The sequence below is a fragment of the Cupriavidus sp. C2SS-8b genome (assembly GCF_057073745.1).
Genome location: NZ_CP172716.1, coordinates 963,685 through 1,076,274, shown reverse-complemented (window position 1 = coordinate 1,076,274; position 112,590 = coordinate 963,685). Strand labels below are relative to the sequence as shown.

Here is a 112,590-nt window from a genome sequence, read left to right as displayed (position 1 = left end):
ATGGTCAGCGGGCGGCAGTGGCACCAGGGCGCAGCGTCAGGACCTGGGTCGCATCACCACGTCGCACGAACACGGCGGCAATGCGGTTCTTGTCCAGCCCCTTGACCAGATCGTTGAACTGGCGAGCGCCGGTCACATCGGTATCGCCCAGCCGCAGGATGATGTCGCCAGGACGAATGCCGGCACGCATGGCGGGACCGTCCGCGACTTCGACCTCCACGCCCGACTTCACCTTCAGCTCCTTCAGGCGGGCATCCGGAATGTCATTGACGATCAGCCCAAGCGCGTTGGGCTTGGCGGCTTGCGCAGTGGCCTCGTCCTTGGCCGACGGCGTGCTGCGGGCCTTCGCTCGCGTTTCGGGCTCCAACTCCGTCACGGTAATCGATACGTCGCGGGTTGCACCCTTGCGCCACAACTGCAACGGTACTTTCGTGCCGGGCTTGGTATCGCCGACCATGCGCGGCAGGTCGGACGCTTTTTCGATCTCCCTGCCGTTGAACTTCAGGATGATGTCGCCCGGTTCGATCCCGGCCTTCTCGGCCGGACCACCCGGCTCAACGCTGCCAACCAGCGCGCCGCGCGCACGGCCGAGGCCGAGCGAATCCGCCACTTCCTTCGTTACATCGCCGATCGCCACGGCAATGCGACCGCGCGTGACACGCCCCGAGGTCTTCAACTGCTCGGTGACGCGCATCGCTTCGTCGATCGGAATCGCGAACGAAATGCCCATGTAGCCACCGCTGCGGCTGTAGATCTGCGAGTTGATGCCGATGACCTCGCCGCGCAAATTGATCAGCGGTCCGCCAGAGTTGCCGGGATTCACGGCCACGTCGGTCTGGATGAACGGCAGGTAGTCACCGGTATCGCGCCCCTTGGCGGAGACGATGCCAGCCGTCACGCTGTTGTCGAGGCCGAACGGCGAACCAATCGCCAGCACCCATTCGCCCGCGCGAACCTTGTCGGAATCGCCCAGTGTCAGTCGCGGCAGCCCCGTTGCCTCGATCTTGAGCAGCGCCACGTCCGTGCGCTTATCCGCGCCGATCAGCTTGCCCTTGAACTCGCGCTTGTCGGGCAGCGTGACATAGATGGTTTCCGCATCGGCCACCACGTGGGCATTGGTCATCACGTAGCCATCCTGGCTGATGATGAAGCCTGAACCGACACCGCGGCTCTGTTCCTCGCCCTGCGGCGGCTGGCCCTGTGGCGGCTGGCCGCGCCTCGGCGCACCCGGCGCCGGCGCGCCCGGCGTCGGCGCCCCCGGCATCGGCACACCGAAGAAGCGGCGGAAGAACTCAGCCATGTCGTCGTCTTCACTGCCCGGACCGCCGCGCGAGCGCACGCGCTCCGTGGTCCGGATGTTGACGACGGCGGGACTGGCTTTCTCCACCAGGTCGGTGAAATCGGGCAGGTTGTAGTTGGAAGCCGCGGCCTGGGCGTGACCCACTTCGGCAATCGCCGGACCGAGAATCAACATGGCAGCCATGACCATGGCACGTGCCAGGGCTGGGGATCTGAACGTCATCGACAACTCCCGGGATTCAGCAAATGATGAGGTACCGGCTGGGACAAGATGCAGGAAGCGCCCGCGGACGGCGCGCGGATACGGGGCCTGGCAGACCCCGCATTCGCCACTTCTACGCGCTCAGTGTAACGCCTTGGGAGGGCGATATTCCACGGCCGACGCGAACTGCCGCACCGTGCTGGCGGGAACTTCGCCCACCACTGTAATCCAGTAGTCGGCAATGCGGCGCACCACGACCTGCGTGGCGCCCAGCGAAGCGACGCCTTCACGGCGCACACGCTGCTCGGACACGGGTTCGATGAACACCGACAGTCCGGTCAGCCCGTCGCTGTACACCACCTGAAGCACCTCGAACACCTGCCCGCGGCCCTGAGCAGGCGCGCGCAGCTCACCCAGCGGGCGGCGCACTTCACGAATCTTCTGGAATCCCTTCAGCGGCACGGCGATGTTCCAGCCTTCATCCGCAACGTTGGTCGGCTGATAGGTGACCTCGTAGTGATTCCAGGAACTGGAGCTCTTGATCGCCCCGAGGATGCGTTGTTTGTCCGAGGGCACGCCAATGTCGACCTGCGAAAAGGCCACCTGCTCCAGCACCTTGCCGCCATCGCCAATGGTCTGAGCCCGCATCAGCAAGCCGGAGTTCTTTTCGGCCCAGAGGCGTACGGCATAGCGCGCCGCGTCGTGCGGCTCCAGCGAAAATACCTCGCATTCCACCCCGGCCACACGCTCGCCGGGCAGCTTGCGCATGTCGTACAGATCGAGCACATCGCTCTTGTTGGTGGCCAGCAGCGCCGGGAAGCGGTCCTTGGCTTCCTGCTTCTCGACTACCACGAGCTTGGCTTCGGGAATCAGGCTGTGGACGACATCATTCTGCCGCAGCACTTCGCGCGGCTTGCCGTCCAGCGTTTCCAGGCGCTCATACTCGTTGTGCACGAGGTCGCTGTAGTGCTGGATCTTCGAGGCATGCATCACGCTGCCGCGCTGGTAGATCAGCGTGCCGACATAGTTCTCGCGCTGTGCTGCGCGATGGATCTTGCTGAGCCAGGCGGAGGCATCACGCCGGTTCAGCGAATTGTCCGAGGGCTGGGCCGTTGCCGCCGCCGCGCTCAGACACAAGGCGAGAAAAAAGGACCTGCGCAGGGCCCTCGTTCTCGGTGCGCCCGCTACGCCGGCGGGCGACCATCCTTTGTGCATGTCCGGCATTATTCCTGCGAATTGTCCTGAGAGAAATTGGCGCCGTTGGCGACCGCTCGCATGGTGGGCACGAACGCCTCCGTTGCTACCGAGCTGCGATGGGCGCGCAGGTACTCGTCCAGCCGCGGATCGCGGATCATCTGGGCGCTATCGGCTGCGACGGTAACGAGGTTGCCGGGCTTGGCTGCCACCGGCTGGTCCGCTCGCGCGACCACGGCGTCAGGCGTGCCCAGGTCGGCCGGCCCGCGCATTTGCGGCACCACGACCCAACTCACGGCCGCCACCGCTGCGGCGATGGCCGTGCCGGGCATGACCCGCCGCACCCAGGACGGACGTACCAGCAAGCGCTGACGCATGCCCGCGGCCTGGGCCACAGCCGGCACCAGCACATGAGGCTCGTCCTCGAGGCGCGAGGAGAAGCGGGCGAGAAAATCGCCGGTCGGGCCCGCGTGGCTCAGTTCTTCGGAGCGCAGCGTATCGCCGATCATCTGGAACATCGACCAGTCCGCCATGCCGGCTTCGCTCTTGGCGAGCGCCACCACGGCATCGACCTCGTGCGGCGACAGTTCGCCATCCATCAAGACGGAGATCTGCTCCGCCGCTTCCACTACATGAACCGACTGCTTATGAGCCTGACCCATTTCCCACCCCAAGACATTCCAATTCCATTGAACACCGATAATCCCGTCACTTTCTGTCGCTTATCGATGCAGGAACTGGCTGCAACGCTGGCCGCACGACATTCTTATCACTACCATCGCTTGCCCTCTGCCGTTCCCAGCAGCGGGCGCAATCTCTCGGCAATCGCCTCGCGCGCACGGAAAATGCGCGACCGCACCGTCCCGATCGGGCAACCCATCGCCTCGGCGATTTCCTCATAGCTGAGGCCTTCGATCTCGCGCAAGGTGATGGCGGTACGCAATTCTTCCGGTAGCGCCTCCATCGCACGGTTGACCGTTTCGGCAACCTGACGCGTGTGAAGCATCGACTCCGGCGTATTGATATCCCTTAGTTGCTCACCATCCGCAAAAGTTTCAGCCTCTTCTGCATCGATGTCGCTGGACGCCTCGGGCCGCCTGCTCTGCGTGGCCAGGTAGTTCTTGGCCGTGTTGACGGCGATCCGGTACAGCCATGTGTAGAAGGCCGATTCCCCGCGGAACTGGGGCAAGGCACGGTATGCCTTGATAAAGGCATCCTGAGCCACGTCCTCGACTTCCGCGGGATCTCTCACCAGGCGCGAAATCAGACGGATGATCTTTCGGTGGTACTTCGCCACCAGCAGCTCAAAGGCCCGCTTGTCGCCCTGCTGGACGCGTTCAACTAGGAGCTGATCGGCTTCGCGTTCGCTCACGTATGGCTCACCTGCAGTGTATCTCTTGGTTTGGTCGTCACGACGAACGTTGTATTTTACCTACGAACCACCGATAGTCCGGTGCTCTGTGACCGCTGCCTAACAATAACGTTCCCCATTATCTGGCACCGGTTGCACCTCTCGTGCAACCGCGATCGCGAGCCTTGCTGCGCGCACCACGCGCGGGGAACGCGCCTGGAACGGGAACACCAGCATTCCACGGCGCTTGTTGGGGCCTTGCGCAAGACTCAATAGAAGAATGCCGCCAACGTTCCAGTGGCCCGTCACCACTGCGATTTCGCTTCCGGTACCCGGGTGGCGCAGCACGACGCGAGGCATGCCATGGCGCTGGGGCGAAGACAGGACTGCGGAGCAAGACTGGCCGGCCCATGACCACCAGTCGCGCGCTGTCCGAACCAGCATTCCGGCCATGCCAAGCCACGCGACACAAATCAGGAAGGGGAAGGCGCTGCTCGCCGTTCCTTGGGACGTTGCCGCGCTCAGGTACATCCGGGCCAGCAGGCCCAGGGCAACGACCTCGCCGGACCAGAACACGAGCAGGGCCCACTGCAATAGAGTGAGCCCGCCGCGACGAGGGTCGGCGAGGCGCTTCCGTGACACCGAATCAGGCGCGACGGAAAACCAGCGTGCCGTTGGTACCGCCGAAGCCGAAGTTGTTCTTCACGGCCACATCGATCTTCATGTCACGCGCCGTGTTGGCCACGTAATCCAGGTCGCATTCCGGATCCTGGTTATCGATGTTGATGGTCGGCGGCGACACCTGGTGATGCAACGCCAGCACAGTGAAGACCGATTCCAGGCCACCGGCACCGCCCAGCAAATGGCCGGTCATCGACTTGGTCGAATTCACCACCATCTTGTAGGCATGGTCGCCGAAGGCCGCCTTGACGGCGTCGGACTCGTTCTTGTCGCCCAGCGGCGTAGACGTGCCGTGCGCATTCAGGTACTGCACCTGGTCGGCATTGATGCCGGCATCGCGGAGCGCATTGACCATGCAGCGGCGCGGACCGTCCATGTTCGGCGCGGTCATGTGGAATGCGTCGCCGCTCATGCCGAAGCCCACGAGTTCGGCATAGATGCGCGCACCGCGCGCCTTCGCCGATTCGTACTCTTCCAGCATCATGACGCCGGCACCCTCGCCCAGCACGAAGCCGTCGCGGTCCTTGTCCCACGGGCGCGAAGCGGCGGCCGGATCATCATTGCGTGTCGACAGGGCACGCGCAGCAGCGAAACCGCCAATGCCCAGCGGCGACACGGTCGATTCAGCGCCGCCAGCCAGCATCGCATCGGCGTCGCCAGCCTGAATCAGGCGGGCGGCCAGGCCGATGCTGTGCAGGCCGGTGGTGCACGCCGTCACGGCAGCAAGGTTCGGACCCTTCAGGCCATGCATGATCGACAGGTGACCCGAGATCATGTTGATGATCGAGCCCGGCACGAAGAACGGCGAGATACGGCGCGGTCCACGCTCGGTCAGCGTGGCATGCGTGTCCTCGATCATCGGCAAGCCGCCAATGCCCGAACCCACCAGCACGCCGATGCGCTCGGCGTTGGCATCGGTCACTTCGAGCCCGCTGTCCTTCAGCGCCTGGGCGCCGGCCGCGATGCCAAAGTGGATGAAGGTATCCATATTGCGGGCTTCCTTCGCGGGGATGTAATCCTCGGCATTGAAGCCCTTCACTTCCCCGGCAAAGTGCACGGAAAGCGCGGAATGATCGAATTTGGTGACGGTGGCGATGCCAGACTTGCCGGCAACCAGGGTGGCCCAGCCTTCGGCAACCGTGTTTCCGACCGGAGACACAAGGCCAAGCCCAGTGACAACGACGCGACGACGGCTCACTATGATTTCCTACGGGTGCGTGATGCAGGATCGGGACACATCACCGCGTTCCGCGACTGGCAGGGTTAACCGGCCGGTCAGGTCCACGCGGCATGAGACTTGATTCTGCGTCTTCGAACAGACGAAAGCCACAGAAAACAGCAAGGCGCTACCGCAACGGTGCGCCCACCCGCCTTCTGTGGCTCGGAATTCAGATACGACTGGCTTAGGCCTTGACGTGCGCGGTGGCGTAGTCGATTGCCTGCTGCACGGTCGTGATCTTCTCGGCTTCCTCATCAGGAATTTCCATGCCGAATTCATCTTCCAACGCCATCACGAGTTCAACCGTGTCCAGCGAGTCCGCACCGAGATCGTTCACGAACGAGGATTCGTTCTTGATGTCTGCCTCGGCCACGCCAAGCTGTTCTGCAACGATTTTCTTGACGCGTTGTTCGATATTGTCCATGTAACCCTCCAGGGAAGTTCGACAAAAAGTGGGCGCATTTTAGCAGGTTTGGGGCGTCAGAAATGCCGCCCGCCAAGCTTTGCAAGAATCGCACCCGATTGGTTCGGAAAACTACTACTTCAGGCAGCTTCTTCCGGCTTCTTCTCCGAAACAGCCACCCAAAAACCTTTTAATTCATGTACATGCCGCCGTTCACATGCAACGTCGTGCCGGTGATGTAGGCAGCCTGCGGACCGGCCAGGAAGGCCACCGCATTGGCAATATCTTCCGGCTGACCCAGACGGCCAAGCGGGATCTGCTGCTTGAGCGAAGCATGCTGCTCTTCGGACAGCGCCTTGGTCATGTCGGTGTCGATAAAGCCCGGCGCGACGCAATTGACGGTCACGTTGCGGCTGCCGATTTCGGCGGCCAGGGAGCGGGTCATCCCTGCCACGCCCGCCTTGGCAGCCGAGTAGTTCATCTGGCCCGGATTGCCCACCGAGCCGACCACCGACGTGATGTTGATGATGCGACCCTGGCGGGCTTTCATCATCGGACGCAGCACTGCACGCGACAGGCGGAAAACCGAGGTCAGGTTGGTCTGGATGACCGCCAGCCAGTCCTCGTCCTTCATGCGCATGGCCAGCTGGTCCTGCGTGATGCCGGCATTGTTGACCAGCACGCCGATACCACCGTGGCCCTTCACGATCTCGTCGATCAGGGCGTCGCAGGCGGCCGCGTCATTCACGTTCAGCACCGCGCCCTTGCCCTTCAGCCCTTGCGCGCCGAGGTATTCGGTGATGCCGGCAGCGCCCGATTCGCTGGTGGCGGTACCGATCACCGTGGCGCCCTGGCGGGCCAGTTCCAGCGCAATGGCGCGGCCAATGCCACGCGAAGCGCCAGTGACCAGCGCGACCTGGTTATCGAGAAGTTTGGTCATTCGCTTTGTCCTTTCTTGCAGGCGCTTACTTCAGCAGCGCCAGGGTTTCCTGTAGCGAGGCGGGATCGAAGATCGCGCCGCCCACCAGGTTGCCGTCGATGCGCTTGGTCATGCCAGCCAGCACCTTGCCGGGGCCGCATTCGATCACGTGCGTAACGCCTTCCGCGGCCATCTTTTGCACGCATTCCACCCAGCGCACCGGCGCAGCGGCCTGGCGCACCAGCGCGTCCTTGATCGCGTCCGGATCGTTGACGATGGCGACATCGACGTTGTTGACCAGCGGAATCGCCGGCGCCGAGAACGTCAGTCCGGCCATGCGTTCGCGCAGGCGGTCCGATGCCGGCTTGAGCAGCGACGAATGGAACGGTGCCGACACGGGCAACGGCAGCGCGCGCTTGGCGCCCTTGGCCTTGGCCACTTCGCATGCCTTCTCGACGCCCGCCTTGCTGCCAGCAATCACGACTTGCAGCGGCGCGTTGAAATTCACCGCCTCCACCACGCCTGCGGCCGATGCCTCTGCGCAAGCCGCGCGGACGTCATCATCCGACAGCCCCAGGATTGCGGCCATGCCACCTTCGCCGACCGGCACGGCCTCTTGCATGGCCTGTGCGCGGAAGCGCACCAGCGGTACGGCGTCGGCAAACGGAATCACGCCAGCTGCCACCAGTGCCGAGTACTCGCCCAGGCTGTGACCCGCAACCAAGGCAGGCACCGGGCCGCCAGCGTCGAGCCAGGCGCGGTAGATCGCCACGGCCGCGGTCAGCATGACCGGCTGCGTGTTCGTGGTCAGGTTCAGTTCTTCAGCCGGGCCTTCGGCGATCATGCGGCCGATATCCTGGCCCAGCGCCGTCGACGCTTCCTCCAGGGTCGCGCGCACCACGGCGTTGTCGGCGAACGCATTGAGCATGCCGACCGATTGCGAGCCCTGGCCGGGAAATACGAAAGCAAATTTCATCGGAGTGCTATCCCAGAAATTGAATACCTGTAGCCGCGCGGCCGACCTTGCCTGCCGCGCCGGCTGTCATTACATGCGAAGCAGCGCAGCGCCCCAGGTGAAGCCGCCACCCACGCCTTCCAGCAGCACGGTATGACCCGGGCGGATACGGCCGTCGAGCACAGCGGCGTCGAGCGCCAGCGGAATCGAAGCGGCCGAGGTATTGCCGTGCTCGTGCACGACAGCCACCATGCGATCGGCAGGCAGGCCAAGCTTGCGCGCGGTGCCCTGCATGATGCGGATATTGGCCTGGTGGGGAATCAGCCAGTCGACCTGCTCGGGTTGAATCTCCGCTGCGGCCATCGCCTCGCGCGCCACTTTGTCCAGTACGTTCACGGCGAGCTTGAACACCGCCTGGCCGTCCATATGGAGCAAGGGATTCCCGATGATCGCGCCGCCAGCGACGTTGCCTGGCACGCACAGGATATCCACATGGCTGCCGTCCGAGTGCATCGCCGTCGACAGGATGCCCGGCTCGTCGGAGGCCGTCAGCACGACCGCGCCCGCACCATCGCCGAACAGCACGCAAGTGGTGCGGTCGTTGAAGTCGAGAATCCGCGAGAACACTTCCGCACCGATTACCAGCACATTGCGATGCGAGCCGCTGCGGATGAACTTGTCGGCCGTGGCCAGCGCATACACGAAGCCCGAACACACGGCCTGCAGGTCGAATGCCGCGCACTGGTTGTTGATGCCAAGCTTGTTCTGGACGATGCACGCCGTGCTCGGGAACACGAAGTCCGGCGTCGACGTCGCGACGATAATCAGGTCGATGCTCTGGCGGTCAATGCCAGCCGCCTCGATCGCCTTTTCGGCGGCCTTGACGGCCAGATCGCTGCTTGCCACCTCAGGCTCGGCCCAATGCCGGGCCGAGATGCCGCTGCGCGAGAAGATCCACTCGTCGCTGGTCTCGATGCCCTTTTCGGCCAGCTGCGCCGCCAGATCATGGTTGGTCACGCGCCGCGGGGGCAGGTAGCTCCCGGTACCGATGATTTTTGCGTACTTGGTCATGTAGTGTCGGATCGATTTGTCCGTATGGCAGCCCAGGCGCCGGCCCGATGCATCAGGCGGCGCGGGTGCTGGGGTGCGGAGTCGGTGCTGTCTCCGGGCCGCCCGGCGCAGCGCCGGCAGCGCTGGTCTTGTCGGCGAATGCCCTTGCTATGCGTTCGATGACGCCATTCTTGGCGGCATCATACCCGCGTTTGATCGCCCACTCAAAGGAATGGGCATCGGCCGACCCGTGACTCTTGATCACCAGCCCGCGCAGGCCTAGCAGCGAGGCGCCGTTGTAGCGCGCCGGATCCAGCCGCTTGGCCAGGCGAGACAGCACGGGCATGGCAATGCCCGCAAGCAGCTTGGTGAACCAGGAACGGGTGAACTCTTCCTTGATCATGCCGCCGATCATCTTCGCCAGGCCTTCAGTGCTCTTGAGCGCCACGTTGCCGACGAAGCCATCGCAGACGACGATGTCGGTCGTGCCCTTGAAGATGTCGTTGCCCTCCACGTTGCCGTGGAAATTCAGCTCCGAGGCACGCAGCAGCTCGCCCGCGCGCTTGACCACCTCGTTGCCCTTGATCACTTCCTCGCCGATATTGAGCAGGCCTACCGTCGGGTGTTCCTTGTGGTCCACCACGGCCACCATGGCCTCGGCCATGCGCGCGAACTGCAGCAGGTGCTCCGGTTCGCAATCGGCGTTGGCGCCCAGGTCCAGCACGGTGGTGCCCCAGCCCTTCTCGTTGGGAATGGTGGTGGCAATGGCCGGGCGCTCGATGCCTTCAAGCGTCTTCAGCACGTAGCGAGACACCGCCATCAGCGCGCCGGTATTGCCGGCGGAAATGCAGGCGCCTGCGAGGCCTTCCTTGACCTGGGTCACGGCGACCCGCATCGAGGAATCCTTCTTCTTGCGAAGCGCCACTTCCACCGGGTCATCCATGGTGATGACCTCGGTCGCCGGCACGATGGTGACGCGCGCATGGTTCTGCGCGTGCAGCTTTTTCAGCTGCGCCTGGATGGCGTCGGGCAGGCCGACCAGCACCACCTCGGCATCGTCATGACTGGAAAGAAAACTGATCGCCGCCGGGACAGTCACGGAAACGCCGTGGTCGCCGCCCATGCAGTCGATAGCGATTTTGATCGTCATTGTTCCGGATACGGATTACGCATCGGCGCCGGCGGAATGCCGGTTCGCATCGCGAGCGCCCAACAAAAAAGCGGCAACGATCTTGCCGCTTTTTTGTCTCTGACCTACAGGCATGCGCGAGCGAGACGCAACGTCACGCCGAACGAAGCGATCAGTCGTTCTTGGTCTTGATGACCTTGCGACCACGGTAGTAGCCGTTCGGGCTCACGTGGTGGCGCAGGTGGGTTTCGCCGGTGGTCGGCTCGACGGCCAGCGGAGCGACCGACAGGTGGTCGTGCGAGCGATGCATGCCGCGCTTGGACGGCGACTTCTTGTTCTGTTGAACAGCCATGATGACTCCTTCGAGAATTTTTCAATATTAACACACGCATCCCGCACTAGGCGTAGCCGGGGCCCGGCCGGATGCATCAACCACTACCTGCAAGACCTTGCGCGCGCCGCCCTGCGGCATCAATGCCTGGTCTTCAGGCCGGCCAGCGCCGCAAAGGGCGATGGCCGCTTTTCCTCTTCTTCCGGTGCAGCCTCGGGCTCCACCTCGCCATCGGCGCCGGTCACGAGACTCTCGTGGACTTCCGGGCAGACAGCATGCTTGGGTGCCGCGGGCAGCGCCAGCAACACCTCGTCTTCAATCAGTTCAAGCAACGAAAATCGCTTGGAGCCGGCAATCGCGTCGAGCTCGTCATCGTCCATCGGCGCGCTGTCGGCCGCCTCATCGCTGGCGAACACCTCAAAGCGCATGGACGTAGCAATGGGCTCCGCGTAGACCCCAAGGCAACGCTGGCAGCTCAGCCAGACGTGACCGTTCACGGAAAGATCCAGGAACAGGCGCTGCCCCACTGGCGCGCCGGGCGCCGAAGCCTCTTCGCGCACAAACCCGGTGGCCGTATAGGCGAACACCTCGTCTGCCGCCGAAGCTGGCGCTTGCGCGGCCGTCTCGGCTAAGATGCGCGGCAAATCCCGCACCGCCACCTGGCCGGCTGCGCTAACGCCTTTGCGGCAGAAAGCAAAGAGATCCAGCTCGCGCAGGTCGATCGACTCGGTCATATGGCTGCTCATGCTTGGTTCGCTACATCCCGGACCCTCGGGCCCTTTCAGGCGGCACGGCAAGCCATGCTCGGATGCGGCGAAACGCGGGATTATAAGACGTAAACCACTGCCCGGTCAAAGGTCTTGAACGCGCTCGCCCTTGAATTCCTGTTCCGCTTCAATCACTTATGCATTTACAACCACTTCCCACAGTGATCCTGGGCTCCAGTTCGCCCTATCGGCGCGAGTTGCTGGAGCGGCTGCGCCTGCCTTTCGAGGTGGCGGTGCCCGATATCGATGAAACACCGCTGGCCAATGAAACGCCAGAGGCCACCGCGCTGCGCCTGTCGCTGAACAAGGCGCAGGCGATTGCGCAGCGCCACCCTGGAGCCCTGATCATCGGCTCGGACCAGGTGCTGACGCTCGACGGCCAGCAGATGGGCAAGCCCGGCACCCACGACAAGGCGCGGGAGCAACTGCGCCTGATGCGTGGACGTACCGCGACCTTCCATTCCGCGCTCTGCCTGCTCGATGGACGCACCGGCCAGTCGCAGCTTGCCGACGTGCAGACGCGCGTCACCATGCGCGACCTCAGCGACGCCGAGATCGATGCCTACCTGCACCTCGAAAAGCCGTACGATGTCGCCGGCAGCGCCAAGTCCGAAGGCCTGGGCATCGCGTTGCTGTCACGCGTGGAATCGGATGATCACACCGCGCTGGTCGGCCTGCCGCTGATCGCACTGACGACGATGCTGCGCCAGGCCGGTTACCCATTTTTTGCCGCATGAGCGGCGCCCCCATACGATGAGCGGCACCCTTTACCTGATCCCCAACACCCTGGGCAAGCGCGACGAAGCGGACCCGCTGCCGGACGTCATCCCGGCGGGCGTCCAGCAAGTCGCCGCGCAACTGGACTACCTGGTCGCGGAGAACGCCAAGACCGCGCGCGCTTTCCTCAAGAAACTGGGGGAGACGTGCCCGCTGGCGCGGCCGATCCAGCAGATCGAAATCCGTGAACTGAATGTCAACACCCGCGCCGATGCACTGGCTGAACTGCTCGCGCCGCTGGCCGAGGGCCGTGACGGCGGGTTGCTGTCGGAAGCCGGCGTGCCCGCCGTGGCGGACCCCGGCGCCGAACTGGTGCGGCTGGCCCATGCACGCGGCATTCGCGTGCGCCCGCTGGTCGGTCCAAGCTCGATCCTGCTGGCGGTGATGGGCTCCGGGCTGAACGGCCAGAGCTTTGCTTTCAACGGCTACTTGCCGGTGGACGCCGACGAGCGCGCGAAGCGGCTGCGCGAACTGGAACAGCACTCGCGCAAATTCCGCCAGACCCAGGTGTGGATTGAAACACCCTACCGCAACGGCGCCTTGCTCGACGCACTGCGCCAGCACTGCGCCGGCACCACCCTGCTGTCCGTAGCCGTGGATCTGACGCTGCCGACCGAGACCATCGTCACGCTGCCGCTCGCGCAGTGGCGGCCGGACCGGATCGACCTGCACAAGCGCCCCGCCATCTTTTCCTTGCTCGCCGACTGAGTCGGCGCAAATGAGGGGAAGTCTCCCGGCGGACAGGATCCGCCGGGAGGTCTGCGCTTAGCGCATGCCTTGCAGCCCGGTACTCCAGAGCATCGTCTTCATCGCCGCCGTGCCCACCGCGGCGCCAAAGCGCTTGGCCACGCGTTCGGCGATGTTTTCCTTGACGGTGTAGTCGACGATGTCCTCGGCCTTGAATAAGTCGCGCGCCACGTAGTCGGCACCGCCCAGGCCATCCGCCAGCCCCAGTTCGACGCTGCGCTCACCCGACCAGAACAGGCCCGAAAACAGATCCGGATCGTCCTTGAGACGATCGCCGCGCCCCTCCTTCACCACGTCGATGAACTGCTGGTGGATTTCCTTGAGCATGGTTTCCGCATAGGCCTTCTGCCGGGGCACCTGCGGCGAGAACGGATCCAGCATGCCCTTGTTGGCGCCCGACGTGTACAGGCGGCGCTCCACGCCCAGCTTGTCCATCAGCCCCGTAAAGCCGAAACCGTCCATCAGCACGCCGATCGAGCCGACGATACTGGCCTTGTCGACATAGATCTTGTCCGCGGCGGCGGCCACGTAATAGCCTCCGGAAGCGCAGATCTCCTCGACGACCACGTAGAACGGCTTGGACGGATACAGCCCGCGCAGGCGGTGGATCTCGTCGTTGATAATGCCCGCCTGCACCGGCGAGCCGCCGGGCGAGTTGATCTTCAGGATCACGCCAGCTGCATTGCTGTCGGCAAACGCCGCCTGCAGCGAGGCGTTGATCGATTCCGCGCTGGCCGGCGTCCCCGCCGCAATCTCGCCGTCGAGCGACACCATGGCAGTATGTTTGCCCGTGCCGATGGTACTGTCGCCCTTGAAATCGAACACAGCGAAAAAGATCACCAGCAGGACAGCCAGGCCGGCGAAACGGAAGAAGATGCGCCAGCGGCGGGCGGCACGTTGTTCGCGCAACGTCGCCATCAGTACTTTTTCGAGCACGTCGCGCTCCCAGCCAGCACCCCCGCCGACCGGCCCGCTGCCCTTGCCACCCTCTATGCGCGTCTTGCGCTCGTCAGCCTCACGCCGTGCGGCATCATCGGAAGCACGCAACTCGCGCTCGAGCGGATATTCCGCCTTGTGCGCCGTTTCCAGGCGCTCCGACTCAGTCGCACCGCTCGCCGGACCCGGCGCCGCGGCGGGGCTTGCACCGTCGTGTTCATCCGGCTGACCCGATTCGCCCGAAGGCGGTTTTTGCTGTTCTGTCATGCAAGTGGCTCGTGGAAGGGCTCTGAGTTACGCACTGCTCGCCGGCGACTCCGCCGGTCGGTATGGCGCTTCGGGCACCCAGAATACCTTGCCGTCGCGCTCTTCGATACGCAATTTAGCCAGGGAAGCTCCCCGGCAAGGACCGCCGACACACAACCCGCTGTCAGGCTCGTACATGGCCCCATGTGTCGAACAGATCAAGTATAGGCCCGAGGACTCGAAAAACCGCCCTTCCTGCCAGTCCAGTTCCATGGGCACGTGGGCGCACTGGTTCAGGTAACCATGCACCGCACCATCGAAGCGCACAACGAAGGCCGCCAGCCGGCGCGACTGGAATTCCACGGTGAAACGCACGCCCGCTCCGCTGTCGATCAGCGTGTCGGCCGAACACAGGAACTGCGCGGCCATGCCGTCGACACTGGCCTCAGGCATTGGCCAGCAGCCATTCCGTCAGGTCGCCGATGGAGCTCGCGCAGTGGACCGGCGCCATGGCGCGCAACGAATCCCCGGGATGCGCCCCATACGAAACACCGATGCCATGGGCGCCGGCATTGACGGCCATCTGCAGGTCGTGCGTCGTATCGCCGATCATCACCGTGCGGCCCAGGTCCTGGCCCAGTTCACGGGTCAGTTCCTGCAGCATCGCCGGATGTGGCTTCGAAAACGTCTCGTCGGCGCAACGCGTGGCATCGAACAGCTGCGTCAGGCCGCTCGCAGCCAGCGCGCGTTGCAGGCCCACGCGGGTCTTGCCGGTCGCCACGCCTAGGAAATAGTGCTCGCCGTGAAGCGCCTCGAGCATTTCGCGCACGCCGTCGAACAGCACCAGGTCGGCATCACGCGTCAGGAAATGGTAGCGATACCGTTCGGCCAGGCGGGGATAGTCGGCCGGGTCCAGGGTCGGAACGGCATATGACAGCGCGTCTTTCAGGCCCAGCCCGATGACGTGGCTGGCGGCACTGTCGTCGGGAACCGGCAGCCCGAGGTCCCGGCTGGCCAGCTGGATACACTTGGCGATGGTAGGGGTGGAATCCATCAGGGTTCCGTCCCAGTCAAACACGATCAGGTCAAATTGTTGCCTGGCCATTACTTTCCTTGTTGGCGTGTGAGGCGCCTGACTCCGGGGCGCCTTGGTTTTTCTGGTTACGCAATTGTTGCAGGAATCCGGTGCATTCGTCCGGCAGCGGCGCCGATACCACGAGTGGTTCTCCCGTGCCCGGATGGACGAATGTCAGCTTGTGCGCGTGCAGGAACATGCGCTTGATGCCGGGCCGCGCGCTCGCCCGGGCCAGTTGCTTGTTCAGCGCAAAGTCGCCGTACTTCTCGTCGCCGACGATGGGAAAGCCCGAGTGCGACAGGTGCACGCGGATCTGGTGCGTGCGTCCGGTCTTCAATTCCGCTTCCAGCAGCGTGAAGCCCGGGAACGCCTCGATCCGGCTGAACACCGTGTGCGAGGCCAGGCCGTCCTCCTGGACGCGGACCCGGCGCTCGCCATCCGGCGTGCTGTATTTATATAGAGGCAGGCGGATATGCTGGCGGCTGTTCGGAAACTCCCCGGCCACGCAGGCGAAGTAGCGCTTGTCCATGGTGTTGCCGCGGATCTGCTCGTGCAGGTCAACCAGCGCCGACCGCTTCTTGGCCAGGACCAGGATGCCGGACGTCTCGCGGTCCAGGCGGTGGACCAGCTCAAGGAATTTGGCCTGCGGCCGCGCCTTGCGCAGCTGCTCGATCACACCGAAGGCCACGCCCGAGCCGCCATGCACGGCCACGCCTGCCGGCTTGTTGATGACGAGCAGGTGCGCGTCCTCGAACAGGACCGGGAAATCGGCAGCCGGCACGGGCTGTCGGCCACCAGCCTGTGAAGATTCCGCCACCCGCATGGGCGGAATACGAACCACGTCCCCGATCTGTAGACGATAAGTGGCGTCGATGCGCCCCTTGTTAACCCGCACCTCGCCTGACCGCAGCACCCGGTAGATATGGCTCTTCGGGACCCCCTTCGATATCTTCAGCAGGAAGTTGTCGATGCGCTGCCCTTCGGCGCCTTCGTCAATCGTGACATACGCCACCTGGGGAGCAGCCGGCGCGGACTTTGCCCCTGTTTCAATTTGATGGCGTAACTCATTCATTTTCAATATAATTTCCTCGCTGTTCCGGCCAATGACCGGCAGCGCAAGCCCTGTGTAAGCGATTTATCGCATTTTACACTTGGGGTTGCCGTCAGCCCTTCCGTCTCCCGCTTATTCGCGTAACCCGCAGGCGCCAGACGGGTAAATGACGGCAAAGCAGCACGCGCGCAATTGCCGGCGCGCAGGAAGTCGCCCAGAGGTGGCTTCGGCAAGGCTGGCAATTTCGTGGGAACAAAGTGTTCAGGTAAAACAGAATTCAAGGCGGATGCCCGGTGGCATCCGCTTCGGTGAGAGAAAGTCCCGCCGCACCGGGAAACGGTGCCGGCCGGCAGGCGTGCCTGCCACCTGACTAGAAATACCGGCGCCCGGTCGCAGAACTCCAAGAAGTAGTAGGTGCGCCCGCCAGGAGATGTCAGGTAGCAAATGGTCGCCGTGCCGCGTCCGAAAAACTTGCTCTTTGACGCGTCTAGGCCTTCCGTGGCCGGCCGCGATGCCGCCGGCGCCGTTTGCGCCGGCCCCGCATCGCCGCCGGCATCCGGGAATACGCCGGATTTCTGCGACAAGAGCAGCAGCCGGTGTTCTTTCCCGCCACGCGGACGTTCTCGCAGACGTCGTCGCCTTTCTTTCACCCGCGCCCAGCCGGTTGCGTCTTGACGCAATTCGGCGCTTTTCGGCAATTCTCGCGCCTCGCTTCGCTCCCTTGCGTGCTTCATCGATTCGCCGCGGACACCGCTTGACGGTGCCATCCGCGACACTGGAGTTATTGCGATGAAACGCATGCTGTTTAACGCGACGCAACAGGAGGAATTGCGCGTCGCCATCGTCGACGGTCAGAAGCTGATCGATATCGACATCGAAACCGCCGGGCGCGAACAGCGCAAGGGCAATATCTACAAGGGTGTCATCACCCGCATCGAACCCTCGCTCGAAGCCTGCTTCGTCAATTACGGCGAAGAACGCCACGGCTTCCTGCCCTTCAAGGAAGTGGCCCGCGCCTTCTTCAAGGAAGGCATCGACGTGCGCAACGCGCGCATCCAGGACGCCCTCCATGAAGGCCAGGAACTGATCGTCCAGGTCGAAAAGGAAGAGCGCGGCAACAAGGGCGCGGCCCTGACGACGTTCATCTCGCTGGCCGGCCGCTACCTGGTGCTGATGCCGAACAACCCGCGCGGCGGCGGCGTGTCGCGCCGTATCGAAGGCGAAGACCGCCAGGAACTGCGCGAAACCATGGCGCAGCTGGCCGTGCCGGATGGCATGAGCATCATCGCCCGTACCGCCGGCATCGGCCGCTCGGCCGAGGAACTGCAGTGGGACCTGAACTACCTGCTGCAACTGTGGAAGGCCATCGACGGCGCCGCCGGCGACAACAAGGCCCCGCTGCTGATCTACCTGGAATCGAGCCTGGTCATCCGCGCGATCCGCGATTACTTCCAGCCGGATATCGGCGAGATCCTGATCGATACCGACGAGATCTACGAACAGGCCCGCGCCTTCATGAGCGTGGTGATGCCTGACAACATGAACCGCGTGAAGAAGTACCGGGACGACGTGCCCCTCTTCTCGCGTTTCCAGATCGAGCACCAGATCGAGTCGGCCTATTCCCGCATGGTGATGCTGCCGTCCGGCGGCGCTATCGTCATCGACCACACCGAGGCCCTGGTCTCGGTCGACGTCAACTCGGCCCGCGCCACCAAGGGCGCCGACATCGAGGAAACCGCGCTGCGCACCAACCTCGAGGCCGCCGACGAGATCGCCCGCCAGCTGCGCTTGCGCGACCTGGGCGGCCTGATCGTGATCGACTTCATCGACATGGAGTCGGGCAAGGCCCAGAAGGATGTCGAAACGCGCCTGAAGGACGCGCTGCGCCACGATCGCGCACGCGTGCAGATGGGCAAGATCAGCCGCTTTGGCCTGATGGAGCTGTCGCGCCAGCGCCTGCGTCCGTCGCTGTCCGAGGGCTCGCACATCACTTGCCCGCGCTGCAACGGCACGGGCCACATCCGCGATACCGAATCGTCCGCCCTGCAGGTCCTGCGCATCATCCAGGAAGAGGCGATGAAGGAAAACACCGCCGCCATCCACTGCCAGGTGCCGGTGGAGGTCGCCGCCTTCCTGCTGAACGAAAAGCGCCAGGAAATCAACCTGATCGAGCTGCGCTTCAAGGTCAATGTGCTGCTGATCCCGAACAAGCACCTGGAAACGCCGCACTACAAGCTTGAGCGCCTGCGCCACGACGATCCGCGCCTGGAGGAAGGCACGGCCAGCTACCGCATGGCCGAAGCCGCCGCCAAGGAACTGGAAGCCGATACCAGCTACAGCAGCCGCAAGAAGGAAGACGCCAAGCCGCGCCAGGAAGCAGCGGTCAAGGGCATCACGCCGGAACAGCCGGCGCCTGTCTCGGTGCCTCGCGCCGAGCGCGCTCCGCGTCCGGAGGCCGCTCCGGCCGCCCCGCTGGTGCCGGCGACGAAGCCGGTCGAAGGCGGCGGTTTCATCGCCTGGCTGAAGGGCCTGTTTGGTGTCCGCCCGGCGGCGCCGGTGGTGGTCGAGCCGGCCAAGCCGGTCGCCAGCGAAGCGCGCAGCCCCGAAGGGCGCCGCGAGCGCGGCCAGCGTGGCGAAGGCCGCGGCCAGGGCCAGCGTGGGGAACGCGGCGAACGCGGTGAGCGCACCGAGCGCGGTGAACGCGCCGAGCGCGGCGAGCGCCAGCGCGGCGAACGCGGTCCGCGCGGCGAGCGTACCGAGCGCCAGGGTGGCGAGCGGACTGAACAACGCGAACCGCGCGAGCCGCGCGGCGAGCGTCAGGGCCGTCAGCCGCGCCAGGGCGACGCCCAAGCCACGCCCGCACTGGCCCGTCAGGCCGATACCGCACAGGGTGAACGTGCCGAAGGGCGCCAGGAAGGCCGCCGCGACCGCAATCAGGATCGCCGCGAACGGCAGCGCGAGCGTCAGCGCGACCGTGGCGATGCACGCGAAGCAGAAGCCGGCGAAGCCGCACCGGTGGAAGCCGTAGCTGCCATCCAGGCCGCTGCCAGCCTGCCGCAGGCAGCGTTCGAGGATACGCAAGCCGAGGCACCGCGTGCCGACCTGCCGGAAGGCGCTGAAGCCGCGAGCGAAGGTGGCGAGGGCGAAGAACGTCGCCGCCGCAACCGCCGAGGCCGCAACCGCTATCGCCGCGAACGCGACGATTCGGTGCAGGGTGCGCAGGACGATGCCGAAGGCGATACGACTGCGGAGATCGCGGCCGAAGCGACCGTCGCCGTGGCCGCCGAAGCCGTCGCCGCACCGGCTCCGGCCGCTGCGGTAGCCGAAGTCCGGGAAGTCCGTGAAGTCGAAGCCGTCGCAATCGTCGCGGAAGCGCCGGTTCAGGCTGTCGAGGCAGTTCCCGCCCCGGTGGCCGAAGTCAGGGTCGAACCGGTTGCGACGCAGGCACCTGCCCCGATGGTTGCCGAAGCTCCGGCCGCCGAAGTCGCTCCGGCGCCGGTCGTCGTTCAGCCGGTGGCCGTGGCTGCCGAGCCGGTAGCACCCGTGCAGGCCGAGCCGGCCGCCGCAATCGTCCAGCCCGCAGTCGCACCCGCCGTGGTAGAGGCGCCGGCAGCACCCGTGGCCACTTCGGTCGTCGCTCCGGCCACCCCGGCTCCGGCCGTGACCGCTAGCCCGGCAACCGTGCCGCCGCTGCCGATGGAAGGCCTGCAGCCGATGCTGGCCACGGCTGGCCTGGAGTGGGTCGGCACGGACAGCGAAAAGCTGCGCGCAGCCCAGGAGGCCGCCGCACGCATCGTGCCCGCGCCGCGCGTGCCGCGTGAGCGCAAGCCGCTGCCGCCGTTGCCGCAAGGCCCGATGATCCTGGTCGAGACCGGCGGCCGCGAGGTCGAATCGGGCGCGCAGCAGTAAGCGCCACATTTCCTGTCAGCAGGAAATCGAAGGGGACGGCATCGCCGTCCCCTTTTTCATGCAGGGGCAATCCGGATACCGGCAGCCCGCCTCGGCTAGAATGGCACCAGAATGCATCCGCTCCCCCGAGCCTGGCTCCCCGGACGCATCGCCCACCCACAGGCCATGACCGAAACCGTCATTCCGATCTTCGACCTGCGCGATCATCGCTACCGCTCGATGACGCCCAGCATCCCCGAAACGCTGGCAGAGCCTTCCGGGCTGGTCGCCGATACCCGCGCGCGCCCGCTGCATGACCTGCGTATTTCGGTGACGGACCGCTGCAATTTCCGCTGCGTGTATTGCATGCCGAAGGAAGTCTTCGACAAGGACTACACCTTCCTGCCGCACTCCGAACTGCTCAGCTTCGAGGAAATCGAGCGTACGGCACGACTGTTCGCCAGCCTGGGCGTCGAAAAGATCCGCCTGACCGGCGGCGAACCGCTGCTGCGCAAGAACATCGAGAAGCTCGTCGAGATGCTGGCGCGCATCGAAACCGCCTCCGGCAAGCCGCTGGACCTGACGCTGACGACCAATGCATCGCTGCTGGCGCGCAAGGCGCGGTCGCTGCGCGATGCCGGGCTGAGCCGCGTGAGCGTGAGCCTCGACGCCATCGACGACGCCACCTTCCGCCGCATGAATGACGTGGACTTCGCCGTGGCCGACGTGCTGCACGGCATCGAGACCGCGCAGGCCGTGGGGCTGGCACCGATCAAGGTCAATATGGTGGTCAAGCGCGGCACCAACGACGCCGAGATCGTGCCGCTTGCCCGCCACTTCCGCGGCAGCGGCATCATCGTGCGCTTCATCGAGTTCATGGATGTCGGCGCCAGCAACCACTGGCAGATGGACGAAGTACTGCCGTCCGCCGAAGTGGTCCGCCGCATCGACGAAGCCTTCCCGCTGGAGCCGGTGCAAGCCAACTACGCCGGAGAAACCGCCGAGCGCTGGCGCTACCGCGACGGCGGCGGCGAGATCGGCGTGATCTCCAGCGTGAGCCACGCCTTCTGCGGCGACTGCAGCCGCATCCGGCTGTCGACCGAAGGCCGCCTCTACCTGTGCCTGTTCGCGACCGAGGGCTATGACCTGCGCGCCCTGCTGCGCGGCGGTTACAGCGACCTGCAGGTGTCGAACGCCATCGCACAGGTCTGGCAGGGCCGCACCGACAACTACTCCGAGCAGCGCAGCAACCCCGCAGTGCGTCAGGCTCGCGCCGAACGCAAGATCGAAATGTCATACATCGGCGGATGATCCGCCGCCGGACCCAATCTCTCCGATGATTGCACGCGACGACATTACCGGCCTGATCCTGGCAGGCGGCAGGGGCAGCCGCATGGGCGGCACCGACAAAGGCCTCCAGCCCTTGCGCGGCACGCCCATGGCCATGCACACGCTGATGCGCCTGACGCCGCAGACAGGGGCGCTGATGATCAACGCGAACCGCAACCTGTCCGCCTATGAATCGTTCGGCGTGCCGGTGGTGACCGACTCGGTGCCCGACTTTGCCGGACCGCTGGCCGGCATGCTGGCCGGGCTCGAGCAATGCCCGACCGGCTGGATGGTCACCGCGCCCTGCGATTCGCCGTTTCTTCCCACCGACCTGGTGCAACGGCTCGCCGATGCCATCGAAGCCGAAGGCGCCGAGCTGGCGATCCCGGTCACGGTCGATGCGGACGGCCGCCGCCAGTTGCAGCCGGTGTTCTGCCTGATGCCGGTCGGCATGCTGGACGACCTGCTCGCCTACCTGAACGGCGGCGGACGCAAGATCGAAACCTGGGCGGCTTCGCACCGGCTCGCGGAAGTCCTGTTCGATGACGCCGGCGCCTTTGCCAATATCAACACCCTCGACGAGCTGCGCACGCACGACGCCGGCTGAAGGCCCGTTCCCACCATGCCATCCCTGCAATCCGTCATTTCCTGCCTGTCCGACTACGACCCCACCGCCCTGCCCGTGGCGCATGCCAACCGCATCATCGGCGAGGTGGTGGAGCCGGTGCGCGGCATCGAACAGGTGCCCATCCGCAGCGCGCTGGATCGCGTACTGGCCGAGGACATCATCTCGCCGATCGACGTCCCCGCGCACGACAACTCGGCAATGGACGGCTACGCGTTCGCCAGCAGCGCGCTACTGTCGTCCGCAGGGCACGTGGAATTGGAAGTCGCGCGTGAGACCGCATTCGCTGGTGGAGGCGCCAGCACGGCGCCGGGCGCAGGCCAGGCCGTGCGCATCATGACCGGCGCGGTCATGCCCGCAGGCTGCGACACCGTGGTGCCGCAAGAGTTTGTGAAAGCATCGGCCGATGGCAACCGCATCCGCTTCGCCGCCGACGCCGTGCGCGCCGGCGACAACCGCCGCCTGCGCGGCGAAGACCTGGCGCGCGGCCAGGCCGCGCTGCCGGCCGGACGCATCATCCAGCCAGCTGACCTGGGGCTGCTGGCCTCGCTGGGTTTTGCCGAGGTGCGGGTGCGCCGCCGCTTGCGCGTGGCCTTCTTCTCCACCGGCGACGAGTTGCGTTCGATCGGCGAGCCGCTCGAACCCGGCTGCGTCTACGACTCGAACCGCTATACCCTGCACGGCATGCTGCGACGCCTGAACGTCGAGCTGATCGACATGGGTGTGGTGCGCGACGACCCCGCTGCACTGGAAGCCGCGTTCCGCTCGGCCTGCGAAAACGCGGACGCGGTCATCACCTCGGGCGGCGTCTCGGTCGGCGAAGCCGACTACACCAAGCAGATCATGGCCAGCCTGGGCGACGTCACCTTCTGGAAAATCGCCATGCGGCCCGGGCGCCCGATGGCATTCGGGCGCATCGCCTCGGGCGGACGCGACGCGCTGCTGTTCGGCCTGCCCGGCAATCCGGTGGCCGTCATGGTCACCTTCTACCATTTCGTGCGCGCCGCCCTGCACCGTCAAATGGGTGCCAGCGTGCCGCCGCTGCCGCTGATGCGCGTGCGAAGCGCCCAGCCGATCCGCAAGAAGCCCGGCCGCACCGAGTACCAGCGCGGCATCCTGGCGCGCGGCGATCACGACTGGGAGGTGCGAGTGACCGGACAACAAGGCTCCGGCGTGCTGCGCTCGATGAGCGAAGCCAATTGCTTCATCGTACTGGCGCACGAGCAGGATTCCGTCCGGGCCGGCGATCTGGTCGATGTGCTGCTGTTCGACGGGCTGGTCTAAGCTCAAAACCGAGGGCCAGGGCGACGCCAATGTGTCGTTTTTGCGCCGCATATTGACGGCCACTATTGGCGGCAGCGGGTGAAATGTACGCCACGCCGTTGCCGGGCTATGCGTGGCAACGGGCAATCGCTACACTTGCCGCACGATTTTGAAACATATCTCTCCCCCGTCATGAATCAGGAGATTGCCTACCTCCACCCGGTCAAGACCGCCCGTGCACTGGTGCTGGTCTACCTGTGCTTTTCGGTACCGATCGTCTCGCTGGGGCTGTTTGTTGCCTTCATCCGCTACGGCGACCTGCCCGGCATCACCGTGTTCACGGCGCTGATCCTGAACGCACTGATCGGATTCGGTCTGCTGTGGCTGGCCTGCAAGGCCTACAACTGGGTGGCCGCGCGCTTTGGCGGCATCGAAGTCCACGTGCGCGAACTGGCGCCCGAAGAGCAGAACTGATCCGCTTGCGGAGCCGGCGCGCGGCACCGCCAGCCCGCGCCGCCAACTTCAGCCGCCCGCGTCTTCCGACACTTCGGGCACGCCCAGCACTTCGGACACGCCGGTGCCCAGCAACTGCTGTGCCGCCTCGCCAGGCAAGGCCTCGACTGTCCGCAGCTTGCGCGCCATCTGGCGCGTGCGAACCTCGGCCTGTTCGATATTACGTGCCGCACGCTCCAGCGTATCGCGGGTCTTGGCAAGCACGTCCCCGAATTTCCCAAATTCCGTCTTCACAGCGCCCAGCACTTCCCACACTTCGCTGGAACGCTTTTCCAGTGCCAACGTGCGGAAACCCATCTGCAGGCTGTTCAGCAGTGCTGTCAGGGTTGTGGGTCCCGCCACCGTGACGCGGTAGTTGCGCTGCATCACATCAGTCAGGCCGGGCCGGCGCAAGACCTCTGCGTACAGCCCTTCCGTCGGCAGGAACAGAATGGCGAAATCCGTGGTGGCGGGCGGCGACAGGTATTTCTCCGAGATGGTCTGCGCCTCCCGCCGCAATGCCACTTCCAGCTCACGCCCAAATGCGGCCACGCCGTCGACGTCGCCACGCTCCTGGGCATCGAGCAGTCGCTCGTACTGCTCCTTCGGGAACTTGGCATCGATCGGCAGCCAGACCGCACCCTGCGCGGCATCCTTGCCCGGCAGTCGGATGGCAAATTCCACGCGCGCGCCCGAGTTGCGCACGGTTTCCACGTTCTTGGCGTACTGGTCGTGCGTCAGCATCTGCTCGAGCAACATCTCGAGTTGCACTTCACCCCAGGTACCGCGCGACTTCACGTTGGTGAGTACCTTTTTCAGGTCACCGACGCCCTGCGCCAGCATCTGCATTTCGCCAAGACCGCGATGCACCTGCTCGAGCCGGTCCGAGACCAGCCGGAACGACTCGCCGAGCCGTTGCTCCAGCGTGGCGTGCAGCTTTTCGTCGACGGTGCGGCGCATCTCGTCGAGCTTGGTGGCGTTGTTTGCCTCGATGTCGCGCAGCTTCTGCTCCAGCGTGGCGCGCACCTCGGCCAGCCGGCGTTCGTTGCCTTCCGACATCTGCGCAAGCTGCTGTTGCAGGCCGTCGCCAAAGCGGCGCAACGACATGGCTTGCTCGTCGCGTGCCTGCTGACCCTGCAACAGCAGGTTCTGCCTGACGTGTTCGAGTTGCTGTGTGTTCGATTCGGTCAGCTTGGCCAACTGCTGGGCAAAGGTGTCGATCTGGTTGTTCTGCAGCGTGGCGATGCTCGTGAGCTGTGACGACAGCGTCTGCTGGAAGCGCAGCATCTGCTGGGCCGACTCCGACCGGCTGCCGCGCGCGGCCTCGGCCACTTCATTGCGCAGTTCGCGTTCGAGCCGCTCCATCCCGCGCAGGCCTTCATTGCGGGAATCGGCAAGCTGGCGATACAGGTCGCCGTCGGCTGGCGAAGCCTGCTGGCGCAGCACCAGGACGACTAGGAGAACCAGCGCAAGCAGCGCGACGCCAAGCGTAAGCAGGGGAATCCAGATCATAGATAACGCTTCAGCGGCGATGCCCCATCACCGCGGGATTGATGACGGACTTGGGATGCCCGGCATCAGGCCCGGCATCGAGCGCCGCGATCAGGTTGTCGGCGGCCAGCATGGCCATGGCACGGCGCGTCTTCTCCGATGCGCTGGCGATATGCGGTGTCAGCACAATGTTGGGCACGATCAGCAGGTCCGGGTGAACATCCGGTTCGCCTTCGAACACGTCGAGGCCGGCGGCAAAGATACGTCGCGCCTTGAGCGCATGCGCCAGCGCCTCGTCGTCGACGATGCCACCGCGCGCAAGGTTGACCAGCGTCGCAGTCGGCTTCATCTGGTTCAGTTCGGCAGCGCCGATCGCGTGGTGGCTGTCCGGGCCATACGGCAGGACCAGCACCACGTGGTCGGACTGTTGGAGCAGCTCGGCCTTGCTCACATAACGCGCATTGAGCGCCTGCTCCGTGGACGCCGGCAGCTGGGTGCGGTTGTGGTACAGCACCGTCATGCCAAACCCGGCCGCGCGCCGGGCCAGCGCCTGGCCGATGCGGCCCATGCCGAGGATGCCCAGCGTGCTGCCGTACACGTCCATGCCGACCAGCATGTCATAGCTCCATCGCTGCCACCTGCCATCGCGCAGGTAGTGCTCGGACTCTGTGACGCGGCGCGCGGTCGCCATCAGCAGCGCCCAGCCGAAATCGGCCGTGGTCTCGGTCAGCACGTCAGGCGTGTTCGTGGCGACAATGCCCGCTGCCGTCAATGCCGGAATGTCGAGGTTGTTGTAGCCCACCGCCATATTGCAGACGGCACGCAGGCCGGGCAGCGCGGCAATCAGGCCGGCATCGACGCGGTCGGCGGTATTGGTCAGCACGCCCGCCTTGCCGGCCAGGCGCGCCTTGAGCGCGTCGGCATCAAGCACGGCGTCCTGCTGGTTGTCATCGACATCGAAATGCCGCGCGAGATGGTCGATGACGTCGGGAAAAATGGCGCGGGTGACAAGGACAGACGGCTTCATGGCATCACACTTTGAAAAAGAGGAACGTCATCACCAGGAACAGCGGCAGCAGGATGGAGCCAGACCATAGCATGTAGCCGAAGAAACTGGGCATGCGCAGGCCGCGGTTTTCAGCGATGGCTTTCACCATCAGGTTCGGCGCATTGCCGATATAGGTATTGGCGCCCATGAACACCGCACCCGCGGAAATGGCCGCGAGCGTGGAAGCGTCGCGCGTCATCAGCGTGGCGGCATCTCCGCCTGCGGTGTTGAAGAACACAAGATAAGTCGGCGCATTGTCCAGGAAGGACGACAGCAGGCCGGTCGCCCAGAAGTACATGCTGTCGACGGGCTGCCCGTTGGCATCGCTGACCGTCCGCACCACGGCCCCGAACGCGCCGTCGGTGCCGGCCTTGAGCATGGCGATCACCGGGATGATGGTCAGGAAGATGCCGGCAAACAGTTTGCCGACCTCCAGGATCGGCTCCCAGCTGAACTCGTTGCCGCTGCGTGCCGAGTGCGGCGTCACCAGCAGCGAGACAATGGCCACGGCCACCAGCATCACGTCGCGCACAGCCGCCTGCAGCGGCACCTCGGTGCCAAGCACGTCGAACGAAAGGCCCGGCTTCCACAATCCGCTCATCAGGACCAGACCCACCACCGCGAGCAACAGCACGAAGTTGGCCTTGCCTTCGATGCGCAGGCCGCGTGTGTCCGGTGTGGGATCGCTGTGGGCCGGCAGCGCCTCCTCCTTATTGTGGTAGTAGTGCCGGTCGAGCACGTAGAAGATCGCCAGCAGCGCCACGCAGACGAACAACGTCTCCGGCAGGATATTGCGCAGCGTCCAGAAGAAGTCCACGCCCTGCAGGAAGCCCAGGAACAGCGGCGGATCGCCGAGCGGCGTGAGCGAGCCGCCCGCATTGGCCACCAGGAAGATGAAGAACACCACCACGTGCGACACATGGCGGCGGTTGTCGTTGGCGCGCAGCAGCGGCCGGATCAGCAGCATGGCCGCGCCCGTCGTCCCCATGACGCTGGCAAGCACCGTGCCAAGTGCCAGGATGCCGGTATTGAGCCCCGGCGTTCCGTGCAGATTGCCGCGCACGCAGATGCCGCCCGCGACGATATAGAGCGCTGCGATCAGCGCGATGAATGGAATGTACTCGGCCAGCAGCGCGTGCACCGCGCCTGCCAACGCCGCATGCACACCGAACACCGCGGCGAACGGCAACAGGAACAGCAGGCCCCAGCCCGCGGCGATCTTGCCGTAGTGGTGATGCCAGAAACGCGGCGCCAGCAGCGGCAACAGCGCAATCGACAGCAGCACCCCCGCGAACGGCAGTCCCCACCATGCGGACAGCGCTGCGCCATTGATGTCGGCGGCGTGTGACAGCGAGGGCAAAAAGGCCAGCATGGCCGGCACCGGCCACAGCATGCGGGCACGTTTCATCAAATGAACTCTCCTTGAACAGTGTGCGCAGGAGCAGCAGGGCAAAACTGCCGCGCAGGCATGAGACCTGTAGCGGCGCCGGCGCCTGCCCTTCCGAAGCGCGCGATCAGGTCTGGTCGACCAGGATGACGTGGACGCGATACGGCCCATGCGCGCCCAGCACGATGGTCTGCTCGATATCGCCGGTACGCGAGGGCCCGCTGATGATATTGGTCGCGCGCGGCAACTCGCCGCGTTCGCTGCGCACCAGCGCGAACGCATCTTCGAGACTGTCGACGATGCGCGACACGGGCACCACCGCGATATGTGTCTCCGGCAACAGCGCTGCCGACGCGAACGTTTCCGGACCCGACAGCAGCATCAGCGAGCCCGTCTCGGCGATGGCGCAGAAACAGCCCGTGATGCCAACCAGATCGCCATGGTCGTGGTCGGCCTGTGGATCGCGCTCGGGAGGCCGGCACTCCACGGTCAAGCCGCTGTCCTGCCATGGCAGCGCACCAAACGCGCCCCACGCGACGGCACGATGCACCAGGTTCAGGCTGTCCAGGAAGCGCGCTGTCGCGGCCGGCACATCGGCGAGCGTCGCAACACGATCGACCGTGGACGCCATGCGCTGCGCCTGTGCCACGAAGGCTTCGGTACGGTCCGGGTGCGCCTCTGGGCGAGGCCCCTGCGGATGACGCGCGAGGTAGTCGGCGACGGCTTCGCGCTCGCCGCTGGTTACCTTGGGTGAACGCCCCTGCGCGGCGCGGATACGGGCAAAGATGCGGTCACGGGCGTTGTTGGTTTCCATAGGGCCTGGCGTCATGAACATGCGTGGCAATGCACGCCATTATAGTGGCGCGCCCTGCCCCGCCCTCGCCCCGAATCTGTTGAAAATTGCTAAGCAGGCGCCTGGACCTCGAACACCTGGCGCAGGTAGGCCAGGTAGCCGGGATCGTCGCACATGGTCTTTTCCGGCGTATCCGACAGCTTGGCCACGGGCTGCCCGTTGCAGCGGACCATCTTGATGACGATCTGAAGCGGCGTATAACCAAGATCGTTGGTCAGGTTGGTTCCCACGCCGAACGCCAGCCGGCAGCGGCCATGAAAGCGCTCGTACAACTCGATGACACGCGGGATATCGAGGCTGTCGCTGAAGATCAGCGTCTTGCCGAGCGGGTCGACACGGTTGGCCGCATAGTGCGCCAGCATCCGCTCGCCCCACAGGAACGGGTCGCCGGAATCGTGTCGCACGCCGTCGAACAGCTTGCAGAAATACAGGTCGAAATCGCGCAGGAACGCGTCGAAGCCGTAGGTATCCGACAGCGCAATGCCCAGGTCGCCGCGGTATTCGCGCGCCCAGCTTTCCAGCGCGAAGACCTGCGAATCGCGCAGGCGCGGGCCCAGTGCCTGGCACGCCTGCAGATACTCGTGGGCCATGGTGCCCAGTGGCACCATATTGTGCAGGCGCGCGAAATGTACGTTGCTCGTGCCTGCCAGTTGCGGCCCCAGCATGCCACGCATCGCCAGCAGGACCTCTTCCTGCCAGCCGCGCGAGAAGCGGCGGCGCGTGCCATAGTCCGCGATCACGCAATCGCGGTAGTTCGGTGCCTGCAGCAACGTCAGCTTCTCATCCAGCCGGCGGCGGCCTTCGGCAAGGTCGGGCTCGGGCCGGGTGCGGCGGAAATACACCTCGTTGACGATGGCCAGCAGCGGCACCTCGAACAGGATGGTGTGCAGCCACGGGCCACGGATCGCGATCTCGATCTCGCCATTGCCCTGCGGCGCGGGTTCGATCGAGACGTACTTTTGGTTCAGGTGGAATAGCGCGAGGAAATCGACGAAATCGCTCTTGATGAAACGCATGCCCCGCAGGTAGTCGAGTTCCTCGTCCGAGAAGCGCAGGCTGCACAGGTGCGCCACCTCCGCACGGATCTCCTCGATGTACGGGGTCAGGTCGACGCCCGCGTTCCGGCACTTGAAGCGGTACTCGACGTGCGCCTGCGGGAAATGGTGCAGCACCACCTGCATCATCGTGAACTTGTACAGGTCGGTGTCGAGCAGGGATGGAATGATCATAACGGGCCAGACGGCGATGCCGGGTCAGGCACACATGCTAACCGATGTCCGCCCTGGCGGGCGGAAGGGTGTTCGAACGCCGGGTCAGCCGCCGTCGAGAAAAGGTTGCGGCCGCCGCGGGGCCGGGACGCCCTGTACACACCACAAGGGACGGCCATCGCTGCCCCGGCAAGACACCAGCGTTGCCGCCGTGCGCGGCACCCGCACTGGTAATGGCTCGGCGAACGCGCCGTTCTCCGCCATGATGCGCTCGGCATAGACCTGGTGGCCCGCGCGCTGGAAACTCAGCACCTGCACCATCTGGCGGGCATCAGGTTGCAGTTCGGGGCCGCATGGCAACAACCCTGTCCGCCCGCAGTTGGCCATGGCATCTCCGGCTGGGGCCCGGGTGACGCTGAAGCTCTCCCAGTCGAAGCTCGTCAGTGCCCCCAGCGTCACTGGCTGGTCCGAGCGCGTGCGCCATGCCACTAGGCGGGACACCACGCTGTCGGCCATGCGCGGCTCGGACAACGTCTGCGCGTTTGCGCCGGCCGGGAGTATCGACGCCAACAAGTGCAGTCCGATAAGCCCCAGCCACCCGAACGATGCCAGGGCCCGGTAACGCGCGCCTGTCAGGAACTTCCACGGACCAAAGCGCTGCTGGCAAGGCATGGTGATCTCCTGGTGATTGGCCGTGACAGAGGGTGCGACGATCGGAAGTGCTTCCGGGACCATCGCATCGTGCCATCGCCGCACTATCTGGCACAGACCTGTTCGCAATCAAATATACATAAAGAAATAAGAAAACTATCTGATCCGGCTATATAGACCCGCTATCCTTGCCCGGAGGCTCGGATACAATATCGGTTTCTGAAAGGCCACGGCCCGCGCTCGCCCCGTGCAGATCGCCATTTGGCGGCAATGCTCGTTGCAGCGCCGGCAAACAAGCGGCCGAAACCAGTTTCCCATCAAAAGCCGACCCGTTTTCCTGGAACCGAAATGACTCACGTTGTCACCGAATCCTGCATCCGTTGCCGCTACACAGACTGCGTTGACGTATGTCCGGTGGATTGTTTCCGTGAAGGCCCGAATTTTCTGGCCATCGACCCGGACGAGTGTATCGACTGCGCAGTGTGCGTGGCCGAATGCCCGGTGAATGCCATTTACGCCGAGGAAGACGTTCCGGGCGACCAGCAGCAGTTCATTCAACTGAACGTCGAGCTGGCACGCAACTGGCCGTCCATCACCAAGACCAAGGCTCCGCTGGCCGAGGCCGAAGAGTGGAAAGACGCCACCGACAAGCTGCAATACCTGCAGCGCTGAACTGACTAGAAAGCCGTCCCCACGCGCTTTCCGCAATGCCGGGCACGCGATGCCCACAACGTATCAGGACGATTATGGACTTGAGCATTCCCAATCCCGTTGCCGACACGACGAAAGCCGCCGCCAGCAACACCGCCGGCGGTCAGCCGCTGGAAATCGACGCGCTGATCGTCGGTGCAGGCCCCGTGGGCCTGTTCCAGGTGTTCGAGCTGGGCCTGCTCGAAATCAAGGCACACGTCATCGACTCCCTCAAGGTGGTGGGCGGCCAGTGCGTGGAGCTGTATCCGGACAAGCCGATCTACGACATCCCGGCCGTGCCCAGCTGCACCGGCCAGGAACTGACCGACAACCTGCTCAAGCAGATCGAACCGTTCGAGCCCACCTTCCACCTGGGCCAGGAAGTCTCCGTGGTCGAGCGCCGTGAAGATGGCCGCTTCTTCGTCGAGACCTCGCTCGGAACCCGCTTTATCACCAAGACCATTTTCATCGCCGCGGGCGTGGGCTCGTTCCAGCCGCGCACGCTGAAGGTCGACGGCATCGACAAGTTCGACGGCAAGCAGCTGTTCTACCGAGTCAAGGATCCGAGCCGCTTCCACGGCCGCAACCTGGTGATCGTCGGCGGCGGCGACTCGGCGCTGGACTGGGCGCTGGATCTCGTCGGCAAGGCCGAGTCGGTGGTGATGATCCACCGCCGTGATGGCTTCCGCGCCGCACCGGCCTCTGTCGCCAAGATGAAGGATCTGTGCGAACAGATGGAAATGCAGTTCCTGGTCGGCCAGATCGGCGGCTATGAAGAGAAGGATGGCGTGCTCACCGAGGTCAAGGTGACCGGCGCCGACGGCGTCACCCGCCGCCTGCCGCTGGACGACCTGCTGGTGTTCTTTGGCCTGTCGCCCAAGCTCGGCCCGATCGCCGAGTGGGGCCTGGACCTGGAGCGCAAGCAGATCAAGGTGGACACCGAGAAGTTCCAGACCAATATTCCCGGCATCTTCGCGGTGGGCGACATCAACACCTACCCCGGCAAGAAGAAGCTGATCCTGTCGGGCTTCCACGAGGCCGCGCTGGCCGCGTTCGGTGCTGCACCGTATATCTTCCCCGAGAAGAAGATCCACATGCAGTACACCACCACCTCGCCGAAGCTGCACAAGGTGCTCGGTGTGGAATCGCCGGTGTTCGACTGATCACGGTCCGGACCGGAGCGATCCAACAGAAAGCCGCCTGAATGGCGGCTTTTTTCTTGTGGGCGCAGCAGCCAGGCACCTCGCCAGACCAGCCGGCACGATAAATATGCCAAAAAGTGTTGACGAGGAAACGAGAGGCTGGCTATAATCTCTTTCTCTGCTGTTCCCCGATAGCTCAGTCGGTAGAGCGCCGGACTGTTAATCCGTAGGTCCCTGGTTCGAGCCCAGGTCGGGGAGCCATCCGATACAAGACGAAGGCCGATGCGCAAGCATCGGCCTTTTTCTTTTTGTCGCTTCGATCTCACCCTGCCCCAGCGCCTTACCCCGCAAACCGGTAGCCGAGCCCGACTTCCGTGAGCAAATGCACGGGCTGCGCCGGATCCGCTTCGAGCTTGTGCCGCAAGTGGCCCATATAGACCCGCAGATACTGGCTGCTCTCGGAATGCGAAGGCCCCCAGACCTCGCGCAGCAACTCGCGATGCGTCATCACCTTGCCGCGATGCGCGATCAGCACCGACAACAGTCGGTATTCGATCGGTGTCAGGTGCACCGCCTGCCCCGCGCGCATGACCATCCGGTTCGCCAGGTCGACCTGCACTTCGCCAAAGGCGATCTGCGTCGAACCATGCGGATTCGATCGCGCATGCCGGCGCAGCAGCACGCGCAGGCGCGCCACCAGTTCGCCCACGCCGAATGGCTTGGTCAGGTAATCATCGGCACCGGCATCTAGCGCGCCGATCTTGTCTTCCTCGCCACTGCGCGCGGACAGCACCAGGATCGGCACCTCGGTCCAGGTGCGCACTTCTCCGATCAGGTTGATGCCGTCGCCGTCGGGCAAACCAAGGTCAAGCACCACCAGATCCGGCTGGCGCGTGCCCGCCTCGATCAGGCCGCGCTTGAGGTTCTCCGCCTCGTGCACGGTGCAGCCTTCGGCCTGCAGGGCCGTGCGCACGAAGCGGCGGATATGGGGTTCGTCCTCGACCAGCAGCACCGTGGGCGAAAACTCGAAAGGCATCTGTGGCTCTCCGTCTGAATGCGATTACGCGGGAATGTCCGCCGCCTCGGGCTCGATCACCGGCGGATTGCCGCGCGGCAGGGACGCGACGAAGCGCGCACCGATGCCGACACCCGCCATGGCCGCTTCGCGCACGGGTTCGACCCAGATGCGTCCGCCATGGGCCTGCACGATCGCATCGCAGACCGCGAGCCCGAGGCCCACGCCGGTCGTCACCGACTCGCGCTCGCCCCGCGTGAATTTATCGAAGATCTGCCGTTCGCTACCGGCCGGCACGCCCGGGCCATCGTCTTCCACCATCAGGCGTACCTCTTCATCCATGGATTCGGCACGGATACGGATCTCGGTGCCGGCCGCCGTGTATTTCGCGGCATTCTCCAGCAGGTTGCACAGCACGCGGTCCATCAGCACGGCATCGCACTCGACCAGCGGCATCGTGGACAAGTCCGCCACCACGACGGGATGCAGTGCAAGCGCGTCGCGCAACGCGCCGAGCGCCGCGCCGACCAGCTCTTCGAATGACTGCCATTCCTTCCGCATGCGTACGTCGCGTCCCTGCAACCTCGCCATGTCGAGCAGGTTGACCACCATGGTACTCATGCGCCTGGCTTGTTCTCGCATTGCGGCCACCGTCTCGGCGACGCGCGGCGCGAGCGGCGGATCGCCACGCTGCAAGGTCTCGGCCATGCCGACCAGGCTGGTCAGCGGCGTGCGCAGGTCGTGTGACACAGCGGCCAGCAGCGAGCTGCGCAGCCGCTCCGACTCCATCGACAGCAGCGCCTGCTGGGCGACGTCGACATAGTGCAGCCGCTCGATGGTGATGGCGATCAGCGTCGCAAACACGTCGACCTGCCGCCGCAATGCCGGCTGGGCAAATGCGCGCCACGCTCGCGGTTCCACCGCCAGCACGCCGCGCGTCTGCATCGGCGCCTTGAGCGGCAGGTACAGCACCGTGCCGGCCGGCAGCGTGTGCGTGCCCGTGCCGGCCGGCTGGCCGTGGTCGAACACCCATTGCGCGAGCACGCGGTCGATCGCATCGCTGTGCGCATCGGCTTGCCCCGGCTCGATCGCAGGAGGCAACAGGCGACCATCCGGCCCTACCAGGAAGAACGCCGAGCGCGCATCGAAGGCCGCGCGCAGGAAGCGGCTGCCGATCGAAACGATCTGCTCGGTCATCAATGACGACGACAGTTCGCGCGCGAGTTCGTAGAGCGTGCGCGCGTCGGTTTCGCGCTGCACCGCCACCTCGGCCTGCTCGCGCAGCCCGGCGGTGAGCTGGCCGATCACCAGGCCCACCGACAGCAGCACCAGGAAGGTCAGCAGGTACTGCACGTCGCTGACTGAAAAGGAAAGCCTCGGTGGCACGAAGAAGAAATCGAAGGCCCCTACGGCAATCACCGACGCCAACGCCGATGCAGCGCGCCCATGCCGCAATGCCACGCCAACCACCGCCACCAGGAACAGCATGGCGATATTGACCAGGTCGAACCACGGCCGGGCCAGCGTCGATACCGCCGTCGCGCCGGCGCACCAGGCTATGGCCCACAGGTAGGACCGCATGCGGACACGGCGCTCTTGCGCGTGCGCCGACTCGCTTTCCTCAGGCGGTGCCGGCACGCTGGCGGGCCTGACGTCCATGCGCGTGGTATCGGCGGCCACGCGTATCACATCGATTTCGGGGCACGCGGCCGACAGCGCATCGGCAAAGCTTTTGCGGCCGAACCACCACGCGCGCGCGCCCAGGAACGGCGACAACGCCCAGGCCAGCAGCGAGCGCCCCTGCCGCAGCAGCGATCCGTTCTCGCGCCGCCATCGCGCCGGGGTGCGGCCAAGCACCACCTTGGTCAGGTTGTGGCGCCGGACATAGCCGGCCACGGCCTGCACCAGGTCGATGCCCGCAAGCGTCTCGGTGCGCGCGCACAGCTCTTCGGCCAGGCGCATCACGGACTCCAGCCGCACACGCTCGGCATCGGGCACGGCCGCGAGCCGTGGCGCGGCCACGGTGATCACGTGGCAGTCGCAATCGAGCTGGCCGGCAAGCCTGCGCGCGCTCCGGACCACCTGCTCGGCATCGCTGCCAGCCCCGATGCAGGCCAGCACCGCCTCGCGCGTGCGCCAGACAGACTGGATCGACTCGGCGCGGCGATAGGCACGCACATCATCGTCGACGCGATCGGCCGTGCGCCGCAGGGCCAGTTCACGCAGCGCGATCAGGTTGCCCTTGCGGAAGAAATTGCGCACCGCGTGGCGCGCCTGCTCCGGCAGGTAGACCTTGCCTTCGTGCAGGCGCCGCAGCAGTTCATCGGCGGGCAGGTCGACCAGGATCACTTCGTCGGCACTGTCGAAGACGGCATCGGGCACGGTTTCCCAGACGCGGATACCAGTGATGCCACCGACGGCTTCATTGAGGCTGTCGAGGTGCTGGACATTGACCGTCGTCCAGACGTCGATGCCTGACGACTGCAATTCCTGGATGTCCTGCCAGCGCTTCGGATGCCGGCTGCCGGCCGCGTTCGAATGGGCCAGCTCATCGACCAGCACCAGCGCCGGCCGGCGCGCCAGCGCACCATCGAGATCGAACTCCGCGAGCACGCGGTCCCGGTACGGCACGTCCCGCATCGGCAGGCGCTCGATGCCGTCGATCAGCGCCTCGGTCTCGGCACGGCCATGCGTCTCGACCACGCCGATGACCACATCTGCGCCCTGCTCTCTCAGCGACCGTGCTGCGCTCAGCATGGCGAAGGTCTTGCCTACACCGGCAGAGGCACCGAAGTAGACGCGCAGCTTGCCACGCGCGGCGCGCGCGCCCTCCTCCTGCATGCGCTGCAGCAGGCTGTCCGGGTCCGGACGTTCAGCGGGAGATGGCAATTCGGGCATGGTTAACGCACTTCCCGACGCAGGGTCGGGCACGGTCGGATTGTGCCACGCGCGCCAAAGCGCGCCCGCATTGCCGGCCTATTTGCCGGATGCCGCATCCAGCGCCAGGTTCAGCGTGAGCACATTGACGCCGGGGTCACCCAGCACGGCCAGCAACGGCGACTGCGTGTTCGCACGGATCAATTCCCGCACCGTCTCCGGCGCCAATCCGCGCAGGCGCGCCACACGCGATACCTGGTAATCGGCTGCCGCCGGGCTGATGTGCGGATCCAGTCCGCTGCCGGAGGCCGTGACAAGATCGACCGGCACCGCAGCCTTGTTGTCCGGATCCGCCGCGCGCAGGGCATCGATGCGTGCGCGCGCGGCATCGGTCAGCGCGGGGTTGGTCGGCCCGAAGTTGGAACCGGCCGATGCCGCCGCGTTATACGGCATGGGCGCAGTGGCCGACAGGCGGCCCCAGAAATACTTCGGGTCCGAAAACGGTTGGCCGATCAGGGTCGAGCCCACAACCTTGCCGTCTTTGACGATCAGCGAGCCGCCTGCTTCCTTCTGGAACACTACTTGCGATATTGCGGTGATCACGCCGGGGTACAGCAAACCCGTCAGCAGCGACAACGCGATGAAGACGACCAGCGCCGGCCGCAGCAGCCCTCCTTGCTGCGGCTCGATTGGGACGGGTTGCGTCGATTGCATGTGCGTATTCATGATGCCTTCTCTATGCAAAGGGATGCTCAGACCAAGCCCAGCAGGGCCAGTACCATGTCGATCAGCTTGATCCCGGCAAAGGGCACCAGGATGCCGCCGAGACCATAGACCAGCAGGTTGCGACGCAGCAGCACTGCCGCGCCGAGCGGCCGGTAGGCCACGCCCCTGAGCGCCAGCGGTATCAGCGCCACGATGATCAGCGCGTTGAAGATCACGGCCGACATGATCGCCGACGACGGCGTGGTCAGCCCCATCACATTGAGCAGGTTCAGCTGCGGATAGGTGGTGGCAAACGCGGCCGGGATGATGGCGAAGTACTTGGCCACGTCGTTGGCCACGCTGAACGTCGTGAGCGATCCGCGCGTCATCAGCATCTGCTTGCCGATCTCGACGATCTCGATCAGCTTGGTCGGGTTGCTGTCGAGGTCGACCATATTGCCGGCCTCTTTCGCCGCCTGCGTGCCGCTGTTCATCGCCACCGCGACATCGGCCTGGGCCAGCGCCGGCGCATCATTGGTGCCGTCGCCAGTCATCGCCACGAGGCGGCCCTCGCCCTGGTACTGGCGAATCAGCTTGAGCTTGGCCTCGGGCGTCGCTTCGGCAAGGAAGTCATCGACACCGGCTTCGGCCGCGATGGTCGCCGCGGTCAGCCGATTGTCGCCGGTGATCATCACGGTCTTGATGCCCATCTTGCGCAGCTCGGCGAAGCGCTCGCGGATACCGGTCTTGACGATGTCCTTGAGTTCCACCACGCCCAGCACACGCACGTTGCCGTCGGCTTCCTCCGCCACCACCAGAGGCGTGCTGCCCGCGCGGGCCACATCGTCTACTGCCTGCATCACAGCCTCGGGAAACTTGCCGGCGCGCTCGGTCACGAAACGGCGCACGGTATCAGCAGCGCCCTTGCGCACGATGCGCTCCCCGTCGCCATTGCGCAGGTCCACGCCGCTCATGCGCGTCTGCGCCGTGAACGGGATGAACACCGGCCGCAGCACTGCCATGTCGGGTGCGGCAACACCCTGCTGCTGGCGCGCGAGCGTCACGATGCTGCGCCCTTCCGGCGTCTCGTCGGCAAGCGAAGACAGCCATGCCGCCTGTGCCAGCTGCTGGGCCGCGATGCCCGGTGCGGGCACGAAGCGCGAGGCCTGGCGATTGCCGTGGGTAATGGTGCCGGTCTTGTCGAGCAGCAGCACATCCACGTCGCCCGCGGCTTCCACCGCGCGGCCCGAGGTGGCGATGACGTTCGCCTCCATCATGCGGCTCATGCCCGCCACGCCGATGGCCGACAGCAGCCCGCCGATCGTCGTTGGGATCAGGCAAACCAGCAGCGCAACCAGCACGGTGATGGTCACCGGGAGGCCGGCCCTGGTAACCAGCACGCTGTAGAGCGAGAACGGCAGCAGCGTGGCGGTTGCCAGCAGCAGCACGATGGTCAGGCCCACCAGCAGGATCGTCAGCGCGAGTTCATTGGGCGTCTTCTGCCGCTTGGCGCCCTCGACCATGCTGATCATGCGGTCGATGAAGCTTTCGCCCGGATTGGTGGTGATGCGTATCACGATCCAGTCCGACAGCACGCGCGTGCCGCCGGTCACCGACGAAAAATCGCCGCCCGATTCACGGATCACCGGCGCGGATTCGCCGGTGATGGCGCTCTCGTCGACCGACGCCACGCCCTCGATGACTTCGCCATCGCCGGGGATCATGTCTCCGGCCTGGGCCAGCACGATATCGCCGCGCCGCAAGGTAGTGGCCGCGCGCATTTCCGTCGCGCCACCCCGCTTGCCGTCCACCAGCACGCGCGCCGTGGCGGTGGTCTTCAGCCCGCGCAGCGATTCCGCCTGCTGCTTGCTGCGGCCTTCCGCCAATGCTTCGGCAAAGTTGGCGAACAGCACCGTGAACCAGAGCCAGACCGAGACTGCCAGGATAAAGCCGGCACTTTCCCCGCCCATCGCTGCGGGCGCGGCCAACGCCTTGAGGAACAGGATGGTGGTCAGGATGCTGGCCACGTAGACCACGAACATCACCGGGTTGCGCAGCTGCTCACGCGGCGACAGCTTCTTCAGCGCGGCCAGCAGGGCTGGCCTGACCAGCTCGGGCGCGAACATGCCGCGCCGTGGAGGACGATGATGCTGGCCGGGCGTTTGGATGGCAACGCTCGCAGGCGTCGTGGACGTTGCCGCCGATGCATGGGCGCTGGATGCGGCGCTGCCAGCCTTGCTCTGCGTCGCCATGGATTCTTGTTGCATGCGTTTCTCCGCAATACGCTTACTTGGCAATCGCCATCACTGCGCCCTGCAGCTGCTCGGCAACGGGCCCCAGTGCCAGGGCCGGGACATAGGTCAGCGCGCCTACCATCAGTACCGAGCCGACCAGCAGCGCCACGAACAGCGCGCCATGTGTAGGCATGGTGCCGGCCGTGACCGGCAGCCGCTTCTTCGCCGCCAGCGAGCCGGCCAGCGCGAGGACAGGGATGATGATCCAGAAGCGGCCGAACCACATCGCCGCGGCCAGCAGGGTGTTGTAGAACGGCGTGTTGGCGGACAGGCCGGCAAAGGCGCTGCCGTTGTTGTTGGCCGCAGAAGACAGTGCATAGAGGATCTCGGAGAAGCCATGCGTGCCCGGGTTGAACACCCCCGCCCTGCCCGCCTCCGTCATCACCGCGATCGACGTGCCAAGCAGCACCAGCAGTGGCGTGACAAGGATCGCCACGGCGGCCATCTTCATCTCGTACGCCTCGATCTTCTTGCCCAGGTACTCCGGCGTGCGCCCGATCATCAGGCCGGCGATGAACACCGCCAGCACCGCGTACACGAGCATGCCGTAGAGGCCCGAGCCGACGCCGCCGAACACGACTTCGCCGAGCTGCATCAGCAGCATCGGCACCAGCCCGCCGATGGCGGTGAAGGAGTCATGCATTGCATTGACCGCGCCGCACGAAGCCGCCGTGGTGCTGGTGGCGAACAGCGCCGAGGCCGCCATGCCAAAGCGCGTTTCCTTGCCTTCCATATTGCCGCCGGCCTGCAGTGCGGAAGCCGCGTGATCGATCGGTAGTCCGGCGAGGGCAGCGTTCGACTGCATCTCGGACATCGACACCACGCAAGCCATGACCACGAAGATCACCGTCATCGAAGCGAGCAGCGCCACGCCCTGGCGCCGGTCCTTCACCATCTCGCCAAAGGTGAAGCACAGCGCGGCCGGGATCAGGAAGATGGCCAGCATCTCGATCAGGTTGGCGAGTGCGTTCGGGTTCTCGTATGGGTGCGCCGAGTTCGCGTTGAAGAAGCCGCCACCGTTGGTGCCGAGCATCTTGATGGCTTCCTGCGAAGCCACCGGGCCCATGGCCAGAATCTGTTTGTCCGTCTTCAGGTTTTCCGTGAGCGGCTTGCCCTGTGCGTCGAGCACCGTCTGCCCGGCCGCATCGACCTTGGGCTGGCCGTACTCGACCGGCGTCACCAGGCTGACTTCCTTGTAGCGGTCGAAGTTCTGGATCACACCCTGGCTGACCAGCGCCAGCGCGATCACTGTCGCAATCGGCATCAGCACGTACAGCGTGCTGCGCGTCATGTCGACCCAGAAGTTGCCGATGGTCGCGCTGCGCTGCCGCGCAAAGCCGCGGATCAGCGCGAACACCACCGCGATGCCGGTCGCCGCGGAGACGAAGTTCTGCACGGTGAGCGCCAGCATCTGCGTCAGGTAGCTCATCGTCGACTCGCCCGCGTAGCCCTGCCAGTTGGTGTTGGCGACAAAGCTGATGGCGGTATTGAAGGCCGAGTCGGGCGACACGGCGCCGAAGCCTTGCGGATTGAGCGGCAGGTAGCCCTGCAGCCGTTGCAGCGCGTAGACCGCGACCACGCCAAGCAGGTTGAATGCAATCACGGCAATCGCGTACTGCTTCCAGCCCATCCCGGCATCGGCGCGGACGCCGGCGAGCTTGTAAAGCAGGCGTTCGAGCGGACGCCCCCAGGCGGTCAGCCTATACGCGCCGTCCTCCATTGCGCGCCGCATGTAGCGGCCGAGGAACGGCGCGATGGCAAACAGGATTGCCAGGTACAGGGCCAGCAGGCCCAGGAATTCGGTTGACATCAGAATTTCTCCGGGCGGAACAGCGCGATCAGGAGGTAGACGAAAATCAGCGCGGCGAGTGCGCCGCTCAACAGATCGGCCCAGTCCATCACAGCCCCCTGCCGGCAGCGCTGTGGTCATGCCCGGCGGCGGCCTTCGCCTCATTGGCGCCCAAGGCAGCGCACAGCCATAGCAATGCCGCGCTGGCGGCAGCCAATACGATCAAGGCGATCAGGAAGAACCCGTCCATGACAATCGATCCAGGAGTGACTGACACGGGAAGCTTATGGATCAGCCCCTAAAAACGGGGTAGAAAGACCGGGAGCCGATATAAAGAACATATAAAGACGCAGGACGACCGCCATCGGCAGGGACAGTCCGAGAATTCGCCGCCGCGGCATCAACCTGGTGTAAATTCACGTCCTCGGCTTGCATCGGCCCTGAAGTCGGCATCACGGCTCCGGGGGCGATTCACGGGCCACATTACTGTTAACGCGTAGCGCGCGATGCCTCCCAAATCGCGGCACGTTCTTGACATTTGCGTCGTATACGTGCCATAGTTACGGGCGTATAGCTTTTTACGGAAACCGGTACTGCCAGGCTCCCGATGCATAAGGAACCCGGCGCTATCACCCCTGACACTGGTTGCACGGACTCACCGGTCCACATCTTTCAGGTTCGCGGGGGTGCATACAGGGCAGTGTCTGCCCCGTGTGCAATACCAGCCGCCCCGGCGGCCGCAGTTTCCCCTCGTTTGAACCAGCCGCTTGCGCGGCAGCCATCCCCTAAAGGACTGAATTGACCAAGATCGTCTTGAAACCCGGTGAGCCGGTTGAAGTTGCAATGCGTCGCTTCCGCCGCTCCATTCTGCAGACTGGCCTGATCGTCGAGCTGAAGAGCCGCACCGCCTACGAAAAGCCCACGACCGAGCGCAAGCGCAAGAAGAAGGCTGCCGAAGCGCGCCTGCGCAAGCGCCTGCGCATGCAGATGCTGCCGAAGAAGATGTACTGATTCGGTTCGCACCATAAAAAAACCGCCAGCATGCTGGCGGTTTTTTTATGCGCCGCGTTTCGCGCCCGCATGTTCGATCGCCCCTTGGGGCATAGTGCAGTGCAGCACCGGTCATGCGTGGCGATGACCGGCATAATGGCGGATATTGCGCCCGCCGGCGCGCCAACCGTCTTCCTGCCTTGACTGCCATCCTCGAGTTGCGCAAGGTGCGCAAGCAATACGGCGATACGGTCGTCGTCAACGACCTGGACCTGCAGGTGCATCGCGGCCAGTGCTTCGGGCTGCTCGGGCCCAACGGTGCCGGCAAGACCACCACGCTGCGGCTGCTGCTGGGCCTGACCACGCCGGCAGGCGGCTCGCTGACGCTCTGCGGCGAACCGATTCCCGAGCGCGCACCGCAGGCGCGCATGCGCGTGGGCGTGGTGCCGCAGTTCGACAACCTCGACCCGGATTTCTCGGTCATCGAGAACCTGCGCATTTTCGGCCGTTACTTCGGCCTGTCCTCGGCCGTGATCGCGCAGCGCGTACCTGCCCTGCTCGAGTTCGCGCGGCTGGAGAACCGTGCCAATGCCCAGGTGCGCGACCTGTCCGGCGGCATGCGCCGGCGCCTGACGGTGGCCCGCGCGCTGGTCAACGACCCCGACCTGCTGATCATGGACGAGCCCACCACCGGGCTCGACCCGCAGGCCCGGCACCTGATCTGGGAGCGGCTGAAATCCCTGATGGCCAGCGGCAAGACCATCCTGCTGACCACGCACTTCATGGAAGAGGCCGAGCGCCTGTGCAACTACCTGTGCGTGATCGACGGCGGCCGCAAGATTGCCGAAGGCAAGCCGCACGAGTTGATCGACAGCCAGATCGGATGCGACGTGGTCGAAGTCTACGGCGATGAACTCGACACGCTGCGCGGCACCCTGACACCGCTGGCCGAGCGCACCGAAATGAGCGGCGAGACGCTCTTCTGCTACGTGCGCGAGCCCGCCCCGCTGCTGGCCGCCCTGCACGGCCAGAGCGGCGTACGCTACCTGCACCGGCCGGCCAACCTTGAGGACGTGTTCCTCAAGCTGACCGGCCGCGAGATGAGGGACTGACATGAGCGAACAGGATCCGCGCCAGGAAGCGGCCACCGCAGAGGTCGGCCACGCCCGCCAGGGCACCGAACCGCGGCAGCACTATCGGCAGCCGGTGCTGCCCCGCAACCTGCGCAACTGGATGATGGTCTGGTACCGCAACTACATGGTGTGGAAGAAGCTGGCCCTGCCATCGATGATCGGCAACCTGGCCGACCCGATGATCTACCTGTTCGGCCTGGGGATCGGGCTGGGCCTGCTGGTCGGGCAGGTGCATGGGGTTCCGTACATTGCTTTCCTGGCGGCCGGCACCACGGCGTCGAGCGTGATGATGTCGGCGAGCTTCGAGTCCATGTATTCGGCGTTCTCGCGCATGCACGTGCAGCGCACCTGGGAAGCGATCATGCACGCGCCGCTGACGCTCGGCGACGTGGTGCTCGGAGAGATCCTGTGGGCGGCCAGCAAGGCCGTGCTGTCGGGGCTCGCCATCATGCTGGTGGCGGGAACATTGGGTTATGCGCACATGCCGGGCGCGCTGCTGGCGCTGCCGGTAATCGTGCTGGCGGGCATCACCTTCGCCAGCCTGGCGATGATCGTGACGGCGCTGGCCCCCGGCTATGATTTCTTCATGTTCTACCAGACGCTGGTCATCACGCCGATGCTGCTGCTCTCGGGTGTGTTCTTTCCGCTGGAGCAGTTGCCGGAGGGAGCGAGAGCAGCCACCAATGTCCTGCCCCTCGCGCATGCGGTGGCGCTGATCCGGCCGCTGATGCTGGGACGTCCGATTGACCACGCCGCACTGCATATCGCGGTGCTGGCCGCTTACGCCATTGTCGCGTTGGTACTTTCGCTGGTACTGTTGCGGCGCCGCTTGCTACGCTGAGATACGCAGGCGGCCGGTTGCCCGGGCCTGATGACCCGGCGCTTATTCATTTGCCCGCCGGGCAGCCTTGCATGCCGCTTTCGTTTTCCGGTTTTTCCCGATATTCACATCACGCCGTCTACCTCGCTGGCGCTGTTCTGGCTGGCGCCAGCCTCGCGGGATGCAGCGTAGTCGGGGCAACGGTGGCCGTTGGCAGCGCTGCCGTATCGACCGCAGCGACCGTAGGCTCTGCCGCCGTCAGCGTTGCGTCGACGGCGGTCGGAGCAACCTATGATGTGACCAAGGCCGGCGTCAAGGCGGTGGCCGGCAGCGATAGCGAGACACCGGCCCAGACGCCCTGAGCCGGCATCACGCAGTCCTCTTACTCGCCCAGTCCACGCAGCAGGTCGGCCTTCAGGTCGGCCACCGACTCCAGCCCCACCGCCAGTCGAATCAGTCCTTCGCCAACGCCCGCAGCCGCCTTGGCTTCGGGCGTGACGCGCGCATGCGTGGTCGTGTACGGATGCGTGATCGTGGTACGCGTGTCGCCGAGGTTGCCGGTGATCGAGCACAGCCGCGTGTTGTCGATCACGCGCCAGGCATTCGCGCGCTGCTGCTCGGGCGTGGCACCCTTCAGTTCGAACGACACGATGGCGCCACCGCCGCTTTGCTGGCGCATGGCGATCTCGTGCTGCGGATGCGACTTGAGCGCGGGGTGGAACACGCGCGCCACGGCAGGATGCGATTCCAGGAACTCGGCCAGCGCGAGCGCGTTGACGGAATGCCGCTCCATGCGGATGGCCAGCGTCTCCATGCCCTTGAGCAGCACCCAGGCGTTGAACGCGGACAGCGTCGGGCCGGCGGTGCGCACGAACGGGAACACCTTGCCCATGATGAAGTCGCGCGTGCCGACCACCGCGCCGCCCAGCACGCGGCCTTGCCCATCGATATGCTTGGTGGCCGAATGCACCACGATATCCGCGCCGAACTTGATCGGCTGCTGCAGCGCCGGCGAACAGAAGCAATTGTCGACGACGAGCTGCGCGCCGGCATCGTGGGCGATCTCGGCCACGGCGGCGATGTCGGCCACTTCGGTGAGCGGGTTGGACGGCGTTTCCAGGAAGAACATCTTCGTGGTCGGCCGCACCGCCGCGCGCCATGCGTTCAGGTCCGCCGGATCAACGAAGGTGGTCTCGATGCCGAACTTCGCGAAGATATTCCCGAACATTGTCATGGTCGAGCCGAAGATCGCGCGCGAGCTCACCAGGTGATCGCCCGCCTGCATCAGCGACATCACCACCGAGAGAATGGCGCTCATGCCCGAGGCGGTCGCCATGCAGGACTCCGCGCCTTCCAGCGCCGCCAGGCGCGACTGGAACATCGACACCGTCGGGTTGGTGAAGCGCGAATAGGTGAAGCCCTCTTCCGAGTTGGCAAAGCGTTCGGCGGCTTCCGCGGCGCTGTTGAAGCAGAAGCTCGAGGTCAGGTACATCGCCTCGGAATGCTCCATGTTTTCGCTGCGCAGCGTGCCGGCGCGCACGCCGAGGGTTTCGATGCCAAGCGATTCAGGATTGAGCGGTTCGTTCATGCTGGTGGCGCGGTCGTACCCGCGTGAATGCAGTGGTTCCAACAAACCGGCGGCAAAGCAGCCGGCCATGAAAAAAGCCCGTGCGATCGGGTGGTCGGATCGACGGGCTTGCGTGTTCTGCGGATACCTTGGGATTGACTCGGGATTGCGCGGCTACAGCAGCTGCTTGTTCCCCTTCTGACGACAATCCTCTGACGGCTATCTCTTTAGCTGTTTCGGGCAGGACCCGCGTCCGCAAGCTGACCTTCAAATCGACGCCCGGCCATGTTACGGCCGGGCCCCGCATTCGTCAACGCACGCGGGGCCGGCGCGGCTTACTCGTTGCCGCTCGAACGCTGCAGGTGCAGTTGCGAGCGCTCCATGTCGACAGTGCCTTCGCGGTCCGCCTGGCTGCGCGCTGTCTCCAGGCGTTCCAGGTAAGCTTCGTCGATGTCGCCGGTGATATAGCGGCCATCGAAGCACGAAGCATCGAAGTCCTTCAGCGCGGGATTGATGTCGCGTACGGCCTGCTTCATCGCTTCCACGTCCTGGTACACCAGCTTGTCGGCGCCGATGATCTTCGCGATCTCTTCGTGCGTGCGGCCATGCGCCACCAGCTCGCTGCGCGTCGGCATGTCGATGCCGTACACGTTCGGGTACTTCACCGGCGGCGCGGCCGAGGCGAAGATCACCTTGTTGGCGCCCGCGTCGCGCGCCATCTGCACGATCTCGAACGAGGTGGTGCCGCGCACGATCGAGTCATCGACGATCAGCACGTTCTTGCCCTTGAACTCCACGCCCATGGCGTTGAGCTTCTGGCGCACCGACTTCTTGCGCACCGCCTGGCCCGGCATGATGAAGGTGCGGCCCACGTAGCGGTTCTTGAAGAAGCCTTCGCGGTAGCCGACGCCGAGCCGGTTGGCCACCTGCATGGCGGCCGGGCGGCTGGAATCGGGAATCGGCATGACCACGTCGATGTCGCCTGCCGAGACTTCCTGGCGGATTTTCTCGGCCAGGTAATCGCCCATGCGCAGGCGTGCGTCATAGACTGGCACGCCGTCGATGCACGAATCCGGGCGAGCCAGGTAGACGTATTCGAAAATGCACGGCGTCAGCACGGGGTTGTCCGCGCACTGCTTGGTGTGCAACTTGCCGTCGAGGTCGATGAAAATGGCCTCGCCCGGTGCCACATCGCGCTCCAGGCGGTAGCCGATGCCTTCCAGCGCCACCGACTCGGACGCCACCATCCACTCCTTGCCGCTCGGCGTGTCCACGCTGCCCAGGCACAGCGGGCGGATGCCGAACGGGTCGCGCACGGCCAGCATGCCGTAGCCCGCGATCTGCGCGGCAATGGCGTACGAGCCCTTCACGCGGCGGTGCATGCCGGCCACGGCCGTGAAGATGGTTTCGGGTTCCAGCGCCATGCCATGGCTGGCACGCTGCAGTTCATCGGCCAGCACGTTCAGCAGCACCTCGGTGTCCGAGTGCGTGTTGATGTGGCGGCGATCGCGGCGGAACATCTCTTCGCGCAGCTGCTGCCAGTTGGTCAGGTTGCCGTTGTGCGACAGGATGATGCCGTACGGCGCGTTGACGTAGAAAGGCTGCGCCTCTTCTTCGCTCGAGGCCGAACCCGCGGTCGGGTAGCGGACCTGGCCGATGCCGGCCGTGCCGGGCAGGCCGCGCATATTGCGTGTGCGGAACACGTCGCGCACGAGGCCGTTGGCCTTGTGCATGTGGAAGGTACTGCCGTTGGCGGTGGCGATGCCGGCAGCATCCTGTCCGCGGTGTTGCAACAACAGCAGGCTGTCGTAGATCAATTGGTTGACAGGCGAGGTGGAGACCACGCCGACGATACCGCACATGCCAAGCTCCCAGGGAAAGGCTTTGATTCAGGGGCGCAGCCTTGTCCTTAGGACACGGCTTGCGTTTCGTACCGGCCAGGCATGGGTGCCAGGCCAAATGTCATGTCTTGACGTACTTCGCCAGCTCCGGTGGCAGCCATGGCTTCAGCGATTCCATGGCCTGCATCACATAAGGGCGGCTCACCGCGTCGCGCCAGAATTCTTCTTCCGGCAATTTTGTCAGGCCGGCCAGCGTGACCAGCAGCATCACCAGCAGCGCGCCGCGCAGCAGCCCGAACACCAGCCCGAGCCCGCGATCCGCCGGCTTCAGCCCGGTGCTCTCCAGCAACTGGCCGATCACCGTGCCCGCCAGCGCCGCGCCGATCACGGTGCCGATCAGCAAGGTAATAAAGCCGAGCGCATGGCGTGCGATCTCGCCGCCGGGCAGCGACTCGGGCATCCAGCCTGCGGCCACGCCGCCAAAGCGGTACGCAACCCAGAACGCCACGACCCAGCCGATCAGCGACAGCACCTCGCGGACCAGTCCGCGCAGCACGCCGATCAGGCCGGAAGCAAGCAGGGTGAAGACGACCGCGTAGTCGAAGAAAGTCGGCTGCATCGTTGCTGGCGGCCGCGCCACGCGCGGCCCCACGGGCTTACTGTTCCACCACCTTCGACGTCAGGCCGACCGCGCGCACGCGCTTGTCGGCGGCATCGGCGGCATCCCGGTCATTGAAGGGGCCCGCGCGCAGCAGGATTCGCTCGCCGTCGGCCAGCACTTTCTTTTCCACATACGCCGGCACCTTGCTCGCCTTGAGCTTGGCCAGCCAGTTCTTCGCCCGCTCTTCCGAAGAGAAGGCGCCAATCAGGATCAGGTACTTGCCACTGCCTTGCGGCTTGGCCTCGGCGGCCCTGGCTTCGGCGGGCTTGGCCTCCGCACGGGCAGCAGGCTTTTCCGCCGCGGCGGCAGGCTTTGCAGGCGTGCTCACCAGCTCCTCGCCAGCATCGAGCGCTTCGGCGCCTTCGCCGCGGGCCTGCTGGGATTGCGGGGCCGGCGGCAGCGGATCGGCCTTGCGGGCTTCGACCTTCGGCTTCTGCGCGCCCTGCCCGCCCGAGACCTTCACCGACACATCATCGGACACCGGGCGCGGCTTGGTTTCGAAGATGATGGGCAGCACGATGACGGCGGCCACCACCAGCACCACGGCGCCGATCAGGCGGCGGCGTGCGCGCTGCTTCTGCGGGAATTCGGGATCCAGCGTGTCATCGGCATATTCCTCCGCCAACCGGCGCGACGAGGCGATGCCCGCACCAGGATCGGTACGCTGGCGGCGCGCACGCTCGGGTGCCGGGTCGTTGCCCTTGCGGGAAGAAAACAGCGAAAGCAGGCCCATAGATTGGTTCGGTGCGGCGGCCGTCCGTGTTGAGTCGGTGTCGACCGCTGGTTTGTCGCTCGATTGCCGCACGACCGTTGCACTACAACGATCGTACCGGCGGCGGTACCGCTGGTTTGCTGGCTAGTTTGCCTGCGTGGCGCGGTAAGCCATCACGCCGGCAACGGTATAGAACGATCCGAAGACCAGAATTCTATCATTCTCGGTCGCTCTCTCGATGGCATCCCTGTAAGCCGCCTCGGGGCTGGAAAAGCAGGCTGCCGTGGCATCCGGCCCTGGCTGGAAACCACCCTCTTCCAGTTTCCCCAGCAAATCCGCAGCGCTGGCGGCTCGCTCGGTCGGCAGGTCGCACAGGCACCAGTGGTCGACCTTGTCGGCCACCTGGCTCAGCACGCCGGCAAGGTCCTTGTCCTGCATGGCGCCGAACACCGCATAGGTGTAGCGGAAGAAGCCCATGTTCTCCATGTTCTGCCCCAGCGTGGCTGCCGCGTGCGGATTATGCGCCACGTCGAGGATCACGGCCGGCCGCCCGGGCAGAACCTGGAAGCGCCCCGGCAATTCGACGAAGGCCAGGCCATTGCGGACTTCCTGCGCGCTGACGGGCAACTGCGGACGCATGGCCTGCAGCGCAGCCAGCGCCGCCGATGCATTCAGCAGCTGGTTGGCGCCGCGCAGCGCGGGATAGCCGAGACCGTTGAGCTTGCGCTCGCGCCCGCTCCAGTCCCACTGCTGGCGTTCCTGGCCCTTGGCGGCCTGGTGCCGGAAATCGCGCCCGACCAGCCACAGGTCGGCGCCGATCGCCTCGGCGTGGTCCACCAGCGATTGCGGCGGCACCGGGTCGCCGCATATCGCCGGCACGCCCGGACGGAAGATGCCGGCCTTTTCGAAGCCGATCTTCTCGCGCGTGTCGCCGAGGTACTGCGTGTGATCGATATCGACGCTGGTGATGACCGCGCAGTCCGTGTCGATCACGTTGACGGCATCGAGCCGCCCGCCCAGGCCCACTTCGAGCACCATGGCATCGAGCTCCGCCGCCGCGAACATGTGGATGATGGCTAGCGTGGTGAACTCGAAGTACGTCAGGCTGATCGGATCGGCAAAGCTCGTGCGGGCCCGTTCCACCGCCTCGAAGTGAGGCAGCAGTTGCGCGTCCGTGGCGAACTCGCCATTGATGCGGGCGCGCTCGTTGAACGAAATCAGATGCGGCGAAGTATGGCAGCCCACCTTGTAGCCCGCTTCCAGCAGGATGCGCTCCAGCATGGCGCACGTGGAGCCCTTGCCGTTGGTGCCGCCGACCGTGAACACCACGGCGTCGATGCGCAGGCCCAGCGCTTCCTTGACGCGCGTGATACGGGTCAGGCCCATGTCGATGCCCACGGGATGGGCGGTTTCGAGATGGGCAAGCCATTCGGGAAGGTTGTGGAAGACAGGCATGAGGGGGTGAAGAGGCTTTGCTACTAGATTTGGCCAGCCGGCCTGAAAGTCAAGTTCGCGGTGGCGTCAGCAAAAGCAAAAGGCGCGTCAACCGCCCGCGCCCTTGCCTGGTCCACCATTGCGGTCTTACGCGACCGCGTCCGCGGGCTGCTTTTGCAGCAGCGCCAGCAGTTGCGCCAGCTCGGCGCGCATCTTGCGGCGGTCGACGATCATGTCGATGGCGCCCTTCTGCACCAGGAACTCCGAACGCTGGAACCCTTCCGGCAGCTTCTCCCGCACGGTCTGCTCGATCACGCGCGGGCCGGCAAAGCCGATCAGCGCCTTGGGCTCGGCGATCACCACGTCGCCCAGGAATGCGAAGCTCGCGGACACGCCGCCCATGGTCGGATCGGTCAGCACGCTGATGAACGGCAGCTTCGACGCGGACAGCTGGTTCAGCATGGCCGTGGTCTTGGCCATCTGCAGCAGCGACAGCAGGCTTTCCTGCATGCGCGCACCGCCCGTGGCGGTAAAGCAGATGAACGGCACCTTCTGCTCGAGCGCCGCCTGGGCGCCGCGCACGAAGCGCTCGCCGACCACGGAGCCCATCGAGCCGCCCATGAATTCGAACTCGAAGCAGCTCGCCACTACCGGAATCGTGTGGATGGCACCGCCCATCACGACCATGGCATCGGTCTCGCCGGTGTCGTCCATGGCGGCCTTGATGCGGTCGGGGTACTTCTTGCTGTCCTTGAACTTCAGGGCATCCACCGGCACGATTTCCTGGCCGATCTCGTAACGGCCTTCGGCATCGAGCAGCGCGTCCAGGCGCGCACGCGCGCTGATGCGCATGTGGTGGTCGCACTTCGGGCAGACGTGCAGGTTGGCCTCGACGTCGGTCCGGTACAGGGTGGACTCGCACGACGGGCACTTGACCCACAGCCCCTCGGGAATGCCCTTGCGGGTACGGGGGTCGGTCTGTTGAATCTTGGGGGGCAGGAGTTTATCCAACCAGCTCATGAAAGCTCCTTTCGGATGACTGCCGTTCACCGTGCGCAACGGCATGACGATTGCATGACGAACATTACGCATCGGCCCGGCGATAGCCAGGGCAACGACAGGGAATCAACCCGGGAATTTACCATGCCGACAAGGATCAGCCGAAGCAGAACGCGCATCACGCGCACGCTCCAGCACTTTTCAGCAGTCCTTAAGTCGACAATGGATCACTTCAGGCGTCCATGGCCTGGCGAATCCCGGCAATGAACGAACGCAGCGACTCCACCGCCTGGGCCCGCGGAGCATCTTCAAGCAACTGCACGAGGCGACTGCCGATCACCACGGCGTCGGACACGCCGCTGATGGCGCGCGCGGTTTCCGCGTCGCGGATGCCGAAACCCACGCCGACCGGCAGGTTGACGTGCTTCTTGATCAGCGGCATGCGGGCCGCCACGCTGTCCAGGTCGAGCGTCGCCGAGCCGGTCACGCCCTTGAGCGAGACATAGTAGACATAGCCGCTCGCCACCTTGCCCACGGCCGCGATGCGGTCGTCGGTGGAAGTCGGCGCGAGCAGGAAGATCGGGTCGATGCCGCTTTTGCGCATCAGCGCGGCGAAGGACTCGCACTCCTCGGGCGGGTAGTCGACCACCAGTACGCCGTCCACGCCGGCGTCGCGCGCGGCCTCGGCAAAGACCGCTTCACCCATGCGCTCGATCGGATTGGCGTAGCCCATCAGCACGACTGGCGTGTCGGCATTGGTCTGGCGGAATTCGCGCACCCACTGCAGCACCTGCGTGAGCGACACGCCACTGGCCAGTGCCCGCTCGGAAGCGCGCTGGATCACCGGACCATCGGCCATCGGATCGGAAAACGGCACGCCGAGTTCGATCACGTCGGCGCCGCCGGCCACCAGCGCGTGCATCAGGTCCACGGTCAGGCCCGGCTCCGGGTCGCCAGCGGTGATGAACGGAATCAGGCCCTTCTTGTTCTGCGCGGCCAGCGCCGCGAATGTCTTCTGGATGCGGGACATATCAGGGAATCAGGTGAGGCCGCTGCGCCGACGAATCCTCGTCATTGGCAGCCGCCGATGTTGGGTTGCGGTCCGCCTCGGACCTGGCCAGTTGCACGGCCGCAGCCACGCGCCCGCGTGCCACCTCGACATACTCGGGATTGATCTCGAAACCGGCGAAGCGCCGCCCGTGGCGCAGGCACGCCACGGCGGTCGTGCCGCTGCCGGCGAACGGATCCAGCACCAGGCCGCCCGGCGGACAGCTCGACAGCACCATGCGCTCGACAATCTCCAGCGGCTTCTGCGTGGGATGGTTGGCGCGCTCCGGGTCCTGCCGGTGGATGCGCGAAATGCTCCACAGGTCCTTGGGGTTGTAGCCCATCTCGAGCCACTTCTTGCCTTCGAAACGCGGTCGGCTGCGCGCCTTCTTGGTCTCCGGGTCATACGGGATGCGCACCGGGTCCAGGTCGAAGTAGTAATCGCGCGCCTTGGCGAAGAAGCCGATGTTGTCGTGCACCGACGAGTACTTGCGCGTGGTGCCGCCCATGCTCGGCACGCGGCGGTCCCAGATGATCTCGTTGATCATCGTCAGGCGGCGCTTGAGCATCACGAACAGCTCGGGCGAGTACTGCCAGGTGCAGAACAGGTACAGCGTGCCCTTGGGCGACAGCTTGGGGCAGACGGCATCCATCCAGCGCTCGGACCACTCCAGGTAGGCCTGGCCGGAGAGCAGGTCGGAATCATTGCCGTAGTCCTTGCCCAGCCCGTAGGGCGGATCGGCAACGATGAGATCGACCGATCCATCCGGCAGGCGCGCAATGCCCTCGAACATGTCTTCCTGGAACAGCTGCAGCGCGGGCGCGTCCGGCGCGCCGGGCAGGTCCGAAGCCCCGCCCAGGGCCAGTTCCGAAGGTGCGGAAGGTGGCAGCGCGCGCATCAGAGCTTGAGCCCCGAACGTTCGGCCACGGTATGCATGTCCTTGTCGCCGCGGCCGGACAGGTTCACCAGCAACAACTTGTCCTTGGGCAGCGTTGGCGCCAGCTTGCATGCATAGGCAATGGCGTGGCTCGATTCCAGCGCCGGGATGATGCCCTCGATGCGGCAGCAGTCGTGGAAGGCCTTGAGCGCCTCTTCATCGGTGATCGGCACGTACTGCGCGCGGCCGATGTCCTTGAGCCAGGCATGCTCCGGCCCGACGCCCGGGTAGTCGAGGCCAGCCGACACCGAATGCGTCTCGATGATCTGGCCGTTCTCGTCCTGCAGCAGGTAGGTGCGGTTGCCATGCAGCACGCCGGGCGTGCCCCCGGTCAGCGAGGCCGCATGACGGCCGGTATCCAGGCCATCCCCTGCGGCTTCCACGCCGATCAGTTGCACGTCCTTGTGCTCGATGTACGGGTAGAAAATGCCCATCGCATTGGAGCCGCCGCCCACGCAAGCGATCACGGCATCCGGCTGGCGGCCGGTCATCTCGGGCATCTGCACCTTGGCTTCCTCGCCGATCACGCACTGGAAATCGCGCACCATCATCGGGTACGGGTGCGGGCCGGCGACGGTGCCGATGATGTAGAAGGTGCTCTCGACGTTGGTCACCCAGTCGCGCATGGCTTCGTTGAGCGCGTCCTTGAGCGTGCGCGAGCCGCTTTCCACGGGCACCACGGTGGCGCCCAGCAGCTTCATGCGATAGACGTTGGCGGCCTGGCGCTTGACGTCCTCCGAGCCCATGTAGACCACGCACTCCATGCCGAAACGCGCGGCAATAGTGGCCGTGGCCACGCCGTGCTGGCCGGCGCCGGTCTCGGCGATCACGCGCTTCTTGCCCATGCGCTTGGCCAGCAGCGCCTGGCCGATCACGTTGTTGATCTTGTGGGCGCCGGTGTGGTTCAGGTCCTCGCGCTTGAGGTAGACCTGGGCGCCGCCGAGGAGCTCGCTCCAGCGCTGCGCGTGGTAGATCGGCGAGGGGCGGCCGACAAAGTGCTTCAGTTCACGACGGAATTCGGCATCGAACTCCGGATCTTTTTGGTAGTGGGCATAGGCCTCGCGCAGTTCATCGAGCGCGTGGACCAGCGTCTCGGAGACGAAGGTGCCGCCATAAGGGCCGAAATGGCCACGGGAATCGGGCAGGTCGTACATGTCTGGACTCTTCAGGTCAGCGGCCTTGCGTCGGGGCAAGGGCGCAAATTTGACGGTGGTGCGGGTGGCGCCGCCAGCGGGGTGCCGGGCAAAGCGGCGATCTTGCGACCCGCCTCATCCAGCCTCGGCACTGCGGACAGCGCGCACGAACGCGGCAATGCGGGCGTGGTCTTTCACGCCCTTGGCGGCCTCGACGCCGCTGCTGACATCCACAGCGTAGGGCCGCACGCGTTCAATCGCGCCAGCGACGTTTTGCGCGTTCAACCCACCACTCAAAACGATGCGAGGAGCGCCGCTTGCGTTCGGGTTGCTGGTCGATGGACGGTTGGAAGCGAGCCATGCCGGGGGAATCAGGGTCCAGTCGAAGACGTGGCCGCCGCCGCCATAGCCCTCGACGAAGGCATCCAGCAGCAAGCCAGCGGCATCACGGTATTGATCGGCGAATTCTATCAAATCAAGACCCGGGCGCACACGCGCCGCGCGCAGAAAAGGCAGGCGGCAGCGCTGCGCAGTCTGCGAACAGTCCTGCGGGCTCTCGTCACCGTGGAACTGAAGCAGCGTCAGCGGCACCCGCTCGGCCACGTGGGCCACCTCTTCCATGTCGGCATTGACGAACAAGCCCACCACCGAGACGAACGGCCCGGCGGCTTCGGCGAGTTGGGCGGCGCGCGCCAGGTCGACATAGCGCGGGCTGGGCGGATAGAACACCAGCCCGATCGCATCGGCGCCGGCATCGACCGCGGCCCGCACGTCTTCCTCGCGCGTCAGGCCGCAGATCTTGATGCGGGTGCGCTCAGGCTGCGTCATGGGGAAACACTCCGTGGAACAGGCTGGCGGACGAGTCGGCCGCCGGAATCTGGAAAGCCTCAGGATACTTCACGTCGGCGAGGTACAGGCCGTCAGGCATGAACGTCGGTGCGGCCAGCTTGCGATCGCGCCCGTTCAGCACCTCGCCCAGCCAGTGCGCCGGGTAACGCCCCCGCCCCACCGCCACCAGGCAACCCATCAGGTTGCGCACCATGTGGTGCAGGAAGGCGCTGGCGCGAAACCGCACGAAGGTCCAGTTGCCGTCCGCCTTCAGCGTCACGTCATACATGGTCTTGACCGGGGATTTGGCCTGGCACTCCGCGGCGCGGAACGACGAAAAATCATGCTCGCCCAGCAGGCATCGGGAAGCCTCGCGCATGGCATCCACATCGAGCCGCTGGCCCGGCGGCAGCATCAGGTAGCCGGCGCGGCCGTGCGCGAGCGGCACGCGGTGCGGTCCGGTGTAGAGCGCGTAGTAGTACATGCGCTCGAATGCGAGAAAGCGAGCGTGAAAGTCTTCACTGACCGGAAGCGCCCACTGCAGCGCAATCGAAGGCGGCAGGAAGGCATTGACGCCACGCACCCACGAAAACCTTTCACGGTTCAGCGTGGTATCGAGGTGGATCACCTGGCCCAGCGCATGCACGCCGGCATCGGTGCGGCCCGCCACGGTGGTCAGCAGGCGCACGCCGGCGAAGCGCTCGATGGCATCCTCGAGGTGGTCCTGCACGGTATTGCGATGGGGCTGCGACTGCCAGCCGGAAAAGGCGGCACCGTCGTAGTGGAGGCCGATGGCGATGCGGTTCATGGCGCGGAAAACTGGCCCGCGAATCGAGGGGGCCGACAAAAACAAATGCGCCGGAAGGGACGCTTCCGGCGCATCGCTTCGGGCCGCGGCAAGAATGCCGCCTGCCCGGACCGTCGATGATAACTCAGGCGACCTCGAGCAGCAGCGAGCGCGCCTCGGCTTGCAGGTCGTCCTGCGACTGCTCCAAGACTTCCTGCAGCAGCTCGCGCGCCCCTTCCTTGTCACCGATTTCGATGTAGGCACGGGCCAGGTCGAGCTTGATCTGCATATCGCGCCCGCCATCCATGCCGTCCGTCGACAGCGTGCTCGGCGAGACGCCCGGCGTGGTGTCGGCGCCGCTGTCGCTCATGCCGATGCCGGCGAGATCGATCGGTTCGGGCAGCTTGCCATCACGGATCATGGTCGGGGACGGCAGCGGCGTCGCGGCCTCGGCCTCGCTGCGCGCTTCGGCCGTGGATCCGGCATTGAGGTCGAGCGAGAGGCCCGACATGTCGAAATCCAGGCCGCGCGAGCGCGTCGGCGTGTCCAGGCGCGGCACGTCGGCCAGGGCGTCGTCACCGGCAACCGGCAGCGTCAGGTCCAGGCCGTCGTCGAATTTGGCAGCCGGATCAAGCGACGCGTCCGCGTGAATCGCGGTATCGCCAAACACCAGTGCGGCCGATTCCGGGGCCACGATCGGGTCGCCGGCCGCCGGCGCCGGGAAGGCATCGAGCGGCAGGGCCAGATCCGCCAGCGAGGCTTCGCGCGGCGCCGCGGCAGGGTTCAGCGACGGATCCTGCGTGCGCCACTGATCGCCCGGCGCGGTGGCCGTTTCGGGGCCACCACTGGTATCCGGCGTCACCGACAGGAACAACGCATTGCCCGCATCGAGTGCGCGCCCCATTTCCGCGGCCTTGAGCCATTCCGGGCCTTGTCCACCGGTCTGGGCGAACATCTCTTCTGCAATCACGCGGAAACCTTCCACATCCTGACGATTACTGTAAATCTCCAGGAGCTTGAGCCTGATCGGCTGCTGCTCCGGATCCTTCTCGAGCGCTTCGCGCAGGATCTCTTCGGCCTGCACATCGCGCCCGTAGGCGATATAGACTTCCGCCTCGGCGATCGGGTCGACCTCGCTGGCTTCCGGCATGTTGTTGCCGATGCGGAAATCCGCACCGAACACGCTGTGCTGCGAGGTGTCCACGCTCTGGCCACCGGCGGCGCCGAACAGCGAATTGGCGCCGGCCATCACGGTGCTTTCCTGCGACAGGATGCTGTCGCCGAAGGCGCCGCCATCGGCCGTCTTCTGCTGCTGGCGGCGGCGATAGATCGCATAGCCGCCCAGCAGCGCGACCAGCAGGCCGCCGCCCGGCAACAGCATCGGATTGGCCAGCAGGCCGTCGAGGAACGACGGCTCCGGAGCGGGCTGCGCCTGCACCACGACCGGCGGACGCTTGACGGCCGGGGTCGACGCCGGGGCAGCGGCCTGCGCAGCGCTGGCCGCAGCGGCCGGCGCCGAGGCGGCTGCCGTTGCAGTGGCCGCCGCAGCAGCCGGAGCTGCCGCCGCACTGGCAGTCGCCTGTGCCGCGGTTGCAGCCGGCGTGGCTGGCGTGGTTTCGGCCGGCGCATCCGCCTTCGGCGCCTCGGCCGCGACCACGTTCGGTGCCTTGGCTTCCGTCTTCGCGGCCTTGTCCGCTGCCTTCTCGGCCTTGTCCTTGTCGGCCAATGCGGCCTGGTTGGCCTGTGTCAGCTTGGCGATCTCGCTGTTCTTCAGCTCGATCAGCTTCTGCATGTCACCGACGTTCTTTTCGAGCTGGGCCAGACGGCTCTCGGCCTCCTTCAGCTGCCGCTCGCGGGCGACGCTGGCTTCGGCCTGCGCGGTGGCGCTGGCCGCGCCCGAGCGCTCGGCCTTGCTCAGCTTGAGTTCGTTCTGCGGGCCCGCGGCCGGCACGGCCTGGTCCTGCACGCGCGCGGTGACGTTGCCAGACTGCTGGCGACCGCTGTCCGGCTCGACCGACTTGGCGGCAGCGGCACCCGCCAGGCGGCTCCGGTAGGCGTCAAAGCCTTGCGTACGTGCAACCACCTCGCGGCGGGCCGCCCTGGGCGCCACTGACTGTGCCTGCTGGCGCGAAGGCACCTGCAGCACGGCGCCGGATTTCAGGCGATTGATGTTGCCGCCAATAAAGGCATTCGGATTGTTTCGGTAGAGCGCGACCAGCATCTGGTCCAGCGACACGCCCTCCTGATCCATCAGGGCATCGCCGGCAATCGACGACAGCGTGTCGCCGCGCTTGACCGTGTACGCACCGCCTGCCGCTGCGTCGGCGCCAGCCTGTGCTGGCTGGGCGCGGTGCGTGGCGGCTTGCCTCGCGGGCTTGGCCGCCGGGGCCGGGGCCGGAGCCGGAGCAGCCGGTTGCGTGCCCTGCGCGACGGCGGGCTGTGGCGGTGCCGGCGGCGGTGCGACAGCCGGCGACGCATCCGGCGTGGCGGCCTGGACGACCGTCGCGGGCGAGAAACTCTGGTTGGAAGGCTTGGCCCCCGCGGGGTCAAGCAGGAATGTATAGGCTCGCGACACCTTGCCGCTGGACCAGCTCATGTCGACCAGGATGTCGACGAATGGCTCGCTGATCGGCTGGCTGGACCGGACCTTGGCCACGTAGCTGCCATTGGCGCGGCGCTCGATGTCAAGCCGCAGGCTGCTCACTGCCGGCACATAGGTCAGCCCCGCTTTGGCATATGCCGCCGGGGGGGCCAGCTTGATGCTGAGCCCTGCCGCCTCTTCCGCAGTCACCCCGCTGATGTCGATCTCGGCCTGCAGCGGCTGACCCAGATTCGACTGTACCCGCAATTGCCCGAACCCCGCGGCATAGGCAGCCGGCTGCGCAAGCAGCAGGCCGATAGCCGTGACGGCCAGCGTTGACCAGCGCTGACGGACGGTTGGCGCATCTTTCCGGCGATGTTGGCTCACACTCACCTTGTGCTCCGTTATGGTTTTAGTAGCGATAGAAACCCGACCCCAAAGCATTTGCCCGGCTAGCGGGCATTCTTGTGCGCCCGTCGCCAGATTGCGCGCAGCGCCGACACCAAGGCCGGCACGCAGGCGCATGCCGACGTATTGTGACCCATCCCCCGGGGAAATAGGCGTTCAGATGTAACAACGCCGCGCAGGGGCGCGGCGTCACAGGCTGATCCGGAGTTTCTGTTGCCTGGCCGCAACGATAGCCACCAGGCGCCGGAAGGCCGATTCCGGAGGATCAGGACTCGATCAAAATGCGCAGCATACGGCGCAGCGGTTCGGCTGCGCCCCACAGCAGCTGGTCGCCCACGGTGAAGGCGGACAGGTACTCGCCACCCATCTGCATCTTGCGCAGGCGGCCGACCGGAATGGTCAGCGTGCCGGTCACGGCAGCGGGGGTGAGGTCCGTCATGCTGGCTTCACGCGTGTTCGGCACCACCTTGGCCCACTGGTTGGCCTCGGCAAGCATGCTTTCGATCTCGTCCAGCGGCACATCCTTGCGCAGCTTGATCGTCAGCGCCTGCGAATGGCAGCGCATGGCGCCGATGCGCACGCACAGCCCGTCCACGGCGATCGGCGTAGCACCGGTCGCGCCCAGGAAGCCTTCTCCACGGCCCAGGATCTTGTTGGTCTCGGCGCCGCCCTTCCATTCTTCCTTCGACTGGCCGTTGCCCAGGTCCTTGTCGATCCAGGGAATCAGGTTGCCGGCCAGCGGCACGCCGAACTGCTTGGTTTCCTCGGCGGACAGACCGTGCTGCGTCGCCAGGATCTGGCGGTCGATTTCCAGGATGGCCGAGGCCGGGTTGTCCAGCAGCGGCTTGACCGACGCATTCAGCGTGCCGAACTGCGTCAGCAGCTCGCGCATATGCTGCGCGCCGCCGCCCGAGGCTGCCTGATAGGTCATCGAGGTCATCCACTCGACCATGTCGGCCTGGAACAGGCCACCCAGACCGATCAGCATGCAGCTGACCGTGCAGTTGCCGCCGATGAAATTCTTCACGCCCTTCGACAGCGCGTCCTTGATCACACCCTGGTTCACCGGATCCAGCACGATGATGGCATCGTCCTTCATGCGCAGCGACGAAGCCGCGTCGATCCAGTAGCCCTTCCAGCCAGCCGCGCGCAGCTTCGGGAAGACTTCATTGGTGTAGTCGCCGCCCTGGGCGGTCAGCACCACGTCGCACTTCTTCAGTGCCTCGATGTCGTTGGCATCCTTGAGCGTGGTTTCGTTCTTGGCCATGGCGGGCGCCTTGCCGCCGGCATTGGACGTGCTGAAGAAGACGGGCTCGATATGGTCGAAATCACGCTCTTCCTGCATGCGCTGCATCAGGACGCTGCCGACCATTCCCCGCCAACCGACGAGACCTACAATCATGATTTACCTCGGATGTGATTTTTACTTCCCCGCCATTTTCCTCGCCCGGCGTGGCTGCGCGGGGAAGACGGGCAGGCACGACGAACGGATCTAGGCGATCGCGGTTTTAATAATAGTTTTAATCGTCGTTGCGGTCTGGCCGAGCGAAATCGTGCCGACCGGGCCGCGGGTAGCGGTCAGGGCAGCAACAGCAGTCAGGGTGGACTGGGAAAATCGGGCCATCCGCAGAGTCTACACGATTTTGCGGCGCCGCCGCAGCGTGTGAAATCAGGACAAACAAAAGAAAAGGCGCTGCATGGCAGCGCCTTTCCCGGATTGTGACTTACAGAGCGGCCAGTACGGCTTCGCCCATTTCACGCGTGCCGAGCTGCTTGCAGCCCGGCGTCAGGATGTCGCCGGTGCGATAGCCCTGGGCCAGCACCTTCTTGACGGCGTTCTCGATGCGATCGGCCTGCTCGGCCTTGTTCAGCGAAAAGCGCAGCATCATCGCGGCCGACAGGATGGTGGCCAGCGGATTGGCCACGCCCTTGCCGGCGATGTCCGGCGCCGAGCCGTGCGACGGCTCGTACAGGCCCTTGTTGTTCGCATCGAGCGATGCCGACGGCAGCATGCCGATCGAACCGGTCAGCATGGCGGCCTCGTCCGACAGGATATCGCCGAACATATTGCCGGTCACGATCACGTCGAAGCTCTTGGGCGCCTTGACCAACTGCATCGCGGCGTTGTCGACATACATGTGCGACAGCTCGACGTCCGGATATTCCTTGCTGACGTCGATCACGATGTCCTTCCAGAACTGGAAGGTCTCGAGCACGTTGGCCTTGTCCACGCTGCACAGCTTCTTGCCGCGCTTGGCCGCGGCCTGGAACGCGACGTGCGCGATGCGGCGGATTTCCGGCTCGCTGTAGCGCATGGTGTCGAAGCCTTCGCGGGCGCCCTTGAACAGGCCGTCCGGCGCCTCGCGCACACCGCGCGGCTGGCCGAAGTAGATGTCGCCGTTCAGCTCGCGCACGATCAGGATGTCCAGGCCCGCCACCAGTTCCGGCTTCAGGCTCGATGCGCCCGTCAGTTCGGGGTAGCAGATGGCCGGGCGGAAGTTGGCGAACAGCTGCAGGTGCTTGCGCAGGCCCAGAATGGCCTGCTCCGGGCGCAGCGCGCGCTCCAGGCTGTCGTACTTCCAGTCGCCCACGGCGCCGAACAGGATCGCGTCGGCTTCCTTGGCCAGCTTCAGCGTGTTTTCCGGCAGCGGATGGCCTTCGGCCTCGTAGCCGGCGCCGCCCACTGGGGCGGTTTCCATCTCGAACTTCTCGTCGAGGGCGTTCAGGACTTTGACGGCCTCGGCAACGATTTCCGGACCGATGCCGTCACCCGGCAGGACTGCGATCTTCATGCTGTTTTCCTCGTTTGATTTTTGCTGCCGCGCTCAGCCGACCAGGCGGTTGTTCAGCCACGGCATCTTTGCCACGCGCTCGGCTTCATACGCCTTGATCTTCTCGGCATGACGCAGCGTCAGGCCGATGTCGTCGAAGCCGTTCAGCATGCAGTACTTGCGGAACGGCGCGATGTCGAAGCTGTAGGTGTCGCCGCCCGGCGTGATCACCGCCTGCTGGTCCAGGTCGATGGTCAGCTTGTAGCCGTTGAAGGCATTGGTCTCGTTGAACAGGTGGTCGACCTGCAACTCGCTCAGCACGATCGGCAGCAGGCCGTTCTTGTAGCAGTTGTTGAAGAAGATATCGGCAAAGCTCGGCGCGATCACGGCGCGGAAGCCGTATTGCGTCAGCGCCCACGGTGCGTGCTCGCGCGAGCTGCCGCAGCCGAAGTTGCGGCGCGCGAGCAGGATCGACGCGCCCTGGTAGCGCGGCTGGTTCAGCACGAAGTCCGGGTTCAGCGGACGCTTGCTGTTGTCCATGCCCGGCTCGCCGACGTCCTTGTAGCGCCACTCGTCGAACAGGTTCGGGCCGAAGCCGGTGCGCTGGATCGACTTCAGGAACTGCTTCGGGATGATGGCGTCGGTGTCGACGTTTTCGCGGTCGAGCGGCGCCACGAGGCCGCTGTGTACGGTGAACTTGTCCATGTCTCTTTCCTTACTTCTTGGCCGCGCGCTCGAGCGAGCTGCCGGCGGCCTGCGTGTCCTTGCCCAGGCCGGCCATGGTATTGCAGCCGGCCAGCTGCAGCATGCCAAGGCATGCCAGCACTGCGATCAGGATCCGTTTCATCGCGTCCTCAACCCAGCTTGCGGATATCGACGAAATGGCCTTCGATGGCGGCTGCTGCTGCCATCGCCGGGCTCACCAGGTGCGTGCGTCCACCCGCGCCCTGGCGGCCTTCGAAGTTGCGGTTCGAAGTGGATGCGCAGCGCTCGCCCGGATCGAGGCGGTCGGCATTCATGGCCAGGCACATCGAGCAGCCCGGCTCGCGCCATTCGAAGCCCGCAGCCTTGAAGACCTTGTCCAGGCCTTCGCGCTCGGCCTGTTCCTTGACCAGGCCCGAACCCGGCACCACCATCGCCAGCTTCACGTTGGAGGCGACCTTGCGGCCCAGCTTCTGCACCACCCACGCGGCGGCCCGCATGTCTTCGATGCGGCTGTTGGTGCAGGAGCCAATGAACACCTTGTCAACGTTGATGCTTTCCATCGGCACGTTGGGCTGCAGGTTCATGTACTCGAGCGCGCGCTCCATGGCGTTGCGCTTGGTCGGGTCCTTTTCCTTCTCGGGGTCCGGCACGCGGTCTTCGATGCTGACCACCATCTCGGGCGAGGTGCCCCAGGTGACCTGCGGACGGATCTCTTCGGCACGCAGTTCGACCACCTGGTCGAACTTGGCGCCGGCGTCCGAGTGCAGCGTGCGCCAGTAGCCCACGGCCTGCTCCCATTCGACGCCCTGCGGTGCGTACGGACGGCCCTTCACGTATTCGAGCGTGACGTTGTCCACTGCCACCAGGCCCGCGCGCGCGCCGGCTTCGATGGCCATGTTGCAGACCGTCATGCGGCCTTCCATGGTCAGGTCGCGGATCGCCGACCCGGCGAATTCGATGGTGTAGCCCGTGCCGCCGGCCGTGCCGATCTTGCCGATGATCGCCAGCACGATGTCCTTGGCGGTGCAGCCGCGCGGCAGCTTGCCTTCCACGCTGACCAGCATGTTCTTCGCCTTCTTGCCCAGCAGCGTCTGCGTGGCCAGCACGTGCTCGACTTCCGACGTGCCGATGCCGTGCGCGAGTGCGCCGAAGGCGCCGTGCGTCGACGTATGCGAATCGCCGCACACCACCGTCATGCCCGGCAGCGTGGCGCCCTGCTCCGGCCCGATCACGTGCACGATGCCCTGGCGATGATCGTTCATCTTGAACTGGGTAATGCCGAAGCTGTCGCAGTTGGCGTCCAGCGTATCGACCTGCAGCTTCGACACCGGATCGGCAATGCCCTGGGTGCGATCGGTGGTCGGCACGTTATGGTCCGACACCGCCAGGTTGGCGCTGATGCGCCACACCGGGCGCTCCGCCATTTTCAGGCCTTCGAACGCCTGCGGGCTGGTAACTTCATGCAGCAGGTGGCGGTCGATGTAGAGCAGCGTGGTGCCGTCTTCCTCGACGTGGACGGTGTGGTCATCCCAGAGTTTGTCGTAGAGCGTCTTGGCCATGATGCAGGGGGCGGCCAGCGTCCGGTTCCAGAGGAAATGGCGCGGTGCCGCGTAGTGGTTTGCAGGGATCTTTTCTTGTCCGCCCGCCTGGTTGCCGGAGGGCAGGACACCGTGACGACAACCGCGATAATGACGCCGGAAGCCGCCCGAAGCGAGCGCTTTTGCGATGCTTGACTTCTCAAGCGATTATGCCACGGGACCGGCGCTAGCCGGCCCCGGCACAGCGTTGCGCTGCGCCGCGATTGGCGAAAGGGGGATTTCGCGGATGGCGAAAGCACTTTTGCCCCCTCGCTCCCGCATGGGAACGAGGGGAGCAGGATCAGCCGCCCAGGTAGGCAGCCTTGATCCGGTCGTTGGCCAGTAAGTTCGCGCCGGTATCGGCCAGCACCACCTTGCCGGTTTCCAAAACGTAGCCGCGGTCGGCCACCTGCAGCGCCTTGTTGGCGTTCTGCTCCACCAGGAACACCGTGACGCCTTCCTGCCGGATGGCGCGGATGATGTCGAAGATCTGCGCGATGACCAGCGGCGCCAGGCCAAGCGTGGGCTCGTCCAGCAGCAGCAGGCGCGGCCGGCTCATCAGCGCGCGGCCGATCGCCAGCATCTGCTGCTCGCCGCCCGACATGGTGCCCGCGCGCTGGCCCGAGCGCTGGTTCAGCCGCGGGAACAGCTTGAACACGTGCTCGATGCCCGCCTCGATCTCGTCGCGCCTGGCGAAAAACGCACCCATCTTCAGGTTCTCGAGCACCGTCAGGCTCGGGAACACGCGCCGCCCTTCGGGCGAGATGGCCATGCCCATGCGCATGATTTCGTGCGTGGAGCGCCCGGTGATCTCCTGCCCCTCGAACAGCACGCGGCCGCTCGAGGCGCGCGGCGAGCCGCACACGGTCATCATCAGCGTCGTCTTGCCGGCGCCATTGCTGCCGATCAGGGTGACGATCTCCCCCTTGTTGACTTCGATCGATACGCCCGACAGCGCCTCGACGGCGCCGTAGTGGGTATGGACCTGTTCCAGCTTCAGCATCAGTCCTCTCCCAGGTAGGCTTTGATCACGCGCGGGTCGTTGCGCACTTGGTCGGGCTTGCCGATCACGATCGGCTTGCCGTGCTCCATCACCAGGATGCGGTCCGACACGCCCATCACCAGGCTCATGTCGTGCTCGATCAGCAGCACGGCAATGCCGAACTCCTTGCGCAGCTGGTCGATGAGCTGCGACAACTCGATCTTCTCCTGCGGGTTCAGGCCGGCAGCGGGCTCGTCGAGCATCAGCAGGCGCGGCTTGGTGATCATGCAGCGCGCAATCTCCAGCCGGCGCTGGTGGCCGTACGACAGCGTGCCCGCCTCGCGGTTGGCAACCTTGGTCAGGCCCATGCGCTCCAGCCAGTCAGCGGCACGCTGAAGCGCCTCGCGCTCGGCGCGGCGGTAGGCCGGCGTGGCGAACAATCCGCGCAGGAGACCGGCCTGCACCTGCAGGTGCTGCGCGACGAGAAGGTTCTCCACCACGGTCAGGTTCTTGAACAGGCGGATGTTCTGGAACGTGCGCACCAGGCCGTGGCGCGCCACCATATGGCTCGGCAGGCCGGCGATGGCGTGGCCATCCATGCTGACCTCGCCCGCTGTCGGCTTGTAGAAGCCGCCGACGCAGTTGAACACCGTGGTCTTGCCGGCGCCGTTGGGGCCGATGATCGCGAAGACCTCGTCGCGCTTCACGTCGAACTCGATACCGTCCACCGCCAGCAGGCCGCCGAAGCGCATCTGCAGGCCGGAGACCTTCAGCAATTCTGCATTGGCACTCATCGCGGCAACTCCACGTGCGGACGGCTCGCGGGCAGCAGGCCCTGCGGACGCCACATCATCATCAGGACCATCACCAGGCCGAAAATCAGCATCCGGTACTCGGCAAAGCCGCGCGCCACTTCGGGCAGCACGGTCAGCAGGATCGCCGCCAGGATCACGCCCAGCTGCGAACCCATGCCGCCCAGCACCACCACGGCCAGCACCAGCGCCGATTCGATGAAGGTGAACGATTCCGGGTTGACCAGTCCCTGGCGCGCCGCGAAGAACGCGCCGCCGATGCCGGCAAAGGCCGCGCCCAGCGTGAACGCCGACAGCTTGATCCGGGTCGGGTTCAGGCCCAGCGAACGGCACGCGATCTCGTCTTCGCGCAGCGCTTCCCACGCACGGCCCATCGGCATGCGGATCAGGCGGCTAGTGACGAACAGCGTAAAGCCCACCAGCAGCAGCGCGATCAGGTACAGGAAGATCACCATGTGCTCGCCCTGGTAATCCAGGCCGATCAGCTCGTGGAACGTGCGTGCGCCCTCCACGCTGGCGCTGCGCGCCATCTCGAAGCCGAACACGGTCGGCTTCGGAATACTGGAGATGCCGTCCGGACCGCCGGTGTACTCGGTCAGGTTGCGCGCGAGCAGGCGGATGATTTCGCCGAAGCCCAGCGTCACGATGGCCAGGTAGTCACCGCGCAGACGCAGCACCGGGAAGCCGAGCAGGAAACCGAAGGTGGCCGACATCCCCGCCGCGATCGGCAGGCATTCCCAGAAGCTGAGCCCGAAGTACTGGTTCAGCATCGCGTAGGTGTAGCCACCGACGGCGTAGAAGCCCACGTAGCCCAGGTCCAGCAGGCCGGCAAAGCCGACCACGATGTTCAGGCCCAGCCCCAGGATCACGTAGATCAGCGCCAGCGTGGCCACGTCCACCGCGCCGCGCGAGCCGAAGAACGGCCACACCAGGCCGACGGCCAGCAGCACCCACACCGCCGCGCGCTGCTGCCCCACGCCGAGTTGCGGCATGGCCGGCAGGCGCACGGCACTGCCCGCACGCGACAGCAGCGGCTTGAACAGCTGGAACAGGAAGACCGCCGCCACGGCGATCCAGACCGGCCGCCAGTGCGGCTCCAGCACGACCTTGTAGCCTTCCAGCTTGAGCTGCAGGCCAAGTACGGGAATGGTCAGGATGGCCGTCATCACGGCGGCCATCACCGCATTCTTCAGGGATTGCCCGGCGGGCATTGCGATTGCGGCGGGCATTGCAGAAGTCCGGTTTGTCATATCGCGTTCCTCCTCAGACCTTTTCCACGTCCGGCTTGCCGAGCAGGCCGGTCGGGCGGAACAGCAGCACCAGCACCAGCAGGCTGAATGCCACCACGTCCTTGTATTCGGCCGGCATGTAGCCGGAGGCGAAAGTCTCGGCCAGCCCCAGCAGCACACCGCCAAGCATCGCGCCCGGGATGCTGCCGATGCCGCCGAGCACCGCGGCCGTGAACGCCTTGATGCCGGCAATGAAGCCGATAAACGGATTGAGCTTGCCGATGGTCAGCCCGATCAGCACGCCGCCGACCGCGGCCAGCATGGCGCCGAGCACGAACGTGAAAGAGATCACGCGGTTGGTGTCGATGCCGAGCAGGTTCGCCATGCGCATGTCTTCGGCGCAAGCGCGGCAGGCGCGGCCCATGCGCGAATGGCCGATGAAGAGCGTCAGCGCGATCATCAGCACCAGCGTCACGCCGACGATCAGCAGGCGCGAATACGGTACGGTGACGACGAAGTCGCCGCCCATCTGGAACTCGATGGCGCCCGAGATCAGGATCGGCACGGACACGTCGCGTGCGCCCTGCCCGATCTGCACGTAATTCTGCAGGAAGATCGACATGCCGATGGCCGAGATCAGCGGTACCAGCCGCGGCCCGCCGCGCAAGGGGCGATAGGCCACGCGTTCGACCGCGAAGCCATAGCAGCCGGTGACCAGGACGGAAACCAGGAGCGCGGCGCCCAGCACGAGCGGCAAGGGATAGCCGGCCTGCACGCCGATGGCGGTCAGTGTGACCAGGCCCACATAGGCGCCGATCATATAGATCTCGCCGTGGGCGAAGTTGATCATGCCGATGATGCCGTAGACCATCGTGTAGCCAATGGCGATCAGCGCGTAGATCGCACCCAGCGTCAGGCCGTTGACCAGCTGCTGGGTGAACTGTGGAAGGAATTCGTTCATGGGGGAAGCCTCAGGAAATCGAAGCCCGATAGCGGAACATCCCGCCGCCCCTTGTGGGGGCGCGGGATGCCGGCGAAGGAAATGCCCGGATTAGTTGGCGGCGGTCTTGCTGGCGTCCTTGTGCCAGGTGTAGACCACGAACTTGAAGGACTTCAGGTCGCCCTTGTCGTCGTATTCGACCTTGCCGATCGGGGTCTGGAAGGCGTTCTTGTGCATGTACGCCGCAACCTTGGTCGGATCGGTGCTCTTGGCGCCAGCGATGGCGTCGCCAATGATCTTGACCGCGGCGTAGGAAGGCATCTGGAACGGGCCATTGGCGTCACGCTTCTTGTCTGCGAAGGCCTTCACCAGGCCGGCGTTGGCCGGATCGGCCGAGAAGTCGGCCGGCAGCGTCACCAGCATGCCTTCGGAGGCCGGGCCGGCAATAGCGGTCACGTCCTTGTTGCCCACGCCTTCGGGACCCATGAAGGTGGCCTTCACGCCCTGCTCGCGCGCCTGGCGCATCAGCAGGCCCATTTCCGGGTGGTAGCCGCCGAAGTAGACGAAGTCCACGCCCTGCGACTTGAGCTTGGTGATGACGGCGGAGTAGTCCGAATCGCCGGCGTTGATGCCCTCGAACACGGCCACCGGAATCTTCGCGGCTTCCAGGTCCTTCTTCACCGAAGTGGCGATGCCCTGGCCGTACGACTGCTTGTCGTGCAGCACGGCGACCTTCTTCGGTTTGACCTTGGAGATGATGTACTGGGCGGCAGCCGGCCCCTGCTGGTCGTCGCGGCCGATGGTGCGGAAGATGAACTTGCGCTTCTTGGCCTCGGTCAGCTGCGGCGCGGTGGCCGACGGCGTGACCATCACGATGCCTTCGTTCTCGTAGATATCCGAAGCCGGAATGGTCGAACCCGAGCAGACGTGGCCGATCACATACTTGATGCCCTGGCTGACGATCTTGTTGGCCACGGCCACGGCCTGCTTCGGCTCGCAGGCGTCGTCCATCAGCACCGCTTCGAACTTGTTGCCGCCGGCGCCGCCAGCTGCGTTGATCTGTTCGATGGCGGTCAGCGCACCGGCCTTGACCATATCGCCATATTGGGCAACCGAGCCGCTCATCGGGCCGGCAATGGCGATCTTCACGGTTTCGGCGTTGGCGGCAGCGCCAAGGGTAGTCAGCACGGCGGCCAGCGAAATGGACGTAAGGCGGGAAAGCGTCATCAGGTGCTCCTCGATTGGTTTTGTGGTCATACGGGCAGAGACAGCATGACCTGCGCAATCGAACTACACACTGCGGACGACAGGGAAACCAGGTCCGAGACGCGGCAGTCGGGTCCGGCAAGAAGACAGCAGATGCGGGGCCCGGCGTGTGTCAGCCCCCGAAGGATCAGGGGAGCATGGTTCGGAAAGACAACGTTTGATGCGTTCTCTATTGCGCAAGCGCTGTCGCCTGCCCCGCTTGCCGCACGGCTTGCCGGAGGGTGGCCCGGCTGCCATCGGCAGAGCAGCCCGCATTATAGGGTCAAATTTCCTGCCGAAAGCGAAAATCGCACAACAAATGAGGAACCTAGTTGAAAGATTGCGACACAATTCTCCACAAATTGCGCCTCTGAACACTTGGCGTGCAATTTCCTGCGCTCACATTCGCCGCATCGCACAAAACCCCGGCGCCAGAAAGACAAACGCCCCGGCGGGCCGGGGCGTTTGTGATTTGCTGCAGTGCGCAGCAGCAGGCGTGGAAGGCTTAGCGCTTGTCCACGTCCGGCACGTTGCGCGTGGCGGCGCCGTTGAACAGCTGGCGCGGACGGCCGATCTTGTACTCCGGATCGGTAATCATTTCTTCCCACTGCGAGATCCAGCCCGGGGTGCGAGCCAGCGCGAAGATGCAGGTGAACAGCGACGTCGGGATGCCCAGCGCGCGCTGGACGATGCCCGAGTAGAAGTCGACGTTCGGGTACAGCTTGCGGCTGACGAAGTATTCGTCTTCCAGCGCGATCTTTTCCAGCTCCATGGCGAGCTTGAACAGCGGGTCGTTGTGCAGGCCCAGTTCGTTCAGCACTTCATGGCAGGTTTCGCGCATCAGCTTGGCGCGCGGATCGTAGTTCTTGTACACGCGATGGCCAAAGCCCATCAGGCGCACGCCCGAGTTCTTGTCCTTGACCTGCTTGATGAACTCGCCGATGTTGTCGACGCTGCCGATTTCTTCCAGCATCTTCAGTGCGGCTTCGTTCGCACCGCCGTGGGCCGGACCCCACAGGCAGGCCACGCCGGCGGCGATGGCGGCGAACGGGTTCGTGCCCGACGAGCCAGCCAGGCGCACGGTCGAGGTCGAAGCGTTCTGCTCGTGGTCGGCGTGCAGGATGAAGATGCGGTCCAGCGCGCGCTCGAGCACCGGGTTCACGGTGTACGGGGCGCACGGCGTGCCGAACAGCATGCGCAGGAAGTTGCCCGAGTAGGACAGGTCGTTCTGCGGGTAGATGTACGGCTGGCCGATGTTGTACTTGTACGCCATGGCGACCATGGTCGGCATCTTGGCGATCAGGCGGATGGCCGAGATCTCGCGCTGGTGCGGATCATCGATGTCCATCGCGTCGTGGTAGAACGCGCTCATGGCACCCACCAGGCCCGTCAGCACGGCCATCGGGTGGGCATCGCGGCGGAAACCGCGCATGAAGAACTGCAGCTGCTCGTGAACCATGGTGTGGTTCATGACGTGGCCGACGAATTCTTCCTTCTGCTTGGCGTTGGGCAGCTCGCCCTTCAGCAGCAGGTAGCAGGTTTCGAGGTGGTCGCACTTTTGCGCCAGCTGCTCGATCGGGTAGCCGCGGTACAGCAGCTCGCCCTTGTCGCCATCGATGTAGGTGATCTTCGAATTGCACGAAGCCGTCGACATGAAACCGGGGTCGTAGGTGAACTTGCCGGTCTGGCCGTACAGCTTGCGAATGTCGATCACGTCCGGGCCCACGGTGCCCTGGTAAATCGGCAGCTCAACGCTGGGGGAACCATCGGAGAACGATAGCGTGGCTTTCACATCGGACGGCGTCATGTCGGATCCTTCAAATGCTGTGAATAATAATATTGACCAAATACTCAGACCGAACGCAGCAGGCCAATTATGCGCTGCATCGGGGGCGTGTCGAGTTCACCGTCGAGCTCCTTGCGGGCAAGGAGCAGGTCCATCAACTCGTTGTCGCTGAGATCGAACAGCGCGCTCAGCGAAGCCACATCCTCGTTGGACAGGCTCTCCTCGTAACGGTTGAAAAATCGCTCGACGATGATGTCGTTCTCCAGAAGGCCGCGGCGTGCACGCCAGCGCAGACGCGCGCGTTTGTGTGGATCGGCCTGGTGGGAGAAGTTGGTGGCGAGACTCTCGGTCATGGCTTCCTGCTTTCCGGCGCGCCCGCCTGATATTGCCGCTCAGGCCGACGCGCCGCTTACAACAACTGCTCTAAACTGCTCTTTACTGCGAACTCCGCCGGATCAGACTGCGCGGCGGACCATCAGCTCTTTGATCTTGCCGATGGCCTTGGTCGGGTTCAGACCCTTCGGGCACACGTCGACGCAGTTCATGATGCTGTGGCAGCGGAACAGGCGGTACGGGTCGTTCAGGTTGTCCAGACGCTCGCCCGTGGCCTGGTCGCGGCTGTCCGCGATGAAGCGGTAAGCCTGCAGCAGGCCGGCCGGGCCGACGAACTTGTCCGGGTTCCACCAGAACGACGGGCACGACGTCGAGCAGCTCGCGCACAGGATGCACTCGTACAGGCCGTCGAGCTCGTCGCGCTGTTCGGGCGACTGCAGGCGCTCCTTCTCGGGCGGCGGCTCGTCGTTGATCAGGAACGGCTTGATCGAGTTGTACTGCTTGAAGAACTGCGTCATGTCGACGATCAGGTCGCGCACGACCGGCAGGCCGGGCAGCGGACGCAGCACGATGCGGTCCGGCAGCTCGCGCATATTGGTCAGGCACGCCAGGCCGTTCTTGCCGTTGATGTTCATCGCGTCCGAACCGCACACGCCTTCACGGCACGAGCGGCGGAACGAGATGGTCTCGTCCAGCTTCTTCAGCTTGACCAGTGCGTCCAGCAGCATGCGCTCGTGACCGTCGAGCTCGACCTCGTAGGTCTGCATGCGAGGCGCCGCGTCCTTGTCCGGATCGTAGCGGTAGACTTCGAAAATACGCTTCATTTCTGTGGGTCCTGTTTTCTCTACGATGCGGTGCTCAGAAGGTACGGGCCTTCGGCGGAACGCTTTCCACCGTCAGCGGTTCCATCTTCACCGGCTTGTAGTCGAGGCGGTTGCCTTCGCTGTAGAACAGCGAGTGCTTGAGCCAGTTCTGGTCGTCGCGGTTCGGGAAGTCGCTGTGCGCGTGGGCGCCGCGCGATTCCTTGCGGGCAGCCGCCGAGATCATGGTGGCCTTGGCCACTTCCACCAGGTTGGCCACTTCCAGGGCTTCCATCAGCGCGGTGTTGAAGACCTTGGACTTGTCCTTCAGGTGGATGTTGTTGGCGCGCTCCGACACTTCCAGGATGCGCTCCACGCCTTCGTCCATCAGCTTCTGCGTACGGAACACGCCGGCATGCGACTGCATGTTCTTGCGGATGTCGTTGGCGACGTCCTGCGTGTACTCGCCCGACGTCGTGCCCTGCAGCTTGGCCAGGCGCGACATCGCGAGGTCAGCGGCGTCGGCCGGCAGCGGCTTGTGTTCCTTCTGCTTCAGGTTCTGCGCGATGATGTGGTTGCCGGCGGCACGGCCGAACACCACGAGGTCGAGCAGCGAGTTGGTGCCCAGGCGGTTGGCGCCGTGCACCGACACGCACGAGCATTCGCCGATCGCGTAGAAACCATTGAGCACTTCGTTCGGGTTGCCGTTCTTCGGCACCACGACCTGGCCGTGGTAGTTCGTCGGAATGCCGCCCATCTGGTAGTGGATGGTCGGGACGACGGGGATCGGTTCCTTGATCGCGTCGACGTTGGCGAACTTCATGCCGATCTCGCGGATCGACGGCAGGCGCTTCATGATGGTCTCGGCACCGACGTGGGTCAGGTCGAGCAGCACGTAGTCGCCGTTCGGGCCACAGCCGCGGCCTTCCTTGATTTCCTGGTCCATCGAGCGCGACACGAAGTCACGCGGCGCCAGATCCTTCAGCGTCGGGGCATAGCGCTCCATGAAGCGCTCGCCATCCTTGTTGCGCAGGATGCCGCCTTCGCCGCGCACGCCTTCGGTGATCAGCACGCCCGCGCCGGCCACGCCGGTCGGGTGGAACTGCCAGAACTCCATGTCTTCCAGCGGCACGCCGGCGCGCGCCGCCATGCCGAGGCCGTCACCGGTGTTGATGAAGGCGTTGGTGGAGGCCGCGTAGATACGGCCGGCACCGCCGGTCGCAAACAGCGTGGTCTTGGCTTCGAGGATGTAGACCTCGCCGGTTTCCATTTCCAGCGCGGTCACTCCCAGCACGTCGCCGTCCTGGTCGCGGATCAGGTCCAGCGCCATCCACTCGACGAAGAAGTGGGTCTTGGCGCGCACGTTGCGCTGGTACAGCGTGTGCAGCAGCGCGTGGCCGGTACGGTCCGCCGCGGCGCAGGCGCGCTGCACGGGCTTCTCGCCGTAGTTGGCGGTGTGGCCGCCGAACGGACGCTGGTAGATCGTGCCGTCCGCATTGCGGTCAAACGGCATGCCGAAGTGCTCGAGCTCGTACACGACCTTCGGGGCTTCACGGCACATGAACTCGATGGCATCCTGGTCGCCCAGCCAGTCGGAGCCCTTGATGGTGTCGTAGAAGTGATAGTGCCAGTTGTCCTCGCTCATGTTGCCGAGCGAGGCACCGATGCCGCCCTGCGCCGCCACGGTGTGCGAACGGGTCGGGAACACCTTGGACAGCACGGCGACGTTCAGGCCGGCTTCCGCGAGCTGGAGGGATGCGCGCATCCCGGCGCCGCCAGCACCGACGATGACCACGTCAAAGCGGCGACGCGGCAATCCAGTCTTGACTGCGACCATTTATTACACCCTCCAGAGAATCTGAGCAGCGTAGCCCGCACAACCGACGAGCCACAGAATCGTAAGAACTTGCAGCACGAGGCGCAGCGCCATCGGCTTCACATAGTCCATCCAGATGTCGCGCACGCCGAACCAGGCGTGATACAGCAGCGACAGGATGGTCAGGAACGTGATGATCTTCATCCATTGATTGGAGAAGAGCCCCGCCCACGCTTCGTACGAAGCGCCGTTCGACAGCAGGAAAGCAATGGCCAGGACGATGGTGAAGACCACCATGATCACGGCCGTGACGCGTTGCGCGAGCCAGTCTTTCAGGCCGTAGTGCGCACCGACGACGAGACGCTTGGGACCGATATTATTGTTTGCCACCTTGATTCTCCTCAGAACAGGCCGAACAGCTTCAGGCCGAAAATCAGGGTAAGCAGCAGGCTCACAACCAGCACGCCGATGGCAGACTTAGCCGAAGCGGGCTTGGAGACGCCAACGTGCACGTCCAGCAGCAGGAAGCGGATACCAGCGCAGAAGTGATGCAGATAACCCCAGATCAGGGCCAGCACAACCAGCTTGACGAAGCCACCGGACAACAGTGCCGAGAACTTTGCGAAGCTCAGTTCGGAGGTAATGCTCTGCTCAAACAGGTACAGAACGAAGGGAAGAAGAAGGAACATCAAGGCACCGCTCACGCGATGCAGGATGGATACCTTGCCGGCCCAGGGCAACCGGTATTTCGCGATCTGCGAGACACCGATATTCCGGAACTCCGGCCTGGCTTGTTTGACGGCTTCAGCCATGCGAGACCCCAATTTGCGGTAAACAAAAAACGAAACTGCCATTGCCCTGCATGCAAAAGAATGCATTGGGGCAAATCCATGAGATTTTAGCGCCTTTGTTGCGCGCCGCACCAATAATTTTCAGCTATCAGGCCCCGACACGCGGCGCCCGACAATCGCACACAGCAATGCTGGAAGTGCAAAAACCAACCCGCACCACGCAATAGCCGCAACCATCATGACGAATATCGCAATAATCATGGTGCCGGACCGGCCGGCACCCGCGATATTCAGCTCAGGTCATTCTGGTAATAGTGGCGCGTGGTCACATACAGCCCGCGCCGCACCTCGACCGGTCGGTCGCCATACGTGTACGACACGCGCTCGACCGACAGCAGCGGCGACCCGACCGGGACCGACAGCAAGTCAGCCGCCGTCTCGTCGGCGGCAACCGCACGAATTTTCTCAGAGGCCCGAATCATCCGGGTACCGAACTCGGCCTCGAACAATGCGTACATGGGGCCCTTCCACTCGGTCAGCTTCTCTGCCGTGAGCCCCTTGAAGTTGGCGCCGAGCAGCCAGATCTCGTCCAGCACCGTCGACTCGCCCGAAAATGTCAGCACGCGGCGAATCTGCACGACGCTGTCGCCGGTACGGATATCGAGCAGCCGGGCAATCTCCGCGGGCGCGCGCAGCCGCTTGCACTCGAGCACGTGGCTGGCGCCATAATGCGGCTCCCCTTCGTCCGGCACCAGCCGCAAGAAGCGGAACTTGACCACGTCTTCGTGGTGGGTGGTGACGAAGGTACCCTTGCCCTGCCGGCGCGCCACCAGGTTGTCGGCGGCGAGCTCGTCGATGGCCTTGCGCACGGTGCCCTGGCTGACCTTGTAGCGCGATGCCAGCTCCATTTCGCTGGGAATCATCTCGCCCGGCTTCCACTCGCCCGATTGCAGGCTGCGCGTGATCAGGGCCTTGATCTGCTGGTAGAGCGGACTGAATGTAGGCGACGGCACGGCGTGGGCCGCGGCGAGCGCGGCCGGCTGTTGGGAGGGCGATGGTGACGACTGCGCCCCGGCGCCGGAACTGGAATTGGCGGCGCCAGAATCCTGCGCTCCAGGTGCGGAGGCGCCGGTCAGGGACGTAGGCAGGGAGGACATAGGGGGGATTTCACCACAAAAGGGCAAAGCCCGTCCAGCCTGACGTTAAATGTCTTATGTCTTATATAAGACATATGAATTGACATCGAAGATGGCCCGGCCTACACTCGCGCTGGTCCACGCCGGCGGCACGCGTGACAGAACAAGACAACCGTCTGATCTGGCTAACGCGCCCCGCTTCGCAGTAGACTTACGCTTCGTTGCCCTACCATGACCCGTTGTGGCTCTCCCTCACCGGTTCCGCCCCGTGGCCTTGCCACCTGGTTCCGGCGGACGGCTGCTCCCCGCTGTGGCGACAACCAGCACCTGGTGACGTGCCTCCCCCTACGCGGCGCGCCACCCACCGGTTTCCCCCATCTTTTCGTTTGGAGATTTACTCATGGCTAAAGCCCCAATGCGCGTCGCAGTGACCGGCGCCGCTGGCCAGATCGGCTACTCCCTGCTGTTCCGCATCGCCAATGGCGACATGCTGGGCAAAGACCAGCCGGTCATCCTCCAACTGCTCGACCTGCCCCAGGCCCAGGCGGCCGTCAAGGGCGTGGTGATGGAACTGGAAGACTGCGCCTTCCCGCTGCTGGCTGGCGTGGTGATCACCGATGACCCGAAGGTCGCCTTCAAGGACGCCGACGTCGCCCTGCTGGTGGGCGCCCGTCCGCGCAGCAAGGGCATGGAGCGCAAGGACCTGCTCGAAGCCAACGCCCAGATCTTCACGGTGCAGGGCAAGGCACTGGACGAAGTCGCCAGCCGCAATGTCAAGGTGCTGGTGGTCGGCAACCCGGCCAACACCAATGCCTACATCGCCATGAAGTCGGCCCCGAGCCTGCCGCGCGAGAACTTCACCGCCATGCTGCGCCTGGACCACAACCGCGCCCTGTCGCAGATCGCCGCCAAGACCGGCAAGCCGGTGGCATCGATCGAGAAGATGTTCGTGTGGGGCAACCACAGCCCGACCATGTACGCCGACTACCGCTACGCGACCGTCGACGGCAAGAGCGTCAAGGACATGATCAATGACCCGGTGTGGAACAACGACGTGTTCCTGCCGACCGTCGGCAAGCGCGGCGCCGCCATCATCGAAGCCCGTGGCCTGTCGTCGGCCGCTTCGGCTGCCAATGCCGCCATCGACCACGTGCATGACTGGGTGCTGGGCACCAACGGCAAGGTCGTCACCATGGGCATCCCGTCGAACGGCGAATACGGCATCCCGGCCGACACCATGTTCGGCTACCCCGTGACCTGCGCCAACGGCAAGTACGAAATCGTCAAGGGCCTGGAAATCGACGACTACAGCCGTGAAAAGATCAACATCACCCTGAACGAACTGGAAGAAGAAAAGGCCGGCGTGCAGCATCTGCTCGGCTAATCTTCGGATCCATTCCGCCAGGGAAACCGGAGCACCGCAACGATTCAAGAATCGGCGCGGGCTCCGGTTTTTTGTTGGGCCTCGACCTTTCCCGGCGGCCCCTTCCAACTCATTTTTTGACCAGAATCCAAGTGCATCCTTCCGAGGTCTTGTTCCAGGGCGAAGCCATCCCCATCCAGTTGCCGGTGTGCGATCACTACGCGGGCAGCGAAAAGCTGATGCTCAAGTCGCTGGCCCTGCAGCAAGAGCTTGGTCCCGTCTTCGATATCACCTTTGACTGCGAAGACGGCGCCGCCGTGGGGCTGGAGCGCGAGCACGCCGAACTTTGCGCAAAGCTTGTGAACAGCCCGCTCAACGCCCACAACCGTGTGGGCGTGCGTATTCACGATCCGACCCATTCGAGCTGGAAGCAGGACGTCGACGTGCTCGTGCGCGCCGCCGGCGCGCGGCTGGCCTATGTGGTCGTGCCCAAGGTGACCGATGTCGTCGAAGTGGCCCGCGTGACCGATCACGTCAACCAGGCTGCACGCGCAGCAGGCATTGCTCGTCACATCCCGATCCATGTGCTGGTCGAAACGCACGCCGCGCTCGAACAGGCTTTCGAAATCGCCTCGCTGGTGCAGGTCGAATGCCTGAGCTTCGGCCTGATGGACTTCGTCTCGGCCCACCACGGCGCCATTCCCGGCGAAGCCATGCGTTCACCCCAGCAGTTCGAGCACCCGCTGATCCGCCGCGCCATGCTGGAGATTTCGGCCGCGTGCCATCGGTACGGCAAGGTTCCTTCGCACAATGTCAGCACCGACGTGCAGGCCCCGCAGCGCGCGGGCGATGATGCGCTGCGCGCGCGCTCCGAGTTCGGCTACCTGCGCAAGTGGAGCATCCATCCGGGCCAGATCGAGCCGATCGTCGCCGCGTTCCGGCCCGGCATCGAGGAGATCGGCGCCGCCAGCCAGATCCTGCTGGCCGCCCACGAGAACAACTGGGCCCCGATCCGCCACGACGGGCAGTTGCATGACCGCGCCAGCTACCGCTACTACTGGTCGCTGCTGCAGCGCGCCCACGCCACGGGCACGCCACTGCCGGACAACGTGGCCGAGCTGTTCTTCGACTAGGCACCGACCCGCGTCCGCACAACATCCGTCAAAGACCAAAACCCAAGGAGAACAGGATGTCCGCAACCAAGAACGAGGCGCCCGCTGAAGCCCCACAGCCGACGAGCCCAAAGCCCAAAAAGTCCGTTGCCCTGTCGGGCGTGACCGCCGGTAACACCGCCCTGTGCACGGTCGGCCGTACCGGCAACGACCTGCACTACCGCGGCTATGACATCCTGGACGTGGCCGACGCCTGCGAGTTCGAGGAAATCGCCCACCTGCTGGTCCACGGCAAGCTGCCGAACCAGGCCGAACTGGCCGCCTACAAGACCAAGCTGAAGTCGCTGCGCGGCCTGTCCGCCAACGTCAAGGCCGCGCTGGAATGCGTGCCGGCCTCGGCCCACCCGATGGACGTGATGCGCACCGGCGTGTCGGTGCTGGGCACCGTGCTGCCGGAGAAGGACGACCACAACACTCCGGGCGCGCGCGACATCGCCGACCAGCTGATGGCCAGCCTGGGCTCGATGCTGCTGTACTGGTACCACTTCAGCCACAACGGCCGCCGCATCGAAGTCGAAACCGATGATGACTCCATCGGCGCCCACTTCCTGCACCTGCTGCACGGCAAGAAGCCGTCGGCCCAGTGGGAACGCGCCATGCACACCTCGATGATCCTGTACGCGGAGCACGAGTTCAACGCATCGACCTTCACCGGCCGCGTGATCGCCGGCACGGGCTCGGACATGCACTCGGCCATCTGCGGCGCGATCGGCGCGCTGCGCGGCCCGAAGCACGGCGGCGCCAATGAAGTGGCCTTCGAGATCCAGAAGCGCTACGACAACGCCGACGAAGCCGAAGCGGATATCCGCCGCCGCGTTGAAAACAAGGAAGTCGTGATCGGCTTCGGCCATCCGGTGTACACCATCGCCGACCCGCGCAACCAGGTGATCAAGGCCACCGCGCGCGAACTGTCGAAGGAAGCCGGCTCGATGAAGATGTTCGACATCGCCGAGCGCCTGGAAACGGTGATGTGGGACATCAAGAAGATGTTCCCGAACCTGGACTGGTTCAGCGCCGTGAGCTATCACATGATGGGCGTGCCGACCGCGATGTTCACGCCGCTGTTCGTGATCGCGCGTACGTCGGGCTGGGCTGCGCACATCATCGAGCAGCGCATCGATAACAAGATCATCCGCCCGAGCGCCAACTACACTGGCCCCGAGAACCTGAAGTTCGTCCCGATCGCAAAACGGAAGTAGAGCGCGGAAGTAAAGCGCATGTGAGGCTCGCGTCCGCCACTTTCCCCCGACTTGCACCCGATTATGTAACGAAAGGGCAGGCTACTTGCCCTGTCTCGCAAATCGTAGAGAATATCGGCGGAATCTTGCCCATGCCTGGGAATCCTCCCAGGCGTGCCAGACCATAAAGACACAGACCCCGAAAGGTTATTTCTATGAAAAAGCTCGTCCTCGCAGCCTGCCTCGGCGCGTTCACCCTCGGCACCGCCGGCACCGTGATGGCCCAGGAACCGGCCCACAAGACCACCAAGAAGGCGCCGGCCAAGAAGAGCAGCAAGGCCGCCCCGGCCGCAGCGGCCGCCGTGACGCCGACCGGCGAAAAATGGCAGTGCGAACTGGGCAACGCCCTGTACATCTCGGGCAACATGCTGCGCGATGAAATCCTGACCGTGAACTGGCAGGGCCGCGAATACAAGCTGCCGCGCCAGTCCACCGTGACCGGTGCCGACCGCTACTTCGACGCCCGTAGCGGCCTGGACCTGGTGGTGATCCCGAGCAAGGCCATGCTGTTCAACAAGAACCTCGGCCAGCGCCTAGCCGATGAATGCCAGAACGCCGAGATGCAGGCCGGCGGTGCCGCGCCGACCCAGGCTGGTGGCCTGCGCGCGCCGGTGACCTCGCCGCTGCTGGCCGCGCCGCCGCAGCAACAACAGCAACAGCCCGACGCGACCCAGCAGTCGGCTGCGCCGAAGCAGTAAATCCGGCGGCTCCCGGGCCGGCCCTCTCAGGGCCGGGCCATCGGGCGCCATGCCGGCGGGGGATGGTTGCCGGCATGGCAGTCATTGCGCGAACGCAGCGTTCGCCGGCACGCGCTGGCGGGCGGCGTGCGCGGCGGTTAGAGTATCAGTCGCAACGACATCGGACCGCGGTGAACGCCATGACGGCGCCGCCGGGGTCAGGTCCGACTCAACGCCACCGCAACATTCCTCGACTGGAGTATGGCAATGCCCCACAACCTAAATAAGACGCAGACCCTACAAGAATTCAAGATCGGCTCTTCAGGCAAGGGCCAGTTTTATTCCCTGCCCCGGCTGGGCGAGGAACTGAACGTGGCGATCGAACGCCTGCCCGTGTCGATTCGCGTGGTGCTCGAGTCCGTGCTGCGCAACTGCGACGGCAAGAAGGTGACTGAGGAGCATGTCCGCCAGCTTGCCGGCTGGCAGCCGAACGCGGACCGCGTCGACGAGATTCCGTTTGTGGTGGCCCGCGTCGTCCTGCAGGATTTCACCGGCGTGCCGCTGCTGGCCGACCTGGCCGCCATGCGCAACGTGGCCGAGAAAATGGGCCGGAATCCCAAGCAGATCGAACCGCTGGTTCCCGTGGACCTGGTGGTCGACCACTCGGTCCAGGTCGACCATTTCCGCGAGAAAAAGGCGCTTGACCTGAATATGCAACTGGAATTCCAGCGCAACAACGAGCGCTACCAGTTCATGAAGTGGGGCATGCAGGCCTTTGACACCTTTGGCGTGGTGCAGCCGGGCTTCGGCATCGTGCACCAGGTCAACCTGGAATACCTCGCACGCGGCGTCCACAAGAAGGACGGCGTGTATTACCCCGACACCCTGGTCGGCACCGACAGCCACACCACCATGATCAACGGCATCGGCGTGGTGGGCTGGGGCGTGGGCGGCATCGAGGCGGAAGCCGGCATGCTCGGCCAGCCCGTGTACTTCCTGACGCCGGATGTGGTGGGCGTGGAGTTGACCGGCCGCCTGCGCGAAGGCGTGACCGCGACCGACCTGGTGCTGACCATCACCGAGATGCTGCGCAAGGAAAAGGTGGTCGGCAAGTTCGTCGAGTTCTTCGGCGAAGGCACCGCCAGCCTGGCGTTGCCGGACCGCGCCACCATCGGCAACATGGCGCCTGAGTATGGCGCCACCATGGGCTTCTTCCCGGTGGACGAGAAGACCATCGACTACTTCCAGGGCACCGGCCGCTCGGACGAGGAAATCGCCGCCTTCGAGGGCTATTTCCGCGCGCAGCAGATGTTCGGCATCCCCAAGGCTGGCGATATCGACTACAGCAAGGTGGTTTCGCTGGACCTCGGTACGGTGGCCCCGTCGCTGGCAGGCCCGAAGCGTCCGCAGGACCGCATCGAGATCGGCCACGTCAAGAGCACCTTCAGCTCGCTGTTCAGCAAGCCGGTGGCTGAAAACGGCTTCAACAAGGAGCCGGCCGAGCTGGACCGCACTTACCAGACGGCCGATGGCATCGACGTGAAGAACGGCGACGTGCTGATCGCGGCCATCACCTCCTGCACCAATACGTCGAACCCCAGCGTACTGCTCGGCGCCGGACTGCTGGCGAAGAAAGCCGTGGAAGCGGGGCTGACGGTGGCGCCGCACATCAAGACCTCGCTGGCGCCCGGAAGCCGCGTGGTCACCGAATACCTGAAAGCTGCCGGCCTGCTGCCCTACCTGGAAAAACTCGGTTTCGGCGTGACCGCCTACGGCTGCACCACGTGCATCGGCAACGCCGGAGACCTGACGCCCGAACTGAACGAGGCCATCGTCAGCAACGACCTGGTCGCAGCCGCCGTGCTGTCGGGCAACCGCAATTTCGAAGCCCGCATCCACCCGAATATCCGCGCCAACTTCCTGGCCTCGCCGCCGCTGGTGGTGGCCTATGCCATCGCCGGCAACGTCACGCGCGACCTGATGACCGAGCCGGTCGGCAAGGGCAAGGGCGGCAAGGACATCTGGCTCGGCGACATCTGGCCGAGCTCGGACGAAATCCATGCGCTGATGAAGTTCGCGATGGACGCCAAGACCTTCAAGGGCAACTACGAGCAGGTCAAGAAGCCAAGCAAGCTGTGGGGCGCGATCAAGGGCACCAAGGGCCAGGTCTACGACTGGCCCGAGTCGACGTATATCGCCGAACCGCCCTTCTTCGATGACTTCACGCTGGAGCCGTCCGGCGTCAGCCCTAGCGTGCGCGGCGCCCGTGCACTGGGCGTCTTTGGCGATTCCGTGACGACCGACCACATCTCTCCGGCCGGCTCGATCAAGGACACCTCGCCCGCCGGCAAGTACCTGCTGTCGCATGGCGTGCTGAAGGCGGACTTCAACAGCTACGGCTCGCGCCGCGGCAACCATGAAGTGATGATGCGCGGCACCTTCGCCAACGTGCGCATCAAGAACCTGATGATTCCGCCGAAGGCCGACGGTTCGCGCGTGGAAGGCGGCCTGACCATCCACCATCCGACCGGCGACGAGATGTCGATCTACGACGCCGCGATGAAGTACATCGCCGAAGGCACCCCCACGGTGGTATTCGGCGGCGAGGAATACGGCACCGGCTCGTCGCGCGACTGGGCGGCCAAGGGCACGCAGCTGCTTGGCGTGAAGGCGGTGATCGCGCGCAGCTTCGAGCGCATCCACCGCTCCAACCTGGTCGGCATGGGCGTGCTGCCGCTGCAGTTCAAGGGCAGCGACAGCGCACAGACGCTGGGCATCACGGGCAACGAGACCTTTGACATCGAAGGCATCGAGGGCGAGCTCAAGCCGCAGCAAGACGTGGTGCTCGTGATCAAGCGCGCCAACGGCGACGTGCAGCGCGTGCCGGTACTGCTGCGCATCGACACGCCGATCGAAGTGGACTACTACAACCACGGCGGCATCCTGCCGTTCGTGCTGCGCCAGTTGCTGGCCGCCTGACCGGCTCGCGGTACTGACGACCGCCGCCCGCCCTGCCCGGCCTTGTGCCGGTCAGGGCGGGCGGTTTTCATTGGGGCGCAGGAAATCCGCTCATCACTTTTCGGGCTGGCCGCGTGTAAGTTCCACGCAAGCCAGCGCTGCCACACTGTGCCTCACAAGAATGGCGTTCAACGCCCGGAGGCCAGCCAGCCGGTCAAGTCCTCCGACCCACGAATCCAGGAGACACCATGGTCAAGATCATCATCGCGTTCGTCGTCGTCGCGGGCGCCGCCTTCTACCTGCTCAGCAAGGGCGGCGGCGATGTATCGATGGGCGGTGAGCAGCACGGCGCCGAAACCCACGCACCGGCTGCTGCCGAGCAAAAGTAAACATTGCCGGCAGGACACGCCGCAAGACACTCGGACAGGGTCATTCCTGTCAACGCAGCGAGTAGAATACCGTTTTACGAAAAAACGGACGGTTTCTCTATATGGCAGGTTTTCGCCCCAAGGCTTCCCCGCGTCTTTCGCCCGATGCCGAGCGACTGGTGGCCGATGCGCTCGCCCTCGATGCATCGGGCAGCCGCATGGAGGACGCTTACTGGGAACGGCGGCTCTCGCAACGCCTGGGCCGGCTGCTGAAAAATGGCAGCCAGACCGCGCTCGACGCGGCGCTCGAACACCTGTTCAAGCACAACGCGGACGCCTCCGACGTGCTGGCCGAGCAGGCCGAGACGCTGGCCGAATCGGCCACGGTGGAAGTCGATGGCGTGCGCTATGACGCGCTGCTGGTCGCCGCGCCGATCCTGGCGCATACCCGCTACGCCATTCCGTCCGGCTCGCTGAAGCCCGACCTGGCGCAGACCCTGGCCGTGCACCTGCAGGCACACGTGCTCGCCACCGGCACCAAAGTGGCGCTGTCGCCGTACCTGTACAGCATCGACCAGCTGCCGCGCACCCATAGCGACACCTTCGCGCTGACCCACAAGCTGGCCGCCGCCGCGCTCAGCGGTACGGTGCCCAAGGTGGACCTGCGCGACCTGCCCGAGACCGCGCCGATCCTGGCCGATCCGCGTTACCTGCTGGCCGTGGTGGTGGCACCGCACGAACAAGGGCTATTCCGCTGGCAAGAAGATGCCAAGGAACACCACGCCGAGCGCTCGACCTGCCTCGAACAGTGGCGCAGCCAGGTGCAGGCCACCGTGGCCCTGCTGCTGCCGGGCTGCGAGTTCGAACTGCTGCTACCCGACGCCTTCTTCCTGTCCTGCCGCGAATCCGACAAGAGCATCCGCCCGCTGACCGTGCGCGCGGCCGTGAACTACCTGAGCGGCACGCTGGACGTACCGGCCGGCCAGCTCGCGGCGGTGGTGGCGGCGTTTGGCGAGGAAGTGGTGGAAGAGTACCGCGTCGGCTTCACCATGCGCGGCGAAAAGGACGTGATCTACGGCATCGTCTGGCCAGTCTATGGCCGCGAAGCCGGCGAAGTGGATGCCGACGAGAAGGGCAACCCGCTCGAGCAGATCTGTGAAGAGCTGCGCAATGCCGGCGTCGAGGACATCTTCCGCCACGCCGCGCTGTTCGATCCGGAATACTGCGAAGACTGCGGCACGCCGCTTTATGCGGACCGCAATGGCGAGATCGTTCACGCCGAGCTGCCCGAGGACGCGCCGACGCAGCAACCGCTGTTCCACTGACGCCGGGATTTCTCCGCTTCAACGCAAACGGCCCGCACTGCGGGCCGTTGTGCTTTCCGGCTAGCGTTGCGTCACGCAGCGCCAGAGGCCATGCCCTGACGCCGCATACTTGCGCTCGAACGGCGTCATCGCCGTCTCCGGCTGCCACGCTTCGGTGGCGGACGAACGGCCGAGCATCCCCAGCGCCACCGCGAATTCGTCGATGTAGATCTTCCAGTTGCTGCGGCACTCCAGGTAATCGCCACAGGCCGCCAGCGCGGGAAACACGGCGTGCCCCTGCCAGCGCCGTCCGAGATGCCCGATCTTCGGCCATGGATTCGGATAGAGCACATAGTGCCGCGCCACCGGCACGTGATCTTCCAGCAACATGCGCCACACATCGACCAGGTCCGCGCGTGCCCAGCAGAAATTGACGGGCATGGGCGCGTCGCCCCACCAGTCCTTGCCGGCGCCCAGGCGCTTCTCCGACTGATCCACGCCGATCACGAAATGATCCGGGAATGCCGTGGCCAGGCGCAGCGTGCTTTCGCCCACGCCGCAGCCGGCGTCGAGAATCAGCGGTCCATCGCCGGCCTGCCGCCAGCGCGCCAGCGCCTGGTCCAACGCGCGTCGGCTGACCTCGCCGATCGGCTTGCGAAACGGCTCGGCAAGATGGCGCGCCACGCGCGCCGCGAGGTGTTCGTGTATGTCGGACTGTGCCGAGACAATGTTGGGAGAATTGGCAAACATGGCCGCCATTTTAACGGGGCCAGTCCACCGCGCCTGACCGGAAAGCCTGCATGGATGTCGTTTTACCGGCACAATGCGGGCAAATTGCCTGCCAACCGCCCATGGCCGCGCGCCCTCCTCGCCCGCGGCCGCCCGGGCCAGCATGAGGAGCCTAGCGCCATGCCTTTCCGCCGCCCTTCCAACCCCTCCCGCGCCATCCGCGCCGCGTTGCTCTGTGGCGCCGTCTTCGCGCTTTCGGCCATCGGCAGCGCACGCGCCGAAGACCTGCGCATTGGCCTGGCCGCCGATGTGACATCCATGGACCCGCAATGGAACAACGCCGGCCCGAACAACGCCATCGCGCTGCATATGTTCGAGTCGCTGGTGTTCATGGACAAGAACGCGCGCTACATCCCAGGGCTCGCACTTTCCTGGAAGCCGATCAACCCGACCACGTGGGAAATCAAGCTGCGCCCCAACGTGAAATGGCACGACGGCTCGCCGTTCACGAGCGCGGACGTCAAGGCCTCGCTGGAGCGGCCCGAGAAGCTGGTCAACAGCCCCGGCTCGTTCACCAGCTACACCAAGCCGATCGCGCGCATTGACACGCCCGACGCCCTCACGGTGCGCCTGACCATGAACGTGGCGAACTATGCCAACCTGGCCAATGACCTGAACAGCGTGCCGATCCTGCCGAAGAAGGTAGCCGCCACGCTCACGCAGGCCGACTTCGATTCGGGCAAGGCGATGATCGGCACCGGCCCGTTCAAGTTCGTGCGCTTCGCGCGCGGCCAGGAGATCGTGATGGCGCGCAACCCCGATTACTGGGGCCCGAAGCCCGAATGGGACCGCGCGATCTTCCGCATCATCACCGACAACGGCGCCCGCTCCGCCGCCTTGCTGGCGGGCGACGTCGATGTCATCGAAAGCGTGCCGGCGGCCGATGTGGCCAAGCTGAAGCAGAACCCGAAGTTCCGCATCGAGCAGACGGTGTCATGGCGCACGATCTTCTGGCAGATGGACCAGTCGCGCGACAACCCGCCGTACGTCACCGACAAGGCGGGCAAGCCGCTGGGCAAGAACCCGTTCAAGGATGCGCGCGTGCGCGCCGCGATCTCCAAGGCCATCAATCGCGACGCCATCGTCAGCCGCATCATGGAAGGCCTGGCGGTGCCGGCATCGTCGCTGGTGTCGCCGCAGATCTTCGGCCACCCGGGGACCAAGCCCGAGGCCTACGACGCGGAAGGCGCGAAGAAGCTGCTGGCCGCCGCCGGCTATCCGAACGGCTTCGGGCTGACGCTGCATGCGACCAACAACCGCTACCTGAACGATGCCGCCGTGGCGCAGGCCACCGCGAGCATGCTGACGCGCGTGGGCATCCAGACCAAGGTGGAAACCATGCCGGTGGCGGTGTACTTCACGCGCGCGCGCCAGGGCGATTTCTCGTTCGAGATGCTGGGCTGGGGCTCGGCCGCGGCCGACGTGGCGCTGCGCTCGATCGTCGGCACGCCTGATCCCAAGACCGGCTACGGTACGTGGAACTGGGGCAAGTACAGCAATCCGCAACTGGACAAGCTGATCGAAAAGTCGCTCACCACGGTGAGCAGCGACAAGGCGCGCGAGGAGAACGCGAAGGCCGCCGCGAAATTCGCGCTGGATGACCACGCCATCATTCCGTCGCACAGCCAGCTGGCGATGTGGGCGATGAAGAAGGGCCTGAAGTACGAAGCGCGTACCGACGAGTGGTCGCTCGCGCAGTTCTTCCACAAGGAGTGACGGCCCACTGATGCCGGGGCTGACCCCCGCGCATCAGCGATCCATCAGATCACCAGCTTCTCTTCCTGCCGCGCATTGGCCGCGCGCAGCTTCTTCACCCAGTCGCGCGCCGGCAGCGCGGTGGTCGTTTCCACCACATCGGCGCGCGCTTCCAGCGTTTCCCACGGCACGTCGATCGCCGGCCCGTTGAATGCCAGCGCGATGACATTGCCGTCGTGGACTTCCGGGAACACCAGCACGCGGTTATCGAAGGCATCGCAGATGCGTTCGATGTTCTTCGGGAAGCTGTCGTGATCGCCGAACAGGTTGATGGTCATCACGCCCGGCGACTTCAGCGTACGGCGGCAGGCGCGGTAGAAGGCGGTGGTGTCGAGCACCGGGCCGCGTGCCGTGGCGTCGTACAGGTCCACCTGCAGCGCGTCCACCGATTCCGTGCTGGCGGCGTCCATCACGTAGTCCCAGGCATCCTGCTCGCGCACGCTCAGGCGCGCGTCGTCCTCGCGCAGGCCGAACATGCTGCGCCCGGCAATGATTACCGCCGGGTTCAGCTCCACCGCGGTGACGCGGGCACGCGCGAAATGCCGGTGGCTGAACTTGGTCAGCGCCGCCGCGCCCAGCCCGAGCTGCACCACGTGGAAGTCCGGCGCGGACGGCGACAGGAACAGCAGCCACGCCATCATCTGCTGTGCGTACTCGAGTTCGATTGCATCGGGCTTGCGCAGGCGCATCGCGCCTTGTACCCACTCGGTGCCGAAGTGCAGGTAACGCACGCCGTCCATTTCGGAGAACGTCACCGGGGCAAAGCGCGGCGTCATGCGCTTTTCTTCCTTGGCCGGGCGTTCGCCGCGGGTACGGATGCCGCGCGCGGGGCGGCGCGAGGCCACGGCCTCGATCGATTTGCGTTTCAGTAGGGTCATGTCTTGCTTGTTCGGGCAGGCCAGCAGCCAGCGCAGGAAAGCCGCGATTGTGACAGAAACTCGCGCGGTCATTCTCCGGCGCCGCCGGGAAAGCCGGCACCCGCGGCGGCCAGCCCATCCACGGCGTGCGGCGTCAGCACCGGTTCGCCTTTCACGGCGCGGCCAATCAGCGCGTCCGCCGCGTCCACGTGGATGCGGTGCTCCTGGTACCAGTCGTCGTCATAGTAGGTTGTCGCGTACCGTTCGCCGCTGTCGCACAGCAGCGTGACGATCGCACCGGCCTGCCCGGCCGCACGCATGCGCTGCGCCAGGTACAGCACGCCGACAAAGTTGGTGCCGGTCGATCCGCCGACGCGGCGCCCGAACCGTTGCGCGAGGTAGCGCATGGCGGCGAACGACAGCGCGTCGGGCACCTTGAGCATGGCGTCGATACAGGTCGGGATAAAAGACCGCTCCACGCGCGGACGGCCGATGCCCTCGATGCGCGAGCCCGTGTCGAGCGTCAGCGCCGGATCGGGCTTGCCTGCCAGACAGCCACGGAAATGATCGAAGAACACGGAGTTCTCCGGATCCGCACACAAGATGCGCGTCTGGTGCCGCCGGTAGGCCACGTAGCGCCCAAGCGTGGCCACCGTGCCACCCGTGCCGCCGCTGGCCACGATCCAGGCCGGCACCGGATGCAGTTCCTGCGCCATCTGCTTGAAGATGGACTCGGCGATATTGTTGTTGGCGCGCCAGTCCGTTGCGCGTTCGGCGTAGGTGAACTGGTCCATGAAATGCCCGCCCGATTCGCGCGCGATGCGGTGCGACTCGGTGTAGATCTCCGACGGGTTGTCGACGAGATGGCAGCGCCCGCCATAGAACTCGATCGCCTCCACCTTCGCACGCGAGGTGCCGGCCGGGATCACCGCGACGAACGGCAGCCCCAGCAGGCGCGCGAAATAGGCTTCCGAGATCGCGGTCGAGCCGCTCGATGCCTCCACTACCGTGCTGTCCTCATGCAGCCATCCGTTGCACAGCGCATACAGGAACAGCGACCGCGCAAGCCGGTGCTTGAGGCTGCCGGTCGGGTGGCTCGATTCGTCCTTGAAGTAGAAGCGGATGTCCGGATAGCCCGGCAGGTCCAGGGGAATCAGGTGGGTATCGGAAGACCGGTTGAAATCGGCCTCGATGCGGTGGATCGCTTCGTGGGTCCAGTCTGAATGTGGCATGGCACTTCCCCGGCAGTACTGCGAGTGACAGGCCCGGTCTGCGGAGGGACCGGGGCGGTGGGGCGTGCCGCCATCGTACAGGAAGTGCCCATGCGAACCGCATCGGCCGGCATGGCGCGAACAGCAGATGTAACAGCCCTTGATCTTCATTTAACCAATACGTTAAATGAAGACATGCCAAACACCAGCGACCCGCTTTCCACCATCTTCGCCGCCCTGGCCGACCCGACGCGCCGCGCGATCCTGGCGCGGCTGTCCGAGGGCGATGCCCCGGTCAGCGAACTGGCGCGCCCGTTCGATATCTCGGCCCCGGCCATCTCCCGGCACCTGCGTGTGCTGGCCGATGCGGGACTGATCGAGCGCGAAATCAACGCACGCTGGCGCATCTGCCATTTGCGCCCTGGGGCCATGCGCGATGCGCACGGCTGGCTGGAGAGCTATCGCCGGCTTTGGGAGGGCAATCTCGACAGGCTGGTGGCTTTTGTCGAGCAGACGCAAACCGGGACCGCTGTCACCGATCGAAAGAAGGGGATCAAGTCATGACTGAAGCTGCAACGTTTCACCTGGAGATGACCCGCCAGATCCGCGCACCGCGCGAGCGGGTGTTCGATGCCTTCACCGACCAGGCTGCGCTGGCGGCCTGGCATTGCCCGCGCGGCATGAAGGTTCGGGAAGCCAGCGCCGATGCGCGCGTCGGCGGCCGTTACCGACTGGTGATGGGAGCGAAGGACGGCGAGCAACACATCGTGGGTGGCGAGTACCAGGCGATCGACCGGGCCAACTTCCTGGCCTACACGTGGCATTGGGAAGGCAGCGAACTACCGGCCGGCGTGCGCACGCTGATCGAGATCACGCTGACCGACAAGGATGGCGGCACGCACCTGCACATGCGCCATAGCGGCTTCCCCGACGCGGCCACGCGCGATGCGCACGACAGCGGCTGGCAATCGGTCTTCAACAACCTGAGCGATTATGTGGATGCCGAAGGCAGCGCCGGCACGCTGACCGTCTACGGCGATGCGCGCAGCACCTACGTTCGCACGGTGCGGCTGGCGCTCGCGGAGAAAGGCGTGCGTTACACGTTCAAGCCCGCGGCGCCGCACGTCGACGAACTGCTGGCTCATAACCCGTTCGGCCGCATTCCGGCATTCACCGATGGTCCGATCGATTTCTACGAGACGCGCGCCATCCTCAGCTACATCAACGAAGTCTTTGGCGGCCCGAACCTGATTCCGCAAACCGGCCCCACTGCCCGCGCGCGCTGCGAGCAATGGATCAGCCTGATCAACTGCCACGGCTACGATGCGATGGTGCGCCGCTACGTGCTGCACTACGTGTTTCCGAAGGGCCCGGACGGCAAGCCTGATCGCGCCGCCATCGAGGCGGCCCTGCCCGATATCGGGCAGCAGCTGGATGCATTGGAGCAGGCCTATGGTGGCCGGGATTTCCTGGTCGGGAATACGTTGTCGATGGCCGACCTGTTCTTCGCGCCGATCGTCGAGTATCTGGGGCGATTCCCTGAAAGCGCGGCGATGCTGGAGACGCGGCCGAATATCCGGCGGGGCCATGCCGTCATGCGTGCGCGGCCGAGCTATGCGGCTACGCAGCCGGATCTTGGCTGACCGGTAGAAATCCTGGCGTTATTCCCCCGCCCTGGCAGGCAGCCATGCCAGCAATGCCTGCCAGGCATGCAGCTTCTGCGCATACGCCAACGTGTAGGCCGGGCTGCTGGAGGGAAGCATCACAAGCTGGTGCCGATCGGCGTGATGCGCCAGCGCTTTCGCACCAATGCGCGCTGCCGTGCCGCCATTGAACGCAATCGCCACGAGGCTTGGCAAAGACTTGACCAGGCTGATCAGGTCATTGCCCGCATGGTCGCGGATACTGCTGTCGAGGCTGCCTTCGCGGCGCGCCTCGGCCACGACGTCCCACAGGCCGATGCGGTGCGCGAGCAGCGCCTGCAGCCGTGCGTCGTAGTCCAGTGAACGCAGGTCCACGCCGATCGTATCGCCCACCAACCGCCAGAACTGGTTCTGCTTGTGCGCGTAATACTGCCCCTGCGCCAAAGACGCCTCACCGGGCAGGCTGCCGAGGATCAATACGCGGGTCTCGGCATCCACGACAGGGGGAAAACACCGCTTCAGCGTCATGCGTCGTTATCGCTTACGTCCGGAGGTAAAAAGGGCCGGTCGCCCGGCCCTTTTCCTTATGTCCGTATTCAGGCAAGCAACTTGTTCACACGCTGCACATAGGCCGTCGGATCATCGAGCATGCCCCCTTCAGCCAGCAGCGCCTGATCGAAGAGGACGAGCAAACGGTCATTGAAGCCATCGCCCTCCGGCAGATCGCGCAGCTTCTTCACCAGCGCGTGCTCGGGATTCAGTTCCAGGATCGGCTGGGCATCCGGCGCCTTCTGGCCGGCCTGCTTCAGCAGGCGCTGCAGGTAGCCGCTCATGTCGCCCTCGTCCGAGACCAGGCACGATGCCGACTCCGTCAGGCGCAGCGTCACGCGCACATCCTTGGCCTTGCCTTCGAGCACGGTCTTGGCGCGAGCCACGACATCCTTCCATTCGGTCTCGGCCTTCTCCTGCTCGGCCTTTTCGGCCTCGTCGGCCAGCGAGCCCAGGTCGAGGTCGCCGCGGGCGACCGAGACCAGTTCCTTGCCATCGAACTCACGCAGGAACGACAGCATCCACTCATCGACGCGATCGGTCAGCAGCAGCACTTCGATGCCCTTCTTGCGGAAGACTTCGAGGTGCGGGCTGTTCTTCGCTGCAGCCCACGTATCGGCCGTCACGTAGTAGACCTTGTCCTGCCCTTCCTTCATACGGCCGACATAGGCCGCCAGCGACACGGTCTGCTCAGCGTCGTCGTTGTGCGTCGAGCTGAAGCGCAGCAGCTTGGCGATGCGTTCCTGGTTGGCCTGGTCCTCGCCCATGCCTTCCTTCAGCGCCTGGCCGAACTGCTGCCAGAAGGTCGCGTACTTGGTGCGATCGGCTTCGTCTTCGCTGTCGGCCAGCGATTCCAGCATCGACAGCACGCGTTTGGTGCTGCCTTCGCGGATCGCCTTGACGTCGCGGCTTTCCTGCAGCAGTTCGCGCGAGACATTCAGCGGCAGGTCGGCGGAATCGATCACGCCCTTGACCCAGCGCAGGTACGACGGCAGCAGCTGCTCGGCGTCGTCCATGATGAAGACGCGCTTCACATAGAGCTTGAGGCCGTGCTTGTGGTTGCGGTCCCACATATCGAACGGCGCGCGCGCCGGGATGTACAGCAGCTGCGTGTATTCGCTGCGGCCTTCCACGCGGTTGTGGGTCCAGGCCAGCGGCGCCTCGTTGTCGTGCGCGATGTGCTGGTAGAACGCCGTGTACTGCTCGTCGGTGATGTCCGACTTCGGACGCGTCCACAGCGCGCTGGCCTGGTTGACGCTTTCCCACTCGTCGGTGCGCTTGTAGGTGCTGGCCTCGGCATCCCAGACTTCCTTGGGCATGCGGATCGGCAGCGAGATATGGTCCGAATACTTCTGGATGATGCTCTTCAGGCGCCAGGCCGAGAGGAAATCGTCCTCGCCTTCGCGCAGGTGCAGCGTGATGGTGCTGCCGCGCTCGGCGCGCGTGATGGCGTCGATGCTGAACTCGCCGTCGCCCGCGCTTTCCCAGCGCACGGCTTCATCAGCGGCCAGGCCCGCGCGGCGGGTTTCGACGGTGACCTTGTCGGCCACGATAAAGGCCGAGTAGAAGCCCACGCCGAACTGGCCGATCAGCGCGGCGTCCTTCTGCTGGTCGCCGGACAGCTGCTGGAAGAATTCCTTGGTGCCCGAGCGCGCGATGGTGCCCAGGTTGCGGATGGCTTCGTCGCGGCTCATGCCGATGCCGTTGTCGGTGATCTTCAGCGTGCGGGCCGTGGCGTCGGCTTCGATGCGGATGGCCAGGTCGGCGTCGTTTTCGAGCAGCGAGGGGTTCGCGATCGCTTCGAAGCGCAGCTTGTCGGTGGCGTCGGAAGCATTCGAGACCAGCTCGCGCAGGAAGATTTCCTTGTTGCTGTACAGCGAGTGGATCATCAGGTGCAGCAGTTGCTTCACTTCCGCCTGGAAGCTCATCGTTTCGTGCGGTGCGGACATGGTTCTCCTTTTCGAATCCGGAAAATCAGGGTGTGAGGGTGGCGCAAGGCCAGTGCTCACGGAAATAGGGCCGGTTCCGGCCAATTTCAAGACCGGCTGGCGACTTCAGCGCCGGTCCAGTTGCCGGGACAGGAAGTCGAGCATGTCCGGGTCGCCGCTGCTGGCGACGTTGAAGCGCATCCAGGCCGAGGGCATCTGCGACGGCGAAAACAGGCTGCCCGGCGCGAACAGGTAGCCCTTGTCGTGCCCCGCCGTGGCGATGGCATTGGTGTCGCGGCCGGTATCGGCCCACAGGTACATGCCCGCATGCTGCCCGGGGAACAGCCGCAGGCCGCGGCGCTCCAGCTCGCGCCGGGTGTCGTCGCGGGCCCGGTCCAGCCGGCCGCGCACCCGCTCCACGTGTTTGCGGTAGTGGCCCTCGGTCAGCACCTTGTACAGCACGCGCTCGTTGATTTCCGGCGTGGCCAGGCCGGCCAGCAGCTTGCTGTCGGTCAGCGTCGCGGCCCGGTCCGGGTGCGCGGCGATGAAGCCCACGCGCAGGTTCGCCGCCAGCGTCTTGGAGAAGCTGCCCAGGTAGATCACGCGGCGCAGCTGGTCCAGGCTGGCCAGCCGCGTCGCAGCATGGCCGGGCGGGCACAGGTCGCAGTAGATGTCGTCCTCGACGATCAGGAAATCGTACTGCTCGGCCATCTGCAGCAGCCGGAACGCCTTGGCGGCGGACAGCGAGGTGCCGGTCGGGTTGTGCAGTACCGAGTTGATGACGAATAGCCGCGGCCGGTGCGCCTGCACGATGCGCTCCAGCGCCTCCAGGTCCGGGCCTTCGGCCGTGTAGGGCACGCCGATCACCTGCGCGCCCTGCGCGGCAAAGCGGCCGAACATCACGAACCAGGCCGGGTCGCCGACCAGCACGGTGTCGCCGGGACACAGGTAGAGCCGAGCGATCAGGTCGAGCGCCTGCGTGATGCCCGACGTCAGCACGATCTGCTCGGCCGTGGCGCCGATCTCCAGTTCCTCCAGCCGCGTGCGCAGCTGCTGGCGCAGCGGCAGGAAGCCCTGCGGCGTGCCGCTGGCCAGGAAATGGTTGCCGGGCTGGCGGCCCAGGCCGCGCAGCGCGCTGGCGATCAGCTCGCCATCGAGCCACTCGTTGGGCAGGAAGCCGAGGCCGGGCGCCTTGCGGGTCTCGGCGGTATGGAACATGCTGCGCAGCAGCCAGGTCACGTCGATATTGCGCGCGGCTACCGCCACGGGCGCCACCGGCGCGACCGAGGCCTGCGCCACGCGTTCGCGCACGTAGAAGCCCGAGCCGCGGCGCGATTCCAGGTAGCCCAGCGCCACCAGGCGCTCGTACGCCTCCACCACGGTAAAGCGCGAAATGCCCTTCTCCTGCGCCAGCTGGCGAATCGAGGGCATGCGCATGCCCGCGCGGAACACGCGCTCGTCGATGCGCATGCGGGCCCATTCGGTAAGCTGCTCGACCAGCGTCATCTGTGCCGACGGCACCGGGTCGGGCATGCGTTCCGTACTGCCGGGCGCGCCCGGCGGCACGACCAGCCGCAACGCGCGCCCCGATGTGTCCTGCGCACCGCTTCCGCTATCCTTGCGATCGGGCGCAGCGGAGGAATCCTGCTGGTGGCTGCCGTCCATGTGGTGCTCCTGCAACTGTACTGAATACGATCCGCATAACTGTACCGGTACTGTACCGACTACCTTGTCTACCATCAAGCCAACATGAAGCTCGCCCTCGATCACCTCGTCATTGCTGCATCGACCCTCGACGCCGGCACGACATACGTCGCCGACGCGCTTGGCATTGCACCGCACGGTGGCGGCGCCCATGCGGCCATGGGCACGCACAACCGCGTGCTCGGCTTGTTTGGCGGGATGTACCTGGAGGTGATCGCGGTCGATCCGGACGCGCCTGCGCCGCAGCGCCCGCGCTGGTTCGGGCTCGACAGCGACAGCGTGCGTGCGCGGCTGCAGGCCGGCCCGTTCCTGCTGCACTGGGCCGCGCGCGTGGAGCGCCCCGCCGACCTGACGCGCTGGCAGGCGCAGTATCCCGACCGGATCGCGCCGGTCATTCCGATGCAGCGCGGCGACCTGCGCTGGCGCATCACGGTGCCGGAAGACGGCAGCCTGCCCGCCTGGCACGGTGAAGCCGCCAGCGCCGGCGACGGCCTGCTGCCGAGCCTGATCCAGTGGGACGTGTCCCCCCATCCTGGCGCCAGCCTGCCGCGGCAGGACCTGGCGCTGCGCCGTCTCACCGGCCAGCATCCGCATGCCGAACTGCTGCGCCAGGGCCTGGCCTGGCTGGGCGGCGATACGCTGATATCGCTGGAACAAAGCGACGGTCCGCCGAAGCTCATCGCTGAAATCGAAACACCGCAGGGCATCCGCACCCTGCGCTAGATCCGAACACCGACAAGAACAAGACCACGGAGACCCATCGATGACCGTCACCCGCAAACGCTTCGACGACGACCCTTGCCTCGGCACCAACCGGCGCGTGGTCGTCGACTTCGCCTGAGCACCATGACCGGAGATTTCCTGACCGGCCTGTCGGCCGCGCAATTCCTCGCGCTCATCACGCTGCTTGCAGTGGGTTCCTTCACGCCAGGACCCAACACCACCATCGCCGCCGTGACAGGCGCCAATTTCGGCCTGCGCGCCACGCTGCCCCATTGCGTGGGCGTGGCCTTCGGCTTTGCCAGCATCCTGGCGCTGTGCGCGGTCGGCGTCGGCGCGCTGATCCTGCGCAGCCCGGCACTGGCCACCCTCGTGCATATGGCCGGCGTGGGCTACCTGCTGTGGCTGGCCGCCAGAATCGCGCGCAGTACCGTGCTGGCGGAGAAGCAAGTCCTGCGCCCGCTCAATGTGTGGCAGTCCGCCGTGCTGCAGTACGCCAACATCAAGGCGTGGATGATGGCGCTGGCCACCGCGGCCTCGTACATGGCCGGCGCGCCCTCGCCCGCGCAGCGCGTGCTGCTGGTATGCACCACGTTCGGCATGTTCGGTTTCGTCAGCAACAGCCTGTACGGCGTGCTGGGCGCCTCGCTGCGTCAATGGCTGATGCAGGGCAACCGCGTGCGCTGGTTCAACCGCGCCATGGGCATGGCGCTGGCACTCACCGCCGTATGGATCGCCGTCAGCGTGCGTCCCGCGGCAGCCTGATCCACCCACGCCACCATGACTTCTTCGCAGGCAACCGCAACCCCTTCCACTTTGCACCCGCCGCATTCCGGCGGCATGCTGCTGGGCTTTATCGGGGTGGCCATCTTCAGCCAGACGCTGCCGTTCACGCGCATGGCCGTGACCGAACTGGACGCGAACTTCGTCGCGCTGGCCCGCGCCGTGATCGCTGCCGTGCTGGCGCTGGCACTGCTGGCCATGCGCGGCGCGCTCGCTGCGCAGCGACGCCCGCGTGGCCGCCAATGGGCCAGGTTGGCCGTGACCGCGCTGGGCGTGGTGGTGGGCTTTCCGCTGTTCTCGTCGCAGGCCATGCGCGAAGTGCCGGCGAGTCATGGCGCCATCGTGATCGGCCTGCTACCGCTGGCCACTGCAGTGTTTGCTGCGTGGTTCGGACGTGAACGGCCTTCCCCCGCGTTCTGGCTGTCAGCCGTGGCCGGCAGCGCGCTCGTGATCGGCTTTGCCGTATGGCAGGGTGCCGGGGCGCTGCAGCATGCGGACTGGTATCTGTTCGCCGCCGTGGTGCTCGGCGCGCTCGGCTATGCCGAAGGCGGCAAGCTGTCGCGCGAGCTGGGCGGGCTGGAGACTATCAGTTGGGCCCTGGTGGTGTCGCTGCCAGTGCTGCTTCCCGTAGTGGGCTGGCTCGGCTGGCGCGACAGCGCCGTGATCGCCGCCGCGTCGCCGCGCGCCTGGATCGGCATGGCCTATGTGTCGGTGTTCTCGATGTTCATCGGCTTCCTGTTCTGGTACGCCGGGCTGGCAAAAGGCGGCGTGGCGCGTGTCGGGCAGATACAATTGCTGCAGCCGTTCCTGACGCTGGCAGGCGGCGCGCTGCTGCTGGCCGAGCCGCTGGATCCGGCCACCATCGCCTTCGCCGTGGCGGTGATCGCCGTGGTGGCGCTGGGCCGGCGCGCCGCCGTGCAACAGGCCGCGCCCACGATCGCCAGCGCCGCCGCCAACACCGGCACCGAAGCGCCCCCTATCCTTCCGAAACGCACTCACTGACAGGAGATCACATGTCCGTCTACGACACCCTTGCACGCCTTGGCATCGAACTGCCCACCGCCGGCGCCCCGGCCGCCGCCTACGTCATGGCCGCGCAGACCGGCAACACCGTGTTCCTGTCGGGCCATATCGCCCGCAAGGACGGCAAGGTATGGGCCGGCAAGCTTGGCAAGGACATCGACACGGAAGCCGGCAAGGCCGCCGCGCGCTCGATCGCGATCGACCTGCTGGCCACGCTGCACGGCCACGTGGGCGACCTGAACCGCGTCACGCGCATCGTCAAGGTGATGAGCCTGGTGAATTCCACGGAGGACTTCACCGAGCAGCACCTGGTGACCAACGGTGCCTCGGAATTGCTGGCCGAAATCTTCGGCGACAAGGGCAAGCACGCGCGCAGCGCGTTCGGCGTGGCGCAGATTCCGCTGGGCGCCTGCGTCGAGATCGAAATGATCGTCGAAGTGAACTGAACCATCGGCCGCTGCCGCGATGCGCATCGACAACCTGCCCTTCGGCACCACCGACTGGTCCGCGGTCGAGCCTACGCGCCATCCCGGCGAACGGGGCGAGGCGCTGTGGCGCACGCGCCAGTTTGGCGACATCCGGGTGCGCATGGTCGAGTACTCGGCCGGCTACCTGGCGGACCACTGGTGCGCCAAGGGCCATATCCTGTTCGTGCTGGACGGCGAACTGCATACCGAACTGGAAGACGGCCGCCAGTTCGTGCTCCGCGCGGGCACGAGCTACCAGGTCGCCGACCAGGCGGAACCGCACCGATCATCGACGCCGAGCGGGGCCAGACTATTCATCGTTGACTGAGCCGCCCGCCAGGCGGCTCCCCAAAGACAAAAGAGAAACATCATGCAATGGGCCATCTCCCGCCGGGCGCAGCAACTGACCAGCTCGGCCATCCGCGAAATCCTGAAGGTGACCGAGCGTCCGGAAGTCATTTCCTTCGCTGGCGGACTGCCGTCGCCGGCCTCCTTCCCGGTAGCGGCCATGGAGGCGGCGACGGCCCGTGTATTCGCCGACAACCCGACCGCCGCGCTGCAGTACGCGGCCACCGAAGGCTACCTGCCGCTGCGTGAATTTATCGCCAGGCGGCACAACGTTGGCGTGGAGCGCGTGCTGATCACCACGGGCTCGCAGCAGGCGCTGGACCTGATCGCCAAGGTGCTGATCGACCCGGGCAGCAAGGTGCTGGTGGAAACGCCGAGCTATCTCGGCGCGCTCCAGGCGTTCTCGCTGTTCGAGCCGGAATTCACGTCCATTCCCACCGACGACAAGGGCCTGCAGCCTGAAGCGCTGACCGCCGAACTGACCGCCGGCGCGCGCTTCCTGTACGCCCTGCCCAACTTCCAGAACCCGACCGGCCGCCGCCTGCCGCTGGAACGCCGCCAGGCCCTGGTGGCCCGCGCGAAGGAGTTCGGCGTGCTGCTGGTCGAAGACGACCCGTATGGCGAGCTCAGCTACACCGGCGACCAGCTGCCGACGCTCCTGTCGATGAACCCCGACGGCGTGATCTACATGGGCTCGTTCTCGAAGGTGCTGGCGCCGGGCCTGCGCCTGGGCTTCATGATCGCCCCGCCGGAACTGCACTTCAAGCTGTGCCAGGCCAAGCAGGCATCGGACCTGCATACGCCGACGTTCACCCAGCGCGTGGCCTACGAGACCATCCGCGACGGGTTGCTCGACCGCCACATCCCGACCATCCGCGAACTGTACGGAAAGCAGTGCCAGGTCATGCTCGACGCACTGGCGCGCCACATGCCCGAGGGCGTAAGCTGGAATGAACCGGAAGGCGGGATGTTCATCTGGGTGCAGTTGCCTGAAGGGCTGGGCCTGGACAGCATGGCTATCCTGGAAGAAGCCGTGAAGCGCAATGTCGCCTATGTGCCGGGCGCGCCCTTCTATGCCAGCAACCCGCAGCGCAACACGCTGCGCCTGGCGTTCGTCACGGTGCCGCCCGAGCGCATCGAGCAGGGCGTGGCGATCCTGGGCGAAGTGTTCCGCCAAGCGATCGCGTCGGCATCGCAGGCCCGCGCGGCCTGAAAAAACCGCAAAAGATCAGGGGAGAATCTTCATGCTGCGGATCTGGGGTCGACTGTCGTCGATCAATGTACAGAAGGTGGTCTGGTGCGCGCGCGAGCTGCACCTGGACCATGAGCGCGTGGACATCGGCGTCAGCCAGGGCGACCTCGACACCGAGGCCTATGTCCGCCTGAACCCCAACCGCCAGATCCCCGTGATTGAGGACTTCCGCGGCACGGACGTGGGCGGCGAGCCCTTCGTGCTATGGGAATCCAATGCCATCGTGCGCTACCTGTGTGCGCAGTATGGCGAGGGCACGCTGTGGCCGGAAGACGTCAAGGCGCGCGCCTCGGCCGACCGCTGGATGGACTGGCAGACCACCACCTTCAGCCCGGCCATGGTCACCGCCTTCCTCAACATGGTGCGCATCGCCCCCGAGAAGCGCGACGAGGCCGCCGTGGCCGCGTCATGCGCGCGCACGAAACCGCTGGCTGCGATGCTCGACAAGGCCCTGGCCGGGCGCGAGTTCATCGGCGGCGACCGCTTCACCATGGCCGACATCTCGCTGGCGTGCGCCGCCCATCGCTGGATGGGCACGCCGGTCGAGCACGAACCGCGCCCCGAGCTGGAGCGCTGGCTGGCCGCCATGCGCGCACGCCCGGCCGCCGAGGGCATCCTGGAATTGCCGCTGCGCTGAAGGCGCTGCCAGGGAAGCACTGGCGCCTGCGCCGTTGATGTCCTCCCACCTGCCGACTTGTGAGCCGCGCAGCAGCCGTAGGCGATGATGCGATAACGGTGGCAGTGTCGAGCCACGGACAGTCGCCGAAGACCCCCTTACTTGCCGGCGCGCGAACCCGACGCCGCCGTGAACACCCCGAGTCCGATAAAGGCCGCTGCCGTCAGGTAGCGGCCGGCGGCCCGTGCCCGCCCGGCACGGCTCAGCGCCGGCATCACGGCCGCCGCCGCGGTCACGTAGCAGACATCGGTGGTGGCCGCGATCAGCACGAAACCCACGCCGAGCGCCAGGCTCTGCGTCAGCGCAGAAGCCGCCGGATTCATGAACTGCGGCAAGAAGGCGGCAAAGAAGATGGCGGTCTTGGGATTGAGCAGCGCCACCACGAAGCCATCGCGCAATACCTGACGCAGCGGGCGCGCCGGAGGCGGCGTATCCGCATCCACCGCCGGTGCGGTGCGCAAGGTGCGGATGCCGAGCCAGATCAGATAGGCCGCCCCGGCGTACTTCACGACCGTGAAGGCCACCGCCGAGATCGAGAACAGCACCGCCAGCCCGAGCGCGGCGCCCGCCGCATTGCCGAGGTTGCCCAGGGCCACCGCGCCGACCGACGCCAGCCCGGCACGCCGGCCCTGCGCCAGCGTGCGCGTCACGATATAGACCACTGCCGGCCCGGGAGTCACGGCCAGCGCGAGGCTCGCCAGCACGAACGCGCCAAGCAGCGGCCACGGGGGAAGGAACTCAGGCATGGTATCTCCTTGATCGGATCCCGACGGCATCCGGCAGACAGGCTACGCACGCCTCGCGCCGTTGCCAAGCCGACATTATGGCGATTTCCTGGCTGGCATACATTTCTAAGAGGCGCCGTTTAGAGTACTCTGGGCTTTAGGCAGCACGTGCGCCATGCTGCCCCCTGGCAAACCCTGATCCCTGAATCCGGTTCATGTATGTCATGACCGGATTTAAAGCGGCGAACCAGGAACCCATCCTTACAATCCTTGTTCGACTCGCGTGTGCGGCTGACGCCGCACGTCGGTACGCGTGTACAGCGGCAGCCAATGGCACGGAGATCGCCTGGGCCGCCCGAGCCAAACCAGAGGAGGATTTCAATCGTGTGGAGTCAAGTCTATGACCCGCTAGGCAATATGGCGCTGTCCACCATTGCCGCGGGCGTCCCGGTAGCCGTGCTGCTCGCAGCGCTGGCCTTCTTTCACATGCAGGCGCACCTCGCCGCAGGCCTGGCGCTGGTGGTTGGCGTCGTCGTGGCGGCCGCGGTCTTCGGCATGCCGGCGGCCATGGCGGGCAAGGCCGCCGGGCTGGGCATCGTTTCCGGGCTGTTCCCGATCGGGTGGATCGTCCTCAACATCATCTTCCTGCACCGGCTGACCACACTGAACGGGTCGTTCAAGGTCTTGCAGAACTCCATCTCCGGCGTGACCGAAGACCGCCGCCTGCAGTTGCTGCTGGTGGCCTTCAGCTTCGGCGCCTTCTTTGAAGGCGCGGCCGGCTTCGGCACGCCGGTGGCCGTGACCGGTGCCATCCTGATCGGCCTGGGCTTCTCGCCGCTGGCCGCATCGGGCCTGGCGCTGATCGCCAACACCGCGCCGGTGGCCTTCGGCGCGCTTGGTGCGCCGATCATCGGCTTGTCGTCGGTGACGGGCATCGACCAGGTCACGCTGTCGGCCATGATCGGCCGGCAACTGCCCTTCTTTTCGGTGCTGGTGCCGTTCTGGCTGATCTGGGCCTTCGCCGGGTTCCGCGGCATGATCGCGATCTGGCCGGCCATTCTCGTTGCGGGCGTGACCTTCGCAGTGCCGCAGTTCCTGGTCTCGAACTTCCACGGCCCATGGCTGGTGGACGTGATCTCCTCGCTGATCTCGATGGGCTGCCTGACGCTCTTCCTGAAGATCTGGCACCCCAAGGAGATCTGGACCTCGACCAAGATCCTCGGCCGCCACGACGACTCCAAGGTCGACCATCCCGAAGCCGTGGCCGCCGACGCCGCTGCCAGCGCCGCTTCGGCCGGCATCTCGGTCGCCAAGGCCTGGCTGCCGTGGATCATCCTGACCGTGTTCGTGTTCGTCTGGGGCATCCCCGAGTTCAAGAAGTTCATGGACGCGCTGTGGCAATGGAAATTCCCGATCCCGGGCCTCGACAAGGCGATCATCAAGCATCCGCCGGTCACGCCCAAGGAAATCGCCGAGCCGGCCGTCTTTGCCTTCAACGTGCTGTCGATGGCGGGCACCGGCATCCTGGTGTCGGCCATCGTCGGCGGCCTGCTGATGGGCTACTCGATCCCGCGCCTGGCCAGGGAATACTGGGAGACCATCAAGCTGACCAAGTTCTCGCTGCTGACCATCAGCGCGATGTTCGGCATCGGCTACCTGACCCGCTACTCGGGCCTGGACGCGACGCTGGGCCTTGCGTTCGCGCAGACCGGCGTGCTCTACCCGTTGTTCGGCACCATGCTGGGCTGGCTCGGCGTGGCGCTGACGGGATCGGACACCGCGTCCAACGTGCTGTTCGGCGGCCTGCAGAAGACCACGGCTGAGCAGCTTGGGCTGTCACCGGTGCTGATGTCCGCGGCCAACAGCTCGGGTGGCGTGATGGGCAAGATGATCGACGCGCAGTCCATCGTGGTGGCCTCCACCGCTACCAAGTGGTACGGGCATGAAGGCGACATCCTGCGCTATGTGTTCTTCCACTCGATTGCGCTGGCGATCCTGGTGGGTATCTTCGTCACGCTGCAGGCCTACGTGCATCCGTTCACGCAGATGGTCATCCACTGACGTGGCCTGACCGTTTCACCGCCCCATGAAGCCCCGCTCCGGCGGGGCTTTTTGCTGGATGAGTCAGAGCACGCCGAGCAGGCCGGCCACGCCGCCGATGGCTACCAGCAACAGCGGGTGCGCGCGCGTCTTCAGCATCAGCAGGACCGTCACCACGGTGATAGCCGCTGCGCCCCAGCTGTGGTCGACGCTGTGCGCCAGCACCCAGCCCGATGAGAACAACAGGCCAATCGTCAGCGCCGCCAGCCCGCGCCGGATCAGGCCGGGCCAGGTCGCATGCGGCGAACGCCCGGAGAAATACTCGAACGCGAGCGCGATCAGGCTGGACGGGCCGCACATGCCGAACATGGCCGCAAGCGATCCGGCAAAGCCCGCCACCTGCCACCCGAACAGCGACACGAACAGCACATTGGGACCCGGCGCCGCCTGCGAGATCGCGTACATCGCCGAAAACTGCGCATCGGTCAGCCAGCCATTGGCCTCGACCAGGTAGCGGTGCATGTCCGGCAAGGTGGAACTCGCCCCGCCGATAGCCAGCAGCGACAGCGCGCTGAAATGGGCGAACAGGCTGGCCAGTACCTCGGCTGCGCTCATGGCTGCCCTCCGCGGGTTGCGCGCCACTCGAGCCACAGCGCGAGCGGCACGAGCACGACCATGACAGGCACCAGCGGCCAGCTCAGCAGACCGATCAGCAGGAAGGCTGCACCGCCGATCAGCACGGCCCGCAGCGTCAGCGACAGGCTTTGCGCCAGCTTGATCGCCGTGGCCAGCATCAGGCCAGCCGATACCGCCGTCATGCCGGCCAGCATGCGCTGCACGGCAGGCACGTCCTGGAAATGCTGGTACAGCAGCAGCAAACCCAGCACAAGTCCCATCGGCACCATGACGAGACCGCTGAACGCGGCCAGCGCGCCGCGCCAGCCGGCAAAGCGCAGGCCCAGCATCAAGGCGAGGTTGATGACATTGGGCCCGGGCAGGACCTGGCCCAGGCTCAGCAATTCGACAAAATCGCGGTCATCCATCCAGCGGTTGCGCTCCACCACCGCGCGGCGCACGAAGGGCAGGACGCCGCCGAAGCCGGAGAGGCCCATGCGGGCGAATTCAATGAACAGGGCGCGGGGGGTGGGGGGCGGGGCGAGGGAGGACATGGGAAGGAAATAACAACAACCAGCAGCTGCGGCAGCGTGGAATCTGCTGCGGCGGTACTCCCCTCTCCCGCAAGCGGGAGAGGGGAGAAAACCCGCGGCAGAATCAGTTGCCCGCAGGCGGCACAACCCTCACCGGATCAATCCGCACGCCCTTCAGCTTGCTTTCCAGCGCCTTGCCCTTGCGCGCCCGCTTGCCCACATACGGCATCAGGTTCGCCCCCGCCAGCTTCTGCGAATCAGGCTTGCCGCCACGCGGCGTGGTGCCGGACACCAGCAACCCCGGCGCACCAACACCAACCGCCTGCAGCAGCGTCTCCTTCGGCTCCAGCTCCATCAGGATCACGCCGCGGCCGCCGGCCGACAGCACCTTGACCTCGTCCAGCGCCACCAGTAGCAAACGGCCATTGCCGGACAGGCAGGCCACGTGCGTAGCCTCGTCGCCGATCGGCGCAGGCGCGAGCGGCGCGTCGCCATCATCGAGCGTCAGGAACGACTTGCCGCCCTTCTGCCGGCCCGTCATGTCGCCCACCTTGGTCAGGAAGCCATTGCCGCCCTGCGTGGCGATCAGCATGCGCTGCTCGGCGTTCCCGGCGAAGGTATGGGCAATCTGGCTGCCCGGCTGCAGCTCGATCAGCGTGGTCAGCGGCACGCCATCGCCGCGCCCGCCCGGCAGGCCGGCCACCGGCACCGAGTACACGCGGCCATTGGTGCCGAAGGCCAGCAGCACGTCCACCGTGCGGCATTCGAAGGTGTCGTACAGCGCATCGCCCGCCTTGAAGGTGAATTGCTGCGCGTCATGGCCGTGGCCCTGGCGCGCGCGCACCCAGCCCTTCTGCGACACCACCACCGTGACCGGTTCGTCCACCACGCGCACCTCGGCGCTGGCGCGGCGTTCTTCCTGGATCAGCGTGCGGCGCGGGTCCTTGTCTTCCGGGCTGTATTGCTTGGCGTCGGTCTCGATCTCCTTGATGATGCGACGGCGCATCATGGTGTCGGACTTCAGCAGCACGTCCAGGTCGGCCTGCTCTTCGCGCAAGTCCTTCAGTTCCTTCTCGATCCGGATCGCTTCCAGCCTGGCCAGCTGGCGCAGGCGGATTTCCAGGATGTCCTCGGCCTGGCGATCGCTGAGCCCGAACCGTTCGATCAGCGCGGCCTTGGGCTCGTCGCTCTCGCGGATGATGCGGATCACCTCGTCGATGTTCAGCAGCACCAGCATCCGCCCTTCGAGAATATGGATGCGGTCTTCCACCTTGGCCAGGCGATGGCGCGTGCGCCGCGTGACGGTGGCGAAGCGGAAATCGATCCACTCGCGCAGGATATCGCGCAGGCCCTTCTGGCGCGGACGGCCGTCCGTGCCGATCATCACGAGGTTGATCGGCGCGCCCGATTCCAGGCTGGTATGCGCCAGCAGCGTCTGGATGAATTCCTGCTGCCCGATGTTCTTGCTCTTGGGCTCGAACACCAGCCGCACCGGCGCATCCTTGCCCGATTCGTCGCGCACGGCATCCAGCACGGCCAGCACCGTAGCCTTTAGCTGCTGCTGTTCCGGGGTCAGGGCCTTCTTGCCGGTCTTGATCTTCGGGTTGGTCAGCTCCTCGATCTCTTCGAGCACCTTCTGCGCCGACGTGGCCGGCGGCAGTTCATTCACCACCAGTTGCCACTGGCCGCGCGCCATTTCCTCGATGGTCCAGCGCGCGCGCACTTTCAGGCTGCCACGCCCGGATTCATAGATCTGGGCGATATCGGCCGCGGGCGAGATGATCTGGCCCCCGCCCGGATAGTCGGGGCCGGGCATCAGCGCCAGCAGTTCTGCCAGCGTGATGTTCGGGTTGCGGATCATCGCCACCGTGGCGCCGGCTACTTCGCGCAGGTTGTGCGGGGGCACTTCGGTGGCCATGCCCACGGCAATGCCCGAGGCGCCGTTGAGCAGCACGAACGGCATGCGCGCAGGCAGCAGACGGGGCTCTTCCATCGAGCCGTCGTAGTTGGCGATGAAGTCGACCGTGCCCTCGTCGATCTCGTCGAGCAGCAGGCGCGCGATCGGGGTCAGGCGCGCTTCGGTGTAGCGCATTGCCGCGGCGCCGTCACCATCGCGCGAGCCGAAGTTGCCCTGGCCGTCGATCAGCGGATAGCGCAGCGAGAAGTCCTGCGCCAGGCGCACCAGCGCGTCATAGGCCGACTGGTCGCCGTGCGGATGGAACTTGCCCAGCACGTCGCCCACCACGCGCGCGGACTTGACCGGCTTGGAGTCGGCGCGCAAGCCCATCTCGTGCATGGCGAACAGGATGCGCCGCTGCACGGGCTTCTGGCCATCCGCGACCTCGGGCAGCGCGCGGCCCTTGACCACGCTGACGGCATAGTCGAGGTAGGCCCGTTCGGCGTAGCGCGCCAGCGTCAGCGAATCCGCCGGCTCTTCAGGTTGAAACGTGATGTCTTGTTGTTCCATGGATTGGCAAGAAGACGGCGCGCCATGATGTGATGCCGGCGCGCCGGGTGGCTTGTTGTTTGGGGAATCCGGTCAGGGCATGTTGCGCCGTCCGCCGATCACCATCTTGACGCGCGACGGCCCGCCGGCTGCCGCGCTGGTCCGCATCACGGCCGGACCGCCGCCGGGCTGGTAGAGCCGGTAGAACTGCAGCACGGTGCTCACGTACTGCTGCGTCTCCGGGTACGGCGGCACGCGGTTGTTGTAGCGCTGCACCGCGCCCTCGCCCGCGTTGTAGGCGGCCAGCACCAGTTCCAGGTTGTCGGGAAACAGCTCCATCAGCCAGCGCAGGTAACGCACGCCGGCCGCGATATTGATGCGCGGATCGGCCAGCTTCTGCTCGACACTGCGGCGCGCGTCTGCGCTCACGCCAAAGCGCGCGCCGGTGTCGGGAATGACCTGCATCAGCCCGATAGCGCCCTTGGGCGAAACGGCCGACGGGTTGAAGCCTGACTCCACCGCCATCACCGCCTTGACCAGCGCCGGGTCGACGTCCTGCTTGTCCGCGATCTGGCGGATCATCGGGTCGACCTTGGCGATGTTCGGGTGGTTGACGATGTAGCGGTACAGCTTGTGCTGCTCGAGATCGATCGCGCCAGCGCCTGCATCGCCCGAGCCACGCGCACTGCGCGAGCTATCGAAGCTGCCGCCGTTGCGCATGAACAGCTTGTAGCGCTCGTCGAGCTTGCGGTCGGCAAAGTGGGCGATGCCATCCGCGTCGATGAAGCCGTAGAGCTCGGCATGTGCCGCCGGCGCGCAGGCGAGACCGACCACCATCAGCACGGCCGCGGCTGCGTGATGCCATGGTTTGCGTGTCGGTGTGGGTCTCGTTCTCATCATGCGGTCCGGCTTGCGTGCGGGGAAGCCAAAGGGGGCATTATGCCCCTTTGTCTGTCCGCGCACAGACAGCCCGTCAGATATCGGCCTCGACTTCGTTGCCCTTCTCTTCGAGCCAGCTGCGGCGCTGTGCGGCCTCGCCCTTGCCCATGAGCATGTTCATCATCTCGACGGTCTGCGGCAGGTCGAACTCGCCCAGCGCCACGGGCAGCAGGCGCCGCGTGTCGGGGTTCATGGTGGTCTCCCAGAGCTGTTCGGCGCTCATTTCACCCAAACCCTTGAAGCGGGAGATTTGCCAGCTGCCGTCCTTGACGCCGTCCTTGAGCAGCTTGTCCTGGATGGCTTCGAGTTCACCTTCATCGAGCGCGTACAGCTTCTGCGCGGGCTTCTTGCCTCGTGCGGGCGCGTCGACGCGGAAGAGCGGCGGACGCGCCACGCAGACGTTGCCGGCGTCGATCAGCTTCGGGAAATGGCGGAAGAACAGCGTCAGCAGCAGCACCTGGATATGCGCGCCGTCCACGTCCGCGTCGGACAGGATGCAGATCTTGCCGTAGCGCAGGTTGGACAAGTCGGGCTCGTCGTTCGGGCCGTGCGGGTCCACGCCGATCGCCACCGCGATGTCATGCACCTCGTTGTTGGCGAACAGGCGGTCGCGCTCGGTCTCCCAGGTATTGAGCACCTTGCCGCGCAGCGGCAGGATGGCCTGGTACTCCTTGTCGCGGCCCATCTTGGCCGAGCCGCCGGCGGAGTCGCCCTCGACCAGGAAGATTTCATTGCGCGTGACGTCGGTCGATTCGCAGTCGGTCAGCTTGCCGGGCAGCACGGCCACGCCGGAGCCCTTTTTCTTTTCCACCTTCTGCGCGGCGCGCGTGCGCGCCTGGGCCTGGCGGATCACCAGTTCGGCGAGCTTCTTGCCGTACTCGACGTGATGGTTCAGCCACAGCTCCAGCGCCGGACGGCTGAAGGTCGACACCAGGCGCACCGCGTCGCGGCTGTTCAGGCGTTCCTTGATCTGGCCCTGGAACTGCGGATCGAGCACCTTGGCCGAGAGCACGAACGAGGCGCGCGCGAACACGTCCTCGCTCATCAGCTTGACGCCCTTCGGCTGCAGCGCGTGCATCTCGATAAAGCTCTTGACCGCCTGGAACAGGCCTTCGCGCAGCCCGGACTCGTGCGTGCCGCCGGCCGGCGTGGGAATCAGGTTGACGTAGGACTCGCGCACCGGCGAGCCCTCTTCGGTCCAGGCCACCACCCACGAGGCGCCTTCGCCGTGGGCAAAGCCTTCTTCGCCGGGGTTGGCGTCCGGGTCGGCGAAATGCTCGCCCTCGAACATCGGGATCACGAGTTCGGCACCGCTGCCCTGCGCCAGGGCTTCGACCAGGTAGCCCTTCAGGCCCTGGTCGTACTGCCAGGTCTGGGACTCGCCGGTCTTTTCAGTGACCAGCGTGACTTTCACACCGGGCAACAGCACGGCCTTGCTGCGCAGCAGGCGCTGCAGTTCTGCCTGCGGGATCGTCGCCGAGTCGAAATACTTCGCATCCGGCCACACCTGCACGCGCGTGCCGTTTTTCTTCTCGCCGCGCTCGAGCTTGCGCGAGGCCAGCGGCACCGTGACATCGCCGCCGGAGAACGTGAGCGTCGAGGCCATGCCGTCGCGCCAGACCGAGACGTCGAGCTGCGTCGACAGCGCGTTGGTCACCGACACGCCCACGCCGTGCAGGCCGCCGGAGAACGCGTAGGCGCCGCCCTTGCCCTTGTCGAACTTGCCGCCCGCGTGCAGCCGCGTGAAGACGATCTCGACCACCGGCACGCCTTCTTCCGGGTGGATGCCGACCGGGATGCCGCGGCCGTCGTCCTCCACGCTGACGCTGCCGTCGCGGTGCAGCGTGACCAGGATCTCGGAACCGAAGCCGCCCAGCGCCTCGTCGGACGCGTTGTCGATCACCTCCTGCACGATATGCAGGGGGTTGTCGGTGCGGGTGTACATGCCGGGGCGCTGCTTGACCGGCTCCAGGCCCTTCAGGACCCGGATGGAGGATTCGCTGTACTGACTGGTTTTGCTCGCCATGGAGTCGCTACGAAAGTGGAGATCCCGGCCATTTCGGCCAGTTTTGGCGCGCATATGTGGCGCCGCCGGGTGCCGGGCACTGCATTGTAATGGAAGCCCGGACCGGCAATCGTGGCAAAAGAACGACCGCGCCAGCCGGCTTTCTTGCCGGCCGTCCGGATTACCATGCCGCCCGTCCGGACTTGCGCGCCGTGCCCGACGCGCTCCGGCGAGCCGGGGTAAACTCGCGCAACTGGATCGGGCACCCCCAATGCCGCGCCGGCCAGCACAACAAAAACCACAACAACCGAGGCACTCCGCCGCCCGCAGCGAGCCCGATATGCAAACCCAGAACCGACAACTCTCCCTGACCACCGTCCTGCTATGTGGCGGCCTGCTCGTCACCCTTTCCATGGGCATCCGGCACGGCTTCGGCCTGTTCAACCTGCCGATCACGCAGACTCATGGCTGGAACCGCGAGACCTTCGCTTTCGCGCTGGCGCTGCAGAACCTGATGTGGGGCGCCAGCCAGCCGTTTGCCGGCGCGCTCGCCGACAAGTTCGGCGCACTGCGCATCATGCTGATCGGCGTGGCGCTATACGTCGGCGGGCTGGTGGTGATGGCGCTGTCGGCCAGCGGCACGGCCTTCGCAACCGGTGCCGGCGTCATGATCGGCATCGCGCAGTCCGGCACGACCTACAGCATCGTGTACGGCGTGATCGGCCGCGTAGCCAGCGCCGAGAAGCGCGTCTGGGCCATGGGCATTGCCGCCGCGGCGGGCTCGTTCGGGCAGTTCCTGATGATCCCGGTCGAGCAATCGCTGATTTCAGGGGTGGGCTGGCAGAACGCGCTGTTCGTGATGGCGCTGATGGCCTGCGTGATGCTGCCGCTGGCGTTCACGCTGCGCGAACCGAACATGGCTTCGCATCATGGCGGGCATCACCAGACCATCGGGCAGGCCATCCGCGAGGCCTTCGGCAACCGCAATTTCCAGCTGCTGACGCTGGGCTACTTCGTGTGCGGCTTCCAGGTGGTATTCATCGGCGTGCACCTGGCGCCGTACCTGAAGGACAAGGGCCTGACCGATCCGAAGATCGCCACGGTAGCGCTCGCGCTGATCGGACTGTTCAATGTGTTCGGCACCTACACGGCCGGCGCCATGGGACAACGCATGCCCAAGCGCTACCTGCTGTCGGCCATCTACCTGACGCGCTCGGTGGTGATCGCCGGCTACCTGCTGCTGCCGCTGACGGCCGCCAGCACGTGGGTGTTCGCGGCGATGATGGGTTTCCTGTGGCTGTCGACGGTGCCGCTGACCAACGGCATCATCGCCCAGGTGTTCGGCGTGAAATACCTGTCGATGCTGTCCGGCGTGGTGTTCTTCTCGCACCAGATCGGCAGCTTCCTGGGCGCGTGGCTGGGCGGCTACCTGTATGACCGGACCGGCGGCTACAACACGGTGTGGATGATCGCGATCGCGCTGGGCGTGATGGCGGCGCTGGTCAACCTGCCGATCCGCGAGCACGCGCTGGCGCGCCCGCAGCCTGTGGCGGCATGACTACCATGGTCCGCCAGCTCGTGCTGCGCGCCGCCGGTCTGCTGGGGCTGGCGGCGGCGCTTGTGCTCGGGTTTATCGGGTACTTGCGGCCGTCGTTTATGGTGGATCTGACGAATATGGTGCTGGCGTGGTGTGGTTAGCCCGCTTCGCCCTTCGACTTCGCCTCCAGCACCTCCCACCGCTCCAGAGCCTCCAGCAGTTCCATCTCGATCTCGTCGTGGCGGGTGGCCAGCGTGGCAGCCTTCGCCGCGTCGCTGACATAGAGCGAGCCATCTTCGAGCTGCGCGGCGATGGTCTTCTGCTCGCCTTCGAGCGCAGCAATCCGCTCCGGCAACCCCTCAAGCTCGCGCTGCTCCTTGTAAGACAGCTTGACCGTGCGATTGGCGCCGCGCGCATCGCGCGAATCCTTCGCCTTGGCCGGTTCTGCGGCTTTCTGCTCGGTCTTGCGCGCCGCCTGCAGCGCGGCGCTGCGCTCGGACTGCGCGACCCAGTCGGAATACCCGCCAACCGATTCGCGCCACTGGCCTTCGCCCTCCGCGGCAATCGTGGAAGTCACCACGTTGTCCAGGAACGCGCGATCGTGCGAGACCAGGAACACCGTGCCGCTGTAGTCCTGCAGCAGTTCTTCCAGCAGCTCCAGCGTGTCGATGTCGAGATCGTTGGTCGGCTCGTCGAGCACCAGCACATTGGCCGGCCGCGCGAACAGGCGCGCCAGCAGCAGGCGGTTGCGCTCGCCGCCGGACAGCGACTTGACCGGTGAACGCGCACGTTCCGGCGCGAACAGGAAGTCGCCGAGATAGCTCATCACATGCTTGCGCTGGCCGTTGACCTCGACCCAGTCGCTGCCCGGGCTGATGGTGTCGGCCAGGGACTTTTCCAGGTCCAGCTGCGTGCGCATCTGGTCGAAGTACGCGACCTGCAGATTGCTGCCGTTGCGCACGGTGCCGCTGTCGGGCGGCAGTTCGCCCAAAATCAGGCGCAGCAGCGTCGTCTTGCCGGCACCGTTGGGGCCGATCAGGCCGACCTTGTCGCCGCGCATGATGGTGGCAGTGAAATCGCGCAC

At 65.4% G+C, this 112,590-nt stretch carries 104 protein-coding genes and 1 tRNA gene (1 of these 105 only partly in view); 33 read left to right on the top strand and 72 right to left on the bottom strand.

Annotated elements, in window-relative coordinates; translation table 11 throughout:
- Positions 1 to 4: 4 nt before the first annotated feature.
- From ACIGJB_RS04910 to ACIGJB_RS04855, 12 genes are all read right to left on the bottom strand, one after another.
- Positions 5 to 1,522: a DegQ family serine endoprotease gene (locus ACIGJB_RS04910; RefSeq protein ID WP_483731648.1), complete on the bottom strand. Its 1,518-nt coding sequence runs from the start codon at positions 1,520 to 1,522 to the stop codon at positions 5 to 7.
- 120 nt (positions 1,523 to 1,642) lie between these two features.
- Positions 1,643 to 2,716 (bottom strand): MucB/RseB C-terminal domain-containing protein, encoded by a 1,074-nt coding sequence (locus ACIGJB_RS04905; protein ID WP_483731647.1) that lies wholly within the window; start codon positions 2,714 to 2,716, stop codon positions 1,643 to 1,645.
- 8 nt (positions 2,717 to 2,724) lie between these two features.
- Entirely contained in the window at positions 2,725 to 3,357 is a 633-nt protein-coding gene (locus ACIGJB_RS04900; RefSeq protein ID WP_483731646.1) for a sigma-E factor negative regulatory protein, read from the bottom strand.
- Between the two features lie 110 nt (positions 3,358 to 3,467).
- A complete protein-coding gene (gene rpoE / locus ACIGJB_RS04895) occupies positions 3,468 to 4,067 on the bottom strand; it encodes an RNA polymerase sigma factor RpoE (protein ID WP_483731645.1) in 600 nt (199 codons plus the stop codon).
- Positions 4,068 to 4,692: 625 nt separating this feature from the next.
- Positions 4,693 to 5,925 carry a beta-ketoacyl-ACP synthase II gene (gene fabF, locus ACIGJB_RS04890; RefSeq protein WP_483708648.1) on the bottom strand — a complete coding sequence of 411 codons (1,233 nt, stop codon included), beginning with the start codon at positions 5,923 to 5,925 and terminating at the stop codon, positions 4,693 to 4,695.
- Positions 5,926 to 6,130: 205 nt separating this feature from the next.
- Positions 6,131 to 6,370 (bottom strand): acyl carrier protein, encoded by a 240-nt coding sequence (gene acpP, locus ACIGJB_RS04885; RefSeq protein ID WP_008644813.1) that lies wholly within the window; start codon positions 6,368 to 6,370, stop codon positions 6,131 to 6,133.
- Positions 6,371 to 6,539: 169 nt separating this feature from the next.
- Positions 6,540 to 7,289: a 3-oxoacyl-ACP reductase FabG gene (gene fabG, locus ACIGJB_RS04880; protein ID WP_483708649.1), complete on the bottom strand. Its 750-nt coding sequence runs from the start codon at positions 7,287 to 7,289 to the stop codon at positions 6,540 to 6,542.
- Positions 7,290 to 7,314: 25 nt separating this feature from the next.
- Positions 7,315 to 8,244: an ACP S-malonyltransferase gene (gene fabD, locus ACIGJB_RS04875; RefSeq protein ID WP_483731644.1), complete on the bottom strand. Its 930-nt coding sequence runs from the start codon at positions 8,242 to 8,244 to the stop codon at positions 7,315 to 7,317.
- 69 nt (positions 8,245 to 8,313) lie between these two features.
- Complete coding sequence (locus ACIGJB_RS04870; protein WP_483731643.1) at positions 8,314 to 9,294, bottom strand: beta-ketoacyl-ACP synthase III; 981 nt, start codon at positions 9,292 to 9,294, stop codon at positions 8,314 to 8,316.
- 52 nt (positions 9,295 to 9,346) lie between these two features.
- Positions 9,347 to 10,423: a phosphate acyltransferase PlsX gene (gene plsX / locus ACIGJB_RS04865; protein ID WP_483708652.1), complete on the bottom strand. Its 1,077-nt coding sequence runs from the start codon at positions 10,421 to 10,423 to the stop codon at positions 9,347 to 9,349.
- Between the two features lie 151 nt (positions 10,424 to 10,574).
- Complete coding sequence (gene rpmF, locus ACIGJB_RS04860; protein ID WP_008644820.1) at positions 10,575 to 10,754, bottom strand: 50S ribosomal protein L32; 180 nt, start codon at positions 10,752 to 10,754, stop codon at positions 10,575 to 10,577.
- Between the two features lie 119 nt (positions 10,755 to 10,873).
- On the bottom strand, positions 10,874 to 11,467 hold the full coding sequence (locus tag ACIGJB_RS04855; protein WP_483731642.1) for a YceD family protein: 594 nt from the start codon (positions 11,465 to 11,467) through the stop codon (positions 10,874 to 10,876).
- A 170-nt stretch (positions 11,468 to 11,637) separates the two neighbouring features.
- Here ACIGJB_RS04855 and ACIGJB_RS04850 point away from each other — a divergent pair, with 170 nt between their 5' ends.
- Both ACIGJB_RS04850 and ACIGJB_RS04845 read left to right on the top strand, forming a co-directional pair.
- The gene (locus ACIGJB_RS04850) at positions 11,638 to 12,237 is read left to right on the top strand and encodes a Maf-like protein (RefSeq protein WP_483731641.1); all 600 of its coding nucleotides are present in this window, start codon (positions 11,638 to 11,640) and stop codon (positions 12,235 to 12,237) included.
- 16 nt (positions 12,238 to 12,253) lie between these two features.
- Positions 12,254 to 12,985, top strand: coding sequence for an SAM-dependent methyltransferase (locus ACIGJB_RS04845; protein ID WP_483731640.1), 732 nt, complete (start codon positions 12,254 to 12,256; stop codon positions 12,983 to 12,985).
- Between the two features lie 57 nt (positions 12,986 to 13,042).
- Here ACIGJB_RS04845 and ACIGJB_RS04840 read toward each other — a convergent pair whose 3' ends face one another.
- Genes ACIGJB_RS04840 through ACIGJB_RS04825 form a run of 4 tightly spaced genes read right to left on the bottom strand, consistent with a single transcriptional unit; the run spans position 13,043 to position 16,353 of the window.
- The gene (locus ACIGJB_RS04840) at positions 13,043 to 14,227 is read right to left on the bottom strand and encodes a S49 family peptidase (RefSeq protein WP_483731639.1); all 1,185 of its coding nucleotides are present in this window, start codon (positions 14,225 to 14,227) and stop codon (positions 13,043 to 13,045) included.
- A gap of 27 nt (positions 14,228 to 14,254) precedes the next feature.
- Entirely contained in the window at positions 14,255 to 14,659 is a 405-nt protein-coding gene (locus tag ACIGJB_RS04835; RefSeq protein ID WP_483731638.1) for a Rieske (2Fe-2S) protein, read from the bottom strand.
- Entirely contained in the window at positions 14,652 to 15,311 is a 660-nt protein-coding gene (locus ACIGJB_RS04830; protein WP_483731637.1) for an HAD-IA family hydrolase, read from the bottom strand. Before ACIGJB_RS04830 ends, ACIGJB_RS04835 begins: the two co-directional genes overlap by 8 nt.
- Positions 15,292 to 16,353, bottom strand: a complete 1,062-nt coding sequence (locus ACIGJB_RS04825) for an RluA family pseudouridine synthase (RefSeq protein WP_483731636.1) — start codon at positions 16,351 to 16,353, stop codon at positions 15,292 to 15,294. The genes ACIGJB_RS04830 and ACIGJB_RS04825 overlap by 20 nt, the downstream gene beginning before the upstream one ends.
- 768 nt (positions 16,354 to 17,121) lie before the next feature.
- Here ACIGJB_RS04825 and ACIGJB_RS04820 point away from each other — a divergent pair.
- The 5 genes from ACIGJB_RS04820 to ACIGJB_RS04800 all read left to right on the top strand — a co-directional run bounded on the left by ACIGJB_RS04820 (position 17,122) and on the right by ACIGJB_RS04800 (position 23,911).
- Positions 17,122 to 20,241: an Rne/Rng family ribonuclease gene (locus ACIGJB_RS04820; protein ID WP_483731635.1), complete on the top strand. Its 3,120-nt coding sequence runs from the start codon at positions 17,122 to 17,124 to the stop codon at positions 20,239 to 20,241.
- A 165-nt stretch (positions 20,242 to 20,406) separates the two neighbouring features.
- A complete protein-coding gene (gene moaA, locus ACIGJB_RS04815) occupies positions 20,407 to 21,531 on the top strand; it encodes a GTP 3',8-cyclase MoaA (protein WP_483708659.1) in 1,125 nt (374 codons plus the stop codon).
- Between the two features lie 25 nt (positions 21,532 to 21,556).
- Positions 21,557 to 22,156: a molybdenum cofactor guanylyltransferase MobA gene (gene mobA / locus ACIGJB_RS04810; RefSeq protein WP_483731634.1), complete on the top strand. Its 600-nt coding sequence runs from the start codon at positions 21,557 to 21,559 to the stop codon at positions 22,154 to 22,156.
- A 15-nt stretch (positions 22,157 to 22,171) separates the two neighbouring features.
- Positions 22,172 to 23,458 (top strand): molybdopterin molybdotransferase MoeA, encoded by a 1,287-nt coding sequence (gene moeA / locus ACIGJB_RS04805; RefSeq protein ID WP_483731633.1) that lies wholly within the window; start codon positions 22,172 to 22,174, stop codon positions 23,456 to 23,458.
- Between the two features lie 171 nt (positions 23,459 to 23,629).
- Entirely contained in the window at positions 23,630 to 23,911 is a 282-nt protein-coding gene (locus tag ACIGJB_RS04800) for a hypothetical protein (protein WP_483708662.1), read from the top strand.
- Positions 23,912 to 23,959: 48 nt separating this feature from the next.
- Here ACIGJB_RS04800 and ACIGJB_RS04795 read toward each other — a convergent pair whose 3' ends face one another.
- From ACIGJB_RS04795 to ACIGJB_RS04770, 6 genes are all read right to left on the bottom strand, one after another.
- Complete coding sequence (locus ACIGJB_RS04795; protein WP_483731632.1) at positions 23,960 to 25,441, bottom strand: DNA recombination protein RmuC; 1,482 nt, start codon at positions 25,439 to 25,441, stop codon at positions 23,960 to 23,962.
- 10 nt (positions 25,442 to 25,451) lie between these two features.
- Positions 25,452 to 26,447: a 2-hydroxyacid dehydrogenase gene (locus tag ACIGJB_RS04790; protein WP_483731631.1), complete on the bottom strand. Its 996-nt coding sequence runs from the start codon at positions 26,445 to 26,447 to the stop codon at positions 25,452 to 25,454.
- A gap of 4 nt (positions 26,448 to 26,451) precedes the next feature.
- A complete protein-coding gene (locus tag ACIGJB_RS04785; RefSeq protein WP_483731630.1) occupies positions 26,452 to 27,876 on the bottom strand; it encodes a sodium:proton antiporter in 1,425 nt (474 codons plus the stop codon).
- 106 nt (positions 27,877 to 27,982) lie between these two features.
- A complete protein-coding gene (locus ACIGJB_RS04780) occupies positions 27,983 to 28,669 on the bottom strand; it encodes a LutC/YkgG family protein (RefSeq protein WP_483731629.1) in 687 nt (228 codons plus the stop codon).
- Between the two features lie 89 nt (positions 28,670 to 28,758).
- Positions 28,759 to 29,937 (bottom strand): nicotinate phosphoribosyltransferase, encoded by a 1,179-nt coding sequence (gene pncB, locus ACIGJB_RS04775; RefSeq protein ID WP_483731628.1) that lies wholly within the window; start codon positions 29,935 to 29,937, stop codon positions 28,759 to 28,761.
- An 84-nt stretch (positions 29,938 to 30,021) separates the two neighbouring features.
- Positions 30,022 to 30,588 (bottom strand): hypothetical protein, encoded by a 567-nt coding sequence (locus ACIGJB_RS04770; protein ID WP_483731627.1) that lies wholly within the window; start codon positions 30,586 to 30,588, stop codon positions 30,022 to 30,024.
- Positions 30,589 to 30,915: 327 nt separating this feature from the next.
- Here ACIGJB_RS04770 and fdxA point away from each other — a divergent pair, with 327 nt between their 5' ends.
- The 3 genes from fdxA to ACIGJB_RS04755 all read left to right on the top strand — a co-directional run bounded on the left by fdxA (position 30,916) and on the right by ACIGJB_RS04755 (position 32,660).
- On the top strand, positions 30,916 to 31,239 hold the full coding sequence (gene fdxA, locus ACIGJB_RS04765; protein WP_483711515.1) for a ferredoxin FdxA: 324 nt from the start codon (positions 30,916 to 30,918) through the stop codon (positions 31,237 to 31,239).
- Between the two features lie 74 nt (positions 31,240 to 31,313).
- On the top strand, positions 31,314 to 32,420 hold the full coding sequence (locus ACIGJB_RS04760; RefSeq protein WP_483708669.1) for an NAD(P)/FAD-dependent oxidoreductase: 1,107 nt from the start codon (positions 31,314 to 31,316) through the stop codon (positions 32,418 to 32,420).
- A gap of 164 nt (positions 32,421 to 32,584) precedes the next feature.
- Positions 32,585 to 32,660: transfer RNA gene (locus tag ACIGJB_RS04755), tRNA-Asn, on the top strand.
- A gap of 79 nt (positions 32,661 to 32,739) precedes the next feature.
- On the opposite strand, the gene kdpE is transcribed toward ACIGJB_RS04755, so the two are convergent.
- From kdpE to ACIGJB_RS04720, 7 genes are all read right to left on the bottom strand, one after another.
- Positions 32,740 to 33,435 (bottom strand): two-component system response regulator KdpE, encoded by a 696-nt coding sequence (gene kdpE, locus ACIGJB_RS04750; protein ID WP_483731626.1) that lies wholly within the window; start codon positions 33,433 to 33,435, stop codon positions 32,740 to 32,742.
- A gap of 24 nt (positions 33,436 to 33,459) precedes the next feature.
- Entirely contained in the window at positions 33,460 to 36,312 is a 2,853-nt protein-coding gene (locus tag ACIGJB_RS04745; RefSeq protein WP_483731625.1) for a DUF4118 domain-containing protein, read from the bottom strand.
- A gap of 78 nt (positions 36,313 to 36,390) precedes the next feature.
- Positions 36,391 to 37,017 (bottom strand): potassium-transporting ATPase subunit KdpC, encoded by a 627-nt coding sequence (gene kdpC / locus ACIGJB_RS04740; RefSeq protein ID WP_483731624.1) that lies wholly within the window; start codon positions 37,015 to 37,017, stop codon positions 36,391 to 36,393.
- 26 nt (positions 37,018 to 37,043) lie between these two features.
- Positions 37,044 to 39,263, bottom strand: coding sequence for a potassium-transporting ATPase subunit KdpB (gene kdpB / locus ACIGJB_RS04735; protein WP_483731623.1), 2,220 nt, complete (start codon positions 39,261 to 39,263; stop codon positions 37,044 to 37,046).
- A 19-nt stretch (positions 39,264 to 39,282) separates the two neighbouring features.
- Positions 39,283 to 41,100 carry a potassium-transporting ATPase subunit KdpA gene (kdpA, locus tag ACIGJB_RS04730; protein WP_483731622.1) on the bottom strand — a complete coding sequence of 606 codons (1,818 nt, stop codon included), beginning with the start codon at positions 41,098 to 41,100 and terminating at the stop codon, positions 39,283 to 39,285.
- Complete coding sequence (gene kdpF, locus ACIGJB_RS04725) at positions 41,100 to 41,189, bottom strand: K(+)-transporting ATPase subunit F (RefSeq protein WP_483731621.1); 90 nt, start codon at positions 41,187 to 41,189, stop codon at positions 41,100 to 41,102. Before kdpF ends, kdpA begins: the two co-directional genes overlap by 1 nt.
- Positions 41,189 to 41,329: a hypothetical protein gene (locus ACIGJB_RS04720; protein ID WP_483731620.1), complete on the bottom strand. Its 141-nt coding sequence runs from the start codon at positions 41,327 to 41,329 to the stop codon at positions 41,189 to 41,191. The genes kdpF and ACIGJB_RS04720 overlap by 1 nt, the downstream gene beginning before the upstream one ends.
- 548 nt (positions 41,330 to 41,877) lie before the next feature.
- Between ACIGJB_RS04720 and rpsU the strand changes: the two genes are divergently transcribed.
- From rpsU to ACIGJB_RS04705, 3 genes are all read left to right on the top strand, one after another.
- Entirely contained in the window at positions 41,878 to 42,090 is a 213-nt protein-coding gene (rpsU, locus tag ACIGJB_RS04715) for a 30S ribosomal protein S21 (RefSeq protein ID WP_211948988.1), read from the top strand.
- A 179-nt stretch (positions 42,091 to 42,269) separates the two neighbouring features.
- Positions 42,270 to 43,181, top strand: a complete 912-nt coding sequence (gene nodI, locus ACIGJB_RS04710) for a nodulation factor ABC transporter ATP-binding protein NodI (protein WP_483731619.1) — start codon at positions 42,270 to 42,272, stop codon at positions 43,179 to 43,181.
- Position 43,182: 1 nt separating this feature from the next.
- On the top strand, positions 43,183 to 44,043 hold the full coding sequence (locus tag ACIGJB_RS04705; protein ID WP_483731618.1) for an ABC transporter permease: 861 nt from the start codon (positions 43,183 to 43,185) through the stop codon (positions 44,041 to 44,043).
- 361 nt (positions 44,044 to 44,404) lie between these two features.
- Here ACIGJB_RS04705 and ACIGJB_RS04700 read toward each other — a convergent pair whose 3' ends face one another.
- From ACIGJB_RS04700 to ACIGJB_RS04555, 30 genes are all read right to left on the bottom strand, one after another.
- The gene (locus ACIGJB_RS04700; RefSeq protein ID WP_483731617.1) at positions 44,405 to 45,610 is read right to left on the bottom strand and encodes an O-succinylhomoserine sulfhydrylase; all 1,206 of its coding nucleotides are present in this window, start codon (positions 45,608 to 45,610) and stop codon (positions 44,405 to 44,407) included.
- Positions 45,611 to 45,924: 314 nt separating this feature from the next.
- On the bottom strand, positions 45,925 to 47,451 hold the full coding sequence (gene purF / locus ACIGJB_RS04695; RefSeq protein WP_483731616.1) for an amidophosphoribosyltransferase: 1,527 nt from the start codon (positions 47,449 to 47,451) through the stop codon (positions 45,925 to 45,927).
- A gap of 100 nt (positions 47,452 to 47,551) precedes the next feature.
- Entirely contained in the window at positions 47,552 to 48,049 is a 498-nt protein-coding gene (locus ACIGJB_RS04690) for a CvpA family protein (protein WP_483708682.1), read from the bottom strand.
- 37 nt (positions 48,050 to 48,086) lie between these two features.
- Positions 48,087 to 48,824: an SPOR domain-containing protein gene (locus tag ACIGJB_RS04685; RefSeq protein ID WP_483731615.1), complete on the bottom strand. Its 738-nt coding sequence runs from the start codon at positions 48,822 to 48,824 to the stop codon at positions 48,087 to 48,089.
- Between the two features lie 123 nt (positions 48,825 to 48,947).
- Positions 48,948 to 50,258, bottom strand: coding sequence for a bifunctional tetrahydrofolate synthase/dihydrofolate synthase (gene folC / locus ACIGJB_RS04680; RefSeq protein WP_483731614.1), 1,311 nt, complete (start codon positions 50,256 to 50,258; stop codon positions 48,948 to 48,950).
- Positions 50,259 to 50,384: 126 nt separating this feature from the next.
- Positions 50,385 to 51,257, bottom strand: a complete 873-nt coding sequence (gene accD / locus ACIGJB_RS04675; protein WP_483708685.1) for an acetyl-CoA carboxylase, carboxyltransferase subunit beta — start codon at positions 51,255 to 51,257, stop codon at positions 50,385 to 50,387.
- Between the two features lie 211 nt (positions 51,258 to 51,468).
- Positions 51,469 to 52,266 (bottom strand): tryptophan synthase subunit alpha, encoded by a 798-nt coding sequence (trpA, locus tag ACIGJB_RS04670; protein WP_483731613.1) that lies wholly within the window; start codon positions 52,264 to 52,266, stop codon positions 51,469 to 51,471.
- 1 nt (position 52,267) lies between these two features.
- On the bottom strand, positions 52,268 to 53,182 hold the full coding sequence (locus ACIGJB_RS04665; RefSeq protein ID WP_483731612.1) for a DNA-methyltransferase: 915 nt from the start codon (positions 53,180 to 53,182) through the stop codon (positions 52,268 to 52,270).
- Positions 53,182 to 54,375, bottom strand: a complete 1,194-nt coding sequence (gene trpB, locus ACIGJB_RS04660) for a tryptophan synthase subunit beta (RefSeq protein WP_483708688.1) — start codon at positions 54,373 to 54,375, stop codon at positions 53,182 to 53,184. The genes ACIGJB_RS04665 and trpB overlap by 1 nt, the downstream gene beginning before the upstream one ends.
- Before the next feature lie 114 nt (positions 54,376 to 54,489).
- On the bottom strand, positions 54,490 to 55,182 hold the full coding sequence (locus ACIGJB_RS04655; protein ID WP_483731611.1) for a phosphoribosylanthranilate isomerase: 693 nt from the start codon (positions 55,180 to 55,182) through the stop codon (positions 54,490 to 54,492).
- Positions 55,169 to 55,990, bottom strand: coding sequence for a tRNA pseudouridine(38-40) synthase TruA (gene truA / locus ACIGJB_RS04650; RefSeq protein WP_483708690.1), 822 nt, complete (start codon positions 55,988 to 55,990; stop codon positions 55,169 to 55,171). Before truA ends, ACIGJB_RS04655 begins: the two co-directional genes overlap by 14 nt.
- A gap of 124 nt (positions 55,991 to 56,114) precedes the next feature.
- The gene (locus ACIGJB_RS04645) at positions 56,115 to 58,943 is read right to left on the bottom strand and encodes a motility hub landmark protein FimV (RefSeq protein ID WP_483731610.1); all 2,829 of its coding nucleotides are present in this window, start codon (positions 58,941 to 58,943) and stop codon (positions 56,115 to 56,117) included.
- 280 nt (positions 58,944 to 59,223) lie between these two features.
- Positions 59,224 to 60,360: an aspartate-semialdehyde dehydrogenase gene (gene asd / locus ACIGJB_RS04640; protein ID WP_483731609.1), complete on the bottom strand. Its 1,137-nt coding sequence runs from the start codon at positions 60,358 to 60,360 to the stop codon at positions 59,224 to 59,226.
- 90 nt (positions 60,361 to 60,450) lie between these two features.
- Positions 60,451 to 60,582, bottom strand: a complete 132-nt coding sequence (locus ACIGJB_RS04635; protein WP_013957414.1) for a hypothetical protein — start codon at positions 60,580 to 60,582, stop codon at positions 60,451 to 60,453.
- A 100-nt stretch (positions 60,583 to 60,682) separates the two neighbouring features.
- Positions 60,683 to 61,750, bottom strand: coding sequence for a 3-isopropylmalate dehydrogenase (gene leuB, locus ACIGJB_RS04630; RefSeq protein ID WP_483731608.1), 1,068 nt, complete (start codon positions 61,748 to 61,750; stop codon positions 60,683 to 60,685).
- Positions 61,751 to 61,783: 33 nt separating this feature from the next.
- Positions 61,784 to 62,434 carry a 3-isopropylmalate dehydratase small subunit gene (gene leuD / locus ACIGJB_RS04625; protein WP_483731607.1) on the bottom strand — a complete coding sequence of 217 codons (651 nt, stop codon included), beginning with the start codon at positions 62,432 to 62,434 and terminating at the stop codon, positions 61,784 to 61,786.
- Between the two features lie 10 nt (positions 62,435 to 62,444).
- On the bottom strand, positions 62,445 to 62,576 hold the full coding sequence (locus ACIGJB_RS04620) for an entericidin A/B family lipoprotein (RefSeq protein WP_483708695.1): 132 nt from the start codon (positions 62,574 to 62,576) through the stop codon (positions 62,445 to 62,447).
- A gap of 7 nt (positions 62,577 to 62,583) precedes the next feature.
- Positions 62,584 to 63,993 carry a 3-isopropylmalate dehydratase large subunit gene (gene leuC, locus ACIGJB_RS04615; RefSeq protein WP_483731606.1) on the bottom strand — a complete coding sequence of 470 codons (1,410 nt, stop codon included), beginning with the start codon at positions 63,991 to 63,993 and terminating at the stop codon, positions 62,584 to 62,586.
- A gap of 319 nt (positions 63,994 to 64,312) precedes the next feature.
- Positions 64,313 to 65,014: an ABC transporter ATP-binding protein gene (locus ACIGJB_RS04610; RefSeq protein ID WP_483731605.1), complete on the bottom strand. Its 702-nt coding sequence runs from the start codon at positions 65,012 to 65,014 to the stop codon at positions 64,313 to 64,315.
- Complete coding sequence (livG, locus tag ACIGJB_RS04605; RefSeq protein WP_483731604.1) at positions 65,014 to 65,787, bottom strand: high-affinity branched-chain amino acid ABC transporter ATP-binding protein LivG; 774 nt, start codon at positions 65,785 to 65,787, stop codon at positions 65,014 to 65,016. Before livG ends, ACIGJB_RS04610 begins: the two co-directional genes overlap by 1 nt.
- Positions 65,784 to 67,055 carry a high-affinity branched-chain amino acid ABC transporter permease LivM gene (locus tag ACIGJB_RS04600; protein ID WP_483731603.1) on the bottom strand — a complete coding sequence of 424 codons (1,272 nt, stop codon included), beginning with the start codon at positions 67,053 to 67,055 and terminating at the stop codon, positions 65,784 to 65,786. Before ACIGJB_RS04600 ends, livG begins: the two co-directional genes overlap by 4 nt.
- Positions 67,056 to 67,068: 13 nt before the next feature.
- Positions 67,069 to 67,995, bottom strand: coding sequence for a high-affinity branched-chain amino acid ABC transporter permease LivH (gene livH, locus ACIGJB_RS04595; RefSeq protein WP_483708700.1), 927 nt, complete (start codon positions 67,993 to 67,995; stop codon positions 67,069 to 67,071).
- Between the two features lie 90 nt (positions 67,996 to 68,085).
- Positions 68,086 to 69,201: a branched-chain amino acid ABC transporter substrate-binding protein gene (locus ACIGJB_RS04590; protein WP_483731602.1), complete on the bottom strand. Its 1,116-nt coding sequence runs from the start codon at positions 69,199 to 69,201 to the stop codon at positions 68,086 to 68,088.
- Between the two features lie 523 nt (positions 69,202 to 69,724).
- Positions 69,725 to 71,026 (bottom strand): citrate synthase, encoded by a 1,302-nt coding sequence (gltA, locus tag ACIGJB_RS04585; RefSeq protein ID WP_483708702.1) that lies wholly within the window; start codon positions 71,024 to 71,026, stop codon positions 69,725 to 69,727.
- Between the two features lie 44 nt (positions 71,027 to 71,070).
- A complete protein-coding gene (locus ACIGJB_RS04580; RefSeq protein ID WP_483731601.1) occupies positions 71,071 to 71,358 on the bottom strand; it encodes an FAD assembly factor SdhE in 288 nt (95 codons plus the stop codon).
- 102 nt (positions 71,359 to 71,460) lie between these two features.
- Positions 71,461 to 72,162 (bottom strand): succinate dehydrogenase iron-sulfur subunit, encoded by a 702-nt coding sequence (locus tag ACIGJB_RS04575; protein WP_211948961.1) that lies wholly within the window; start codon positions 72,160 to 72,162, stop codon positions 71,461 to 71,463.
- Between the two features lie 34 nt (positions 72,163 to 72,196).
- Complete coding sequence (gene sdhA / locus ACIGJB_RS04570; RefSeq protein ID WP_483731600.1) at positions 72,197 to 73,975, bottom strand: succinate dehydrogenase flavoprotein subunit; 1,779 nt, start codon at positions 73,973 to 73,975, stop codon at positions 72,197 to 72,199.
- 3 nt (positions 73,976 to 73,978) lie between these two features.
- On the bottom strand, positions 73,979 to 74,344 hold the full coding sequence (gene sdhD, locus ACIGJB_RS04565; RefSeq protein WP_483708705.1) for a succinate dehydrogenase, hydrophobic membrane anchor protein: 366 nt from the start codon (positions 74,342 to 74,344) through the stop codon (positions 73,979 to 73,981).
- 11 nt (positions 74,345 to 74,355) lie between these two features.
- Complete coding sequence (gene sdhC, locus ACIGJB_RS04560) at positions 74,356 to 74,766, bottom strand: succinate dehydrogenase, cytochrome b556 subunit (protein ID WP_483708706.1); 411 nt, start codon at positions 74,764 to 74,766, stop codon at positions 74,356 to 74,358.
- A 269-nt stretch (positions 74,767 to 75,035) separates the two neighbouring features.
- A complete protein-coding gene (locus tag ACIGJB_RS04555) occupies positions 75,036 to 75,902 on the bottom strand; it encodes a GntR family transcriptional regulator (protein WP_483731599.1) in 867 nt (288 codons plus the stop codon).
- A 379-nt stretch (positions 75,903 to 76,281) separates the two neighbouring features.
- On the opposite strand from ACIGJB_RS04555, the gene ACIGJB_RS04550 reads away from it, so the two are divergent.
- From ACIGJB_RS04550 to ACIGJB_RS04520, 7 genes are all read left to right on the top strand, one after another.
- The gene (locus ACIGJB_RS04550) at positions 76,282 to 77,265 is read left to right on the top strand and encodes a malate dehydrogenase (protein ID WP_483708708.1); all 984 of its coding nucleotides are present in this window, start codon (positions 76,282 to 76,284) and stop codon (positions 77,263 to 77,265) included.
- Positions 77,266 to 77,396: 131 nt separating this feature from the next.
- Entirely contained in the window at positions 77,397 to 78,377 is a 981-nt protein-coding gene (locus ACIGJB_RS04545) for an HpcH/HpaI aldolase/citrate lyase family protein (RefSeq protein WP_483731598.1), read from the top strand.
- A 56-nt stretch (positions 78,378 to 78,433) separates the two neighbouring features.
- Positions 78,434 to 79,615, top strand: a complete 1,182-nt coding sequence (gene prpC, locus ACIGJB_RS04540) for a bifunctional 2-methylcitrate synthase/citrate synthase (protein WP_483731597.1) — start codon at positions 78,434 to 78,436, stop codon at positions 79,613 to 79,615.
- Between the two features lie 194 nt (positions 79,616 to 79,809).
- A complete protein-coding gene (locus tag ACIGJB_RS04535; protein ID WP_483731596.1) occupies positions 79,810 to 80,352 on the top strand; it encodes a hypothetical protein in 543 nt (180 codons plus the stop codon).
- A gap of 246 nt (positions 80,353 to 80,598) precedes the next feature.
- Positions 80,599 to 83,310: an aconitate hydratase AcnA gene (acnA, locus tag ACIGJB_RS04530; protein WP_483731595.1), complete on the top strand. Its 2,712-nt coding sequence runs from the start codon at positions 80,599 to 80,601 to the stop codon at positions 83,308 to 83,310.
- A 227-nt stretch (positions 83,311 to 83,537) separates the two neighbouring features.
- Entirely contained in the window at positions 83,538 to 83,678 is a 141-nt protein-coding gene (locus tag ACIGJB_RS04525; RefSeq protein WP_483731594.1) for a hypothetical protein, read from the top strand.
- A gap of 101 nt (positions 83,679 to 83,779) precedes the next feature.
- Complete coding sequence (locus ACIGJB_RS04520; RefSeq protein WP_483731593.1) at positions 83,780 to 84,982, top strand: DUF2863 family protein; 1,203 nt, start codon at positions 83,780 to 83,782, stop codon at positions 84,980 to 84,982.
- A gap of 60 nt (positions 84,983 to 85,042) precedes the next feature.
- Here the strand turns inward: ACIGJB_RS04520 and trmB are convergent, their stop codons facing one another.
- The gene (gene trmB / locus ACIGJB_RS04515; RefSeq protein WP_483731592.1) at positions 85,043 to 85,720 is read right to left on the bottom strand and encodes a tRNA (guanine(46)-N(7))-methyltransferase TrmB; all 678 of its coding nucleotides are present in this window, start codon (positions 85,718 to 85,720) and stop codon (positions 85,043 to 85,045) included.
- Positions 85,721 to 85,870: 150 nt separating this feature from the next.
- Between trmB and ACIGJB_RS04510 the strand changes: the two genes are divergently transcribed.
- Entirely contained in the window at positions 85,871 to 87,466 is a 1,596-nt protein-coding gene (locus tag ACIGJB_RS04510) for an ABC transporter substrate-binding protein (RefSeq protein WP_483731591.1), read from the top strand.
- Positions 87,467 to 87,510: 44 nt separating this feature from the next.
- Here ACIGJB_RS04510 and ACIGJB_RS04505 read toward each other — a convergent pair whose 3' ends face one another.
- Together ACIGJB_RS04505 and ACIGJB_RS04500 are read right to left on the bottom strand one after the other, a co-directional pair.
- A complete protein-coding gene (locus ACIGJB_RS04505; protein ID WP_483731590.1) occupies positions 87,511 to 88,383 on the bottom strand; it encodes a class I SAM-dependent methyltransferase in 873 nt (290 codons plus the stop codon).
- Positions 88,384 to 88,451: 68 nt separating this feature from the next.
- The gene (locus ACIGJB_RS04500; RefSeq protein WP_483731589.1) at positions 88,452 to 89,594 is read right to left on the bottom strand and encodes a PLP-dependent cysteine synthase family protein; all 1,143 of its coding nucleotides are present in this window, start codon (positions 89,592 to 89,594) and stop codon (positions 88,452 to 88,454) included.
- A 174-nt stretch (positions 89,595 to 89,768) separates the two neighbouring features.
- Between ACIGJB_RS04500 and ACIGJB_RS04495 the strand changes: the two genes are divergently transcribed.
- Together ACIGJB_RS04495 and ACIGJB_RS04490 are read left to right on the top strand one after the other, a co-directional pair.
- The gene (locus tag ACIGJB_RS04495) at positions 89,769 to 90,137 is read left to right on the top strand and encodes an ArsR/SmtB family transcription factor (RefSeq protein WP_483732255.1); all 369 of its coding nucleotides are present in this window, start codon (positions 89,769 to 89,771) and stop codon (positions 90,135 to 90,137) included.
- A complete protein-coding gene (locus ACIGJB_RS04490; RefSeq protein WP_483731588.1) occupies positions 90,134 to 91,216 on the top strand; it encodes an SRPBCC domain-containing protein in 1,083 nt (360 codons plus the stop codon). The genes ACIGJB_RS04495 and ACIGJB_RS04490 overlap by 4 nt, the downstream gene beginning before the upstream one ends.
- 18 nt (positions 91,217 to 91,234) lie before the next feature.
- Here ACIGJB_RS04490 and ACIGJB_RS04485 read toward each other — a convergent pair whose 3' ends face one another.
- From ACIGJB_RS04485 to ACIGJB_RS04475, 3 genes are all read right to left on the bottom strand, one after another.
- Positions 91,235 to 91,744 (bottom strand): DNA-deoxyinosine glycosylase, encoded by a 510-nt coding sequence (locus ACIGJB_RS04485; RefSeq protein WP_483731587.1) that lies wholly within the window; start codon positions 91,742 to 91,744, stop codon positions 91,235 to 91,237.
- Between the two features lie 68 nt (positions 91,745 to 91,812).
- Positions 91,813 to 93,714 carry a molecular chaperone HtpG gene (htpG, locus tag ACIGJB_RS04480; RefSeq protein ID WP_483731586.1) on the bottom strand — a complete coding sequence of 634 codons (1,902 nt, stop codon included), beginning with the start codon at positions 93,712 to 93,714 and terminating at the stop codon, positions 91,813 to 91,815.
- 105 nt (positions 93,715 to 93,819) lie between these two features.
- Positions 93,820 to 95,358, bottom strand: coding sequence for an aminotransferase-like domain-containing protein (locus ACIGJB_RS04475; RefSeq protein ID WP_483731585.1), 1,539 nt, complete (start codon positions 95,356 to 95,358; stop codon positions 93,820 to 93,822).
- An 84-nt stretch (positions 95,359 to 95,442) separates the two neighbouring features.
- Here ACIGJB_RS04475 and ACIGJB_RS04470 point away from each other — a divergent pair, with 84 nt between their 5' ends.
- From ACIGJB_RS04470 to ACIGJB_RS04440, 7 genes are all read left to right on the top strand, one after another.
- Positions 95,443 to 96,120, top strand: coding sequence for a VOC family protein (locus ACIGJB_RS04470; protein ID WP_483731584.1), 678 nt, complete (start codon positions 95,443 to 95,445; stop codon positions 96,118 to 96,120).
- 123 nt (positions 96,121 to 96,243) lie between these two features.
- Positions 96,244 to 96,882: a LysE family translocator gene (locus tag ACIGJB_RS04465; RefSeq protein ID WP_483731583.1), complete on the top strand. Its 639-nt coding sequence runs from the start codon at positions 96,244 to 96,246 to the stop codon at positions 96,880 to 96,882.
- Positions 96,883 to 96,897: 15 nt separating this feature from the next.
- The gene (locus ACIGJB_RS04460) at positions 96,898 to 97,902 is read left to right on the top strand and encodes a DMT family transporter (protein ID WP_483731582.1); all 1,005 of its coding nucleotides are present in this window, start codon (positions 96,898 to 96,900) and stop codon (positions 97,900 to 97,902) included.
- Between the two features lie 11 nt (positions 97,903 to 97,913).
- A complete protein-coding gene (locus tag ACIGJB_RS04455) occupies positions 97,914 to 98,369 on the top strand; it encodes a RidA family protein (protein ID WP_483731581.1) in 456 nt (151 codons plus the stop codon).
- 19 nt (positions 98,370 to 98,388) lie between these two features.
- Positions 98,389 to 98,718 (top strand): DHCW motif cupin fold protein, encoded by a 330-nt coding sequence (locus tag ACIGJB_RS04450; protein WP_483731580.1) that lies wholly within the window; start codon positions 98,389 to 98,391, stop codon positions 98,716 to 98,718.
- Positions 98,719 to 98,760: 42 nt separating this feature from the next.
- Complete coding sequence (locus ACIGJB_RS04445) at positions 98,761 to 99,951, top strand: aminotransferase-like domain-containing protein (RefSeq protein ID WP_483731579.1); 1,191 nt, start codon at positions 98,761 to 98,763, stop codon at positions 99,949 to 99,951.
- Between the two features lie 31 nt (positions 99,952 to 99,982).
- Positions 99,983 to 100,627: a glutathione S-transferase family protein gene (locus ACIGJB_RS04440; protein ID WP_483731578.1), complete on the top strand. Its 645-nt coding sequence runs from the start codon at positions 99,983 to 99,985 to the stop codon at positions 100,625 to 100,627.
- A 137-nt stretch (positions 100,628 to 100,764) separates the two neighbouring features.
- Here the strand turns inward: ACIGJB_RS04440 and ACIGJB_RS04435 are convergent, their stop codons facing one another.
- On the bottom strand, positions 100,765 to 101,412 hold the full coding sequence (locus ACIGJB_RS04435) for a LysE family translocator (protein WP_483731577.1): 648 nt from the start codon (positions 101,410 to 101,412) through the stop codon (positions 100,765 to 100,767).
- Positions 101,413 to 101,775: 363 nt separating this feature from the next.
- Between ACIGJB_RS04435 and ACIGJB_RS04430 the strand changes: the two genes are divergently transcribed.
- A complete protein-coding gene (locus ACIGJB_RS04430) occupies positions 101,776 to 103,452 on the top strand; it encodes an L-lactate permease (protein ID WP_483731576.1) in 1,677 nt (558 codons plus the stop codon).
- Positions 103,453 to 103,515: 63 nt separating this feature from the next.
- On the opposite strand, the gene ACIGJB_RS04425 is transcribed toward ACIGJB_RS04430, so the two are convergent.
- The 5 genes from ACIGJB_RS04425 to ACIGJB_RS04405 form a co-directional block, all read right to left on the bottom strand.
- Complete coding sequence (locus tag ACIGJB_RS04425; protein WP_483731575.1) at positions 103,516 to 104,046, bottom strand: chromate transporter; 531 nt, start codon at positions 104,044 to 104,046, stop codon at positions 103,516 to 103,518.
- A complete protein-coding gene (locus ACIGJB_RS04420; protein ID WP_483731574.1) occupies positions 104,043 to 104,600 on the bottom strand; it encodes a chromate transporter in 558 nt (185 codons plus the stop codon). The genes ACIGJB_RS04425 and ACIGJB_RS04420 overlap by 4 nt, the downstream gene beginning before the upstream one ends.
- A gap of 103 nt (positions 104,601 to 104,703) precedes the next feature.
- On the bottom strand, positions 104,704 to 107,046 hold the full coding sequence (gene parC, locus ACIGJB_RS04415) for a DNA topoisomerase IV subunit A (RefSeq protein ID WP_483731573.1): 2,343 nt from the start codon (positions 107,044 to 107,046) through the stop codon (positions 104,704 to 104,706).
- Positions 107,047 to 107,118: 72 nt separating this feature from the next.
- Complete coding sequence (locus tag ACIGJB_RS04410) at positions 107,119 to 107,922, bottom strand: lytic transglycosylase domain-containing protein (protein ID WP_483732254.1); 804 nt, start codon at positions 107,920 to 107,922, stop codon at positions 107,119 to 107,121.
- 76 nt (positions 107,923 to 107,998) lie between these two features.
- Entirely contained in the window at positions 107,999 to 109,990 is a 1,992-nt protein-coding gene (locus tag ACIGJB_RS04405; RefSeq protein WP_483708734.1) for a DNA topoisomerase IV subunit B, read from the bottom strand.
- Between the two features lie 319 nt (positions 109,991 to 110,309).
- On the opposite strand from ACIGJB_RS04405, the gene ACIGJB_RS04400 reads away from it, so the two are divergent.
- Positions 110,310 to 111,527 carry an MFS transporter gene (locus ACIGJB_RS04400; RefSeq protein WP_483731572.1) on the top strand — a complete coding sequence of 406 codons (1,218 nt, stop codon included), beginning with the start codon at positions 110,310 to 110,312 and terminating at the stop codon, positions 111,525 to 111,527.
- Complete coding sequence (locus tag ACIGJB_RS04395) at positions 111,524 to 111,667, top strand: hypothetical protein (protein WP_483732377.1); 144 nt, start codon at positions 111,524 to 111,526, stop codon at positions 111,665 to 111,667. The genes ACIGJB_RS04400 and ACIGJB_RS04395 overlap by 4 nt, the downstream gene beginning before the upstream one ends.
- On the opposite strand, the gene ACIGJB_RS04390 is transcribed toward ACIGJB_RS04395, so the two are convergent.
- Positions 111,664 to 112,590, bottom strand: partial view of an ATP-binding cassette domain-containing protein gene (locus tag ACIGJB_RS04390; protein WP_483731571.1) — the final stretch only. It continues 1,002 nt past the right edge of the window; the window shows 927 of its 1,929 coding nt (coding positions 1,003-1,929); the start codon falls outside the window, past its right edge — the gene reads right to left on this strand; the stop codon is at positions 111,664 to 111,666. The genes ACIGJB_RS04395 and ACIGJB_RS04390 overlap by 4 nt on opposite strands.

What these genes read in the sequence shown, in the direction of transcription:
- ACIGJB_RS04910 (WP_483731648.1), bottom strand. Translation starts at nt 1,522, where the DNA reads ATGACGTTCAGATCCCCAGCCCTGGCACGTGCCATGGTCATGGCTGCC.
- ACIGJB_RS04905 (WP_483731647.1), bottom strand. Translation starts at nt 2,716, where the DNA reads ATGCACAAAGGATGGTCGCCCGCCGGCGTAGCGGGCGCACCGAGAACG.
- ACIGJB_RS04900 (WP_483731646.1), bottom strand. Translation starts at nt 3,357, where the DNA reads ATGGGTCAGGCTCATAAGCAGTCGGTTCATGTAGTGGAAGCGGCGGAG.
- acpP (WP_008644813.1), bottom strand. Translation starts at nt 6,370, where the DNA reads ATGGACAATATCGAACAACGCGTCAAGAAAATCGTTGCAGAACAGCTT.
- fabG (WP_483708649.1), bottom strand. Translation starts at nt 7,289, where the DNA reads ATGACCAAACTTCTCGATAACCAGGTCGCGCTGGTCACTGGCGCTTCG.
- fabD (WP_483731644.1), bottom strand. Translation starts at nt 8,244, where the DNA reads ATGAAATTTGCTTTCGTATTTCCCGGCCAGGGCTCGCAATCGGTCGGC.
- ACIGJB_RS04870 (WP_483731643.1), bottom strand. Translation starts at nt 9,294, where the DNA reads ATGACCAAGTACGCAAAAATCATCGGTACCGGGAGCTACCTGCCCCCG.
- plsX (WP_483708652.1), bottom strand. Translation starts at nt 10,423, where the DNA reads ATGACGATCAAAATCGCTATCGACTGCATGGGCGGCGACCACGGCGTT.
- rpmF (WP_008644820.1), bottom strand. Translation starts at nt 10,754, where the DNA reads ATGGCTGTTCAACAGAACAAGAAGTCGCCGTCCAAGCGCGGCATGCAT.
- ACIGJB_RS04855 (WP_483731642.1), bottom strand. Translation starts at nt 11,467, where the DNA reads ATGACCGAGTCGATCGACCTGCGCGAGCTGGATCTCTTTGCTTTCTGC.
- ACIGJB_RS04850 (WP_483731641.1), top strand. Translation starts at nt 11,638, where the DNA reads ATGCATTTACAACCACTTCCCACAGTGATCCTGGGCTCCAGTTCGCCC.
- ACIGJB_RS04845 (WP_483731640.1), top strand. Translation starts at nt 12,254, where the DNA reads ATGAGCGGCACCCTTTACCTGATCCCCAACACCCTGGGCAAGCGCGAC.
- ACIGJB_RS04840 (WP_483731639.1), bottom strand. Translation starts at nt 14,227, where the DNA reads ATGACAGAACAGCAAAAACCGCCTTCGGGCGAATCGGGTCAGCCGGAT.
- ACIGJB_RS04835 (WP_483731638.1), bottom strand. Translation starts at nt 14,659, where the DNA reads ATGCCTGAGGCCAGTGTCGACGGCATGGCCGCGCAGTTCCTGTGTTCG.
- ACIGJB_RS04830 (WP_483731637.1), bottom strand. Translation starts at nt 15,311, where the DNA reads ATGGCCAGGCAACAATTTGACCTGATCGTGTTTGACTGGGACGGAACC.
- ACIGJB_RS04825 (WP_483731636.1), bottom strand. Translation starts at nt 16,353, where the DNA reads ATGAATGAGTTACGCCATCAAATTGAAACAGGGGCAAAGTCCGCGCCG.
- ACIGJB_RS04820 (WP_483731635.1), top strand. Translation starts at nt 17,122, where the DNA reads ATGAAACGCATGCTGTTTAACGCGACGCAACAGGAGGAATTGCGCGTC.
- moaA (WP_483708659.1), top strand. Translation starts at nt 20,407, where the DNA reads ATGACCGAAACCGTCATTCCGATCTTCGACCTGCGCGATCATCGCTAC.
- mobA (WP_483731634.1), top strand. Translation starts at nt 21,557, where the DNA reads ATGATTGCACGCGACGACATTACCGGCCTGATCCTGGCAGGCGGCAGG.
- moeA (WP_483731633.1), top strand. Translation starts at nt 22,172, where the DNA reads ATGCCATCCCTGCAATCCGTCATTTCCTGCCTGTCCGACTACGACCCC.
- ACIGJB_RS04800 (WP_483708662.1), top strand. Translation starts at nt 23,630, where the DNA reads ATGAATCAGGAGATTGCCTACCTCCACCCGGTCAAGACCGCCCGTGCA.
- ACIGJB_RS04795 (WP_483731632.1), bottom strand. Translation starts at nt 25,441, where the DNA reads ATGATCTGGATTCCCCTGCTTACGCTTGGCGTCGCGCTGCTTGCGCTG.
- ACIGJB_RS04790 (WP_483731631.1), bottom strand. Translation starts at nt 26,447, where the DNA reads ATGAAGCCGTCTGTCCTTGTCACCCGCGCCATTTTTCCCGACGTCATC.
- ACIGJB_RS04785 (WP_483731630.1), bottom strand. Translation starts at nt 27,876, where the DNA reads ATGAAACGTGCCCGCATGCTGTGGCCGGTGCCGGCCATGCTGGCCTTT.
- ACIGJB_RS04780 (WP_483731629.1), bottom strand. Translation starts at nt 28,669, where the DNA reads ATGGAAACCAACAACGCCCGTGACCGCATCTTTGCCCGTATCCGCGCC.
- pncB (WP_483731628.1), bottom strand. Translation starts at nt 29,937, where the DNA reads ATGATCATTCCATCCCTGCTCGACACCGACCTGTACAAGTTCACGATG.
- ACIGJB_RS04770 (WP_483731627.1), bottom strand. Translation starts at nt 30,588, where the DNA reads ATGCCTTGCCAGCAGCGCTTTGGTCCGTGGAAGTTCCTGACAGGCGCG.
- fdxA (WP_483711515.1), top strand. Translation starts at nt 30,916, where the DNA reads ATGACTCACGTTGTCACCGAATCCTGCATCCGTTGCCGCTACACAGAC.
- ACIGJB_RS04760 (WP_483708669.1), top strand. Translation starts at nt 31,314, where the DNA reads ATGGACTTGAGCATTCCCAATCCCGTTGCCGACACGACGAAAGCCGCC.
- kdpE (WP_483731626.1), bottom strand. Translation starts at nt 33,435, where the DNA reads ATGCCTTTCGAGTTTTCGCCCACGGTGCTGCTGGTCGAGGACGAACCC.
- ACIGJB_RS04745 (WP_483731625.1), bottom strand. Translation starts at nt 36,312, where the DNA reads ATGCCCGAATTGCCATCTCCCGCTGAACGTCCGGACCCGGACAGCCTG.
- kdpC (WP_483731624.1), bottom strand. Translation starts at nt 37,017, where the DNA reads ATGAATACGCACATGCAATCGACGCAACCCGTCCCAATCGAGCCGCAG.
- kdpB (WP_483731623.1), bottom strand. Translation starts at nt 39,263, where the DNA reads ATGCAACAAGAATCCATGGCGACGCAGAGCAAGGCTGGCAGCGCCGCA.
- kdpA (WP_483731622.1), bottom strand. Translation starts at nt 41,100, where the DNA reads ATGTCAACCGAATTCCTGGGCCTGCTGGCCCTGTACCTGGCAATCCTG.
- kdpF (WP_483731621.1), bottom strand. Translation starts at nt 41,189, where the DNA reads ATGGACTGGGCCGATCTGTTGAGCGGCGCACTCGCCGCGCTGATTTTC.
- ACIGJB_RS04720 (WP_483731620.1), bottom strand. Translation starts at nt 41,329, where the DNA reads ATGGACGGGTTCTTCCTGATCGCCTTGATCGTATTGGCTGCCGCCAGC.
- ACIGJB_RS04705 (WP_483731618.1), top strand. Translation starts at nt 43,183, where the DNA reads ATGAGCGAACAGGATCCGCGCCAGGAAGCGGCCACCGCAGAGGTCGGC.
- ACIGJB_RS04700 (WP_483731617.1), bottom strand. Translation starts at nt 45,610, where the DNA reads ATGAACGAACCGCTCAATCCTGAATCGCTTGGCATCGAAACCCTCGGC.
- purF (WP_483731616.1), bottom strand. Translation starts at nt 47,451, where the DNA reads ATGTGCGGTATCGTCGGCGTGGTCTCCACCTCGCCTGTCAACCAATTG.
- ACIGJB_RS04690 (WP_483708682.1), bottom strand. Translation starts at nt 48,049, where the DNA reads ATGCAGCCGACTTTCTTCGACTACGCGGTCGTCTTCACCCTGCTTGCT.
- ACIGJB_RS04685 (WP_483731615.1), bottom strand. Translation starts at nt 48,824, where the DNA reads ATGGGCCTGCTTTCGCTGTTTTCTTCCCGCAAGGGCAACGACCCGGCA.
- folC (WP_483731614.1), bottom strand. Translation starts at nt 50,258, where the DNA reads ATGCCTGTCTTCCACAACCTTCCCGAATGGCTTGCCCATCTCGAAACC.
- accD (WP_483708685.1), bottom strand. Translation starts at nt 51,257, where the DNA reads ATGAGCTGGTTGGATAAACTCCTGCCCCCCAAGATTCAACAGACCGAC.
- trpA (WP_483731613.1), bottom strand. Translation starts at nt 52,266, where the DNA reads ATGTCCCGCATCCAGAAGACATTCGCGGCGCTGGCCGCGCAGAACAAG.
- ACIGJB_RS04665 (WP_483731612.1), bottom strand. Translation starts at nt 53,182, where the DNA reads ATGCGCGCGCTGCCACCTTCCGCACCTTCGGAACTGGCCCTGGGCGGG.
- trpB (WP_483708688.1), bottom strand. Translation starts at nt 54,375, where the DNA reads ATGTACGACCTGCCCGATTCCCGTGGCCATTTCGGCCCTTATGGCGGC.
- ACIGJB_RS04655 (WP_483731611.1), bottom strand. Translation starts at nt 55,182, where the DNA reads ATGACGCAGCCTGAGCGCACCCGCATCAAGATCTGCGGCCTGACGCGC.
- truA (WP_483708690.1), bottom strand. Translation starts at nt 55,990, where the DNA reads ATGAACCGCATCGCCATCGGCCTCCACTACGACGGTGCCGCCTTTTCC.
- asd (WP_483731609.1), bottom strand. Translation starts at nt 60,360, where the DNA reads ATGATTGTAGGTCTCGTCGGTTGGCGGGGAATGGTCGGCAGCGTCCTG.
- ACIGJB_RS04635 (WP_013957414.1), bottom strand. Translation starts at nt 60,582, where the DNA reads ATGGCCCGATTTTCCCAGTCCACCCTGACTGCTGTTGCTGCCCTGACC.
- leuB (WP_483731608.1), bottom strand. Translation starts at nt 61,750, where the DNA reads ATGAAGATCGCAGTCCTGCCGGGTGACGGCATCGGTCCGGAAATCGTT.
- leuD (WP_483731607.1), bottom strand. Translation starts at nt 62,434, where the DNA reads ATGGACAAGTTCACCGTACACAGCGGCCTCGTGGCGCCGCTCGACCGC.
- ACIGJB_RS04620 (WP_483708695.1), bottom strand. Translation starts at nt 62,576, where the DNA reads ATGAAACGGATCCTGATCGCAGTGCTGGCATGCCTTGGCATGCTGCAG.
- leuC (WP_483731606.1), bottom strand. Translation starts at nt 63,993, where the DNA reads ATGGCCAAGACGCTCTACGACAAACTCTGGGATGACCACACCGTCCAC.
- ACIGJB_RS04610 (WP_483731605.1), bottom strand. Translation starts at nt 65,014, where the DNA reads ATGCTGAAGCTGGAACAGGTCCATACCCACTACGGCGCCGTCGAGGCG.
- livG (WP_483731604.1), bottom strand. Translation starts at nt 65,787, where the DNA reads ATGAGTGCCAATGCAGAATTGCTGAAGGTCTCCGGCCTGCAGATGCGC.
- ACIGJB_RS04600 (WP_483731603.1), bottom strand. Translation starts at nt 67,055, where the DNA reads ATGACAAACCGGACTTCTGCAATGCCCGCCGCAATCGCAATGCCCGCC.
- livH (WP_483708700.1), bottom strand. Translation starts at nt 67,995, where the DNA reads ATGAACGAATTCCTTCCACAGTTCACCCAGCAGCTGGTCAACGGCCTG.
- ACIGJB_RS04590 (WP_483731602.1), bottom strand. Translation starts at nt 69,201, where the DNA reads ATGACGCTTTCCCGCCTTACGTCCATTTCGCTGGCCGCCGTGCTGACT.
- gltA (WP_483708702.1), bottom strand. Translation starts at nt 71,026, where the DNA reads ATGACGCCGTCCGATGTGAAAGCCACGCTATCGTTCTCCGATGGTTCC.
- ACIGJB_RS04580 (WP_483731601.1), bottom strand. Translation starts at nt 71,358, where the DNA reads ATGACCGAGAGTCTCGCCACCAACTTCTCCCACCAGGCCGATCCACAC.
- ACIGJB_RS04575 (WP_211948961.1), bottom strand. Translation starts at nt 72,162, where the DNA reads ATGAAGCGTATTTTCGAAGTCTACCGCTACGATCCGGACAAGGACGCG.
- sdhA (WP_483731600.1), bottom strand. Translation starts at nt 73,975, where the DNA reads ATGGTCGCAGTCAAGACTGGATTGCCGCGTCGCCGCTTTGACGTGGTC.
- sdhC (WP_483708706.1), bottom strand. Translation starts at nt 74,766, where the DNA reads ATGGCTGAAGCCGTCAAACAAGCCAGGCCGGAGTTCCGGAATATCGGT.
- ACIGJB_RS04555 (WP_483731599.1), bottom strand. Translation starts at nt 75,902, where the DNA reads ATGTCCTCCCTGCCTACGTCCCTGACCGGCGCCTCCGCACCTGGAGCG.
- ACIGJB_RS04550 (WP_483708708.1), top strand. Translation starts at nt 76,282, where the DNA reads ATGGCTAAAGCCCCAATGCGCGTCGCAGTGACCGGCGCCGCTGGCCAG.
- prpC (WP_483731597.1), top strand. Translation starts at nt 78,434, where the DNA reads ATGTCCGCAACCAAGAACGAGGCGCCCGCTGAAGCCCCACAGCCGACG.
- ACIGJB_RS04535 (WP_483731596.1), top strand. Translation starts at nt 79,810, where the DNA reads ATGAAAAAGCTCGTCCTCGCAGCCTGCCTCGGCGCGTTCACCCTCGGC.
- acnA (WP_483731595.1), top strand. Translation starts at nt 80,599, where the DNA reads ATGCCCCACAACCTAAATAAGACGCAGACCCTACAAGAATTCAAGATC.
- ACIGJB_RS04525 (WP_483731594.1), top strand. Translation starts at nt 83,538, where the DNA reads ATGGTCAAGATCATCATCGCGTTCGTCGTCGTCGCGGGCGCCGCCTTC.
- ACIGJB_RS04520 (WP_483731593.1), top strand. Translation starts at nt 83,780, where the DNA reads ATGGCAGGTTTTCGCCCCAAGGCTTCCCCGCGTCTTTCGCCCGATGCC.
- trmB (WP_483731592.1), bottom strand. Translation starts at nt 85,720, where the DNA reads ATGGCGGCCATGTTTGCCAATTCTCCCAACATTGTCTCGGCACAGTCC.
- ACIGJB_RS04510 (WP_483731591.1), top strand. Translation starts at nt 85,871, where the DNA reads ATGCCTTTCCGCCGCCCTTCCAACCCCTCCCGCGCCATCCGCGCCGCG.
- ACIGJB_RS04505 (WP_483731590.1), bottom strand. Translation starts at nt 88,383, where the DNA reads ATGACCCTACTGAAACGCAAATCGATCGAGGCCGTGGCCTCGCGCCGC.
- ACIGJB_RS04500 (WP_483731589.1), bottom strand. Translation starts at nt 89,594, where the DNA reads ATGCCACATTCAGACTGGACCCACGAAGCGATCCACCGCATCGAGGCC.
- ACIGJB_RS04495 (WP_483732255.1), top strand. Translation starts at nt 89,769, where the DNA reads ATGCCAAACACCAGCGACCCGCTTTCCACCATCTTCGCCGCCCTGGCC.
- ACIGJB_RS04490 (WP_483731588.1), top strand. Translation starts at nt 90,134, where the DNA reads ATGACTGAAGCTGCAACGTTTCACCTGGAGATGACCCGCCAGATCCGC.
- ACIGJB_RS04485 (WP_483731587.1), bottom strand. Translation starts at nt 91,744, where the DNA reads ATGACGCTGAAGCGGTGTTTTCCCCCTGTCGTGGATGCCGAGACCCGC.
- htpG (WP_483731586.1), bottom strand. Translation starts at nt 93,714, where the DNA reads ATGTCCGCACCGCACGAAACGATGAGCTTCCAGGCGGAAGTGAAGCAA.
- ACIGJB_RS04475 (WP_483731585.1), bottom strand. Translation starts at nt 95,358, where the DNA reads ATGGACGGCAGCCACCAGCAGGATTCCTCCGCTGCGCCCGATCGCAAG.
- ACIGJB_RS04470 (WP_483731584.1), top strand. Translation starts at nt 95,443, where the DNA reads ATGAAGCTCGCCCTCGATCACCTCGTCATTGCTGCATCGACCCTCGAC.
- ACIGJB_RS04465 (WP_483731583.1), top strand. Translation starts at nt 96,244, where the DNA reads ATGACCGGAGATTTCCTGACCGGCCTGTCGGCCGCGCAATTCCTCGCG.
- ACIGJB_RS04460 (WP_483731582.1), top strand. Translation starts at nt 96,898, where the DNA reads ATGACTTCTTCGCAGGCAACCGCAACCCCTTCCACTTTGCACCCGCCG.
- ACIGJB_RS04455 (WP_483731581.1), top strand. Translation starts at nt 97,914, where the DNA reads ATGTCCGTCTACGACACCCTTGCACGCCTTGGCATCGAACTGCCCACC.
- ACIGJB_RS04450 (WP_483731580.1), top strand. Translation starts at nt 98,389, where the DNA reads ATGCGCATCGACAACCTGCCCTTCGGCACCACCGACTGGTCCGCGGTC.
- ACIGJB_RS04445 (WP_483731579.1), top strand. Translation starts at nt 98,761, where the DNA reads ATGCAATGGGCCATCTCCCGCCGGGCGCAGCAACTGACCAGCTCGGCC.
- ACIGJB_RS04440 (WP_483731578.1), top strand. Translation starts at nt 99,983, where the DNA reads ATGCTGCGGATCTGGGGTCGACTGTCGTCGATCAATGTACAGAAGGTG.
- ACIGJB_RS04435 (WP_483731577.1), bottom strand. Translation starts at nt 101,412, where the DNA reads ATGCCTGAGTTCCTTCCCCCGTGGCCGCTGCTTGGCGCGTTCGTGCTG.
- ACIGJB_RS04425 (WP_483731575.1), bottom strand. Translation starts at nt 104,046, where the DNA reads ATGAGCGCAGCCGAGGTACTGGCCAGCCTGTTCGCCCATTTCAGCGCG.
- ACIGJB_RS04420 (WP_483731574.1), bottom strand. Translation starts at nt 104,600, where the DNA reads ATGTCCTCCCTCGCCCCGCCCCCCACCCCCCGCGCCCTGTTCATTGAA.
- parC (WP_483731573.1), bottom strand. Translation starts at nt 107,046, where the DNA reads ATGGAACAACAAGACATCACGTTTCAACCTGAAGAGCCGGCGGATTCG.
- ACIGJB_RS04410 (WP_483732254.1), bottom strand. Translation starts at nt 107,922, where the DNA reads ATGAGAACGAGACCCACACCGACACGCAAACCATGGCATCACGCAGCC.
- ACIGJB_RS04405 (WP_483708734.1), bottom strand. Translation starts at nt 109,990, where the DNA reads ATGGCGAGCAAAACCAGTCAGTACAGCGAATCCTCCATCCGGGTCCTG.
- ACIGJB_RS04400 (WP_483731572.1), top strand. Translation starts at nt 110,310, where the DNA reads ATGCAAACCCAGAACCGACAACTCTCCCTGACCACCGTCCTGCTATGT.
- ACIGJB_RS04395 (WP_483732377.1), top strand. Translation starts at nt 111,524, where the DNA reads ATGACTACCATGGTCCGCCAGCTCGTGCTGCGCGCCGCCGGTCTGCTG.